This window comes from Pseudomonas sp. IT-P218 (genome assembly GCF_949767605.1).
Lineage (GTDB): Bacteria > Pseudomonadota > Gammaproteobacteria > Pseudomonadales > Pseudomonadaceae > Aquipseudomonas > Aquipseudomonas putida_AE.
On record NZ_CATKQQ010000055.1, the window covers coordinates 168987 to 281230 of the forward strand.

Annotated in this window: 108 protein-coding genes, 1 tRNA gene and 3 pseudogenes (1 of these 112 only partly in view); 66 read left to right on the forward strand and 46 right to left on the reverse strand. The window is 60.1% G+C overall.

Going from position 1 to position 112244, the window contains the following annotated elements; all coding sequences use genetic code 11:
- Positions 1-204 precede the first annotated feature (204 nt).
- Positions 205-918 carry a phosphonate utilization transcriptional regulator PhnR gene (gene phnR / locus ACM6I6_RS23475; RefSeq protein WP_274073036.1) on the forward strand — a complete coding sequence of 238 codons (714 nt, stop codon included), beginning with the start codon at positions 205-207 and terminating at the stop codon, positions 916-918.
- A 26-nt stretch (positions 919-944) separates the two neighbouring features.
- Here phnR and ACM6I6_RS23480 read toward each other — a convergent pair whose 3' ends face one another.
- Positions 945-1712, reverse strand: coding sequence for a DODA-type extradiol aromatic ring-opening family dioxygenase (locus ACM6I6_RS23480; protein ID WP_414920782.1), 768 nt, complete (start codon positions 1710-1712; stop codon positions 945-947).
- Between the two features lie 103 nt (positions 1713-1815).
- On the opposite strand from ACM6I6_RS23480, the gene ACM6I6_RS23485 reads away from it, so the two are divergent.
- Complete coding sequence (locus ACM6I6_RS23485) at positions 1816-2472, forward strand: thiopurine S-methyltransferase (protein ID WP_323607030.1); 657 nt, start codon at positions 1816-1818, stop codon at positions 2470-2472.
- Positions 2473-2630: 158 nt separating this feature from the next.
- On the opposite strand, the gene htpX is transcribed toward ACM6I6_RS23485, so the two are convergent.
- Together htpX and ACM6I6_RS23495 are read right to left on the reverse strand one after the other, a co-directional pair.
- Positions 2631-3521 carry a protease HtpX gene (htpX, locus tag ACM6I6_RS23490; protein WP_008059113.1) on the reverse strand — a complete coding sequence of 297 codons (891 nt, stop codon included), beginning with the start codon at positions 3519-3521 and terminating at the stop codon, positions 2631-2633.
- Positions 3522-3837: 316 nt separating this feature from the next.
- A complete protein-coding gene (locus ACM6I6_RS23495; RefSeq protein WP_034151309.1) occupies positions 3838-5049 on the reverse strand; it encodes a pyridoxal phosphate-dependent aminotransferase in 1212 nt (403 codons plus the stop codon).
- Positions 5050-5275: 226 nt separating this feature from the next.
- Here ACM6I6_RS23495 and msrB point away from each other — a divergent pair, with 226 nt between their 5' ends.
- The 3 genes from msrB to ACM6I6_RS23510 all read left to right on the forward strand — a co-directional run bounded on the left by msrB (position 5276) and on the right by ACM6I6_RS23510 (position 6795).
- The gene (msrB, locus tag ACM6I6_RS23500) at positions 5276-5671 is read left to right on the forward strand and encodes a peptide-methionine (R)-S-oxide reductase MsrB (protein WP_414920783.1); all 396 of its coding nucleotides are present in this window, start codon (positions 5276-5278) and stop codon (positions 5669-5671) included.
- 180 nt (positions 5672-5851) lie between these two features.
- Positions 5852-6337 (forward strand): glutathione peroxidase, encoded by a 486-nt coding sequence (locus ACM6I6_RS23505; RefSeq protein WP_323607034.1) that lies wholly within the window; start codon positions 5852-5854, stop codon positions 6335-6337.
- Positions 6334-6795 carry a MarR family winged helix-turn-helix transcriptional regulator gene (locus ACM6I6_RS23510; RefSeq protein ID WP_274073041.1) on the forward strand — a complete coding sequence of 154 codons (462 nt, stop codon included), beginning with the start codon at positions 6334-6336 and terminating at the stop codon, positions 6793-6795. Before ACM6I6_RS23505 ends, ACM6I6_RS23510 begins: the two co-directional genes overlap by 4 nt.
- Here the strand turns inward: ACM6I6_RS23510 and ACM6I6_RS23515 are convergent.
- Positions 6779-9142 carry a response regulator gene (locus ACM6I6_RS23515; protein WP_323607037.1) on the reverse strand — a complete coding sequence of 788 codons (2364 nt, stop codon included), beginning with the start codon at positions 9140-9142 and terminating at the stop codon, positions 6779-6781. The two genes, ACM6I6_RS23510 and ACM6I6_RS23515, sit on opposite strands and share 17 nt — an antisense overlap.
- 117 nt (positions 9143-9259) lie before the next feature.
- Here ACM6I6_RS23515 and ACM6I6_RS23520 point away from each other — a divergent pair, with 117 nt between their 5' ends.
- Together ACM6I6_RS23520 and ACM6I6_RS23525 are read left to right on the forward strand one after the other, a co-directional pair.
- Positions 9260-10150 (forward strand): ATP-binding protein, encoded by an 891-nt coding sequence (locus ACM6I6_RS23520; protein WP_274073043.1) that lies wholly within the window; start codon positions 9260-9262, stop codon positions 10148-10150.
- Positions 10147-10629, forward strand: a complete 483-nt coding sequence (locus tag ACM6I6_RS23525) for a GAF domain-containing protein (protein WP_274073044.1) — start codon at positions 10147-10149, stop codon at positions 10627-10629. The genes ACM6I6_RS23520 and ACM6I6_RS23525 overlap by 4 nt, the downstream gene beginning before the upstream one ends.
- On the opposite strand, the gene ACM6I6_RS23530 is transcribed toward ACM6I6_RS23525, so the two are convergent.
- The 9 genes from ACM6I6_RS23530 to ACM6I6_RS23570 form a co-directional block, all read right to left on the reverse strand.
- Complete coding sequence (locus ACM6I6_RS23530; RefSeq protein WP_414920784.1) at positions 10630-13575, reverse strand: HD domain-containing phosphohydrolase; 2946 nt, start codon at positions 13573-13575, stop codon at positions 10630-10632.
- A 48-nt stretch (positions 13576-13623) separates the two neighbouring features.
- Positions 13624-17283 (reverse strand): transporter substrate-binding domain-containing protein, encoded by a 3660-nt coding sequence (locus ACM6I6_RS23535; RefSeq protein WP_414920785.1) that lies wholly within the window; start codon positions 17281-17283, stop codon positions 13624-13626.
- A gap of 8 nt (positions 17284-17291) precedes the next feature.
- On the reverse strand, positions 17292-17918 hold the full coding sequence (locus ACM6I6_RS23540; protein WP_274073047.1) for a response regulator transcription factor: 627 nt from the start codon (positions 17916-17918) through the stop codon (positions 17292-17294).
- 206 nt (positions 17919-18124) lie between these two features.
- Complete coding sequence (locus ACM6I6_RS23545) at positions 18125-18547, reverse strand: response regulator (protein WP_406591573.1); 423 nt, start codon at positions 18545-18547, stop codon at positions 18125-18127.
- Between the two features lie 178 nt (positions 18548-18725).
- Positions 18726-20054, reverse strand: coding sequence for a deoxyguanosinetriphosphate triphosphohydrolase (locus ACM6I6_RS23550; protein WP_323607045.1), 1329 nt, complete (start codon positions 20052-20054; stop codon positions 18726-18728).
- 68 nt (positions 20055-20122) lie between these two features.
- Positions 20123-21286 (reverse strand): EAL domain-containing protein, encoded by a 1164-nt coding sequence (locus ACM6I6_RS23555; protein WP_323607047.1) that lies wholly within the window; start codon positions 21284-21286, stop codon positions 20123-20125.
- Positions 21287-21415: 129 nt separating this feature from the next.
- On the reverse strand, positions 21416-21760 hold the full coding sequence (locus tag ACM6I6_RS23560; RefSeq protein WP_323607049.1) for a hypothetical protein: 345 nt from the start codon (positions 21758-21760) through the stop codon (positions 21416-21418).
- Positions 21757-22146: a phage holin family protein gene (locus tag ACM6I6_RS23565; RefSeq protein WP_274073096.1), complete on the reverse strand. Its 390-nt coding sequence runs from the start codon at positions 22144-22146 to the stop codon at positions 21757-21759. Before ACM6I6_RS23565 ends, ACM6I6_RS23560 begins: the two co-directional genes overlap by 4 nt.
- Before the next feature lie 2 nt (positions 22147-22148).
- Positions 22149-22463, reverse strand: a complete 315-nt coding sequence (locus ACM6I6_RS23570; RefSeq protein ID WP_008055105.1) for a DUF883 family protein — start codon at positions 22461-22463, stop codon at positions 22149-22151.
- A 327-nt stretch (positions 22464-22790) separates the two neighbouring features.
- On the opposite strand from ACM6I6_RS23570, the gene ACM6I6_RS23575 reads away from it, so the two are divergent.
- The 5 genes from ACM6I6_RS23575 to ACM6I6_RS23595 all read left to right on the forward strand — a co-directional run bounded on the left by ACM6I6_RS23575 (position 22791) and on the right by ACM6I6_RS23595 (position 26128).
- Complete coding sequence (locus tag ACM6I6_RS23575; RefSeq protein WP_323607053.1) at positions 22791-23999, forward strand: ammonium transporter; 1209 nt, start codon at positions 22791-22793, stop codon at positions 23997-23999.
- A 72-nt stretch (positions 24000-24071) separates the two neighbouring features.
- The gene (locus ACM6I6_RS23580; protein WP_102700819.1) at positions 24072-24308 is read left to right on the forward strand and encodes a glutaredoxin family protein; all 237 of its coding nucleotides are present in this window, start codon (positions 24072-24074) and stop codon (positions 24306-24308) included.
- A 170-nt stretch (positions 24309-24478) separates the two neighbouring features.
- Positions 24479-24787, forward strand: a complete 309-nt coding sequence (locus ACM6I6_RS23585; protein WP_274073098.1) for a transcriptional regulator — start codon at positions 24479-24481, stop codon at positions 24785-24787.
- A 71-nt stretch (positions 24788-24858) separates the two neighbouring features.
- The gene (locus tag ACM6I6_RS23590; RefSeq protein ID WP_274073099.1) at positions 24859-25749 is read left to right on the forward strand and encodes a pseudouridine synthase; all 891 of its coding nucleotides are present in this window, start codon (positions 24859-24861) and stop codon (positions 25747-25749) included.
- Positions 25750-25849: 100 nt separating this feature from the next.
- Positions 25850-26128, forward strand: a complete 279-nt coding sequence (locus ACM6I6_RS23595) for a hypothetical protein (protein WP_323607054.1) — start codon at positions 25850-25852, stop codon at positions 26126-26128.
- A 77-nt stretch (positions 26129-26205) separates the two neighbouring features.
- Here ACM6I6_RS23595 and ACM6I6_RS23600 read toward each other — a convergent pair whose 3' ends face one another.
- Both ACM6I6_RS23600 and mobA read right to left on the reverse strand, forming a co-directional pair.
- Positions 26206-26427, reverse strand: coding sequence for a YgdI/YgdR family lipoprotein (locus ACM6I6_RS23600; RefSeq protein ID WP_274073101.1), 222 nt, complete (start codon positions 26425-26427; stop codon positions 26206-26208).
- Between the two features lie 77 nt (positions 26428-26504).
- Positions 26505-27107, reverse strand: coding sequence for a molybdenum cofactor guanylyltransferase MobA (gene mobA, locus ACM6I6_RS23605; RefSeq protein ID WP_274073102.1), 603 nt, complete (start codon positions 27105-27107; stop codon positions 26505-26507).
- A gap of 81 nt (positions 27108-27188) precedes the next feature.
- Between mobA and moaB the strand changes: the two genes are divergently transcribed.
- Both moaB and glp read left to right on the forward strand, forming a co-directional pair.
- The gene (gene moaB / locus ACM6I6_RS23610) at positions 27189-27728 is read left to right on the forward strand and encodes a molybdenum cofactor biosynthesis protein B (protein WP_008055114.1); all 540 of its coding nucleotides are present in this window, start codon (positions 27189-27191) and stop codon (positions 27726-27728) included.
- Between the two features lie 22 nt (positions 27729-27750).
- Positions 27751-28938 (forward strand): gephyrin-like molybdotransferase Glp, encoded by a 1188-nt coding sequence (glp, locus tag ACM6I6_RS23615; RefSeq protein WP_406591576.1) that lies wholly within the window; start codon positions 27751-27753, stop codon positions 28936-28938.
- A 60-nt stretch (positions 28939-28998) separates the two neighbouring features.
- On the opposite strand, the gene ACM6I6_RS23620 is transcribed toward glp, so the two are convergent.
- Complete coding sequence (locus tag ACM6I6_RS23620) at positions 28999-29310, reverse strand: hypothetical protein (protein WP_406591571.1); 312 nt, start codon at positions 29308-29310, stop codon at positions 28999-29001.
- Between the two features lie 214 nt (positions 29311-29524).
- Between ACM6I6_RS23620 and yegS the strand changes: the two genes are divergently transcribed.
- The gene (gene yegS, locus ACM6I6_RS23625) at positions 29525-30442 is read left to right on the forward strand and encodes a lipid kinase YegS (protein WP_406591570.1); all 918 of its coding nucleotides are present in this window, start codon (positions 29525-29527) and stop codon (positions 30440-30442) included.
- Here the strand turns inward: yegS and ACM6I6_RS23630 are convergent.
- The 3 genes from ACM6I6_RS23630 to ACM6I6_RS23640 all read right to left on the reverse strand — a co-directional run bounded on the left by ACM6I6_RS23630 (position 30426) and on the right by ACM6I6_RS23640 (position 32912).
- Complete coding sequence (locus tag ACM6I6_RS23630) at positions 30426-31085, reverse strand: response regulator (protein WP_406591569.1); 660 nt, start codon at positions 31083-31085, stop codon at positions 30426-30428. The two genes, yegS and ACM6I6_RS23630, sit on opposite strands and share 17 nt — an antisense overlap.
- Entirely contained in the window at positions 31082-31975 is an 894-nt protein-coding gene (locus tag ACM6I6_RS23635; protein WP_274073284.1) for a sensor histidine kinase, read from the reverse strand. Before ACM6I6_RS23635 ends, ACM6I6_RS23630 begins: the two co-directional genes overlap by 4 nt.
- A 466-nt stretch (positions 31976-32441) precedes the next feature.
- The gene (locus ACM6I6_RS23640) at positions 32442-32912 is read right to left on the reverse strand and encodes a hypothetical protein (protein WP_274073107.1); all 471 of its coding nucleotides are present in this window, start codon (positions 32910-32912) and stop codon (positions 32442-32444) included.
- A gap of 417 nt (positions 32913-33329) precedes the next feature.
- On the opposite strand from ACM6I6_RS23640, the gene ACM6I6_RS23645 reads away from it, so the two are divergent.
- Together ACM6I6_RS23645 and ACM6I6_RS23650 are read left to right on the forward strand one after the other, a co-directional pair.
- The gene (locus ACM6I6_RS23645) at positions 33330-34265 is read left to right on the forward strand and encodes a chemotaxis protein CheV (RefSeq protein WP_274073108.1); all 936 of its coding nucleotides are present in this window, start codon (positions 33330-33332) and stop codon (positions 34263-34265) included.
- A 182-nt stretch (positions 34266-34447) separates the two neighbouring features.
- Positions 34448-35254, forward strand: coding sequence for an MOSC domain-containing protein (locus ACM6I6_RS23650; protein WP_274073109.1), 807 nt, complete (start codon positions 34448-34450; stop codon positions 35252-35254).
- Positions 35255-35323: 69 nt separating this feature from the next.
- Here ACM6I6_RS23650 and ACM6I6_RS23655 read toward each other — a convergent pair whose 3' ends face one another.
- From ACM6I6_RS23655 to ACM6I6_RS23695, 9 genes and pseudogenes are all read right to left on the reverse strand, one after another.
- Entirely contained in the window at positions 35324-35608 is a 285-nt protein-coding gene (locus ACM6I6_RS23655) for a pyrimidine/purine nucleoside phosphorylase (RefSeq protein ID WP_045058110.1), read from the reverse strand.
- A 69-nt stretch (positions 35609-35677) separates the two neighbouring features.
- A complete protein-coding gene (locus ACM6I6_RS23660) occupies positions 35678-36220 on the reverse strand; it encodes an exonuclease domain-containing protein (RefSeq protein WP_274073110.1) in 543 nt (180 codons plus the stop codon).
- Between the two features lie 71 nt (positions 36221-36291).
- Positions 36292-36651: pseudogene (locus ACM6I6_RS23665) on the reverse strand (acetyl-CoA carboxylase biotin carboxyl carrier protein subunit); the annotation flags it as partial.
- A 134-nt stretch (positions 36652-36785) separates the two neighbouring features.
- Positions 36786-38253, reverse strand: a pseudogene (locus ACM6I6_RS23670) (acetyl/propionyl/methylcrotonyl-CoA carboxylase subunit alpha); the annotation flags it as partial.
- A gap of 116 nt (positions 38254-38369) precedes the next feature.
- Positions 38370-39167 carry an enoyl-CoA hydratase/isomerase family protein gene (locus ACM6I6_RS23675; protein WP_323607060.1) on the reverse strand — a complete coding sequence of 266 codons (798 nt, stop codon included), beginning with the start codon at positions 39165-39167 and terminating at the stop codon, positions 38370-38372.
- Positions 39164-40321, reverse strand: a complete 1158-nt coding sequence (gene atuD / locus ACM6I6_RS23680; protein WP_323607061.1) for a citronellyl-CoA dehydrogenase — start codon at positions 40319-40321, stop codon at positions 39164-39166. Before atuD ends, ACM6I6_RS23675 begins: the two co-directional genes overlap by 4 nt.
- A gap of 17 nt (positions 40322-40338) precedes the next feature.
- Positions 40339-41955, reverse strand: a complete 1617-nt coding sequence (gene atuC, locus ACM6I6_RS23685; protein WP_414920786.1) for a geranyl-CoA carboxylase subunit beta — start codon at positions 41953-41955, stop codon at positions 40339-40341.
- 3 nt (positions 41956-41958) lie between these two features.
- Complete coding sequence (locus tag ACM6I6_RS23690; RefSeq protein WP_274073115.1) at positions 41959-42828, reverse strand: SDR family oxidoreductase; 870 nt, start codon at positions 42826-42828, stop codon at positions 41959-41961.
- A 12-nt stretch (positions 42829-42840) separates the two neighbouring features.
- Complete coding sequence (locus ACM6I6_RS23695; protein WP_414920787.1) at positions 42841-44643, reverse strand: acyclic terpene utilization AtuA family protein; 1803 nt, start codon at positions 44641-44643, stop codon at positions 42841-42843.
- Positions 44644-44821: 178 nt separating this feature from the next.
- On the opposite strand from ACM6I6_RS23695, the gene ACM6I6_RS23700 reads away from it, so the two are divergent.
- The 3 genes from ACM6I6_RS23700 to ACM6I6_RS23710 all read left to right on the forward strand — a co-directional run bounded on the left by ACM6I6_RS23700 (position 44822) and on the right by ACM6I6_RS23710 (position 47426).
- Positions 44822-45445: a TetR/AcrR family transcriptional regulator gene (locus ACM6I6_RS23700; RefSeq protein WP_274073117.1), complete on the forward strand. Its 624-nt coding sequence runs from the start codon at positions 44822-44824 to the stop codon at positions 45443-45445.
- Positions 45446-45538: 93 nt separating this feature from the next.
- Entirely contained in the window at positions 45539-46333 is a 795-nt protein-coding gene (locus ACM6I6_RS23705; RefSeq protein ID WP_323607064.1) for an ABC transporter substrate-binding protein, read from the forward strand.
- Positions 46334-46421: 88 nt separating this feature from the next.
- Positions 46422-47426, forward strand: coding sequence for a GNAT family N-acetyltransferase (locus tag ACM6I6_RS23710; RefSeq protein ID WP_323607065.1), 1005 nt, complete (start codon positions 46422-46424; stop codon positions 47424-47426).
- Between the two features lie 60 nt (positions 47427-47486).
- On the opposite strand, the gene ACM6I6_RS23715 is transcribed toward ACM6I6_RS23710, so the two are convergent.
- Positions 47487-47654 (reverse strand): DUF2897 family protein, encoded by a 168-nt coding sequence (locus tag ACM6I6_RS23715; protein ID WP_274073120.1) that lies wholly within the window; start codon positions 47652-47654, stop codon positions 47487-47489.
- Positions 47655-48023: 369 nt separating this feature from the next.
- Between ACM6I6_RS23715 and kdpF the strand changes: the two genes are divergently transcribed.
- The 7 genes and pseudogenes from kdpF to ACM6I6_RS23750 all read left to right on the forward strand — a co-directional run bounded on the left by kdpF (position 48024) and on the right by ACM6I6_RS23750 (position 56093).
- Positions 48024-48113 carry a K(+)-transporting ATPase subunit F gene (gene kdpF, locus ACM6I6_RS23720; protein ID WP_007899818.1) on the forward strand — a complete coding sequence of 30 codons (90 nt, stop codon included), beginning with the start codon at positions 48024-48026 and terminating at the stop codon, positions 48111-48113.
- An 8-nt stretch (positions 48114-48121) separates the two neighbouring features.
- Positions 48122-49816 carry a potassium-transporting ATPase subunit KdpA gene (kdpA, locus tag ACM6I6_RS23725; protein ID WP_323607066.1) on the forward strand — a complete coding sequence of 565 codons (1695 nt, stop codon included), beginning with the start codon at positions 48122-48124 and terminating at the stop codon, positions 49814-49816.
- 10 nt (positions 49817-49826) lie between these two features.
- Positions 49827-51884 (forward strand): potassium-transporting ATPase subunit KdpB, encoded by a 2058-nt coding sequence (gene kdpB, locus ACM6I6_RS23730; protein WP_274073122.1) that lies wholly within the window; start codon positions 49827-49829, stop codon positions 51882-51884.
- Positions 51885-51920: 36 nt separating this feature from the next.
- Positions 51921-52010, forward strand: a pseudogene (locus tag ACM6I6_RS23735) (outer membrane lipoprotein carrier protein LolA); the annotation flags it as partial.
- Positions 52011-52027: 17 nt separating this feature from the next.
- Positions 52028-52573, forward strand: a complete 546-nt coding sequence (gene kdpC / locus ACM6I6_RS23740) for a potassium-transporting ATPase subunit KdpC (protein ID WP_323607067.1) — start codon at positions 52028-52030, stop codon at positions 52571-52573.
- Between the two features lie 121 nt (positions 52574-52694).
- Complete coding sequence (locus ACM6I6_RS23745; RefSeq protein ID WP_323607068.1) at positions 52695-55346, forward strand: sensor histidine kinase KdpD; 2652 nt, start codon at positions 52695-52697, stop codon at positions 55344-55346.
- A 48-nt stretch (positions 55347-55394) separates the two neighbouring features.
- Complete coding sequence (locus ACM6I6_RS23750) at positions 55395-56093, forward strand: response regulator (protein WP_323607069.1); 699 nt, start codon at positions 55395-55397, stop codon at positions 56091-56093.
- A 115-nt stretch (positions 56094-56208) separates the two neighbouring features.
- Here the strand turns inward: ACM6I6_RS23750 and ACM6I6_RS23755 are convergent, their stop codons facing one another.
- The gene (locus ACM6I6_RS23755; RefSeq protein ID WP_274073125.1) at positions 56209-57249 is read right to left on the reverse strand and encodes a patatin-like phospholipase family protein; all 1041 of its coding nucleotides are present in this window, start codon (positions 57247-57249) and stop codon (positions 56209-56211) included.
- 218 nt (positions 57250-57467) lie between these two features.
- Here ACM6I6_RS23755 and ACM6I6_RS23760 point away from each other — a divergent pair, with 218 nt between their 5' ends.
- The 3 genes from ACM6I6_RS23760 to ACM6I6_RS23770 all read left to right on the forward strand — a co-directional run bounded on the left by ACM6I6_RS23760 (position 57468) and on the right by ACM6I6_RS23770 (position 59617).
- The gene (locus ACM6I6_RS23760; protein ID WP_008061821.1) at positions 57468-57746 is read left to right on the forward strand and encodes a hypothetical protein; all 279 of its coding nucleotides are present in this window, start codon (positions 57468-57470) and stop codon (positions 57744-57746) included.
- A 90-nt stretch (positions 57747-57836) separates the two neighbouring features.
- A complete protein-coding gene (locus ACM6I6_RS23765) occupies positions 57837-58595 on the forward strand; it encodes a CHAD domain-containing protein (protein WP_274073126.1) in 759 nt (252 codons plus the stop codon).
- Between the two features lie 224 nt (positions 58596-58819).
- Positions 58820-59617 (forward strand): acyl-CoA thioesterase, encoded by a 798-nt coding sequence (locus ACM6I6_RS23770; RefSeq protein ID WP_414920788.1) that lies wholly within the window; start codon positions 58820-58822, stop codon positions 59615-59617.
- Between the two features lie 13 nt (positions 59618-59630).
- Here ACM6I6_RS23770 and ACM6I6_RS23775 read toward each other — a convergent pair whose 3' ends face one another.
- Positions 59631-59996: an Mpo1-like protein gene (locus ACM6I6_RS23775; protein ID WP_323607071.1), complete on the reverse strand. Its 366-nt coding sequence runs from the start codon at positions 59994-59996 to the stop codon at positions 59631-59633.
- Between the two features lie 120 nt (positions 59997-60116).
- On the reverse strand, positions 60117-61598 hold the full coding sequence (locus ACM6I6_RS23780; protein WP_414920789.1) for a methyl-accepting chemotaxis protein: 1482 nt from the start codon (positions 61596-61598) through the stop codon (positions 60117-60119).
- Positions 61599-61775: 177 nt separating this feature from the next.
- On the opposite strand from ACM6I6_RS23780, the gene ACM6I6_RS23785 reads away from it, so the two are divergent.
- The 7 genes from ACM6I6_RS23785 (at position 61776) to ACM6I6_RS23815 (ending at position 66947) form a co-directional block, all read left to right on the forward strand.
- The gene (locus ACM6I6_RS23785) at positions 61776-62306 is read left to right on the forward strand and encodes a hypothetical protein (RefSeq protein WP_274073130.1); all 531 of its coding nucleotides are present in this window, start codon (positions 61776-61778) and stop codon (positions 62304-62306) included.
- An 82-nt stretch (positions 62307-62388) separates the two neighbouring features.
- On the forward strand, positions 62389-62580 hold the full coding sequence (locus ACM6I6_RS23790; RefSeq protein WP_008061810.1) for a PLDc N-terminal domain-containing protein: 192 nt from the start codon (positions 62389-62391) through the stop codon (positions 62578-62580).
- An 87-nt stretch (positions 62581-62667) separates the two neighbouring features.
- Positions 62668-62901 (forward strand): hypothetical protein, encoded by a 234-nt coding sequence (locus ACM6I6_RS23795; RefSeq protein WP_274073131.1) that lies wholly within the window; start codon positions 62668-62670, stop codon positions 62899-62901.
- A 220-nt stretch (positions 62902-63121) separates the two neighbouring features.
- Positions 63122-63466: a ribonuclease E inhibitor RraB gene (locus tag ACM6I6_RS23800; protein ID WP_007971898.1), complete on the forward strand. Its 345-nt coding sequence runs from the start codon at positions 63122-63124 to the stop codon at positions 63464-63466.
- 302 nt (positions 63467-63768) lie between these two features.
- Positions 63769-65178, forward strand: a complete 1410-nt coding sequence (locus ACM6I6_RS23805; RefSeq protein ID WP_408598085.1) for a circularly permuted type 2 ATP-grasp protein — start codon at positions 63769-63771, stop codon at positions 65176-65178.
- A gap of 12 nt (positions 65179-65190) precedes the next feature.
- Positions 65191-66141 carry an alpha-E domain-containing protein gene (locus tag ACM6I6_RS23810; RefSeq protein ID WP_274073133.1) on the forward strand — a complete coding sequence of 317 codons (951 nt, stop codon included), beginning with the start codon at positions 65191-65193 and terminating at the stop codon, positions 66139-66141.
- Positions 66138-66947, forward strand: coding sequence for a transglutaminase family protein (locus ACM6I6_RS23815; RefSeq protein ID WP_323607075.1), 810 nt, complete (start codon positions 66138-66140; stop codon positions 66945-66947). The genes ACM6I6_RS23810 and ACM6I6_RS23815 overlap by 4 nt, the downstream gene beginning before the upstream one ends.
- 112 nt (positions 66948-67059) lie before the next feature.
- On the opposite strand, the gene ACM6I6_RS23820 is transcribed toward ACM6I6_RS23815, so the two are convergent.
- Positions 67060-67881 carry a c-type cytochrome gene (locus tag ACM6I6_RS23820; protein WP_406591560.1) on the reverse strand — a complete coding sequence of 274 codons (822 nt, stop codon included), beginning with the start codon at positions 67879-67881 and terminating at the stop codon, positions 67060-67062.
- A gap of 596 nt (positions 67882-68477) precedes the next feature.
- Between ACM6I6_RS23820 and ACM6I6_RS23825 the strand changes: the two genes are divergently transcribed.
- From ACM6I6_RS23825 to ACM6I6_RS23835, 3 genes are all read left to right on the forward strand, one after another.
- The gene (locus ACM6I6_RS23825; RefSeq protein ID WP_323607077.1) at positions 68478-69683 is read left to right on the forward strand and encodes an acetyl-CoA C-acetyltransferase; all 1206 of its coding nucleotides are present in this window, start codon (positions 68478-68480) and stop codon (positions 69681-69683) included.
- 24 nt (positions 69684-69707) lie between these two features.
- Positions 69708-71852 (forward strand): 3-hydroxyacyl-CoA dehydrogenase NAD-binding domain-containing protein, encoded by a 2145-nt coding sequence (locus ACM6I6_RS23830; RefSeq protein WP_323607078.1) that lies wholly within the window; start codon positions 69708-69710, stop codon positions 71850-71852.
- Between the two features lie 93 nt (positions 71853-71945).
- Positions 71946-72668: an amidotransferase gene (locus ACM6I6_RS23835; RefSeq protein ID WP_274073138.1), complete on the forward strand. Its 723-nt coding sequence runs from the start codon at positions 71946-71948 to the stop codon at positions 72666-72668.
- 95 nt (positions 72669-72763) lie between these two features.
- On the opposite strand, the gene ACM6I6_RS23840 is transcribed toward ACM6I6_RS23835, so the two are convergent.
- From ACM6I6_RS23840 to ACM6I6_RS23850, 3 genes are all read right to left on the reverse strand, one after another.
- Positions 72764-73735, reverse strand: a complete 972-nt coding sequence (locus tag ACM6I6_RS23840) for a magnesium and cobalt transport protein CorA (protein ID WP_274073139.1) — start codon at positions 73733-73735, stop codon at positions 72764-72766.
- A gap of 140 nt (positions 73736-73875) precedes the next feature.
- Positions 73876-74598 (reverse strand): lysophospholipid acyltransferase family protein, encoded by a 723-nt coding sequence (locus tag ACM6I6_RS23845; RefSeq protein ID WP_274073140.1) that lies wholly within the window; start codon positions 74596-74598, stop codon positions 73876-73878.
- A 204-nt stretch (positions 74599-74802) separates the two neighbouring features.
- Complete coding sequence (locus ACM6I6_RS23850) at positions 74803-75492, reverse strand: crotonase/enoyl-CoA hydratase family protein (protein WP_274073141.1); 690 nt, start codon at positions 75490-75492, stop codon at positions 74803-74805.
- Positions 75493-75556: 64 nt separating this feature from the next.
- Here ACM6I6_RS23850 and ACM6I6_RS23855 point away from each other — a divergent pair, with 64 nt between their 5' ends.
- The 11 genes from ACM6I6_RS23855 (at position 75557) to ACM6I6_RS23905 (ending at position 85789) form a co-directional block, all read left to right on the forward strand.
- A complete protein-coding gene (locus ACM6I6_RS23855; protein ID WP_414920790.1) occupies positions 75557-75793 on the forward strand; it encodes a hypothetical protein in 237 nt (78 codons plus the stop codon).
- An 8-nt stretch (positions 75794-75801) separates the two neighbouring features.
- A tRNA-Ser gene (locus ACM6I6_RS23860) sits at positions 75802-75891 on the forward strand.
- 890 nt (positions 75892-76781) lie between these two features.
- On the forward strand, positions 76782-77321 hold the full coding sequence (locus ACM6I6_RS23865) for a hypothetical protein (RefSeq protein WP_414920791.1): 540 nt from the start codon (positions 76782-76784) through the stop codon (positions 77319-77321).
- A gap of 606 nt (positions 77322-77927) precedes the next feature.
- Positions 77928-78485 carry a hypothetical protein gene (locus tag ACM6I6_RS23870; RefSeq protein ID WP_414920792.1) on the forward strand — a complete coding sequence of 186 codons (558 nt, stop codon included), beginning with the start codon at positions 77928-77930 and terminating at the stop codon, positions 78483-78485.
- A 355-nt stretch (positions 78486-78840) separates the two neighbouring features.
- Positions 78841-81066 (forward strand): hypothetical protein, encoded by a 2226-nt coding sequence (locus tag ACM6I6_RS23875; RefSeq protein WP_414920793.1) that lies wholly within the window; start codon positions 78841-78843, stop codon positions 81064-81066.
- 44 nt (positions 81067-81110) lie between these two features.
- Complete coding sequence (locus ACM6I6_RS23880) at positions 81111-81341, forward strand: hypothetical protein (RefSeq protein WP_414920794.1); 231 nt, start codon at positions 81111-81113, stop codon at positions 81339-81341.
- Between the two features lie 27 nt (positions 81342-81368).
- Complete coding sequence (locus ACM6I6_RS23885; RefSeq protein ID WP_414920795.1) at positions 81369-81773, forward strand: hypothetical protein; 405 nt, start codon at positions 81369-81371, stop codon at positions 81771-81773.
- 459 nt (positions 81774-82232) lie between these two features.
- Positions 82233-83474 (forward strand): hypothetical protein, encoded by a 1242-nt coding sequence (locus ACM6I6_RS23890; protein WP_414920796.1) that lies wholly within the window; start codon positions 82233-82235, stop codon positions 83472-83474.
- Positions 83475-83710: 236 nt separating this feature from the next.
- On the forward strand, positions 83711-84523 hold the full coding sequence (locus ACM6I6_RS23895) for a hypothetical protein (RefSeq protein WP_414920797.1): 813 nt from the start codon (positions 83711-83713) through the stop codon (positions 84521-84523).
- A 297-nt stretch (positions 84524-84820) separates the two neighbouring features.
- Positions 84821-85039, forward strand: coding sequence for a hypothetical protein (locus ACM6I6_RS23900; RefSeq protein ID WP_414920798.1), 219 nt, complete (start codon positions 84821-84823; stop codon positions 85037-85039).
- A 180-nt stretch (positions 85040-85219) separates the two neighbouring features.
- On the forward strand, positions 85220-85789 hold the full coding sequence (locus tag ACM6I6_RS23905; protein ID WP_414920799.1) for a recombinase family protein: 570 nt from the start codon (positions 85220-85222) through the stop codon (positions 85787-85789).
- A gap of 386 nt (positions 85790-86175) precedes the next feature.
- Here ACM6I6_RS23905 and ACM6I6_RS23910 read toward each other — a convergent pair whose 3' ends face one another.
- Positions 86176-86544: a Rap1a/Tai family immunity protein gene (locus ACM6I6_RS23910; protein WP_414920800.1), complete on the reverse strand. Its 369-nt coding sequence runs from the start codon at positions 86542-86544 to the stop codon at positions 86176-86178.
- 663 nt (positions 86545-87207) lie between these two features.
- Positions 87208-88698, reverse strand: a complete 1491-nt coding sequence (locus ACM6I6_RS23915; RefSeq protein ID WP_414920801.1) for a tyrosine-type recombinase/integrase — start codon at positions 88696-88698, stop codon at positions 87208-87210.
- A gap of 453 nt (positions 88699-89151) precedes the next feature.
- Between ACM6I6_RS23915 and ACM6I6_RS23920 the strand changes: the two genes are divergently transcribed.
- The 7 genes from ACM6I6_RS23920 to ACM6I6_RS23950 all read left to right on the forward strand — a co-directional run bounded on the left by ACM6I6_RS23920 (position 89152) and on the right by ACM6I6_RS23950 (position 92967).
- Positions 89152-89334 (forward strand): hypothetical protein, encoded by a 183-nt coding sequence (locus ACM6I6_RS23920; protein WP_274073285.1) that lies wholly within the window; start codon positions 89152-89154, stop codon positions 89332-89334.
- Between the two features lie 64 nt (positions 89335-89398).
- Positions 89399-89719 (forward strand): YbjQ family protein, encoded by a 321-nt coding sequence (locus tag ACM6I6_RS23925; protein WP_274073156.1) that lies wholly within the window; start codon positions 89399-89401, stop codon positions 89717-89719.
- A gap of 143 nt (positions 89720-89862) precedes the next feature.
- Complete coding sequence (locus tag ACM6I6_RS23930) at positions 89863-90051, forward strand: hypothetical protein (protein ID WP_274073157.1); 189 nt, start codon at positions 89863-89865, stop codon at positions 90049-90051.
- Positions 90052-90363: 312 nt separating this feature from the next.
- On the forward strand, positions 90364-90732 hold the full coding sequence (locus ACM6I6_RS23935; RefSeq protein ID WP_047531564.1) for a hypothetical protein: 369 nt from the start codon (positions 90364-90366) through the stop codon (positions 90730-90732).
- A gap of 113 nt (positions 90733-90845) precedes the next feature.
- Positions 90846-91313, forward strand: a complete 468-nt coding sequence (locus ACM6I6_RS23940) for a glycine zipper domain-containing protein (protein WP_274073158.1) — start codon at positions 90846-90848, stop codon at positions 91311-91313.
- A 107-nt stretch (positions 91314-91420) separates the two neighbouring features.
- Positions 91421-91639: a hypothetical protein gene (locus ACM6I6_RS23945; RefSeq protein WP_274073159.1), complete on the forward strand. Its 219-nt coding sequence runs from the start codon at positions 91421-91423 to the stop codon at positions 91637-91639.
- Positions 91640-92271: 632 nt separating this feature from the next.
- Entirely contained in the window at positions 92272-92967 is a 696-nt protein-coding gene (locus tag ACM6I6_RS23950; protein ID WP_274073161.1) for an HAD-IA family hydrolase, read from the forward strand.
- Between the two features lie 120 nt (positions 92968-93087).
- Here ACM6I6_RS23950 and ACM6I6_RS23955 read toward each other — a convergent pair whose 3' ends face one another.
- Entirely contained in the window at positions 93088-93834 is a 747-nt protein-coding gene (locus ACM6I6_RS23955) for a 3-oxoacyl-ACP reductase family protein (protein ID WP_323628418.1), read from the reverse strand.
- 126 nt (positions 93835-93960) lie between these two features.
- On the opposite strand from ACM6I6_RS23955, the gene ACM6I6_RS23960 reads away from it, so the two are divergent.
- Complete coding sequence (locus ACM6I6_RS23960; protein ID WP_414920802.1) at positions 93961-94884, forward strand: LysR family transcriptional regulator; 924 nt, start codon at positions 93961-93963, stop codon at positions 94882-94884.
- 62 nt (positions 94885-94946) lie between these two features.
- Here ACM6I6_RS23960 and ACM6I6_RS23965 read toward each other — a convergent pair whose 3' ends face one another.
- From ACM6I6_RS23965 to ACM6I6_RS23975, 3 genes are all read right to left on the reverse strand, one after another.
- Positions 94947-95675: an aspartate/glutamate racemase family protein gene (locus tag ACM6I6_RS23965; RefSeq protein WP_150701005.1), complete on the reverse strand. Its 729-nt coding sequence runs from the start codon at positions 95673-95675 to the stop codon at positions 94947-94949.
- A 56-nt stretch (positions 95676-95731) separates the two neighbouring features.
- A complete protein-coding gene (locus ACM6I6_RS23970) occupies positions 95732-97273 on the reverse strand; it encodes an NCS1 family nucleobase:cation symporter-1 (RefSeq protein WP_414920803.1) in 1542 nt (513 codons plus the stop codon).
- 578 nt (positions 97274-97851) lie between these two features.
- Positions 97852-98592 carry a phosphoadenylyl-sulfate reductase gene (locus ACM6I6_RS23975; protein WP_274073165.1) on the reverse strand — a complete coding sequence of 247 codons (741 nt, stop codon included), beginning with the start codon at positions 98590-98592 and terminating at the stop codon, positions 97852-97854.
- Between the two features lie 163 nt (positions 98593-98755).
- Between ACM6I6_RS23975 and thrH the strand changes: the two genes are divergently transcribed.
- On the forward strand, positions 98756-99373 hold the full coding sequence (thrH, locus tag ACM6I6_RS23980) for a bifunctional phosphoserine phosphatase/homoserine phosphotransferase ThrH (RefSeq protein ID WP_274073166.1): 618 nt from the start codon (positions 98756-98758) through the stop codon (positions 99371-99373).
- 84 nt (positions 99374-99457) lie between these two features.
- Here the strand turns inward: thrH and pabB are convergent, their stop codons facing one another.
- From pabB to ACM6I6_RS24000, 4 genes are all read right to left on the reverse strand, one after another.
- Positions 99458-100795, reverse strand: coding sequence for an aminodeoxychorismate synthase component I (gene pabB, locus ACM6I6_RS23985; protein WP_414920804.1), 1338 nt, complete (start codon positions 100793-100795; stop codon positions 99458-99460).
- A gap of 190 nt (positions 100796-100985) precedes the next feature.
- On the reverse strand, positions 100986-101972 hold the full coding sequence (locus ACM6I6_RS23990) for an alpha-L-glutamate ligase-like protein (RefSeq protein ID WP_274073168.1): 987 nt from the start codon (positions 101970-101972) through the stop codon (positions 100986-100988).
- Complete coding sequence (locus tag ACM6I6_RS23995; RefSeq protein WP_274073169.1) at positions 101972-103507, reverse strand: inactive transglutaminase family protein; 1536 nt, start codon at positions 103505-103507, stop codon at positions 101972-101974. Before ACM6I6_RS23995 ends, ACM6I6_RS23990 begins: the two co-directional genes overlap by 1 nt.
- A gap of 5 nt (positions 103508-103512) precedes the next feature.
- Positions 103513-104049 (reverse strand): ATP-dependent zinc protease, encoded by a 537-nt coding sequence (locus tag ACM6I6_RS24000; protein WP_414920805.1) that lies wholly within the window; start codon positions 104047-104049, stop codon positions 103513-103515.
- A gap of 303 nt (positions 104050-104352) precedes the next feature.
- Between ACM6I6_RS24000 and ACM6I6_RS24005 the strand changes: the two genes are divergently transcribed.
- From ACM6I6_RS24005 to prpD, 6 genes are all read left to right on the forward strand, one after another.
- Entirely contained in the window at positions 104353-105069 is a 717-nt protein-coding gene (locus ACM6I6_RS24005) for a GntR family transcriptional regulator (RefSeq protein WP_172668661.1), read from the forward strand.
- A complete protein-coding gene (gene prpB / locus ACM6I6_RS24010) occupies positions 105066-105956 on the forward strand; it encodes a methylisocitrate lyase (RefSeq protein WP_274073170.1) in 891 nt (296 codons plus the stop codon). The genes ACM6I6_RS24005 and prpB overlap by 4 nt, the downstream gene beginning before the upstream one ends.
- 162 nt (positions 105957-106118) lie before the next feature.
- Complete coding sequence (gene prpC / locus ACM6I6_RS24015) at positions 106119-107246, forward strand: 2-methylcitrate synthase (protein ID WP_274073171.1); 1128 nt, start codon at positions 106119-106121, stop codon at positions 107244-107246.
- Between the two features lie 204 nt (positions 107247-107450).
- On the forward strand, positions 107451-110045 hold the full coding sequence (acnD, locus tag ACM6I6_RS24020) for a Fe/S-dependent 2-methylisocitrate dehydratase AcnD (protein WP_274073172.1): 2595 nt from the start codon (positions 107451-107453) through the stop codon (positions 110043-110045).
- 66 nt (positions 110046-110111) lie between these two features.
- Entirely contained in the window at positions 110112-111302 is a 1191-nt protein-coding gene (prpF, locus tag ACM6I6_RS24025) for a 2-methylaconitate cis-trans isomerase PrpF (RefSeq protein ID WP_274073173.1), read from the forward strand.
- Positions 111303-111417: 115 nt separating this feature from the next.
- Positions 111418-112244, forward strand: partial view of a 2-methylcitrate dehydratase gene (gene prpD, locus ACM6I6_RS24030; RefSeq protein ID WP_414920806.1) — the 5' portion only. It continues 658 nt past the right edge of the window; only the first 827 of its 1485 coding nucleotides appear in the window; its start codon is at positions 111418-111420; its stop codon lies off the right edge, out of view.

The window sequence follows — 112244 nt, forward strand, 5'->3', positions numbered from 1 at the left end:
TGCCAAGTAAGCGTAGACCATGGGCGAAGCCCCATAACACAAGGGACTTGGCCGATGTCTTGCACGTTGTCGGGATGACCGTCGGGCGGCTGTGTCATCTCTCGGTCATCTGCATTGCCTACGCTTGCAGGATCTTGAAAGAACCGTTTTTTCCAGCGGTTGCGCCCCGAAAGAGTGCTGGTCTAGTCCAGATAGGTAACGTTGATGCGCGATGAGGCAACAAAAGCGGTGACAGCCATAGGCCAGGTGCTTCAGGAGCAGCTCGATAAGGGGCTGTTGGCGCCCGGGAGCAAGTTGCCAGCGGAGCGTAAGCTCAGTGAGTTGTTTGGGACGACCCGGATTACCGTGCGCGAGGCATTGCTGCAGCTCGAAGCACAGGGCCAGATCTATCGCGAGGAGCGTCGTGGCTGGTTCGTGTCGCCGCCGCGCCTGGCCTACAACCTCATGCAGCGCAGTCACTTCCACGCCATGGTCAGCGCCCAGGGGCGGGTGCCGTCCACCGAGGTCATTTCGGCGCGATTGTTGCCGGCATCGGCGGCGATCTGTGCCTGGTTACAGCTGCCGGCGTTGTCGAGCGTGATTCAGGTCTGTCGTTCGCGGCGTATTGATGGGCGACTGGTGCTGTACGTGGAGCACTATCTGAATCCGCAGTATTTTCCGGGCATTCTGGATTTCGACCTGAATCAGTCGATCACCGAGCTGTATGCGCGGCACTACGACCTGCACTACGGGCGGGTGCGCTTCGAGATCGTGCCGACGGCATTGTCGGCAGACGCGGCGGCCGCTTTAAGGGTGTCGGTGGGCAGTCCCGGATTGCGCATCGCCCGGGTCAATTACGATCAGCACGGGCGGCTGATCGATTGTGACCTGGAGTTCTGGCGCCATGATGCGATTCATGTCGGGGTCGATGTGGCCTGAACCGGGCCACCGCGGGCTTCGCAGCCTTATCCGAAACGGTAGATGTCCATGCCCAGCGCGCCCAGGGTGAACCCTTGGTGGGCGATGCTGAACTGCCCCCCGGCACTGCGGGCAAAGTACAACGGCAGCAAGTGTTCATCGCTGGGATGGTTGCGCACGGCGTTCGGTGCCTGCCGGCGATAGTCGTGCAGGGCGGCCTCATCCTTTGCCGCGAGCTTGTCGATCATCCAGTCGCGAAATTCCCGGGCCCAGGGTTCGACACTCTCCGGGCCGACATGCCAGTCCAGCTCTCGCAGGTTGTGGGTGATGCTGCCGGAACCGATCAACAGCACACCCTGTTCGCGCAAGCCGGCCAACGCCTGGCCCACACGGGCCTGCAAGGCCGGGCCGCCTCGAGTAGGCAGTGAAACCTGGACAATCGGGATGTCGGCCTGGGGATACATCAACGACAGCGGCACCCAGACGCCATGGTCGAACGGTCGTGTGCTGTCGATGCGGGCGGGAAGGGCACTGGCGCGCAACAGTTCGACCACCTGTTCGGCCAGCCCGGGGTTACCAGGAGCCGGATATTGCACCTCGAACAAAGCCTTTGGAAAACCGCCGAAGTCATGCCAGGTGTCCGGCTGCGGGTTGCCGCCCACCAGCAGTTCATCGCTTTCCCAGTGTGCGGAGACAATCACGATGGCATCCGGCCTGGGCATCTCTGCGGCCAGGCGAGCCAGGGCCGGTCCGCTGGCGCCCGGTTCCAGGGCCAGCATCGGCGAACCATGGGATATGTACAGGCTGGGGAACATGGATGAGCTCCTGGGAGTTAAGATGGCGTCATCTTCTGTCAGATCATTGATCTAAATCTAATATAAGTTTTAGGGTGTTTTGATCGAATTTTCGGGGTTATTTATGCAGCCGGAGTTTTGGCACAAGAAGTGGGCGTCGAATCAGATCGGCTTTCACTTGCCGCAAGTTAATCCTTATCTGCAACGGTTTTGGCCGCAGTTGGGTGTGGAGGACGGCGCTCGCGTGCTGGTGCCGTTGTGCGGCAAGAGCCTGGATTTGTTGTGGCTCGCCCGCGAAGGCCATGAGGTGTTGGGCATCGAGTTGTCGGAGAAGGCCATCGAGGACTTCTTCAATGAGCACCATTTCGACCCTGATGTCAGTGAGCAGGGCCCGTTCAAGGTCTATCGGGCTGGCTCGATCGAGCTGTGGTGCGGTGACTTTTTCGACCTGACGGCTGGTGATGTGGCCGATTGCGCCGCTGTTTACGACCGCGCCGCGCTGATTGCGCTGCCGCCGCCCATGCGTGAGCAATACGCCGCGCACCTGACGCGGATTGTGCCGAAGGATGCGCTTGGGTTGTTGATCACGCTGGATTACGACCAGGCGCAGATGCCCGGTCCGCCGTTTGCCGTGCTCGATGAAGAGGTGCAGCGGTTGTTCGGTGCTGCGTGGACACTAAAAATCCTCGAAGACCAGGATGTACTGAGCGAGAGCGGGAAGTTTCTGGAGGCAGGCGTTACGCGGCTTGAGGAGCGCGTTTATCGGGTTTCCACTCAGTAAAAGGTGTTGCTTTACCGGGCTCCATCGCCAGCAGGCTGGCTCCCACATCTACTGTGGGAGCCAGCCTGCTGGCGATGGGGCCATGAAAAACACCATAACCATCCAGTAGAAAAAAAGGCCCGCATCACTGCGGGCCTTCTTGTTTACTTCAGAACCTCTCAGCCCCGACGACGGGCCAGTGCGTCGATGCGCTCTTCCAGCGGCGGGTGGCTCATGAACATGCGGGCGAAGCCCTGTTTGATGCCACCGTTGATGCCAAAGGCGTTCAGGGTGTCAGGCATGTGCACCGGCAGGCCCTGTTCCGCACGCAGGCGTTGCAACGCGCCAATCATCGCGGCGGTGCCGGCCAGGTTGGCACCGGCTTCGTCGGCACGGAATTCGCGCTTGCGCGAGAACCACATGACGATGGCGCTGGCCAGGATACCCAGGACCAGTTCGGCGAAGATGGTCGCCACGTAGTAGGCAATGCCCTGGCCTTCTTCGTTCTTGAAGATCACCTTGTCGACAAAGTTGCCGATGATCCGTGCGAAGAACATCACGAAGGTGTTCACCACGCCCTGGATCAACGCCAGGGTGACCATGTCGCCATTGGCCACGTGGCCGATTTCGTGGGCCAGGACGGCTTTCACTTCATCCGGCGAGAAACGTTCCAGCAGGCCCTGGCTGACGGCGACCAGTGCGTCGTTCTTGTTCCAGCCGGTGGCAAAGGCGTTCGCCTCATAGGCCGGGAAGATCCCGACTTCGGGCATCTTGATCCCGGCTTCGCGGGACAGTTGCTCGACCGTTTGCAGCAGCCATTGCTCGTGACGCGTGCGCGGCTGGCTGATGATTTGGGTGCTGGTGCTCATCTTCGCCATCCACTTGGAGATGAACAGCGAGAACAGGGAACCGGCGAAACCGAAGACCGCACAGAAAATCAGCAGCTGATTGAGGTTGAGATCAACCCCATTGGCCGCCATGAACCCGTTGAAGCCGAAAAGGCTCAGGGTGATGCTGGCAATCAGCACGACCGCCAGGTTAGTGGCCAAGAACAGCAGGATGCGCATCATGGTTGTAGAAATCTCCTCATGCTAAAGATGTAGCGTACTGCGGGGTATATAAGGTGCTGCACCGGGGTATTCAACCAAGTGACTATTTCAAACTGTGTCCTACAGCAAAAGCGTAGCTGGTTGCAGGGCATTTCCGACGTGGGACGGCGAAGTTGTTTGTCAGGCCACCGGCGGCTGGGTGCCCGTGGTTACTCGACGTGACCAGGCAATGTGGCATTGCACAGGCATCGAGGCAGCAGTCATGGGTAGGACGTAATCATGTGTTGCAGAATGAATCACCGTGCGATGTTTCCGCCATCGCACGGTGACAGGCCGCTTACTGGCGGTAGGACTTGAGGAAATTGCCGATGCGTCCGATGGCCATGTCCAGGTCATCGACGCGCGGCAGGGTCACGACGCGGAAGTGGTCGGGCCATGGCCAGTTGAAGGCTGTGCCTTGCACCACCAGCAGCTTCTCGGAGAGCAGCAGGTCGAGGACGAACTTTTCGTCGTTGTGGATCGGGCAGACCTTCGGGTCGATCCGCGGGAAGGCATATAGCGCGCCCATTGGCTTGACGCAGCTCACCCCGGGAATGTCGTTGAGCAGTTCCCAGGTGCGGTTACGCTGTTCCAGCAGGCGCCCTTGCGGCAGCACCAGATCGTTGATGCTCTGATAGCCACCCAGCGCGGTCTGGATCGCGTGCTGGCTCGGCACGTTGGCGCACAGGCGCATGTTGGCCAGCATGTCGATGCCTTCGATGTAGCTCTGGGCGTGTTGTTTCGGTCCGGAAATGGCGATCCAGCCGGAACGGAAACCGGCCACTCGATAGGACTTGGACAGGCCGTTGAAGGTCAGGCACAGCAGGTCCGGCGCCAGCGAAGCGGTGCAGATGTGCACGGCATCGTCGTAGAGGATCTTGTCGTAGATCTCGTCGGAAAACACCACCAGGTTGTGCTGGCGGGCCAGTTCCAGCATGCCCAGCAGTACTTCTTTCGAATACACCGCACCGGTCGGGTTGTTCGGGTTGATGATCACCAGGGCCTTGGTGTTCGGGGTGATCTTGGCCTTGATGTCGGCCAGGTCCGGCCACCAGTTGGCCTGCTCGTCGCACAGATAATGCACCGGGTTACCGCCCGACAGGCTCACCGCGGCGGTCCACAACGGGTAGTCGGGAGCCGGTACCAGCACTTCGTCGCCGTTGTTGAGCAAGGCCTGCATCGACATCACGATCAGCTCGGAAACGCCGTTGCCCAGGTAGATGTCCTCGATGCCGACACCTTCAACCTGCTTTTGCTGGTAGTACTGCATGACGGCTTTGCGCGCGCTGAACAGGCCCTTGGAGTCGCTGTAGCCCTGGGCGGTCGGCAGGTTGCGGATCACGTCCTGGAGGATTTCGTCCGGCGCTTCGAAACCAAAGGGCGCCGGGTTGCCGATGTTCAGCTTGAGGATGCGATGGCCTTCCTCTTCCAGGCGTTTGGCGTGCTTGAGCACTGGGCCGCGAATGTCATAGCAGACGTTGGCGAGCTTGTTCGATTTGCTGACCTGCATGGCGATGTGTTCCCGAAAATGAACGATCCAGGCGGCGTGTGGACAACCGTGCTGGGAAACCTGCGTTATCACACAGGCCTGGCGCCTTGAGAGGCAGCACCCATAAATCCGTTTGAATGCGCGTGGTCTGGCTGCCAGACTGGCGTTTGACGAGGCGCAATCATACGTGCCGCCCGATCCGTGGAAAAGGTACAGATCGGGCTTTTTCAGCTGCTGAGGTGTGATGATGGAAAAGTTGGAAAAATCCCTGGAAGAATGGAAGGCCATGCTCGATCCAGAGCAGTACAACGTTTGCCGGCTCAAGGGCACCGAGCGCCCGTTTTCCGGCAAGTACAACGGCACCAAGACCGATGGTGTCTATCATTGCATCTGCTGCAACGAGCCGTTGTTCGACTCCGCCACCAAGTTCGATTCCGGTTGCGGCTGGCCGAGTTTCTACGCGCCGATCGGTGACAGTGCGATGGTCGAGATCCGTGATGTCAGTCACGGCATGATCCGTACCGAAGTGGTCTGCGCCAAATGTGACGCGCATTTGGGCCACGTATTCCCCGATGGCCCGCCGCCGACCGGGTTGCGTTATTGCATCAACACCGTGTGCCTGGACCTGGTACCCCGCGAATAAGATCACCTCGATTCTCTGTAGGAGCCGGCTTGCTGGCGATAGCGGTGGATTTGACACACCGCGGCGTGCCGATCGCCAGCAAGCCGGCTCCTCCAGGTTTGGCGCTCGATTAATTACATTGCACGCAATTCAATTGCTCGCTATGTTTGTCAAATCACCCCCATCTAGAGCGCCCCAATCATGAGCGACAATCTCCTCAGCATCCCTTGCACCACCATCAAGGGCGAACAGAAAACCCTGGCGGATTACGCCGGCAAGGCCGTGCTGGTGGTCAACACCGCCAGCAAATGCGGTTTCACCCCGCAATACAAAGGCCTTGAAGAGCTGTGGCAGACCTACAAGGACCAGGGCCTGGTGGTACTGGGCTTTCCCTGCAATCAGTTCGGCAAGCAGGAGCCGGGTAACGAAGGGGCGATCAGCGAGTTCTGCGAGCTCAACTACGGAGTCAGTTTCCCGCTGTTCAAGAAAATCGAAGTCAATGGCGACGGTGCCCATCCATTGTTCGTGCAGCTGAAAAAGCGTGCGCCGGGTGTGCTCGGTTCCCAGGGCATCAAGTGGAACTTCACCAAGTTCCTGATCGGCAAGGACGGCCAGTTGGTCAAGCGCTTCGCGCCGGCGACCAAGCCGCAGGACTTGAGCAGCGAGATCGAAGCCCTGCTCAAATGAACACCTTGTCCGTTGATTCGCTGAGCCTCGACAGCCAGCTCTGCTTCAAACTGTATGCCGCGTCCCGGGCGGTGATTCGCGCCTACAAGCCGATGCTCGATCAGTTGGGCCTGACTTACCCGCAGTACCTGGCGATGCTGGTGTTGTGGGAATGGCAGGCAACAGCCCCGGAGCAGCCCACGGTCAAGGCCCTGGGCGAACGCCTGGCGCTGGATTCCGGCACGCTGACGCCGTTGCTCAAGCGTCTTGAGCAATTGCAGCTGGTTCAGCGCCAGCGCTCGGCGCGGGATGAGCGGGAGGTGCACCTGAGCCTGTCGCCCCAGGGCACGGCGCTGCGTGATCAGGTCGGCCCGCTCAAGGCCCGCCTGTTGTGCGACAGCGGCGTGGACCTGGATCGCCTGAATGAGCTGCGCGACGGCCTGGATCACTTGTTGGGGCAGATCAAGGCGCTGTCGTAGCCGGTATCCACACATCCAGCAGGGCGGCCAGCTCTTCTCGACGAAAAGGTTTGGCCAGGTAGTCGCTCATGCCCGCCGCACGGCAGCGTTCGCGCTCTTCGGACATGGCGTTGGCGGTCAGGGCGACGATGGGTAACTGCGGCCAGCGACCGCTGCGACGGATTTGCCGACTGGCCTCATAGCCATCCATGACCGGCATGTTGCAGTCCATCAGCACCAGATCGAAATCGCGGCTCTCCAATTGATCCAGCGCTTCGGCGCCGTGCGCGGCGACGATCACGTCGCAACCGAGTTTGCCCAGCATGCCCTTGGCCACCAGCTGGTTGACCGGGTTGTCCTCGACCAGCAGCACCCGCGCCCGGCGCTGCGCGAGGGTGGCATCGACCCGGGTATCGCTGGGGGTGTCGGTTTGCACCAGGAGGATTCGCTGCAAGGTCTGGTGTAGCGCATTGCGTGCCAAAGGACGGGCCTGCTGCTGCAAGGGGGCGAGGGCGCTGGCCTCTTCGCTGGGCAGGAAGCTGCCGTAAGCGGTCACCAGCAGGATCGGCGCGCGGATGGTGGGGCGCAGGTTGAACAGGCACTCGGGGCAATCGGTGATCAGCACATCGGGGTCCAGACCGAGCAATGAGTCATCGATCGTGCGCTGTTGATAATCGAGCCCCCAACCAGGCAATACACTTTTCAGCAGTTCCGCCAGGCCGCTGCCGGCGGCGGTAATTGCCACGATTTTGCCCTGCAGGGGGGGCGGGGCCAGTGCCCGGGTATGACTGGGCAGCGGCAGTTGCGCGCAGAACTGGCTGCCGAAACCGGCTTCAGAACTGATGGTGAGGCGACCTTGCATGGCTTCGCACAGGTTATAGGTCAGGGCCAGGCCCAAGCCGGTACCGCCGAATTGTCGGGTGATGCCGGCACCCGCCTGGGTAAAGGGCTGGAAGATCTTGACCTGAGCCTCCCGCGGGATGCCGATGCCCGTGTCGCAGACTTCGATGCTGACGCCATCCTTATAGGTCGACAGCCGCACATCGACCCGGCCGAAACGGGTGAACTTGAGCGCATTGGACAGCAGGTTGCTGACGATCTGCCGCACCCTTGTCGGATCGCCGAGCACCAGCGCAGGAAAGTCCGGGTCGATCAGGCAGGTCAGTTCGACACTCGGCGCGGCGTTCTGTGACAGCAGGTTGGCGGTGTCTTCGACCAGCGAGCCCAGGTCGAACGGGATGTGTTCGAGTTCGAGTTGGCCGGCGTCGAATTTCGACAGGTCGAGGATATCGTTGAGCAACTCCACCAGGACTTTGCCCGAGTCATGGGCGATGGCCAGCTGTTGCTGTTGCTCGGCATTCAGCGGGCCGTCCAGCGACAGCGCGATCATGCCCAGCAGGCCATTGAGGGGCGTGCGGATTTCGTGGCTCATGTTGGCCAGGAACACCGAGCGCGCTTCGGCCATGTCCAGGGCGGTGCTGCGAGCGACTTCCAGCTCCTGATTGGATTGACTGAGCCGGGCATTGATGGCCTTGAGCTCGGTCGTGCGCGCCGACACGATGTTTTCCAGCTGGGCAAGATAGTCGGTCAGGCGATTTTCGGCGTTGCGTCGCTGCTGGATTTCGGTGGCGATGTTTTCGAATTGCTGGTTGGCAACTTTCACCAGCACGCCGATTTCGTCGTTGGCGTGTCCCGCCGGGCATTCCAGCGACGTCGGCTCGGCGTTGCGTGGATCGCGGCCGCTGAGTTCGCGGATGACCCGCACCAAGGGCTTGGTCAGCATCACGTAGAACAGCGCCAGGAGGATGCCACTCAGCAGCAGGCTGCGGGCGAAACCGTTGATCAGGGTGACCTCGGCCCGGCGCAGGAAGCGGTAGCCGAATGAGTAAGTGTCGACGTCCAGTTGCAGGGTGCCCAGGGATTCGCCGGGCAAATGATCCAGGTACAGGCGGTCTTCGAACTGCCGATTGGCCCCGAATAGCAGGTCACTCAATACCCGATAGCCGCTTTGCAGGCCGGGACGCTTGACGTTGGCCAGGATATTGCCGTTGTTGTCGGTCAGCTTCGCGCCGATGATCGCGGGCGAGCGCAGCAGGCCCAGGGTCAGTTCCTGGGCGAGTTCGGCGTCGATGTTGTAGGCGATGCGCGAGGCGGGGTTGTGGCTGATTTCGAGCAGAGACAGTATTTCACGGTTGATGGAGGCGTCTTCGCTGGCATAATCGATGCCTATTTGCAGCACGCTGAGCAGCATACCCAGGACGAAACCGACCAGCACGGTGAGCCGCGCCTGTTTGTAAGACAGGCGGTTGGTGAACTTGATATCCATGGGGTGCTGAATCACTTCCGTTTTCCTTCGCTGCTCAAGCATAGTCGATCATGCAGGGTGTTCCCATGAGCCCTGCCATAGGGCGGTTGACCGTTCATCGAACGCTGTATGTCGTATCTGTATCGCCATCATCACTGTGAACGTGCCCGAGGAGAAGACGTGGATTCCCGATTGAATGCTTTTCTTGAACGTGCCGATGCCGTTCTGGCCCGTATCGAACCGCTGCTGCCCACCCCTCGGCAAGCCATCGACTGGACCCATTGCCTGGCTGCGCGCTGGCAGCGCGAGGGACGCAGCGGTTTTCTGCTGCCGCTGCAGGTCAGCCTGGACATGCGCCTGAGCGACCTGATCGGCGTCGATCGCCAGGTTGAGCAACTGGGGCGTAATACCCGCCAGTTCCTCGATGGCATGCCGGCCAACCATGCGCTGCTCTGGGGTTCGCGCGGCACCGGTAAATCGTCGCTGGTGCGCGCCTTGCTGGCCGAGCACGCCCAGGCCGGTCTGCGCCTGATTGAAATCGAGCGCGATCACCTGGCGGACTTGCCGCGGGTGGTCGAGCAGATCGCCAAGCTGCCGCAGCGTTTCGTGCTGTTCTGCGATGACCTGTCGTTCGAGTCGGGCGAAGGCGATTATCGCGTGCTCAAAAGCGTACTCGACGGTTCGCTCGAACAGGCACCGGACAACGTGTTGCTCTACGCCACGTCCAACCGTCGCCACCTGGTGCCGGAAAAGGAAAGCGATAACGAAAACTGGAAACGCGTCGATGGCGAATTGCACCCCAGCGAGGCGGTGGAAGACAAGATCGCCCTGTCGGACCGTTTCGGCCTGTGGCTGTCGTTCTATCCGTTCACCCAGGAGCACTTCCTGAACGTGGTCGAGCACTGGATCGGCCAGTTGGCCGACAAGGCCGGCCTGCCGTGGCAGCGCACTGAAGAGCTGGACATCCTCGCGGTGCGCTGGGCCACCGGGCGGGGCAATCGCAACGGACGTTGCGCGTATCAATTTGCCCGCTATTGGGTGGGGCTCAAACTGTTGGAGCACAAGGCATGATCGATTTACAAAACAGCGGCCAGGGCCTCGAGGGCTACGGCATGCTGCACGCGCAGCTGGAATCCTTGCTGGCGGACGAGCGCGATTTCATTGCCAACGCCGCGCAGTTTTCGGCGTTCCTGTTCAATCAGCTCGAGGGTTTGAACTGGGCCGGGTTCTACCTCAATCGTAACGAAGAGCTGGTGCTGGGCCCGTTTCAAGGGCAGATCGCCTGCGTGCGGATTCCGTTCGGTCGGGGTGTGTGCGGCACGGCGGCGGCGACCTTGCAGACCCAGCGGGTCGAAGACGTGCACGCGTTTGCCGGGCATATCGCCTGCGACAGTGCGTCGAACAGCGAACTGGTGGTGCCCCTGGTCAAGGACGGTCGCCTGATCGGCGTACTCGACCTCGACAGCCCGCAACTGGCGCGTTTCACCGCGCAGGATCAGGCCGGTATCGAGCAACTGGCGGCTATTTTCCTGCGCCTGACCGACTGCTGATCAGCCTTTCAAGCCTGCCTTGGCCAGCAGGCTTGCGGTATCCACGGCATCGATCTGCCCTGGATCGAGGAAGCGCCGGGCGTACTGCAGATAGATCTGTGCGTTGATGAACAGCTCGAACAACTGCGGGTCGATGTGCGCATCCCGGCACATGTTGGCCATGATGCCCAGCGCTTCGCTCAGGGTCTTGGCTTTCTTGTAGGGGCGGTCGGCGGCGGTCAGCGCCTCGAAGATATCGGCAATCGCCATCATCCGCGCCGGCAGGCTCATCTGCTCACGCTTCAAGCGTTTCGGATAACCCGTGCCGTCCATTTTTTCGTGGTGGCCGCCGGCGATCTCCGCGACATTGCCCAGGTGTTCGGGGAAGGGCAGTTGGCTGAGCATCAGGATCGTCTGCACCATGTGGTGGTTGATGATGTAGCGCTCCTCAGAGGTCAAGGTGCCTCGGGTTATGCTCAGATTGTAGAGCTCGCCGCGGTTGTACTTGTAGCGCGGGACATCGAGCTTGAAACCCCAGGGATTGTCCTCGGCAATCAATTCGGTTTCGGCGCGCTCGAACAGATGCTCGGGCCGGTCCGCCAGCAACGCCTCGCGGACCGGCAGCGTGGGTGCCGGCGTACGCGCCTGGCGCTGGTTTTCTTCCCAGGAAACACCCAGCCGGTCATCCAGGGTTCGCGTCCAGGTGCGCTGCGCGATGCTGCGCAGGCGCTGCAGGTCGGCTTCGGCCATGGCCTCGCCGCCCAGGTTGCAGCGGGCGATGAAGGCGAAATCGTCATTGAGCGCCGTCAGGCTGGCCTCTCGCTGTTGCGCCAGCTGTTGCTCGTCGCCACCTTGGGCGATGGCTTGCCAATAGTCGATCCAGGCATCGCGCTTGAGAACTTCGAAGCGAGTGCGTATTTCGTGGATACGGTCGTTCAGGGTTTCCAGTTTCGTGGCTTTGTCGACCACGTATTCCGGGGTCGTCACCTTGCCGCAGTCGTGCAGCCAGGCGGCGATGTGCAGCGCCTCCCAATCATCGTCCGTGGGCTGATAGCCGCGAAAGGCCGGGTCCTGGCTGGCGGCCGCGGCCTGGGCGAGCATCAGTGTCAGGGCCGGGACTCGCTGGCAATGGCCACCGGTGTAGGGGCTCTTGGCATCGATCGCGCCGGCCAGCAGTTTGATGAAGGCGTCCAGCAGCTGTTTTTGCCGGTCTTGCAAGCGCTGGCTTTCGATACTCACGGCGGCCGCACCGGACACCGCCTGCAGGAACGCGATGCGGTCGGGACGCAGTTTGTCCAGGTCGCTCTGGTTGCCGCTGTCGGCCAGCAGAAACACCAGCAGGCCCACGGTTTCGTTGTGACGATTGTGCAAGCGGATGCCGATCAGGTGAACTCGGGGACAGGCCATGGCCAGCAGGACTTTCTGCAGGTCTCCCGCCTGTTCGAAGCCCAGGTGGGAGACGACGTTGTCGGCCGTCGATAGCTGCTGCAGCCAGGCGGGGCTGTGCGCATCATGAAGCCCGTGTGCGCTGAGGTCGAAAGACGACAGAGTTTGTGCCGTGTCGTTGATCACAAGGCCCTGGGGTTCCATAAGATCGCCATCCCCTTCGCGCAGGTAGATCAGGCCGGCCTGGGCCTGGCCAATCCTGACCGTTTCAAACAGCACCCGCTGCAGCAATGGGGCAAACCGGGTCTCGGCGCTCAGGCTGTCGGTGATCTGGAAGAAGCTCGCCAGGGTGTCCTTCATGCGCGCCATGGACAGGCTCAGTTGATCGACTTCGAGCACCGGAGAGCGGCGGGCGGCGGGAAAATTGAAATCGAAGCTGCGAATGGCATCCGCCTCCTGCACCAGGGCGCGCAGGGGCTTGACCAGGATCCTGGACGTCAGCCATCCCAATGGCACGCACAACAACAGGGTCGCCAGGGTAATCAGCGCGCCTTGCCAGCGCATGCGATAGGCGTCGGCGAGCAATTCATCTTCCGGTACCAGCGTCGCCAGTTGCAGCCCCTGGGGGCCGCCTTCCTGCATGCTGCTGCGGGCAACGATCCAGCTACGGCCCATGGCCGTCAGGCGATTGCCGGCCCCGGGGCTGTCGAGCAGTGTTTTCAGCGCGGGACTCAGGTCGGCGGCCTTGGCCAGGCGGGCGGTTTGATCGTCGACGATCAGGCGACGACTGTCGGGATAAGCGATGGCATTGCCCTGGGCATCGAACAGGACGATCTCGGTCGCCGGCGTCACCACATGTTTGGCCAAGGTGGCCGAGAGCTCGGCCAGGGTCAGGTCGGCAGCGATCACCGCATGCTCGCCGCTACGCCGTGCCAGGGTGGTGCCGACATGGTGGGTCGAGAAAAAGACGTAGGGTTCGGTGGTGATCTGGTCGACATCCTGGCTGGCACTGGTGAACCAGGCCCTGCTACGCGGATCATAGGTTTCGTCGAGATTGTCCTGACGACCGAGGAGCGTCAGGTCCTGATCGAAAAACAAGGATTGCGAATGCACCTGGCCGCTGCTGTTTCGCTCGATGCTCCATACCTGGTAGGCCGCGGTATCCGGGGCCTTGAGCAGCGCTTTCAGGTCTGGCGTGCGCAGCGGGCGAACCATGAAAAAGTCACCGTTGTCGTATCCCAGGTACAACGAAGCCAGGTCGGGGTTGTCCTTGAGCGACTGGCTGAAAGGCTGGAGCAGCGCCAGGCGCTGTTGCAGGTCGAGGGCCTGGGCTGCGGGGTTGTGCCGCAACAGGCTCAACAGATGCCGAATCGGCTCATAGGTGGCGTGCAGGTCCAGGCGCACATCCTGCTCGATTCGACTGAACAGCTTTTCGCTGCTCGAAAGAATGATCTGAGTGGTTTGCCGGTAGTGGAAAATGCCCAGCACGACCCCGGTCAGCAACAGCAGCAAAGTGAACATCACGCTGATATGAACGTGCAGGGGAAATCGCCGTTGATCCGGGCGCAGTGGGCTGGGCATGCAGGTCACTCCGTGATGGTTAACACACTGCTCCGGGTCCAAGCATAGTTAAGGCTCGGGTATTGTGCCTTTGTCGTTTTGTCCGATTTGTTGCAGCAATGCCTGTTCCAGTTCGAGCAGGGCGCGCTCCACGGCGTCGCAGTATTTGGCAACGTTCTCAGGGGAGAAGCGCTCATGGCAGGTGGCTTCGAGCGCCTCGCAGCTGTCGATCAACCGGGTGGCCTGAACGATTCGGGCGGCGCCCTTGATTTTATGGGCTATGTCGAGAAAGGCCTGCGGGTCCGGGGTGTCGGACAGTGCCAGCAGTTCCTGTCGATCCAGGCGGTTGCTGTTCAACAGTTCGGTCAGCAGGCGCAGGTCCAGCGCCGGGTCGCCCCCCGTCAACAAATGCAAGCCTTGCAGGCTGAAGGCCGGGGCCACGACCCTGGGCTTGATTTCCTTTATTCCCTTGATGCCCGTGACCCATTGACTCAAGGCGGCCAGGGACAGGGGCTTGAACAGGCAGTCGTCCATCCCGGCCTGTTTGCAGCGTTGAACTTCTTCCGGCTGAGCGTTGGCGGTAAAGCCCAGGAGGGTGCAGCGCGGCTGTTGAGTGTGTTGTTCGTGTCGACGAATGGCCTGGGCCAGTTCATACCCATTCATGACTGGCATGTTGCAATCGGCGACCACCAGGTCGAAGGCGGCGGATTTCCATGCGTCCAATCCAGCCTGGCCATCTGCCGCGACGCTGAATCGATGACCCAGGAACTCAAGCTGCTGGCACATCAGCAAGCGGTTGGCCGCGTGGTCGTCGACCACCAGCACATTCAAGGGGATTGTGGCGCAGTAGATGGGAGGCTCGGCGGTTTGCACCCTGGAGTCGCGAGGCAGTGTGGATAACGGCAACGAAATCCTTACCCGGGTACCGACGCCCGGCTGGCTGCTCAACTGCAGGCTGCCGTCCATCATTTCGCACAGGCTGCGACTGATCACCAGTCCAAGCCCGGCACCGCCCCGTGCCGACTGCCCGGTATTGGCGGCTTGAGCGAAAGGTTCGAACAGGCGTTGCTGATCCTCATGACTGATCCCCGGGCCGCTGTCTTCGACCAGCAACAGCATGTGCGCCCGGTCAGCCTCGCTGCTCAGGTCCAGGGTCACAATAATCCTGACCTGGCCGTGCTCGGTAAACTTGATGGCATTGCTGACCAGGTTCGACAACACCTGCTTGAAGCGCAGGGGATCGAGCAACACGTCGATAGCCGGATTGGCCGGGTTGAATTGCAGTTGCAACTCGAGCCCCTTTTGCCGGGCCAGCCCATCGAAGATACGCGCCACCGACGCCACGATTTCCTCCGGGTTGACCCGTTCCGGGTTCAGGCTCAGGTGCCCGGACTCGATGCGCGCAATATCGAGAATGTCCCCGATCAGTTCCAGCAGGTCCTTTGCCGAGTGGTACGCCACATCAATGGCGGGACGATCCGGGTGGTGTTGTTCGATGCGCTTGAGCGTCAGTTCGAGCATGCCGATGACGGCATTCATCGGGGTGCGGATTTCATGGCTCATGGTGGCCAGGAACGTGCTCTTGGCCCGGTTGGCTTCGTCGGCGCGCTCTTTGGCGCATCGCAGGTCATCGAACAATTGGCGCCGTTCGCTGATGTCGATCCAGCCGCCAATGATGCCTTGCACCTCACCGCTCGAGTCGCGGTAGGGAAGAATCCAGTGATAGATGGTCAACCGGCGACCGCCAATGTGCAGCGCACGGTCAAGGATCATCGGCGTGCCTTCGGCCACCACTCGCTGGTAATCGGCCTGGTACTCGCGCGCTTCGAAGGCGTTGCTCATGGTGCCCTGGATCACGCTTTTGCCGATCACGTCTTCGCGTTTTGCGTTAAAGGCGCGCAAGTAGCTGTCGTTGCAACTTTGCAGCAGTCCTTGACGATCACGCACATAGATCGGGTGAGGCGTGCCGTTGACCAGTGAACGCATGAACTCGAATTGATCGTTCAGCGCTCGTTCGGCCGCCTTGCGCTGGTTGATCTGGCGCCGCATGTAGGCGTTCCAGGTCACGGAGATCAGCAACAGCAAGCCGGCGCCGATCACGATCTGATAGAACACCCGCTGATATTGGCGCCAGGTGTTTTGCGAGGAGGCCGAATAGCCGCGCCAGCGACTGTTGATGACGCCCAGCTCCTGCGGCGCGATGCTCAACAGTGCCTTGTTGAGGATGTCATTGAGTTCCTTGGCCTCGCGCCCCGTTGCCAGGGAGAACGCCGCCTGCTGGGTGCCTATGGTGGTGCTGATTTGCAGCTCGGTTTCGAACAGTTGCGAGGCGATGAAGTAGTTGGCGATCACCAGTGAATTCACCGCTCCTTCAACCCGGCCTTCGGCGAGCATTTCCACGGCGCTGAAGGCGTCCGGGGTCTGGATCAACCTGATCTGCGGGAACTCGCTGCGCAGATAGTCCATAAGCGGGTTGCCGCGGGCAATGGCCAGGCTTTTGTTCTTGAGCTGTGCAAGGTTTGTCGGACTGTCGTGCGCCTTGCGTGTCAGCAGGACATAGGAGTTCTGCAGGTACGGGCGGGTAAAGTTCAGCAAGGTATCCCGTTGTGCACTAGGGAGCATCGCGGCGATCAGATCGGCTTGATCGGTGTTGATTCGCTTGATCATGTCGCTGTCGCTACGGCTGCGCTGAACGTCGAAGCGCAGGCCGGTGCGCAATCTGATCAGCTCAAGCAAATCCGCGGCAATCCCGCGAAAGTTACCGGCACTGTCAAAAAACGTCAGCGGCGCATAGGCCTCATTGACGACTACCCGGACCACTGGATGTTGCGCCAGCCAGCGCTCCTCACTGTAACTGAGCTGCAGTTTTTGATCGGTGAGCAGGATATCGCTCCCGGCGCTCCAGCGTTTGGCGATGTTTTCCCGTTCGCTGGCGGGGATGGCCATGAGCGTCGTATTGATGATGGCGAGCAGTTGAGGATTGTTCCTGTGCACGGCAAAGCTGAAACCATGGGCTTCGTGCTTGCCGAAACTGGCCATGCGAATATTGTTCAGATAACCCTTGTTGATCATGTAATGGGTTGAAATGGTGTCGCCGAGAAAAACATCGGCCTGGCCGAAAGCCACTGCATTGATCGCGTTCTGGTAGGACGGGTAGGCGTCGATGATTGCCTTCGGGTATAGGGCCTTGACCTCCTCCAGGGGCAGGTAGTGATACACCATGCTGAGCCGCAAACCGGCCAGGCCATCATTGAGCGGCCGGGTTTCGCCTTCACGTGTCACCAGCACCGGTTGATCGACCGCATAGGGTGTGGAAAGCGCGATGTCGTCATTGTTCGCTTCGAATCCGTTGGCGGTGCCCAGCAGGTCGACCTCGCCTTTTTCGAGCGCTTCGATCGCCGCTCCCCGGGAGGCGAAGCGTTGAACCTTGACGGGCAGGCCGAGGGCCTCGCCGAGTATGCCCGCGTAGTCGGCGGTAAACCCTTCATATTCACGGCCGCTGCTGGTCAGGTCGAAAGGGGGGTAGTCGGGTGCCGAGGTGCCGAGGATCAGCTCACGTTTACCCTCGACCCATTGTCGTTGTGATTGATCCAGCTGGACTTCCAGGTGCAGGGGCGCTGAACGACTGAGCAAGGCATATTGTTCATGCTCCTGCGCGGCGTACAGCTCGGTGCACAGGCACAAGCCCGTGGACATGATCAGCAGATAGTCCTTCAAGCGGCTGGGCATTCTGTGCCTCACACTAACGCGTTACGTTTTGCCATCTCGATGAGTTCAACCAGGGATTTGGCCTTGAGTTTCTGCATGAGTCGTTTTTTATAAGTGCTGACGGTCTTGTTACTCAGGAACATGCCTTTGGCAATTTCCTTGTTACTGCGACCCTGGGCAAAAAGTTGCAATACCATGAGTTCCCGGTCATTGACTGACTTGAACAGTTCAAGTTCGGCGCACCGCGCTTCGTCACCACGGGCAGGGTTCAAGGCTTCACTGGGAAAGTAGTTATAACCGGACAGTACCGCTTTGATGGCGCTCACCAGCTCACTTAGATCTTCCTGTTTGCATACATAACCCGAGGCACCGGATTGCATGCAGCGGATACCGAATAATGTTGGGCATTGTGCAGTCAATACCAGGATTCTCAGGGGTGTACTCATTGCGTTGAAACGGGCAAGCACTTCCAGTCCATCCAGTTTGGGAATGCTGATATCGAGAATGACCAGGTCGGGCATGCATTCACGCACCATCTGCATGGCATCGACACCATTATCGGTTTCACCGACGACCTTGTAGCCCTCGTGTTCCAGCAACATGCGAACGGCAAGGCGGATGACAGGATGATCGTCGACAATAAAAACGGAGTTCATAATCAAATCCCTGCGAGCTCGGATAAAGCGCGCACCTTAGCTCAGATAGTTAGGGGGACGTATGAACTGACGGGTCTGTCGTAGCAATATAGGAATGTTCCTACATGCGAAAAGGAAATGGATTACGTGTCAACCGGTATTTTTTGGTAAGTTGCCACAAAAGATGTTGCTGTTTAGTTATTGGGAGCAGGGTGGTGATATGTGGGTTACACACTTTTTAAAGGCGCTTGGTTGCAGGGTGACGGTATCAGTTTCAATAAGTATCTCAGCTCGCACTGTTTTAATGGTTTTATCAAGCAGCCAAGTAATGGCAGTCCATTGACGAGGGCCAGATTTTCAAGTTCGCCCAGTTCATTGGATGTCAGGCTGCTTAACAGTATGGCCTGCTTGATCAGCCCCTGGTGGCTGGCGATTGATATCAGGTCGATGCCGCAAACGTCGGGCAGGCATTGGTCGCATAACAGGATGTCGAAGGGCTGCTCGGCGCTGAGCATGTGGTGCAAGGCGCTCCTGGCACAATCGCTGGTGGTCAAGTGAGTGAAGCCGTAACTCTCGAGCAGACATTGGGTGGCCCTGAGCTGAAACGGATGGTCCTCCACCAGCATGATGCGCAGATTGTCGTTGATCATGGTGTTCACGCTTCTTCTGTCGGAACGATAGGCGTGATTGTTTCCCGACAGCCGCCGCGCATTCGATCAGTGCACTCGACAGGCGTTGTAGGGGGATTCGGTGTTGCTTGAATGTTTTTGGATTTTCAGGACTGATCGGCCATTACCGAGGGGGTAATGGCTGATCTATCGCTTGTCGTCAGTGGCTGGAACGACCGGTCATTTCCAGGGCCATGTGGCTGGCGTAGCTGTCGGTCATGCCGGCGATGAAATCGATCATGCGCAAAAACGAGTTGTGCAGAGGGCCGTTCGGATCGGGTGCATTGTTGCCCAGCAGGTCGAGCACCCGCCGGCTCTTGAAGGACGGCGTTCGACCGTTGTGCTGCTCCAGTGCGGCACCGCAAAAAGCATTGAGCAGAATTTCCAGGGTGGTATAGGCACCGATCTCATGCAGGGTCTTGCGCTTGTCCTGGAAGATCTTCTGCCGCGCCATGTCCTTGGCATTGAGCACACAGCGTTTGGCCGGGCCGTGCATGTGCTCCACCAGGTCACCCGCCAGGGTGCCGGCCAACAGCGCATCCTGCTGCTCGACAAAGGCGCGGGCCGCGGCATTGGTCAGGTGTTCGATGGCCTTGCCGCGCAGGATCGCCAGTTTGCGCCGCCGCGAATCCTGCGGGCCGAGCAGGCGATAGGTTTGCGGCAGATCGTCGCCCACCAGGTCCAGTAACAGCGACTCGACTTCGGCATACTCCAGCAAGTCCATTTCCAGGCCGTCTTCGAGGTCGATCAAGGCGTAGCAGATGTCATCGGCGGCCTCCATCAGGTACACCAGCGGATGGCGCGCCCAGCGCTGCTCCTCCAGTTGCGGCAGGCCAAGTTTTTGCGCGATCTGCTCCAGCAGCGGCAGCTCGCTCTGGTAGCAACCGAACTTGTGTTTCTTGTACCCCAGCGAGTCGGCGTGCCTGGCCGTCCATGGATACTTCAGGTAAGTGCCCAGGGTGGCATAGGTCAGCCGGGTTCCGCCGTCGAACTGGTGGTACTCAAGCTGGGTCAATACCCGAAAGCCCTGGGCGTTGCCTTCGAAGTTGAGGAAGTCATTGCGTTGCGCTTCGCTCATCGCATCCAGCCAGCCGCGTCCCGCGGCCTGCTGGAACCAGTGCCGGATCGCGTCTTCGCCGGAATGGCCGAAGGGTGGATTGCCAATGTCATGGGCCAGGCAGGCCGATTGCACCACCATCCCCAGGTCACTGGGATCACACCAGTCGGGCAGGGCGCCGCGGATGGTTTCGCCGACGCGCATGCCCAGTGAGCGGCCGACGCAACTGACTTCCAGCGAATGGGTCAGGCGCGTGTGGATATGGTCGTTGCTGTGCACGGGATGAACCTGGGTCTTGCGCCCCAGACGGCGGAACGCCCCCGAGAAAATGATGCGGTCATGGTCTTTGTGAAAAGGACTGCGGCCCAGTTCTTCCGGGCTGTGCAGGGGCTTTCCGAGGCGTTCGCGGGTAAGCAGGGTAGGCCAATCCAAGGCTGGTTCGCTCCGTCAGGGGACTGATCGGGTAGCTTCCCGGTTCGCAACGCTGCCTGCAAGCGTCACTACAGCCCGACCGCGTCGATATCGATGAGCAGCAGGCGTTCGCCGTTGTCGAAAAATTGTCCGGCGGTGAGGCAGTACTGATTGCTGGTGGCGTCGCGGTAGGTGTTGGAGAGGGTCAGCTGCGGCTCCTCACAACCCTGCGCCAGCAGGTGATAGAAATACGGGCGCCAGGACCAGTTATGGCCCAGGTAGCGGTTGTCGGCGACCCAGCCGTTGTTGCGCCATTCCAGGTTGGGCGTCAACTGCGTGCCGTGACGGTCGCACTGATAGAAACGCAGCAGCCAGGGAAAGGCATCCAGTTGTGGCAGGGCACTCAGGGGCGCGCAAGTCTGTGCCCAGTGCTGCAGGATCGCCATCAGTTCGCCCAGTTGTTGGCGCATGATCATCAGGCGACCGCGTTCGGCCAACTTCTGCTGCACATAGCGCTGGCGCAGGTGGGCAAAGCGCTCGACGAAGGCATCGGCGGCAAAGAAATCCGCTTGTGCCCGGGCAAACAGAAACCCCTGGACATAACGTGAGCCGCACTCCAGGGCAAAATTCAGTTGCGCTTCGGTTTCCACGCCTTCGGCAATGATCCAGCACCCGGTTTTTTCCGCCATTTGTGCCAGCGCCTTGACCACGTCACTGCTGGGGCCGCCCAACGCGGCTGCCTGGAACAGGCGCATGTCGAGCTTGAGGATGTCTGGCTGCAGCGCCAGTACCCGATCGAGCTGGGAGTAGCCGGCGCCGAAATCATCGATGGCAATCCGTGCGCCGGCTTGCCGGTAACGCGCCACTACCTGTGCCAGGCGCTGGATGTCGCCACCCAGTTCGGTAATTTCGAAAACGATGCGCTGCGGATCTATTCCGTGCTTTTGCAGCTGACCAAGACTTGGCAAGGGTTGGTCCGGGCGCAGGCGGCTGATCCAGCGGGGGGAAATGTTCAGGCTGAGAAACCAGTCGCCAGGCGCTTCGTGCAGGCGACTCAGGGCGTTATCGCGCAGCTGACGGTCGAGGCGACGCAGGGCGACGGCGTTGGTGCGGGGATCGGCGAACAGCGGCCCCACCGAGGCGAGTTGGCCGTCGGCCTGACGCAGTCGGCCCAGGGCTTCCACGCCGGCGATACGGCCGGTGGCGGTATCGATGAACGGCTGAAAGCAGGCGAGCGGTTGCCCGTCGATCACAAGGCCTCCTTGGATGGATCTTGTTGTTGGATAAAGCCTGGTCACCGGGTAGGCGCGCAGGATCGAACCCCTCGATAGAGAGGTTCGATCCTGCGGTTACTGCAAGAATGTAGCCAGATACTGACAGGGTCAGTGTTTACGCGAAGAGCCTTGCATGACCAGCTTGACCAGAGGCCCCAGCGTGGTGCCCAGGCGGATCAGCCGGGTCAGGCTGCCCACGCCTGCGCCGCTCCGCGTGCCCTTACCGGTCAGGAAGCCCAACAAGGTAACGGCCGCCACGCCCCACAGCGGTGCATGCTTGATGCCGAACCCATCGTGCAGGTTCTGGCCCATGCCACGCAGCCGATGCAGGGGTTGCAGCAGTTGCCCGGATTCGTGACGGATTTCCTGGCGATGCATTTCCATGCGCAGGCGGATCAGTGCCTTGCGCATTTCCGTGCGTGAGCTGTTTCGAGGCAGTTCAGGCAGGTTCATGGCAGCAGGCGCTCCCGATCATTGGCCAATTCTTCCAACGTGCCATGGAAGGGCGAGGATTCATCGAAGATTGCCGCTCTCAGGCGTATCCCGCAGAACACGCAGGCAAGGGTGTAGAACACGCACAGTGAGATGATGGCGGGCAGGCGATAGGTGTCCCAGAACACGATCAACACCAGTGTCGACAGCCCAACCAACAACAATAACGCGAACACCAGCGCCAGGCCGGCAAACAGCAACAGGCTTACGGTGCGGGCCTTTTGCTCCTGCAATTCGATACCGAACAGTTCGACGTGACTGTGCAGCAACCCAAGAACGGCGGCGCCGAGGCGTCGCGGTGAGGAACTGGCGCCCGTCCCGGACGAGCCGATTTCATCGATCGCCATGATCAGCGCCGGGTTGCCAGCAAGCCAATGAGGAAACCCACGCCGGCGGCAATACCCACCGATTGCCATGGGTTGGCCTGGACATAGTCCTCGGTGGCGGTCACGGCAGCCTTGCCGCGTTCGCGCAGGGAGTCTTCGGTCAGTTTCAGGGTTTCCCTTGCACGCAGCAGACTGTCGTGGATCTGGTCGCGCAATTCATCGGCCTGGTCACCGGCCAGGGAGGCGGTGTGTTCCAGCAACCGTTCGGTATCGCTGACCAGTGTCTGAAAATCGCTCATCAGGATTTCTTGAGCAGTCTTTGCCTTGATGCTGGCCATTGGTGATCTCCGTAAGTGGCGTCTGAATCGTTCGAGTATGAGCCTTGTGCGAAGGTTCAGTACAAATGACTGGTACAACTTTTGCTGTGTCGTGGTGCGTCGGCTCGCGCCGTTGCGCTGTTGCTGGGCAAGATTCCAGTAAAACCTTAACTCAAACAATCAAAACCCGCGCAAATGTCCCGGTCGTGATTGGCCTTGATGAACCCCGTGCTTCAAAACGGTTCATCGGGAGAGACCTGTTCGATTCGACAAGTCTCAACTTGGTGCATGGATTGCCCGCGCGAACTGCTTTGGTGCTTTTTTTCAGCCTTAAGGTCTGCCAAATCCATGGAAAATCTGCAAAGCGCTGTGGACACCCTGGTTCATAGCTCCAATACATTGTTCATCCTGATCGGTGCGGTCATGGTGTTGGCCATGCACGCCGGCTTCGCGTTCCTGGAAGTCGGGACTGTCCGGCAAAAAAACCAGGTCAATGCCCTGTCGAAAATCCTAAGCGACTTCGCCGTTTCCACACTGGCTTACTTCTTTATAGGCTATTGGATTTCCTACGGCGTCACCTTTATGCAACCGGCGGCCGTGATCAACGCCGATCACGGCTATGGCCTGGTGAAGTTTTTCTTCCTGCTGACCTTTGCCGCGGCGATCCCGGCGATCATTTCCGGGGGCATCGCCGAGCGTGCCCGGTTCGTTCCGCAATTGTGCGCGACAGCGTTGATTGTGGCGTTCATCTATCCCTTCTTCGAGGGCATGATCTGGAACGGCAACCTGGGTCTGCAGGCCTGGCTGCTGGAGCGCTTTGGCGCCAGCTTCCATGATTTCGCCGGTTCCGTTGTCGTTCACGCCATGGGCGGTTGGCTGGCGCTGGCGGCGGTGCTGTTGCTTGGGCCACGCAATGGGCGTTATCGCGAAGGGCGGCTGGTGGCGTTCGCGCCGTCGAGCATTCCGTTCCTGGCGTTGGGCTCGTGGATTCTCATTGTCGGCTGGTTCGGCTTCAACGTGATGAGTGCGCAAACCCTGCAAGGGGTCAGCGGGCTGGTTGCGGTGAACTCGTTGATGGCCATGGTCGGCGGCACGATGGCGGCGCTGATCGTCGGGCGCAATGACCCGGGCTTTCTGCACAACGGGCCGCTGGCCGGTCTGGTGGCAATCTGTGCTGGCTCCGACCTGATGCATCCGGTGGGTGCGCTGGTCACCGGTGCCATTGCCGGGGCGCTGTTTGTCTGGTGCTTTACGGCCGCACAAGGCAAATGGCATATCGATGACGTGCTGGGGGTGTGGCCGCTGCATGGTCTGTGTGGCGTCTGGGGCGGGGTAGCCTGCGGCATCTTCGGCCAGGCGGCCTTGGGCGGGTTGGGCGGTGTGAGCATCGTCAGCCAGTTGATCGGCACGGCACTGGGTGTGGTGGTAGCGCTGGCCGGTGGTTTTGCGGTGTATGGCGTGATCAAGGCATTCCATGGTTTGCGCCTGAGCCAGGAAGAAGAGTATTACGGCGCGGACTTGTCGGTGCACAAGATCGGCGCCGTCAGCCAGGATTAGCCGTGGTTCATTGGCTCGACGGCATTTCGGGGCGGGCCTAGAATAAGCACTCAATTTCTTGGTAGAGCGCTCATGCTTCCTGAATGTCAGCTGTTCGGCACTCTCGGGTGTCATCTCTGTGAAGTGGCCGAAGCCATGTTGATGGAGTTTGTCGAGCGTGGCCTGCTGGTGGAACTGGTGGACATCGCTGACGACGAATCCTGGTTCGCCGCCTACAGCCTGCGCATCCCGGTGTTGCGTCGGGTCGATACCGGCGCGGAACTGGGTTGGCCCTTCAGTGCCGACGAAGTGGTTGCCTTCCTGGGTTAAACGGTTTTGTGGGTGGACAGGTTCCGCCCGTCGAACTTTAGAGCCGATCCCCTTGGCTTAATCGACGCTATTCGGATACTGTATGCGCATACAGTTATCCGGATTGCTGTCCTGCTGCCGTTGATTTTTGGCGTTGAGCGGGGCAACTCCGGGCGTGAGGGGGATGAGTCGTGGTCAATGTCGAACAATTGAAAAGCAGCGTTAATCGCATGTCGGTGGATGTGGTACGCGAAGCCGTCGCCGAATTGCGCCTGGACGGCCTGGTGACTGAAGGAAAAACGCCCTTCAACAAGCTGCATTTCAATACCTGCTTTGCCGAAATCGAAGCCTTGTTCCAGCGCGCGGGCTTTCACCGCCAGCTGGATGTCGTGGGTTATCAGGGTTTGTTGTATGCACTGTATGACCCGGGTCGCTGGGAGGCGGTCGACGTGCTGCGCTGGCTCAAGGAGTACACCGAGGCGGCGCAGATACCGGCGTGAGGATTCTGCGCTAGGTTCGTTTGCGCTGCTGTTGGATAATGCCGCTCTGCATTCAAGGTAAGAGCTTTTGTATGTCCACTTCAGCATTTTCTGCTGCACACAGCCAGGCCAGCACGCTGTACCTGCCGCCTGGCCCGTGGCAGACCGTTTTCGATTGCCTGTGCGAGCACTTCAGCGCCATCAGTCGTGAACAATGGCTGGACAGAATCGCTCGCGGTCGCGTCCTCGATGGGCAGGGCGCGCCCATTGCCCTTGACCTGCCTTACAGGGAAGGCTTGCGGATTCACTATTTTCGCGAAGTGCCTGACGAAAAACCGATCCCGGTGGTCGAGTCGATCCTGTACGCGGACGAGCATCTGGTGGTGGCGGACAAGCCACATTTTCTACCCGTAACCCCGGCGGGTGAGTACGTCGAACAGACCTTGTTGCGTCGCCTTATCCGTCGCCTGGACAACCCGCACCTGGTGCCCTTGCATCGCATCGACCGGCATACCGCGGGTCTGGTGCTGTTTTCCGCCAACCCGCAGAGCCGTTCGGCGTATCAGTCGCTGTTTCCTTCGCGGCAGATCGAAAAGCGCTACGAGGCTATCGCCCGGGCATTACCTGACCTGACGTTTCCACTGGTGCACAAGAGCCGACTCATCGATGGCGAGCCGTTCTTTCGCATGCAGGAAGGGCCGGGCGCCAGCAACACCGAGACGGCTGTGGAAGTCCGGGAAAAGAACGGCGACCTCTGGCGCTATGGGCTTTATCCGGTGACGGGCAAGAAACATCAGTTGCGGGTGCACATGACCGCCCTGGGCGCCAGCATCTGCAACGACCCGTTTTATCCCCGGGTGCTCAAGGACGTGGAAGATGACTATGCCAACCCGCTGAAACTGCTGGCCCAGGGGCTGAAATTTGTAGACCCGGTGACGGGTGAGGGCCGGGAGTTCGAGAGCGCAATCACGTTGCAGTGGTGAGCAGGGCATTCAAAAAAATCGAATTTATGCCCAGGTCTGCAGTCTTTTGATCAGGCGCCACGCCTGTGGCGTTCGATACCTCCCATGCAAGGAGATATTCATGAAACGCACGGTTTTCGCCGGAATGTTGATTTGCACCGCCCTGTTGGCCTCTCCCGTATTCGCCGCAGACAGCGACCTGTGCACCATCAAGCTCCAGGAGCTCAAGGACAAGGTCACCAGCCTGCCGGCCACGTCCGAAAACACCACCATGGAAATCAAGCGGATGCAGGCCAGCGCTGAATCGGCCCGGGCCGCCAACGACGACAAGAAATGCATCACCGAGGCCACGCAGGCACTGGCACGCGTGGATAAACTGAACAATGAGCCGAACCCTTAGCGAGGGTTTTCCAGAGGCGAATAAAAATGCCCCGACCAGTCGGGGCATTTTCATGTATCCGGTAGTCGCCGCGAAGATTACAACTCTTTGACGGTACGAACCTGATCCTTGTTGATGCGGGTCTGCTTGCCATCCAGCTGTTCGAATTCGTAGAAGCCCGAATCCTGGTCGTAGTTTGGCGTGTCGACGGCCTGGATTTCGCGACCGTCATTCAAGGTGATCACAGTAGGCGATGCGCAACCGGCGAGGGTAGCGAGGCCCAGTGCAAGCATGAAAGTGGCCAGGGTCCGTTGAGTCATGGAAGTGTCTCCGAAAAAATGAATTCTTTTGGTTGCTGGGCTTGAGACGTAAACAGCGCGCGCAAGTTCCTTGGTACTCAGTCTGACACAGTGTCTGACGTACTTAACAGTTCGGGCGTGTTGAGGTTTGCCAGGCGCGGATCGTTGTCGGGGCACTGCAACGCAGTAGCACCCAGCTGGCGCATCAGTCGACCCGGGCTACGTTCACCCTCCTTCCAGGCCGTTTCGAAATCAGCGCGCAGTGCCACTGGAATAATGCACAGCAACGGCTCCCAGTGGCCGTCATGGCGCAGCATCAAGGGTTTGTCCGGATGCTGGCTGGCGGCTTCGCGCATGCTGCTGAGCAGTGCCTGGTCAATGCGCGGGACATCACATGGCAAGACTAGCAGATGATTGTGACGGGCCGCTTTGAGACCGGCACGAATGCCCGCCAATGGCCCCGGAAAATCGCCTTCGTCGTCATGGACCAATTGATCGGCGTAGGGCGCGTACTTTTCCAGGTTCCGGTTGCACGAGATGATCAGGTCATCGCTCAGCGCACGTGTCTTGCGATGCAGATGTGCAATCAGCGGCTCGCCGTGCCATTCCAGCAACCCCTTGTCCTGGCCGCCCATGCGCTGGCCGCGGCCGCCTGCCAGGAGCAAAATGGAGCAGGGTGGCAACGCTGGGTTCGAAGTCATGGCAGGCCTCCATGGGGGCGGCGAAAAATGAGGTCGCTGTGATATAACACCGGGCTGTTTCTCCTACAACTGGACGAGCCTATGAAAGCCAAGGCTGATGTACCTTTCGCGCCGCTCAACATCGCGGTGCTGACGGTCAGCGATACCCGTACCCTGGAAACCGATACCTCAGGCCAGCTGTTCGTTGACCGCCTGACGGCTGCCGGACACAACCTGGCCTGCCGGGTCTTGCTCAAAGATGACCTCTACAAGATTCGCGCGCAAGTTGCCAACTGGATCGCCGACGAGGTCGTACAGGTGGTGCTGATCACCGGCGGCACCGGTTTCACCGGTCGTGACAGCACGCCGGAAGCAGTGAGCTGCCTGCTCGACAAACAAGTCGATGGTTTTGGTGAATTGTTCCGCCAGATATCGGTGGCGGACATCGGCACATCGACCGTCCAGTCCCGCGCCTTGGCCGGCCTGGCCAACGGCACGCTGGTGTGCTGCCTGCCGGGGTCGACCAATGCGGTGCGCACCGGTTGGGATGGCATTCTTGGCGAGCAGCTGGATTCGCGCCATCGCCCGTGCAATTTCGTGACTCACCTGAAACAGGCGGCACCCTGTGAATCCCGCGGGTAAGCCGGGCAAGACCGGGACCCTGATGCCGGTCGAGGTAGCCCTGGCGCGTCTGCTGGAAATGGCCGACGCCTCACGGATTGTAGAGCGCGAGCGTTTGCCGTTGGCGCAGGTCGAGGGCCGGGTGCTGGCCGAGGATCTGCTGTCGTCCCTCGATCTGCCGCCGTGGCCCAATAGCGCGATGGATGGTTATGCCTTGCGCGTGGCTGACTGGAACGCAGAGCCGCTGGTGGTCAGTCAGAAAGTCTTTGCCGGCCAGGCGCCTGTTGCCTTGACGCCGGGCACCTGCGCGCGAATCTTTACCGGCGCACCTGTGCCGCCGGGTGCCGATTGCGTCGAGATGCAGGAGAACGCCGAAGTCCAGGCGGATGGACGTGTCCGTTTCACCGAGTCCCTGGTCATCGGGCAGAACATTCGTCCACAAGGACAGGAAACCACCGTTGGTGAACTGATCCTGCCGGCGGGCACGCGGCTGGGGCCGATCGAGCAAGGTCTGGCCGCCTCGCTGGGGTGTGCCGAGCTTGCGGTGATCCGCAAGGTTCGCGTAGCGGTGCTGTCCACCGGGGATGAACTGATCGAGCCGGGTCAGCCGCTGGGGCCGGGGCAGATCTACAACAGCAACCGTGTGTTGCTCTGCAGCTGGTTGCAGCGCCTGGGTTGCGAGGTGATCGACGCCGGGATCCTGCCGGATGACCTGGACACCACGCGCGCGCGCCTGGGCGAACTGGGGAATGTCGACCTGATTCTCTCGACCGGCGGCGTATCGGTGGGGGAGGCCGACTTCCTGGGCATGGCCCTGCGAGAAGAGGGCGAGCTGGCGCTGTGGAAACTGGCCATCAAGCCCGGAAAACCCCTGACCTTCGGACATTTTCGTAGCGTGCCGGTGATCGGCCTGCCGGGCAATCCAGCCTCGACCCTGGTGACCTTTGCCTTGCTGGCAAGGCCTTACCTGCTGCGCCGCATGGGTGTGCAGGAGGTGGAGCCGCTGAAGGTGCAAGTGCCTGCAGGGTTCGACTGGACTAAGGCCGGCAATCGACGCGAGTACCTGCGCGGTCGCCTGGAGAACGGCCAGGCCATCATCTACCGCAATCAGAGTTCCGGTGTGCTGCGCAGCGCCGCGTGGGCCGATGGACTGGTCGAGGTCATGGAGGAGCGGACGCTGGTGGCAGGTGACAGCGTCTACTTCATTCCGCTGAGCGAAGTATTGAGCTGATCTGGGCCACGCGGTGACGCAAGCCCGGTCGATTGAGCCGGGTTTTGCGTCCATGGTAGATCAATGAGCCAGCAGCAGGGAGACGACCTGGTCGAAACGGCTGTTGGCGATCCAGCCCAGCAGCCCCAGGACAACGACTGTTCCGCCCACCGAATAGGCAAGCCTGAGCCTGATTGACCTGACGTCACTGCGAATCTTTTCCAGGTCGCCTCGCAGGGTTTCGAGGTGTGTCTCAAGCTCGTTGACGCGAGGTTGCATAGGAACTTCTCCACTGGATTTTGCACTGCTGACGAGTTCAGCTGGATGATCGGCCCGTTTCATTGCGAGCGGCACCACCGGCATCACCGGTGACCTGATGTCATGTCGTTGCATTGCACATCCTTGCGTCTGTCCTGCTGATGACTGAAAACCGCTGACACAAAAGTGTACCAATCGCCATTTCTGGTCAATTGAGCCGATTCCTCACGTTTTGTAAGAAAATTCTCCTTATTGGACTCAAGCGTAAATAATTCATTTTTTTGCGACTTTTCAGGAGGGTGGTGAGGTCACATGTCCCATACGCCTTCAAAGATGGGGAGTGACGACAATGAGCGAACGCAAGGCACTGTTGATTCTGCATGGCAAGCAGGCGCTCAACGAAGCGGTTCGGGCCGCCGTCGAGGAAAAGCGTGAACAAGGCTGGGACCTGGCCGTGCGCCTGACCTGGGAAGCCGGGGATGCGCAACGGCTGGTGGGCGAAGCGCTGGAGGCGGGTTATCGGCGTATCATTGCCGGTGGCGGCGACGGCACCTTGCGCGATATTGCCGAAGCCATGGCCGGCCAGTCGCCGGAGGCCAGCCTGGTGCTGATGCCGCTGGGCACCGCCAACGATTTTGCCCGTGCTGCCGGTGTGCCGCTGGAGCCGGATCAGGCACTGGCGCTGCTGGACGTTGCCCCCAGCGCCATCGACCTGGGGGAAGTCGGTGGCCAGGTGTTCCTGAATATGGCCACCGGTGGTTTTGGCAGTCAGGTCACGGCCAATACCTCCGAAGAACTGAAGAAAGTCCTTGGTGGTGCGGCGTATCTGTTCACCGGCTTGACGCGTTTCAGTGAGCTGCATGCGGCGTATGGTGAATTGCAGGGGCCTGATTTTCACTGGAGTGGCGAGTTGCTGGCGCTGGGGATCGGTAACGGTCGACAGGCGGGTGGTGGGCATGTGCTCTGCCCAGAGGCTTTGGCGGACGACGGGCTACTCGACATCAGCATTCTGCCGGCACCGCAGGAGCTGGTCGGCACCTTGAAGAACCTGCTGGCCGATGGTTTCGGACTCGATAGCATGTTCGTCCGCGCCCGCCTGCCATGGGTTGAGATCAAGGCCTCTGAGGGCCTCTACATCAACCTTGACGGCGAACCGCTCGAGGGTGACAGCCTGCGGTTCTCGGCTCGGCCGGCGGCGCTGCAGGTGCATTTGCCCGAGCAGTCACCCTTGTTGAGCAGGGCTGGAGCTGTCAGTCGTCCAGACTGATGATCTGCTCGCGCACGGCGAACAAGACAAGGCCGGCCACGTCAAATATCTGCAAGCGCTTCATGACTTGCGAGCGATGGGTTTCCACGGTCTTGACGCTCAGGCCCAGGCCGTTGGCGATTTCCCGGGTGGATTTGCCACGCACGATCAACCGCAGGATTTCCAGCTGACGGGCTGTCAGGTTGTGCGAGTCTGCCGGGGCCGCCTGGCTGTTCTGGGTCCGGTTCAACGCCTGGGTGATCACGGTATGGGCGATGGCCGGGCTCAGGTAGCGCTCATTGTTACGCAAGGCTTCCAGCGCGTGTTCCAGTTCGGTGGCCGTGGTGTCCTTGAGTAAATAGCCATGGGCCCCGGATTCCAGGGCTTGCATGATGAGTGCCGGGTCGGTGTGCATCGACAGGATCAGCACCTTGCTGTGCGGACGGACCCGCTTGAGCTGTTGCAAGGCTTCGAGGCCACCGGTCTGCTTCATGGAAATATCCAGCAGCACGATATCCGGCGACAGTCGCTGGGCCATTTCGAGCAGCTGCGAGCCATCGTTGGCCTCGCCGACAACCGCATAGCCAGGAAGGTCCAGCACCAGGGCGCGCACGCCAGCCCTGATCAGCGAGTGGTCATCCACCAGAAGCAAGTTACAAGTCAATGCATAACCTTATTCGTATTGGCCCGTTCGAACTCACGGGGTGCCCATGGGAAGAGGGCTTCGATTTGGGTGCCTTTGCCTGGCTGGCTGGTCACGGTCAGCGTGCCGCCCAGTTGTTTGATCCGTTCCGACATCCCGGCCATGCCGCGTTGTCCTTCACGCCCCGGATCGGTGGCCGGCGCGAAACCGCGGCCATCGTCACTGATCAGCAATGCCAGGCCCTGGGGCAAACGCTGCAGGCAGACCAGCAGGTTTTGCGCATCGGCATGGCGCAGCATGTTGGTGACGGCCTCCTGGGTGATGCGAAAGGCCGCCACTGCCATTTCTTCCGGGATGCCGGTCAGTCGTTGCTGGCACTCCAGGCTCCAGTGCACCGGGGTGTTGCTCAGCGTCTTGAGCAAATGCGCCCGCAGGCTGGCTTCCAGCCCAAGGCTGGCCAGTTGTCGGGGGTTGAGGATGGCCGATACATCGCGAACCTTGGCGAGGGTTTCATCCAGCGTGTCGCACAGCACCGAGCATTGCCCCTGCAGGTCTTCGGGCATCCTGCGCTTGAGCCAGTCACTCTGAAGTTTTGCCGCGGTCAGCAACTGGCCGATGTCGTCGTGCAATTCCCGACTGAGGCGATGGCGTTCGTTTTCCTGGACTTGCAGCATCCGTTCGGCCAGCTCCTGAGGTTGGAACTTGATCGACTTGCGTGACAGGCGGTATTGCATCCAGACGCAGCCCAGCGCAGCAAGATCGAGCGCCAGCAGACCCAGCGGCAACTGCGTGGACAGGCCGTAGACCAGCAGGCTGCCGAGTGTCGAGCCGGCGCATAGAAGCAGCGTGAACCGGCGTGCGTTATCTGGGGAGGGTGGCCATTTGGCGATTGAATTGAGGCTGGCGTACATAGCGGATGGAGCCAATGGATGTTCGCTGCGGGCCGATCGGTCATGTTCGCTGACAGATCGATGATTTTTTTATGTCAGCTTTCGACTTCAACGGTTTTTTGTATAAGAAAACCACGGTCTTGTATAAGAAATCAGACCTGAATTTTTTAGCTGAGTTGTCTGCAATCGCGTTGCCGTTAATTGACGTCAACTAATGGGCGGCATAATAGCACTTCGAATACCGTTGGTCGCGCTTGTGATTAGATGTCCAGGAGGACAGGAGATAGCGCCCAGGAAGGTGGGAACACCGTTTAGGCCACGATTATTTGGATCCAATAAAAATCGGCGCAGACACACGAATACTTGTACAAGCAATAGTTACTTGTTTCGAGGTGTCGTTAGCAGATATGAAGTATTCAATTGCGACATGAGTCCGCACAAGTTGTGACGCAGTCATCTATTCGCAGCTTGACGTACTTGCGCAAAGTTAAGCCTGGCGCTGCGAATAAGAAACGAGTGTGTACGGCCTGGAATCAACCGGGGGGCGAAACTGACTCTGGCCGACCTGGAACGCGAAGGCTTCGATCAGGGAGGCCTGTTCAGTTTCATCGAGGCTGAGCTGCCCGGTTTTCTGGTCGATCAGTTCAAGTTGCCAGGCGATCAGCGTCAGGCAGTCCTTGAGCGCATCCAGGGCTTCGTCGTGCAGTGCCATGTGGTTGTGGGCGTGATTGAGCAGGCCATGAATGTGCAATGAAAACTCTGACACGGCCGCGAGGGCGAGGGCATCCGCCTTGCACGCCAGTTTGAGCAGGGTGCTGAGCATGCAGTCAATGGCGTCCGGGTCATTGCTGATCAATTGCAGATGACTCAGGCACTCCTCGGTCCTGGCCAGGAGTGTTTCAGCCTCGACGAGAAACTCGGGAATGCGCTTTGCCCACTCTTTACGATTGTTCGGCATGCTTGTCTCCACAACGTCATGTCAAATGAGGAGGGTGTCTTGAGTTCGCGCTCTGGACGGCTCAAGTGCGGGCTGAACGCTTGAAAGGTTGATTGGCCACTGGTTTGCGATCGCAGACAAATGCCCGACTCCATTCATGCAATGAGAATGGCGTCACATTAATGGCTATTGGATATTGCGAATATCAGGTTGCACCTGATTGTTGCTAGGGGAATCCCTTACAGGGCGGAACCAATCGCGCAAATGATGGTCGCGGCGAAAAGCATGGCAATAGAAGAAATTACAGGATCAGTAAAGCATGATGTTAATGTGACATCAATTCCTCGCGTGGCATTTGCCAAGGGGTCAAGGTCCGGCGAAAACAGCCGATAACCCTCTATCCAGTGAATTCATCCGCAAAAGCCCCAGGAGTCATAGATGGCCGGTATTCTCGATACGGTAGACCAGCGTACGCAACTTGTGGGTGAGAATCGCCTGGAAATTCTCATGTTCCGGCTTGCCGGGCGGCAATTGTTCGCGATCAACGTGTTCAAGGTGCAGGAAGTCCTGCAACTGCCGAAGCTGACCCTGATGCCCCAGCGGCATCCGTTCGTGTGCGGCGTGGTCAATCTGCGCGGCCAGACCCTGCCGGTCATCGACCTGTCCCAGGCCATCGGCATGCGTGCGCTGGTGCCAGGCCCTGGCAGCACGATCATCGTCACGGAGTACAACCGCTCGGTGCAGGCCTTCCTGGTCGGAGGGGTGGACCGCATCGTCAACATGAACTGGGAAGCGATCCTGCCACCGCCCAGCAGTGCCGGCCGGCAGCATTACCTGACCGCGATCAGCAAGGTCGATGATCAGTTGGTGGAGATCATCGACGTCGAGAAAGTCCTCGCCGAAATCGTGCCTTACAACGCCAAGGTCTCCCGGGAAAAACTCGAGGATCCGGTGCTCGAACGCGCCCGTGGCCGCGAAGTGTTGCTGGTGGATGACTCGAATGTGGCCCTGACGCAACTGCGCGATACCCTGGGGCAACTGGGGGTGAAGATGCACATTGCCAGCGATGGCTTGAAGGCCCTGAACATGCTCAAGGCCTGGGCGGACACCGGCGTCAACATGACCGACAAGCTGCTGATGGTCTTCACCGACGCGGAAATGCCGGAAATGGACGGTTACCGCCTGACCACCGAAATCCGCAACGATCCGCGACTGCGCGGCCTTTATGTGGTGCTGCACACGTCCCTGTCCGGCAGCTTCAACGACTCGATGGTCAAGAAGGTCGGCTGTGACAACTTCCTCTCCAAATTCCAGCCGGACAAGTTGGTTGATGTGGTGCGTCAGCGTTTGATGCGCGATGCAGTGCCGGCCTGATCCGAGGACGAATGCCCAACACTAAACATTGTGGGAGCTGGCTTGCCAGCGAAGAGGCCCGAAAGGTCAATGCAATATTCAAGGACGCCTTCGCTGGCAAGCCAGCTCCTACAGGGGCGGGACCTTTGATTCGCTGATCAAGCTCGTATAGGGTGGCGTTTTTGTCCGTCAGGGAGCTGGCCATGTTGCGTCTGAGCGCGCTGTATCGTTATCCGTTGAAATCCGGCAAAGGCGAGATCCTGCAACAGGTCGGCCTCGACAAGCTGGGGCTGGACGGCGATCGACGCTGGATGCTGGTGGATGAAGCCAGCGGACGCTTCCTGACCCAGCGCGCGGTCGCGCAGATGAGCCAGCTGTCGGCGTTGTGGAATGCCGAGGGTGGCTTGACCCTCAGCGCCCCCGGCCATTCGCCGATCGATGTCGCCTTGCCCACCAGCGATGCTCAATTGCGCGGTGTGACCATCTGGCGTGACAGCTTGCGCGTGCCCGATGCCGGCGACGCGGCCGGCGCCTGGGTCAGTGGGTTCATCGGCAAGCCGACGCGCCTGGTGCAGGTGCCACTGGATCGCGCACGGACCACCGCCTCGGGCTATGGCAAGGACGACGATCAGGTCGCCTTCGCCGATGGCTTCCCGCTGTTGCTGATTGGCCAGGCATCGCTGGATGACCTGTCGCAACGCGTCGGCCGCTCGCTGGAGATGCTGCGTTTCCGGCCCAACCTGGTGATCGAGGGCAGCGAGGCGTATGCCGAGGATGGCTGGAAGCGCCTGCGCATCGGCGATGTCGAGTTCCGGGTGGTCAAGCCCTGTTCACGCTGCATCATGACAACCGTCGACCCGCAAACCGGCGAGCGTGACGCTGGCCGCGAACCCTTTGCCACCTTGCAGAAGTACCGTAGCGAAGCCGATGGTGCGATGTTTGGGCAGAATCTGGTCAACGACGGTAATGGCCGGCTCGAAGTCGGCATGCCGGTCACCATCCTCGAATAAACGCCCTTCAACGAAAAATGCCCGTGTCGATGGACACGGGCATTGTCTTTTCGCAGTGAACCCGGGGTTTTAGCCGCGGTATTCGCACAGGTAGGCAGTGTCGACCGCCACTTTGAGCTGGAACTTGCTGTTGGCGGGCACGTTGAACTGGCTGCCGGCGGCGAAGGTTTCCCAATCGGTGCTGTCCGGGAGCTTGACGGTCAGGGCGCCGGAGACCACGTGCATGATTTCACGCTGGCTGGTGCCGAATTCGTATTCGCCCGGGGCCATGACGCCGATGGTCGCTGGGCCTTCGGCAGTGCCAAAGGCGATCGACTTGACGGTGCCGTCGAAGTACTCGTTGACTTTAAACATGGGCGATTCCTCGAAAAGGGCTTAAAAGGGCCGGCCAGTATGCACAAGGCCCAAGGACTCGTCACCTCTCTAGAGCGGCAGGACAAGCGGCAACAGGCGTGCGGTGTTGCGCGCGTCTTCCAGCGCCCGATGTTGCTGCCCCGTGAACTGCAGTCCCGCCAGTTGCAGGGCGCCGTTGAGCCCCAGCGGTCGTTCCAGGCGTCGGGCCTTGGCAAAGCGCTGCTTGAGATTCATGTGCGGCACGTTGCTCAACGCGCTGTCGAAGGGCAGGCGCTGCCATTCCTGGAGCAACTGTTTGCGATCGTAGTCACCCCAGCTGACCCAACCTTCAAGCCGCGAGTGATGTTGGCCCAGCCAGCGCTCGAACGATGGCCAGACCTCGGCCAGGGGCTGTGCGGCATCGATGTTGGCCTGGGTGATGTGCGTCAGCTCCCGGCAAAACGGCGTCAACAGAGGGCGGCGCAACGGGCGCACGAAACGCTGGAAGCAATCCAGCTCGCGGCCTTTGCGATCCACCAGGGTGGCACCGATTTCGATGATTTCCATTTCCGTTATGGGCCAACCACCCTCATCGGTGGTGGCTTCCAGATCAATGACCAACCAGTGAGGCATCGCAGGGTTCCCGGTATCCGCGTGCTGATAGGGCTTGAGCGTAGCCAAACCCGGCGGTTACGCCTAGCGACTTATTCGACCTCAAGCAGAATCTGCCGGTTTTTCACCTGGTCGCCCACCTGCACCTGCAAGCGCTTGAGCACGCCGTCGATGCCCGCCTTGAGTGGGTGTTCCATTTTCATGGCTTCCAGCACCACCAGCAATTGGCCTTTGCTGACCTGGCTGCCTTCACTGACCAGCACGTCGATGACCGCACCGTCCATGGGCGCCTTGAGGGTGCCGGAGCTGATGCTGGCCTGGCTGCAGACCGGCGCTTGGGTGCGATCCAGCAGTTGCAGGCTGCCGGGGCGAGTGAATAGCCAGAGTTGCTCGCCTTCGAGAAGGTAGGCATGACGCTGGCGGATGCCGTCGATGTCCAGGGTGACCCAGCGACCGTCGCACTGGATAACGGTCAGGTTGAGCACCTGTGCGGCGATTTGAATCCGGTAGGGCTGCCCCGGTACCGCGTTGAGTTGCACGGGCCAGTCCTGATCCCCCAGGCCGATGTGGTAGTGCAGCGGCACACTGGCGTTGTTACGCCAACCGGCCAGCGCGGCGGGATGAATCCGTGCCGAAGCGTGATGGAACAACGCCGCCGCAATCGCCAGCGCTTCGGTGCTGGGTACAGGGGGCTGCAGGTAGGGGTTGTCGGCGAAATGCGCCGCAATGAATCCGGTGCTGAATTCGCCACGGATGAACCGCGGATGTTCCAGCAGGCCGGCCAGCAAACGCTGGTTGCTCGGCAGGCCCAGCAGGACGCTGTCCTGCACCGCCCGCAGCAACTTGCGCCGGGCTTCTTCACGGGTCGCGCCGTGGGCAATGATCTTGCCCAGCATCGAATCGTAGAACGGGCTGACCTGCTGTCCTTCCATCAGCCCATGGTCGATGCGCACGCCGCTCTGCAGCGCCGGTTCCCAGCGGGCGATGCGCCCGGTTTGCGGGACAAAGTCCTGGGCCGGGTCTTCGGCGTACAAGCGCACTTCCATGGCGTGACCGCTGAGTTGCACCTGCTCCTGGCGCAACGGTAGCGGCAGCCCCGCGGCGACCTGCAGTTGCCAGGCCACCAGATCCAGCCCGGTGATCAGTTCGGTGACCGGATGCTCTACCTGCAGCCGGGTGTTCATTTCCAGGAAATAGAACTGCCCGCATGCATCCAGGAGGAATTCCACGGTGCCGGCGCCGACATAGTTGACCGCGCGACCGGCCTTGAGCGCCGCTTCGCCCATGGCCTGGCGCAGTTCGGCGGTCATGACCGGGCAGGGCGCTTCCTCGATGACTTTCTGGTGACGGCGCTGGATGGAACAGTCGCGCTCGCCGAGGTAGATCAGGTTGCCCTGATGGTCGCCGAACAGCTGAACCTCGACGTGACGCGGGTCGATCAACGCCTGTTCGAGGATCAGTTCATCGCTGCCGAATCCATGCAGCGCTTCGGAGCGTGCGGTGCGGATCTGCGCCAACAAATCGCCGGCATCGTGCACCAGGCGCATGCCGCGACCGCCACCGCCAGCGCTGGCCTTGATCATCAGCGGGTAGCCGATGCGATCGGCTTCGCGGCTGAGCGTCGCATCGTCCTGCTCGGCGCCCTGATAGCCGGCGATGCAGGGAACCCCTGCGTCGAGCATGGCCAGTTTCGACAGCCGTTTGCTGCCCATCAGCTCGATGGCTTCGGGGCTTGGGCCGATGAAGGTGATGCCGGCGTTTTGGCAGGCACGGGCGAAACCGGCATTTTCCGAGAGGAAACCGTAGCCCGGGTGGATGGCGTCGGCCCCGGTACGTCGGGCCGCCTCGATGATCGCTTCGATGTTCAGGTAGGACTGTTGCACCGGGGCCGGGCCGATGTTTACCGCTTCGTCGGCCATGTGCACGTGCAGGGCGTCGGCGTCGGTATCGCTGAAGACGGCGACGGTGCGGTAGCCCAGGGCCTGGGCGGTGCGCTGGATGCGGCAGGCTATTTCACCGCGGTTGGCGATCAGGATTTTGTTGAATCCGGGCATGTTTTATTCCCTGGGTTTTTGCGGTGAATGTGACGGCCCCTTCGCTGGCAAGCCAGCTCCTACAGGTTTTGTGTGCGACGCAGACCCTTGTAGGAGCTGGCTTGCCAGCGAAGCTTTTAAGAGGCCCACCCCGGCTTACGCTTTTGCACAAAAGCCAGGGTCCCCTCGACCCCTTCAGCCCCGGTCACCGCCTCGCTGAACCACTCAGCCGCCTGATCCAGCAGCTCATCCGATGGCTGCCCCGCACTCGCCAGCAACAATTTCTTGGTCGCCGCATTCGCCTCCGGCGCACAACACAACACATGCGCCAACACCTCATCGAGCCGTTCGGCCAACGCCTGCGCATCGTGCTCGACAAAATGCACCAGCCCCATCCGCCGCGCCTGGGTGCCGTCGAAACGTGCCGCCGTCAGTGCCAGGCGGCGTGCCTGGGTCAGGCCGATGCGCTGGACCACGAACGGCGCGATCTGCGCTGGCAACAGGCCGAGGCTGGTTTCCGGCAGGCCGAATTGCGCCTGGTGATCGGCCAGGGCAATGTCGCTGACGCAGGCCAGACCGAAGCCGCCACCGAGCACCGCGCCTTGCAAGACCGTGATCACCACTTGCGGCGCGTGCTGCACTTCCTGCAGCAACGCACCGAACAGCCGATTCAGATCGCGGTGCGCGCTCGGGCCCTGGGCGCGCGCGTTGGCCATGTCCTTGAGGTCGGCGCCGGCGCAGAAATGCCCGCCGGCACCGCCGATCACCAGGGCCCGAATCCCCCGGTCCTCGTGCACCGCCGCCAGCACCGCACGCAGTTCGCTGACCATCTGCAGGCTCATGGCGTTGCGGCTGTCCGGTCGATTGAGAGTGATGTGCAGCACGCCGTTGTGCAATTCGAGCAGCAGGGTCTGGCAAGCGGGCAGGGTGCTCATGGCTTTTTCCCCGGCAGGATGCCCATGAGCTTGCAGATGATCCCCAGCATGATTTCGTCCGCGCCGCCGCCGATCGACACCAGGCGTACATCGCGATACGCGCGGGCCACCGGGTTGTCCCACATGAAGCCCATGCCGCCCCAGTATTGCAGGCAACTGTCGCTGACCTCGCGGCCCAGGCGACCGGCCTTGAGCTTGGCCATCGACGCCAGGCGCGTGACGTCCTGGCCCTTGATGTATTGCTCGGTGGCTTGATACACCAGCGCCCGCAGGCACTCGATCTCGGTTTGCAGTTCGGCCAGGCGAAAGTGAATGACCTGGTTGTCGATCAGCGCACTGCCGAAGGTCTTGCGCTCCTTGCAGTACTCGATGGTGCTGTCGACGCAATACTCCAGGCCCTTGATCATGTTGGCCGCACCGAACAGGCGCTCCTCCTGGAACTGCAGCATTTGCATCATGAACCCGGCGCCTTCATGGCCGATGCGGTTGCGCTGTGGCACCCGCACGTTGTCGAAAAACACCTGGGCGGTTTCCGAGCTGCGCATGCCCAGTTTGTCCAGGTGCGAGCTGAGGCTGATGCCGGGGCTGTTCATCGGCACCATGATCAGCGATTTGTTGACGTGGGGTTTGTCGTCCGAGGTGTTGGCCAGCAGGCAGATGAAGTCGGCGCTCGGCGAGTTGGTGATCCACATCTTGCTGCCATTGATCACGTAATCGTCGCCGTCCTTGCGCGCGCTGGTTTTCAAGCCGGCCACGTCGGAGCCGGCGCCGACTTCGGAGACGCCGATACAGCCAACCTGCTCGCCGCTGATGGCCGGCCGCAGGAATTCATCGCGCAACTCATCGGAACCGAAGCGCGCCAGGGCCGGGGTACACATGTCGGTCTGCACGCCGATCGACATGGGAATGCCGCCGCAATGAATGGTGCCGAACTCTTCGGCGGCGACGATCGAGTAGCTGTAGTCCAGGCCCATGCCACCGAACTTTTCCGGTTTGGAAATGCCCAGCAGGCCCAGGTCGCCAGCCTTGCGAAAAATCTCGTGGATTGGAAAGCGCCCGGCCTTTTCCCATTCCTCGACGTGGGGATTGATCTCGTGATCGACGAATTGGCGAACGGTACGACGCAGTGCTTCGTGTTCCTGGGTGAAGATCATTCTTGTTGTTCTCCTGATTAGAACCGGGCTACGCCAAAACTGTTGGCATGCAGCGGCCGCACCTCGGCCTCAAAACAGATATCCAGCAAGTAACCGAGCAGGGTCCGGGTATCCCGTGGGTCGATCAGGCCGTCGTCCCACAGATTGGCGCTGCCATACAGCGCCGTGGACTGGCTGTCGAGTTTCTGCGCAGTGACCTGTTCGAGCATGTCGAGCATCTTCGGGTCGGGCACCAGGCCGTCCTTGGCCTGCTTGGCCTCGGTGACGATGCGCAAGACTTTGCCGGCCTGGGCGCCGCCCATCACGGCGGTGCGGCTGTTGGGCCAGGCGAAGATGAAACGCGGGTCCAGGCCACGCCCGCACATCGCGTAGTTGCCGGCGCCATAGGAACCGCCCACCACGACGGTCAGTTTTGGCACCCGGGCATTGGCCACCGCCTGGATCATCTTGGCGCCGTGCTTGATCACCCCTTGCTGCTCCGATTCGGTGCCGACCATGAATCCGGTGGTGTTGTGGAAAAACAGCAGCGGCGTCTGGCTCTGGTCGCACAGCTGAATGAACTGCGCCGCCTTGCTCGCGCCCTTGGGCGTGATCGGCCCGTTGTTGCCGATGAACCCGCAGGCGTACCCCTGGATTTTCAGTTGGCCGCAGACGGTCTGCTGATCGAACTCGGCCTTGAATTCGAGGAAATTCGAGCCGTCGGCGACGCGGGCGACGATCTCGCGCACGTCGTAGGGCTTTTTCGGATCATCGGGGATCAGGCCGAGCAATTCGTCGATGGGGTAGAGCGGCTCCTGCCATTGCCTGGCGGGCGACATCGGCAGGCGCGCATTCCACGGCAGCAGGCTGACGATCTCGCGCACCAGGCGCACGCCGTCGGCATCGTTCTCGGCCAGGTATTCGGCGGTGCCGGCCGTTTGCGCGTGCATCTCGGCGCCCCCCAGTTCCTCGTCAGTGGCGACTTCTCCAGTGGCCGCTTTCAACAGCGGCGGGCCGGCCAGGAACAGCTTGGCCTTGCCGCGTACCACCACCACGTAGTCCGACAGCCCTGGTTGATAGGCGCCGCCGGCCGTCGCCGAGCCGTGGACCACGGTAATCTGCGGCAGGCCCATGGCCGACATGCGCGCCTGGTTGGCAAAGCTGCGCGCGCCTTCGACGAAAATCTCCGCCGCGTAATTGAGGTTGGCGCCACCGCTCTCGGCGAGGGTAATCACCGGCAGTTTGTTTTCCATGGCGATCTGTTGCAGGCGCAGGGACTTTTTCAGGCCCGAGGGGGAAATGGTGCCGCCCTTGATCGCACTGTTGTTCGCCACCACCAGTACCCGTACACCCGACACGTAACCGATCCCGGCGATCAAGCCGCCACCGGCCGCGCTGCCATCTTTGTCGTCGTGCAGCTTGTAGCCGGCCAGGCCGGCCAGTTCGAGAAACGGCGCACCAGGGTCGAGCAACAGGTTGAGGCGTTCGCGAGGCAGCAACTGCGCGCGTTTTTCGAACTTGGGTCTGGCCTCGGCCGCCTTGTCCAGCAGGGTCTGTTCAAGGCTGCGCAGCTGCTCGACGGCAACCAGCATTGCCGCGCGGTGGCGGGCGAACGGTTCGCTGCGGGGGTCGAGTTGCGACTGAATCACCGGCATGGCTTATTCCTTGTCCTTGAGCACATCAGGCAGGTACGCGCGGTGGAAGCCGTTGTACGACTCGCTGTGGGTCGCCTTGTGGATCGGCCAGGCCCGCCCGCCGAGGCTGGCCGCGCCGTCGATGCGCAGGGTGCTGCCGCTGATGAACGCCGCGCCCGGGCTGAGCAGGAACACGATCGCCGCGCTGACTTCCGATTCGGTGCCGATGCGCTTGAGCGGCACGTGTTCACGCAAGGTCGGAATCACCGCCTTGAACGCACCTTCGTAGGTGTCCATGCCGCTGGACGCGATCCAGCCCGGCGCCACGGCGTTGACCCGGACCCCGGCGTGGCCCCATTCGAAGGCCGCGGTCTTGGTCAGGTTGTCCATGCCCGAGCGCGCCGCGCCCGAGTGGCCCATGCCCGGCATGCCACCCCACATATCGGCGAGCATGTTGACGATGGCGCCGCCATGTTTGCTCATGGACTGGTTGAACACTTCCCGGGCCATCAGGAAGCCGCCCAGCAGATTGGTGCGCATCACCGTTTCGAAACCCTTCAGGTTGATCGAGGCCAGTGGTGACGGGTACTGGCCGCCGGCGTTGTTGACCAGGCCGTGAATCGGGCCGTGCTTGCGGATCAGTTCGCTGACCAGATGCGTGACCGCTTCTTCCTCGCGGATATCGCAAGTGCTCCAGTCAGCCCTGCCGCCATCTTCGGCAATTTCGGCGGCGACGGTTTTCAGCTTGTCGGCCTTGCGCCCGACCAGCAGCACATGGGCGCCGAGGGCCGCCAGTTCGTGAGCGGTGCAGCGGCCGATGCCACTGCCGCCACCGGTGACGATGATGGTCTGGCCGGCAAACACATCGGCTTTGAAAATCGAATCGTAGGCCATGGCGGCAATCCTCTAGTTGACCTGGTCGGCGATGCGCTGGGGCACCGGAATCTGGATTTCCAGCAACTGCTGGGCGAACGCCTTGCCCTGCGGATCGATCCGCAGGCTGGCCACGCCACCGCCACCCAGGGCGTTTTCCAGGAGGAAATTCAGGCTGTGGGTGGCGGGCAAGTACCAACGCTCGACGCGCCCGTGGATCGGGTCGAGGACGTGGCTCATCCAGTCGACGATCACCTCCGGGGTCAGGGCTTCGGCGATCCACGGCAGGTACTGCGGATCGCGGGCCATGACGCCGATGTTGCTGTGGTTGCCCTTGTCACCGGAGCGGGCGACCGCGAGCTTGACCAGGGCGACGCTGGCGTCGGCCGGGCCCGAAGGCCTGGGTGGTTCGAACGGTACCGGCAATTCGGCGCTGTCGAGCACATCGAGGGCGGGCAGGGCGCAGGGGTGGCGCTGGCCCATGAGATCAATGTCCAGCGTGCAGGCGTTTTTGTCGATCAGGAACGAAAACAAGCGGATCAGCGGATACACCGTCGGCCGGCCGCCGACGATCCCGGTCAGCCCCGGCGCCATGCCGGTGGCGGCCTGGGCGATTTCCCGGGAGAACAGGATCAACGCCTGTTTGTGCGGATGGCGCACCGCGAGCTTGATCACCACTTCGCGGCTGTCCTGGCGCTGGCCGTGGGGGCCGTACGTGGCTTCGCTGCCAAGCAGTTCAATGTTCACCTCGCTGTAGGGCGCCCAGCCGCGCTGGCTGAACATCTGCGAGGTCTTGTTGATGATCGCTTCACTGACACGCCGGGCCTTGTCCACCGCATCGATGCCGGCGATCAGGCAACTGGCGGTGCAGCGAAAACCGTCCGGGTAGGTGGCGCTGACCTTGTACTGGGCGGTGGGCGGCAAGCCTTTTGCGCCATGCACCCGGACCGCGTTCCGGCCTTGCTGCACGAGCCGGACCTGGGTGAAATCGCAGACCACGTCGGGCAGTAGGTACGCCCGTGGGTCGCCGATTTCATAGAGCATCTGTTCGCCCACGGTCAGGGGCGTGACCAATCCGCCACTGCCTTCGGGCTTGCTGACGATGAACTGGCTGTCGGCGCTGACTTCGACGATGGGAAAGCCGATGTGCTCGTAGTCGGGCACATCGCGCCAATCGGTGAAATTGCCGCCGGTGCATTGCGCGCCGCATTCGATGATGTGCCCGGCCAGCGCCGCCTGGGCCAGTTTGTCGTAGTCGTGCCACGACCAGCCGAACTCATGCACCAGCGCGGCACTGACCACGGCGCTGTCGACTACGCGCCCGGTGATCACGATGTCTGCGCCCAGGCGCAGGGCTTCGACGATGCCGGGCGCGCCAAGGTAGGCGTTGGTCGAGACACACATTGGCGGCAGGGGGGCGCCGCTGAACATTTCATGAATGCCCTGGCTGCCTAGCTGCTTGAATTGCGGTTGCAGGTCATCGCCCAGCAGGACGGCGATCTTCAGGGTGACGCCGGCCTTGTCGCAGGCCGCTTGCAGGGCAGCGGCACAGGCTTGGGGATTGACGCCGCCGGCATTGCTGATCACGCGGATCTTTTGTTCGGCGAGTTGGGAGAGCAGCGGCCCGAGGACTTCGACGAAGTCAGTGGCGTATCCGGCCTGGGGATCTTTCATCCGCGCGCCCGCCATGATCGACAGGGTGATTTCGGCCAGGTAGTCGAAGACCAGGTAGTCCAGGTGCCCGCCTTCCACCAGTTGCTCGGCGGCGGTCGAGGTGTCGCCCCAGAAGGCGCTGGCGCAGCCGATGCGAATCGTTCTTGGCGCAATCAACTCCATAACCACCTCCGGCAACAATGCTTCGAGACTACCAAGCAAGCGCTTGGTTTGTAAACGGCTGAACTATCTTCTGCCCGAGCGCTTGCTTGGTCGTCGCCAGTTGCTTAAATTGCCAGCGCAACCCCAATGTTTTCGCGGGGAGCGTGGCATTGGACTGATCGACTGTAGGAGAGAACGGGTGGATGAGCAAAAAGCCTTGAGCGTCATGCGCGAGTTGGTCGACAGCGGGCAATTGACCGACCCCGACAGCGCCCGTGGCAAGTTGCTGCAAGTGGCGGCCCACCTGTTTCGCCACAAAGGCTATGAACGCACGACCGTGCGCGACCTGGCCGGTGCCGTGGGCATCCAGTCGGGGAGCATTTTTCATCACTTCAAGAGCAAGGACGAGATCCTGCGGGCGGTGATGGAGGAGACCATTCGCTACAACACCGCGTTGATGCGGGCGGCCATCGCCGAGACGGGCGACGTGCGCGAACGGGTGCTGGCGCTGATCCGCTGCGAATTGCAGTCGATCATGGGCGGCAGTGGCGAAGCCATGGCCGTGCTGGTCTACGAATGGCGATCGCTGTCCGAGGAGGGCCAGGCCCAGGTCCTGGCGCTGCGCGATATCTATGAAGACATCTGGCTGCAGGTGCTGGGTCAAGCCAAGAGCGCCGGTTTTATCCGCGGCGATGTGTTTATCACCCGGCGCTTCCTGACCGGGGCGCTGTCCTGGACCACCACCTGGTTTCGTGCCGGTGGCAGCATGAGCCTGGATCAACTGGCGGAGGAGGCCTTGATCCTGGTGCTGGAGGGCAAGTAAGGCGGGTGTGCGGGTCGGCAGGAAACTGGCTAACTGGGCGAAACCGCCTAGCTTGAATGCATTGATGCAGTACTTCGGGAGTGGGTTGTTTTGATGTCTTCGCCAATTCGGACGGCTTCGCGGTTTTTACTGGCGGTGGTCGCGGCGTTATCGGTTCTACCGACCCAGGCTGCACAACTGGTGCGCATCGGTGCCGCACACTTTCCACCCTACACGGTGCGCCCTGAATCCGGGGCCGACACCGGCCTGTTGCCGCAACTGGTCGAGGCCCTCAACACCCTGCAAAGCGACTACCGGTTCGTGCTGGTACCCACCTCCATTCCCCGTCGTTTTGGCGATTTCAAGCAAGGCCGGGTGGACATGGCGATCTTCGAAAACCCCAATTGGGGCTGGAAGGACATTCCCCACACCAGCGTCGACATGGGCCTGGAAGATGCCGAAATCTTCGTCGCCCAACGCCTGCCGGAGCGCCAGCAAAGTTACTTCAGCGACCTCAGCGGCAAGCGCCTGGCGTTGTTCAGCGGGTACCACTACGAGTTCGCCAACTTCAATGCCGACCCCAAGTATCTCGCCACTCACTACAACGCCACGTCGACCTACTCCCATGACAGCAACCTGCTGATGGTGCTGCGTGGGCGCGCCGATGTCGCCCTGGTCACACGGTCCTACCTGAGCGACTACTTTCTGCGCAACCAGCAAGTCGCCAGCGAGTTGCTGGTATCCGAGCGCGTCGACCAGATCTATCACCACTACGCCATTCTGCGCCCGGCCGCGCCGATCAGCGGGGAGGCCTTCGGCAAGTTGCTGCAAGGGTTGCGGGACAATGGCCAGATGCTGAAGATTTTCGACCCCTACAAAATTGCGGTCTTGCCGGCGCCGGCTAACTGAGCGGGGCACCGTAAGTCGTGTATCGCTTAAATTTTCCGGCTTGGCTCACGTCAAACGTTGACCTGTCGACGAATCGTGAGCCCGACCCATGTCCAATCCGAATGTCCTGCCTTTACCAAACGGCAGCCGTCTCGTAGCCGATGAAACCGAAACCGGGCTGAGCCTGAGCCTTGAAGGCCAGTCGCTGATCCAGCTACACCTGACCCGCGCGCCCGAGTTGCTGCTGCAATTGCACGAGGGCGCTCCACGCCCCGACAGCCGGGCCATCTGGGCCGCGTGTTACTGGTTGTTCGCCCGTGACCCTGCTTGCCAGCGACTGGTCTGGCAACTCGATGAAGCGCCACCTGAAGCGTTGCTCAGCGCATTGCTGGTGTCTACCGAAACGGTCGGCCAGTTCCGTTGCGAACGCACGCTGTTCTGGCAGTTGCCGCAGCCGTGGCTGGGTCAGTCGCTGACGGGCTGTTACCCACAGCGGATGGTATTCAGCGGCGGCAAGCGTCACCCGTTGCGCCCACCGAAGCCACGGGGCGAGGTGTATCGGCGTTTCGATGCCAGGCTGGGGGCCTGGATTTCCCTGCGTACGGTGGACATCGACGAGGATCTTGCGCGTTTCAATCGCTGGCAGAACAGCCCTCGAGTGGCGAATTTCTGGCAGGAGCAGGGCAGTCTCGAACAGCATCGAGAGTACCTGGGCAAACTCCAGGACGATCCCCATACCCTGACCTTGATCGGTTGTTTCGACGATCAGCCCTTTGCCTACTTCGAAGCGTATTGGGCCAAGGAAGACCGCATCGCGCCGTTCTACGAGGCAGGTGATCACGACCGTGGCATTCATATGCTGGTGGGGGAAGAAAATCATCGTGGGCCGCACAAGGTAGCGAGCTGGCTGTCGGCGTTGGTGCACTACCTGTTTCTCGACGATCCACGTACCCAACGGGTCGTCGCCGAGCCCCGTGCCGACAACGCGAAGATGATCGGGCACATGCAAGGACAGGGATTTTACTGCGAGAAGGAATTCGACTTTCCACACAAGCGCGCAGCGTTAATGGCGCTGGGGCGCGAGCGGTTCTTCGATCGCTGCTCGTTGACCTGAACCGGAAGTAACGGCAGTAAATCGTCCGAATGCCGCGAAGGACTTCGGACGATTTTGCAGCTAGCGGTCCTGCGCTTCCTTGGCGTCCATTTCCGCATTGCGTTCGGCGACGCGTTTGCGCTGTTCATCGGTCAGCTCAACCTTGTGGGCGGTGTCACGCAGCATCATCAGACCGCCAACGATAGAGCCAATGGCAACTATCAGAATCAACCAGGCATACCAGGGCATGGGACCTCCTTGAAAGCCGGTCGGCGGGCGAGGGTTTCGCTTGCCGAACGTGCATACCACTTTGAGCGATTGGATTTCGCTGTGGTTCCATTCTATGCCTGTTTCACACCTGCGATGTTGCCTGTCATGCCGCCATCGCGAGCAAGCTCGCTCCCACAGGGTTTTCGCAGTGTCTGGGTGAACGCATTCCCCCTGTGGGAGCGGGCTTGCTCGCGAAGGGGCCAGCCAGAACAACGCAGTAACCAAGCCATAAACCCAGTCTTTACGCTTTCTTTATACCCCGCGCGCACCCTCGCTCTCGTTCCTTTACAGCCTCCCTGCCGACAATACCTCCACACGCGGCAATACGCCGTAACACGGAGAACTTCCATGAGCGTTCTGGACGGAGTGTCACTGCTGCTGGCAGTGGGACTGTTCATTTATCTGTTGGTTGCGCTGTTGCGCGCAGACCGGAACTAGGAGCGGCTATGCACAGTTATGACTATTGGCTGATCCTGGCGTTTTTCGCGCTGGTTTTGGTCCCGGCACCGTTCCTGGGGCGGTTCTACTACAAGGTCATGGAAGGCCAGCGCACCTGGCTGACGCCCATCCTTGGTCCGGTGGAACGCGGTTGTTATCGTCTGGCCGGCGTCGATCCCCAGGTCGAACAGAGCTGGCAGAAGTACACCCTGGCCTTGCTCGCCTTCAACCTCGCGGGTTTCCTGTTGCTGTTCGCAATCCTGCTGTTCCAGGACCACTTGCCGCTGAACCCGCAAAACCTGCCCGGCCAGGAGTGGACGCTGGCGTTCAACACCGCCGTCAGCTTCATGACCAACACCAACTGGCAGGGCTACAGCGGCGAAGCATCCCTGAGCTACCTGAGCCAGATGGTTGGCCTCACCGTGCAGAACTTCGTCAGCGCCGCCACCGGCCTGGCGGTACTGGTAGCCCTCTGCCGCGGCATCGGTCGCAAATCCACGGCGTCGCTGGGCAACTTCTGGGTCGACATGACTCGCGCCACCCTCTACGGCCTGCTGCCACTGTGCCTGCTGCTGGCGCTGTTCCTGGTCTGGCAGGGCGTGCCGCAAACCTTCGCGCAGTACGTCAATGCGCTGACGATGCAGGGTGTCGATCAGGTCATCCCGCTGGGGCCGGCCGCCAGCCAGATTGCGATCAAGCAACTGGGCACCAACGGTGGTGGCTTCTTCGGCGTCAACTCGGCGCATCCGTTCGAGAACCCGACGGCCTGGAGCAACCTGTTCGAAGTGGCGTCGATCATCCTGATTCCGGTCGCGCTGGTGTTCACCTTCGGCCATTACGTCAAGGACCTGCGCCAGAGCCGCGCGATCATTGCCTGCATGCTCGCCCTGTTCCTGATCGGCGGCGCGACCTCGATGTGGGCCGAGTACCAGCCCAACCCGAGCCTGGCCAACGTCGCCGTCGAACAGACCGCACCGCTGGAGGGCAAGGAGGCACGTTTCGGTACCACCGCCACGGTGCTGTGGTCGGTGACCACCACGGCGGCCTCGAACGGTTCGGTCAATGGCATGCATGACAGCCTCAACCCGCTCAGCGGCATGGTCGCGCTGGTCAACATGATGGTCGGCGAAGTGATCTTCGGCGGCGTCGGTGCCGGCCTCTACGGCATGTTGCTCAACGTGCTGATCGCAGTGTTCCTCGCCGGCCTGATGATCGGCCGGACCCCGGAATACCTCGGCAAAAAACTGCAGGCCCGCGAGGTGCAACTGTTGGTGGTGACCCTGCTGGTCATGCCGCTCGGCGTGCTGGTCCTCAGTGCGATTGCCGCCAGCCTGCCAGGGCCCGTGGCCTCGGTGAGCAACCCCGGCGCCCATGGGTTTAGCCAATTGCTCTACGCCTACACCTCGGCCAGTGCCAACAACGGTTCGGCGTTCGCTGGCTTCGGCGCCAATACGGCGTACCACAACCTGATGCTGGGCCTGGGCATGTTGATCGGTCGCTTCGGCTACATCCTGCCGGTGCTGGCCCTGGCCGGCAGCCTGGCGATGAAGAAGACCGCACCGATCGGCCAGAACAGCTTCCCGACCCACGGTCCGCTGTTCGTGACCTTGCTGACCGTGACCATCTTGCTGGTGGGTGGTTTGACCTTCCTGCCGACGCTGGCGCTGGGTCCGATTGCTGAACATCTGAGCATGGGCTTCTAAGGAATCCATCATGAATATGCCTGTAAGCAAAACCGCCGTCGTCAAGGCGCCGGAACAACCAAAAACCGCTATCTCGGCCCTCTGGCGCCCGGCGCTGGTGCAAGCGTTCGTCAAGCTCGACCCACGGCAATTGCAGCGTGCGCCGGTGATGCTGGTGGTCGAACTGACGGCGATCCTGACCACCGTGCTGTGCTTCATTCCCGACACGGCGGTGCCGACCTTCGTCGCCGCGCAGATTGCCCTGTGGCTGTGGTTCACCGTGCTGTTCGCCAACTTCGCCGAGGCCCTGGCCGAAGGTCGCGGCAAGGCCCGCGCCGACAGCCTCAAGGCCGGTAGCGAAGGCTTGAGCGCCCGACGCAGGACCAGCAACGGCAGCTTTCAAGTAGTGCCAGCCGCCAACCTGCGCAAAGGCGATGTGGTGCGCGTCGAAGCGGGGGAGATGATCCCCGGCGACGGCGAGGTGATCGAAGGCATCGCGGCGGTCAACGAAGCGGCGATCACCGGTGAATCGGCGCCGGTGATTCGTGAGTCCGGTGGCGACCGCTCGGCCGTGACCGGCAACACCCGCCTGGTGTCTGACTGGCTGCTGGTGAAGATCACCGCCAATCCCGGCGAGTCGACCCTGGATCGCATGATCGCCCTGGTCGAAGGCGCCAAGCGCCAGAAAACCCCGAACGAAGTGGCGCTGGACATCCTGTTGATCGGCCTGACCCTGATCTTCCTGCTGGTGGTGGTTACCCTGCAGCCGTTCGCCCACTTCGCCAATGGCAGCCTGCCGCTGGTGTTCCTGGTGGCCTTGCTGGTCACGCTGATCCCGACCACCATCGGCGGCCTGTTGTCCGCCATCGGTATCGCCGGCATGGACCGCCTGGTGCGCCTGAACGTGATCGCCAAGTCCGGTCGCGCCGTGGAGGCAGCGGGGGACGTGCACGTCCTGCTGCTGGACAAGACCGGCACCATCACCTTCGGCAACCGTCGTTGCTCGGCGGTGTATGCCGCGCCGGGTGTAAGTAGCAAGGAACTGGCCGAGGGTGCGTTGTTCGCGTCCCTGGCCGACGACACCGCTGAAGGCAAGTCCATCGTCGAGTACTTGCGCGGCCTTCATCCGCAGGCCGAGCCGTCCGCCGAACTGCTGACAGCCGTGCCGTTCAGCGCCGAAACCCGCCTGTCCGGTGTCGACTATCAGGGTCGCGTGTATCGCAAGGGTGCGGTGGATTCGTTGCTGGCGTTCGTGGGCCTCAAGCGCGCTGAACTGGCGCCGGCGCTGTCCCGTGAAATCGACAAGATCGCCCAGAGCGGCGGCACCCCGTTGCTGGTCTGTGCCGACGGCAAACTGCTCGGCGCGATCCACCTCAAGGACGTGGTCAAGCCGGGCATCCGCGAGCGTTTCGCCGAGCTGCGCAAACTGGGGATCCGCACGGTCATGGTCACCGGCGACAACCCGCTGACCGCCGCGGCGATTGCCGCTGAAGCGGGCGTGGACGACGTGTTGGCCGAAGCCACGCCGGAGAAAAAACTGGCGCGCATCCGCCACGAGCAAAACGACGGGCGCCTGGTGGCCATGTGTGGCGACGGTGCCAACGACGCCCCGGCCCTGGCCCAGGCGGACGTGGGCATGGCGATGAACGACGGCACCCAGGCGGCGCGCGAAGCGGCGAACATGGTCGACCTCGACAGCGACCCGACCAAGCTGCTGGACGTGGTGCAGATCGGCAAGGAACTGCTGGTGACCCGCGGCGCGCTGACGACCTTTTCCATCGCCAACGACGTGGCCAAGTACTTCGCCATCCTGCCGGCCCTGTTCGCCGCGATCTACCCGCAACTGGGCGTGTTGAACGTCATGCAGCTGCACAGCCCGCAGAGCGCGATTCTCTCGGCGATCGTGTTCAACGCCCTGATCATCGTGGTGCTGATTCCGTTGGCGCTGCGTGGTGTGCGGGTGCAGGCGGCGAGTGCGGCGGCGTTGTTGCGACGCAATCTGCTGATCTATGGGCTTGGCGGGATTGTCGTGCCGTTTGTGGGAATCAAGGCGATCGACATGTTGTTGACGGCGTTGCATCTGGTTTGAAACAACATCCCCTCTGTAGGAGCTAGCTTGCTAGCGATGGGCGTTAACGATGACGCGTTCCGTCTGGATGAACGCGGCGCCCTCCGGTTCTTCGCGAGCAAGCTCGCTCCTACAGGTTTTTGTGTGAATTCGAGGATTTTGAAATGTCCACAATGATACGCCCGGCCCTGAGCCTGCTGGTCCTGATGACCCTGATCACCGGCGTCGCCTATCCCCTGGTGGTCACCGGCGTGGCCCAGGTCGCCTTCCCGGACCAGGCCAATGGCAGCCTGGTGCGCGATGCCGACGGCAAGGTTCGCGGCTCAACGCTGATCGCCCAGGATTTCGTCGGCGACGCCTGGTTCCACCCACGGCCATCGGCCGGTGCCTTTGCCACCGTGTCGAGCAGCGCCAGCAACCTGTCGCCGAGCAACCCGGCCCTGGCCACCCGGGTGATCGACGATGCCAACAAACTCCAGGTCCCAGGGCAGGGGCCGGTACCGCTGGCAATGCTCACCACCTCCGGCAGCGGCCTCGATCCGCACTTGCCACCGGCCGCGATTGCCTATCAACTGGCGCGTGTCGCGGCAGCGCGCAATCTGCCGGTGGCGACCCTGCAGAATCTGTTGGATGCGCACATCGAGCAGCCATTGGTGGGCCCACCCGTGGTGAATGTGCTTGAGTTGAATCAGGCGCTGGAAAAGCTCTAAATCAAAAGATCGCAGCCTTCGGCAGCTCCTACAGGTGTCCGCCGATCCCCTATAGGAGCTGCCGCAGGCTGCGATCTTTTGAGGCCACACCCAAATCCGAAATCGAACAAGGCAAAGACAAATGAGCGACTCCGGCCGCGCCGACGCGCTGTTAGCAGACCTGCCCCGCGATGGCCGTGGCCGGCTCAAGGTGTTCCTCGGCGCCGCGCCCGGTGTAGGCAAGACCTACGCCATGCTGCAAGCCGCCCACAGCCAACTGCGCCAGGGCGTGAAAGTCATTGCTGGCGTGGTCGAAACCCATGGCCGCGCCGAGACCGAAGCGTTGCTCGGCGGCTTGCCGCAACTGCCGTTGGTGCGCTCGTCATACCGTGGCGTGGAGCTCGAGGAAATGGACCTCGACGGTCTGCTCGCGGCCAAGCCAAGGCTGGTGCTGGTGGACGAACTGGCCCACACCAACGCCCCCGGCAGCCGACACGAAAAGCGCTGGCAGGACATTCAGGAACTGCTCGCCGCGGGCATCGACGTGTACACCACGGTCAACGTCCAGCACCTGGAAAGCCTCAATGATCAGGTGCGCGGCATCACCGGCGTGCAGGTGCGCGAAACCCTGCCGGACTGGGTGTTGCAGGAAGCCTACGAACTGCTGCTGATCGACCTGCCGCCACGGGAATTACTCGAGCGCCTGCGCGACGGCAAGGTCTACGTGCCGGAGCAGGCGCGGGCGGCGATCGATGCGTTTTTCTCCCAGACCAACCTCACCGCCCTGCGCGAACTGGCGATGCAAACGGCCGCCGCCCAGGTCGACAACGACCTGACCCAGGGTTATCGCCAGATGGGGCAGGCGGCACCCACGGTGCGTGGTCGCTTGCTGGTCGGCGTCGATGGCGATGCCCAGGCCGAGCGCCTGGTGCGTCACGCCAGCCGGGTCGCCCAGCGACGGCATCTGCCGTGGAGCCTGGTGCATGTGGACAACGGCAGCCTGCGTGACGAGCAGTCGCGCCTGCACCTGCAAAGTGCCCAGCAACTGGCTGAACGCCTGGGCGGTGAAGTGGTGCTGCTGCGGGCCGGCGAGGTGGCGAAAACCCTGATCCAGCACGCCACTGAGCGCCGCGCCAGCCTGGTGCTGGTAGCCCAGTCGCGGCCGCGCCTGCGCCGTCGCCTGTTTGGTGGCGGCCTGGCGGCGCGCTTGCTGCGCAATGCCCGCGGGCTGGAAATCAACGTGCTCGACACCGAGCATGAACAGCATCAGCCACGCCAGCGCTCAATGCAGTCGCTGGTCTGGTTCGACTACGCCCTGGCCGTGGTGGCGACGGTGTTGGCCAGTGCCCTGGCCTGGGCGGTGGCGAGCGTGCTGCCGTTGCCGAACATCTCGCTGGTGTTCCTCGCCGCCGTGTTGCTGGTGGCGGTGCGCAGCAGTCTGGGCCCGGCACTGGCCTGTGCGGCGTTGTCGTTCCTGACCTACGATTTTTTGTTCATTCCGCCGAATTTTTCCTTCAGCATCCAGCGCGAAGAAGACGTCCTGACCTTGCTGTTCTTCCTGCTGATGGCGGCCCTCACCGGCAACCTCGCGGCGCGCCAGCGCCGGCAACTGCAGGCCCTGCGTGACACCCAGGAAGAGACCAGCGAACTGCTCGACCTGTCGCGCAAACTCACCGCCGCCACCGACCGCCAGGCCGTGGTCAGCGCGGCGACCCAGCACCTCAACGGCTGGAGCGATGTGCAACTGTGCCTGCTCAACCGCGATGGCCAGAGCGGCTGGAAAGTCGAGACCGGTGGCCCGCTGGAATTCACCGAAGCCGAACGCGCCGCCGCCGATTGGGCCTGGCAGCACGATCAACCGGCGGGCGCGGGCACCGGGACTTTACCGTTCGGCCGTTGGTGGTGGTGGCCCTTGTCGGTGGAGGACGGTCCGCTGGCGCTGCTCGGTGTGTGTGCGAAAGAGGGCCAGACCTTGAGCGGCCAGCGTCGGCGTCTGTTGACCGCATTGAGCCAGCCGCTGGCCCAGGCACTGGCCCGCGCGCAATTGGTCGATGACCTGGAAGCCGCGCGGTTGCACGGCGAAACCGAACAACTGCGCAGTGCGTTGCTGGCGTCGGTGTCCCACGATCTGCGCACGCCACTGACCTCCATGCGCGGCAGCATCGACAGCCTGCTGGCCCTCGGCGAGGCCATTCCACTGGAGGATCGCCGCGAGCTGCTGGAAGGCACCCGCGATGAAGCCGAACGCCTCGATCGCTACATACAGAACCTGCTGGACATGACCCGCCTCGGTCACGGCGCGTTGAAGCTGGCGCGTGACTGGGTGTCACCGGCGGACATCGTCGGCAGTGCGCTCAATCGCCTGCGCGCGGTGCTGGCGCCGTTGCAGGTCAGCACTGAAGTGCCGGGGGAGCTGCCGCTGCTGTTCGTGCATGCGGCGCTGATCGAACAGGCGCTGGTCAACGTGCTGGAAAACGCCGCGCGGTTTTCCCCCGCCCATGGGCGCCTGCAATTGCGTGCCGGGGCGGACGACACCGAGCTGTTTTTCTCGGTGAGCGACGAAGGCCCGGGGATTCCGCAGGACGAACGGGCGAAGATTTTCGACATGTTCTACACCGCCGCCCGTGGCGACCGGGGCGGGCAGGGCACCGGGCTGGGGCTGGCGATCTGTCAGGGCATGGTCGGTGCCCATGGCGGGCGGATCAGCGTCGCCGACGGCATCGAAGGGCGCGGCACCTGCATCACCCTGCACTTGCCGCTGCAGGCGCAGCCCGGATATGAGGGTGAAGCCTGATCGTGCGTGCGCTACTCTCTTGCCACTTCTTTGTGTTGACGTGAATTCATGAGCCAGACCGCGACCATTTTGGTCATCGACGACGAACCGCAGATCCGCAAATTCCTGCGCATCAGCCTCGCTTCCCAAGGCTACAAGGTACTGGAGGCCGGCACCGGCACCGAAGGCCTGGCGCAGGCGGCCTTGAACAAGCCGGACTTGCTGGTGCTCGACCTCGGCTTGCCGGACATGGACGGCCAACAGGTGTTGCGCGAGTTTCGCGAGTGGTCGACGGTGCCGGTGCTGGTGCTCTCGGTGCGGGCCGCTGAAGGGCAGAAAGTCGAGGCGCTGGATGGCGGCGCCAATGACTACGTGACCAAGCCGTTCGGCATCCAGGAATTCCTGGCGCGGATTCGCGCGCTGTTGCGCCAGGCCCCGGTGGGCGAAACCCAGCCAGCGGCGCTGTCCTTCGGCCCGCTGATGGTGGACCTGGCCTATCGCCGGGTCTTGCTCGATGGCAGCGAAGTCGCGTTGACTCGCAAGGAGTACGCGGTGCTGGCGCAACTGGCACGGCATCCCGGACGGGTTATCACCCAGCAGCAATTGCTCAAGGACATCTGGGGGCCGACCCATACCGAAGACACGCATTACCTGCGGATCGTGGTTGGGCACCTGCGCCAGAAACTGGCGGATGACCCGACGCAGCCCAGGTTCATCGTGACCGAGGCGGGGGTGGGGTATCGGTTGTTGAGTGAGGGTAGTCTCTGATTTTGTGTTGCCTGTGGGGGCCCCTTCGCTGGCAAGCCAGCTCCTACAGGGATCTCAGCGTCCTCTGTAGGAGCTGGCTTGCCAGCGAAGAGGTCCGCACATTCACCGAAGAACCTCAGGAATCCCGCTCATTCTCATACCGGTCCAAAGTATCGCGCGCAATCTCCCGCCCCAGCGCGATCAACTCCGGCGCCTTGTAGAACTCGAAAAACCGGCACACCCGCTTCGGCACGTTGATCAGGATGTCCGGCGGATACCCGGCAATCTTGTATTGCGCCAACGAGGTCTGCATCACCTCGAAACTCTGGTTGATCAAGTCCAGCAGCGACGCCGGCCCCACGTTGTCGATGATGAACGACCCTGTGGCCGATTTCGGCGCGCCGTCCTGCTCGGGCGCGGCCGCCGGTTGTTGCGAGTCAGGCTTGGCCGACTCGACCCAAGGGTTGATCTCCGCCGCTTCGGCCAACAGCGCTTCCTTCTCCAGCAGCAGCAATTGCTCGGCCTGCTTGCGCCGGAACGGCATCTTCGAACCCAGGGAATTGATCAGGCTGTCGAAGCGGGTCTTGAACGCGGCCGGGCGCTGGATTACCGGCAACTGGTAGTGACGCTGGTTGGTGGAGTTGAGGTTGACCGCGATGATCAGGTCGCAATGGCTCGACACCACCGGCACGATCGGCAACGGGTTGAGGATGCCGCCATCGACCAGCATGCGATTGCCCTGCATCACCGGCGTAAACAGGCTGGGAATGGCCGCCGAGGCACGCATGGCCTGGTGCAGGCAGCCTTCCTGGAACCAGATTTCCTGCTGGTTGGTCAGGTCGGTGGCCACCGCCGTATAGGGGATGCGCAGGTCTTCGATATTGATTTCACCCACGATCTTGCGGATCTGCCCGAAGACCTTTTCCCCGCGGATCGCCCCCAGACGAAAACTGACGTCCACCAGGCGCAGCACGTCGAGATAATCCAGGCTCTCGATCCAGTCGCGATAATCATCGAGTTTGCCGGCGGCGTAGATCCCGCCGACCACCGCACCCATGGAACAACCGGCGATACAGGCGATATCGTAGCCACGCCGTTCGATTTCCTGGATAACGCCGATATGGGCATAGCCCCGGGCTCCACCCGAGCCCAACACCAGTGCGACACGCTTTTTCATTGATCGCCCTCGTTTGAATGGTTCAACAATGCACCCTTCAAGGGGCCCGCTTCAATCGTCAGGTCGTTCGGTCGCGCGAATGGGTCGTTTTTTCGACACTCCATGGCGGCTGATGGGTATTCTCCCGCCGCAGGGTTTGCGTTGGCGATGGACGGCACTTTTTGCCCGCCAGACCGTCCTACCTGCATGACTGTTTTCCTATCTTTGAGGTGTAAGAAATGAAAGCCTGGATCTGTGTGCCACTGATTGCCCTGGCACTGGCCGGTTGTGCCGGCAAAACCGCCTATCGCGACAGCTGCGGCAGCCAGCTCGATGCCGCGTGGCGAGAGCTGGACCTGGCCAAGGCCGAAGGCTTCGCCGGTACCGTCAGCTACTCCAAGGCGTTGTCGCTGCTGACCGCGGCCAAGACCCAGCAGCAATTCGAAGGCTTCGAGGGCTGCTCGAAAAAGGCCGAAAAGGCGCGTTTCTATATTCGTGAATCGCGCGCGGGGCGATAGAAGCAGCTACAAGTTATAAGCTGCAAGCTGCAAGTGAGTTCGCTTGCAGCTTATAACTTGCAGCTTGCAGCTGTTTAGGGAGTAAACCCCATGATCAACCGGCTGGTCGCCCGCGTCCTGGGCCTGGAAATTCGTCTGCTGGCCTGTCAGGCACGCTTGAGTGCCCATACCGACCCTGAGGCCTTGCACGACTTGCGCACCACGATGCGCCGGTTGCGCAGCCTATTGCGGCCCTTGCGTGGCTTGCCCGGCGTCGAGCAGCTGGAAGTGGCGGCGTCCGCAGTTGGTGACTTGACCACGCCATTGCGCGATCGTGAAGTGATGGCGGCCTACTTGCTGGAGCACGATCAACCGCAAGCCGCGCAGCGACGCATGGCGCAAATGGCCAAGGCTTATCCCGCGGTAGCGACCAGTAATGAGCTGGCGCAGCTGCTGATGATCCTCGATGCCTTCCCGCGATTCCTGCGCGCCGCCCAGCGCCAGGGGTTGCTCAAGGGGCTCGTCAAGCGCATTGAAAAACGCCTGGACAAGCAGTGGAAGAAACTCGACAGCGCCCTGCACGATCCCGCCCATGACCGTCATCGTTTGCGCCTGCTGATCAAGCGTGTGCGTTACGGCATCGACGCCTATCCCGAACTGGATCGCCTGCCCAAGGCCGCCATGCCCCGCTTGAAAGCAGCCCAGGGGGCCCTGGGGGACTGGCATGACTGTGTGCAATGGCTGGCCATGGCCGAGCAGGAGGCGGATCTGCAGCCTTGTGTCGCCGTTTGGCAAACCACCATGGCCAAGGCCGAACAGCGCGCCGACCGCGTCCTGGACAAGCTCAGCGCCGACTGTTTCAAATCCTGAAACCCCCACGGCCCCTTTGTAGGAGCGAGCTTGCTCGCGATGAACGTTAACGATAACGCGTTCATCCTGAATGTACGCGGTGTCCTTGAGTCCATCGCGAGCAAGCTCGCTCCTACAGGGGCACAGACGGCTCATCTGTCAGTCAAATTGACCGGAATAGGCACTGTACAGCCTCCGTGAGCTGGTTAAGATCCCCTCATCTTTTTCCTTTTCTTGAGGTCTTCATGCGCTTTTGCGATCTGCTCGACGCTGTCCGCCGTCAGCCACGCGAACTGTCTATCCCGGCCGGATGGGCACAAGGGCGCGCCAGCTTCGGCGGCCTGGTGGCCGCTCTGCAATACGAAGCCATGCGCGCCCAGGTGCCGGCGGACCGGCCGGTGCGCTCGCTGGCGATCACCTTTGTCGGCCCGGTCGAACCCGACGTGCCGGTCAGTTTTGAAGTCGATGTACTGCGCGAGGGCAAGGCCGTCAGCCAGGTGCTGGGCCGGGCGATGCAGAAGGGCCAGGTGGTGACCCTGGTCCAGGGCAGCTTCGGCGCCTCGCGTCCATCGCAAGTGAAGGTACAGGCAGAGCCGGCGCCAGAGATGAAGCATTGGGAGGACTGCCAGGAACTGCCTTTCATCGAGGGCGTGGTCCCGCAATTCATGCAGCATCTGGCAATGCGCTGGAGTGTTGGCGGGCTGCCGTTTTCCGGCAGTACATCCCGTCAGATGGGCGGCTGGGTGCGCTTGCGCGGCGATGTGAAGGAGGAGCCGGTCACCGAGGCGCATATCCTGGCGCTGGTCGATGCCTGGCCACCGGCCCTGATGCCGTTCCTCAAGCAACCGGCGATGGGCAGCACGCTGACCTGGACCATCGAATTCGTCCAGCCGTTACTGGCGCTCAGCACTCTGGACTGGTGCAAATACCTGGTTGAAACCGAACACGCCGCCGACGGCTACGGCCATGCCGCCGCGAAACTGTGGGACGAGGAGGGGCGTTTGATTGCCATGAGCCGGCAGACGGTGACAGTGTTCGCCTGATCAATTCGCCTGATCAGTGCCGACGGTGGCGCTCCCGCCAGGCGCGCCACCAGCCGCCGCTGAGGAAAAATCGCGGGAAGGTCAGGAACTGCTCGACCAGCAGGCGCGATACCGCGTCTTTGCGATCGCTGAACGGCTCGGAGGCTTGCAGCTCCAGGGTATGGCCGTGACGCTGCAAACCCAGTGCGGCGATCACGCCGATGATGCCGATGGCGAAGTTCGCCAGGTTCAGGCCGAACACCCCGGTGACGATCAGCAGGAACGCGACGATGAACAACGGCACGGCGATCAGGTGCAGCACCAGGTTGGTCGGGTGCTGGTGATTGTTCGGGTAGGCACGCCATTGCCAGGCGGGAAGGTTGGGGTGACGTTTACCCATGATGCTGATCCTCGATCCATGTTGAACTGATGAATCAAGGATAGGCCCGGTCATTGCAGGCGGCGAATCAAGCTTGGCTATCGAAGCGATAGCGATCATGGGCATTCTCGATGTTGGCCGTTACAGCTTGAGCTGCCCGATCGCCTTGCTCAACTGACCGGCCAACGCCGCCAGCTCATCACTGGTGGTTGCCGAACTGACAGTCTGGCGCACCGTGTTCTCGGTCACATCGCGAATGCTCACCACCGCGCGGTTCATCTCTTCGGCCACCTGGCTCTGTTGCTCGGCCGCCACGGCGATCTGGGTGTTGCTTTCGCGCATCTGCGCCACCGCCCCGGTGATCTGCGCCAACGCGGCCCCAGCCTCCTGCGCCTGCTGTACGCATTCGTCGGCCTTGAATGAACTCTCCTGCATGAAGTCCACCGCATCGCGAGTGCCTGATTGCAACGCGGACACCATCACGGTGATTTCATCGGTGGAGGTTTGCACACGCTTGGCCAGGTTGCGCACTTCATCGGCGACCACCGCAAAGCCACGGCCCATTTCACCGGCCCGGGCCGCTTCGATCGCCGCGTTCAGCGCCAGCAGATTGGTCTGCTCGGCAATGCTGTGAATCACATTGACCACCCCGTTGATCTTCTGACTGTCCTCGGCCAGGCGCTGGATCATCTCGGCGGTCTGCTGCACCCCGGTCGACAGCCCGGCAATCGATCGCTGCACGCGCATCACCACTTCCTGGCCGCTGCCGGCCAGGGTGTCGGCCGATTGCGACAGGTCGCGGGTGGCACCGGCGTGCTGGGCGATGTGATAGACGGTAGCGGTCATTTCATTGATGGCCGTCGCCGCCTGATCGGTTTCGCTCTGCTGGCCCAGCATGCCGTGACGCACTTCATTCATGCTCGAGGCCAGGCGTGCGGCACCGTCGTCCAGTTGCCGGACCGTGCTGGCGACGGTGCCGACCACGCGTTGGTAACCGGCCTGCATGGCGTTGAAAGCGTTGGCCATCTGCCCGACTTCGTCGCTGCAGGTCAGCGGGACGCGGGCCGACAGGTCGCCGGTTTTTTCGACGTGCAGCATCACGTCCTTCAAGGTATTGAGCTGGCTGAGCAAAAAACGGATCAACAACTGTGAGGCGCCAAGCATCGCCAGCATCAGGATGAACACCGCCACCGCATAGTTGGCGAAACGCTCGCCAAACACCTGGGCCAGGCTTGGGCCATGGGCAATCAGCGCGACCCGCTGACCATCAACGCGGGTGAAGACTTCGGCGCCGATCGGCAGGTTGTCACCGACATACGGCAGCGCATTGAGCTCGACCCAGCCGTTGGCATCGGCCAGTGCCTGCAGCGGCTGGCCGTTGAGCATCGGTGCCTGGCCCTGATCGAAAGTCAGCAGATGCTCGGCCCTGGGCAGCGGCTGCCCGGCAGGCCAGTCTGCGAGCAGTCGCGCCTGAGCCTGGGCCGATGCCTGGGCGGCATGCCTGCGGGCCTGTTGCTCGAGGTGCACGGCATAAAACACCAGCAGCAGCGTGGTGACGAAGGCGACCGCATTGACCGCCCAGAATTTGTACTTCAACGAGATGTTGCTAAGCCAGGCACCCATGGAGGTCTTCTCTGATAGCGGAAACAGTTTTGGCAAGGTGCCATTATTGTGCCGCTACTCGTAGGCTGATCGCTTGATGTGGGTCAAGATCACGAGCAATGTTTGCTCGCCGCCATCGCCGGGCGTAATGCGCTATCCTTCGCGCCCAGAAATTTACTTGCTACAGGATCCGCCTCCATGAAAGCCGCACTCATCGAACTCATCAGCAACATCAGCTCCGGGTGCATGGGCGATGACGAAATCGAGAAAGTCGCCGACGAAGCGGCCCAGGCCTACGCTGATCCAGCGGCTTTCCTGAGCGCCAACCCGGACATCAACTACGACGATACTTTCCCGATCCCGCTGGGTGAGTGGGTGGTCGTTGGCAGCCTGCCCGAGACCGTGCTGTTCCAGGCCGACACCTACATGGACCTGTTTGCCCAGATCGTTGCCTCGTTCGGCCCGGGGGTGGAGTTCAATCTCAAACCCAAGCAGCTGGCCAAGACCGAAGCCCTGACCGCGCTCAATCGCATCCAGGTGCAGATGAGCAGCCTGAACAAGGAAAACGGCGGTTACACGCTGATGAACTTCAGCCAGTTGCTGGATGATGAACTGCAAGTGGTCCTGGTCTACGGCAATGCCGTGCCACGGGTACTGGAGCTGTGCGCCGAAGTCGGCATCGCCGCCGCCCCCTCGCTGGAAGCCTTGAAAGTGGCGATCCACGTCTGAATCGGTAAAGCTGTCAAAAAAAAGGAACCCTGGTCAGGGCCGGCTATCCTATGAGGGCATACCACTCTTCGGGAGCGTCATCATGGGTTCCACGTTCAATAGCCTGGTTGGCCTGATCATTCTTGCCTTGGACATCTGGGCAATCATCAACGTGCTCAAAAGCGGCGCCGAGACCGGGATGAAGATCTTCTGGGTGCTGTTGATCCTGTTGCTGCCGGTTCTGGGCCTGATCATCTGGGCCATCGCAGGGCCGCGAGGAAATGTACGCGTCTGACGAAAGAACACTCGCCGGAACATTTGCCCGGCGTCCAAGGTCGAGATAGATGTAGGCCCATTCATGGGTTTTATCGAGGAGGCACCGATGCAAAAGTGGAAAGTCACTTTCGTGGATGATCATGGTGAAGTAATCGACGAAGTCTTCGAGTGCGAGGAGTGCCCGAATCACGAGCAGGCCGCCAGACTCATCAAGGAACGGCTCCTTCCTGTGGCCGCCGAACTGGATCTGAATGATCTGGAGGGGCGAACCAGCGATGCAGGCGTAAAAAACCTGAAAACCCAGAACAGTATCGAAATCCGCAGCATTACCCCCATCTGAACCACTTCTTGTCCTTGACTGCTGTAAAACCAGGCCTTGGCAGCGCCTCTATCTTGGGGCTACTCTGCAATCGAGATCAGCGAATGGATCGCTAAGGTCTGGTCTTGTCAGCTCCATGCTTGTTTCCCATCGACATCTGGTTGTCGATTCGTGCGTACCCTCTGGGTCGCGCACCCAGGGAGTACGGAAAGTCTATCCATCAGTTTGAGGAGGACGTTTCATGAGCACAGCCTATCAAGAAGACATCAGCAGCAGTGTGCTGCGCCGCATGAAAGAAGGCGGTTTCGACTTTTCCCGGTTCCATCCCATCGAGTTCTACGCCATTTTCCCGGACGAGGAGCGGGCACGCAGGGCGGCAGGACATTTCCACCGTGGTGAATCCCTGGATGCGCAAGTCAGTGTGCGCGACGATGGCGCCTGGGCGCTGGAGTTGTGCAAGGTCATGTATGCGACCTACGACGACATCGGCGATTTTGAACAGGGTTTCGAGGCAGTGGTAGAGCCTCTGGGCGGTATCATCGAAGGCTGGGGTGTGAAACAGGAGGTACGAGGGCGACTCGCATAATCTTATGAACAGTGACACTCGGCAATGACGGCTGACCTTCGGGTTGGCCGTTTTCGTTTGTGCCGATGGGAAATTCCACACGGCTTTGCAGGAGCCCGGCAAGCCGGCTCCTACAGACTATGCTAGTGATGGGCGACAACAACGCCTTGCAATGAAGCGGGGGCAGTCAGGTTGGGGCATTTGCCGCACAGGATTGGTGCGGTGCTCGCGTAGTGAATATCCAACCGATTGAAATCTAAGCGTTTCTGCCGATGGCACGGGCCTTGCGAAGGCCTGGATGTCCGGGTGACAAGGAGTACGGCATGATCCGCACCTATTTTGATGAAATGTACGATGCCGGTGGCCAGGTCCGCCCGCATTATCGGGAGTTTGCCCGTTGGCTGGCCGAAACGCCTGACGAGCTTCTGGCACAACGGCGACGCGAGGCCGATCTGTTGTTTCATCGCGCCGGGATTACCTTCACGCTCTACGGTGATGAGCAGGGGACAGAGCGCCTGATTCCCTTCGACACCATCCCGCGCAGCATCCCCGCCAGTGAATGGCGGGTGGTCGAGCGCGGCTGCATCCAGCGGGTCAAGGCGCTGAACATGTTCCTCGCCGACCTCTACCACGAGCAACGCATCATCAAGGCCGGGATCATTCCCGCCGAGCAGGTGCTGGCCAACGAGCAATACCAGTTGGCCATGCAGGGGCTCGACCTGCACCGGGATATCTATTCGCACATTTCCGGCGTCGACCTGGTGCGCGACGGTGACGGCACCTACTACGTGCTCGAAGACAACCTGCGGACACCCAGCGGCGTCAGCTACATGCTCGAAGACCGCAAGATGATGATGCGCCTGTTCCCCGAGCTGTTTGCGGCCCAGCGCATCGCCCCGATCGACCATTACCCGAACCTGTTGCTCGACACCCTGAAAAGCTCCAGCCCGATCGATAACCCGAGTGTCGTGGTGCTGACACCGGGGCGCTTCAACAGCGCATTCTTCGAGCATGCGTTCCTGGCGCGGGAAATGGGCGTCGAGCTGGTGGAGGGCGCGGATCTGTTCGTGCGCGACGACAAGGTGTTCATGCGCACCACCGACGGACCCAAGGCCGTCGACGTGATCTACCGCCGTCTCGACGATGCGTTCCTCGACCCGCTGGCGTTCAATCCCGATTCGATGCTGGGCGTGCCGGGGCTGTTGTCGTCCTATCGTTCCGGCAATGTCGTGTTGGCGAACGCCATCGGTACCGGGGTGGCGGACGACAAATCGGTGTATCCGTTCGTCACCGACATGATCCGTTTCTATCTGGACGAAGAGCCGATCCTGAAGAACGTGCCCACGTGGCAGTGTCGTAATCCATCTGAACTTTCCCACGTTCTGGCCAATCTTCCAGAGCTGGTGGTCAAGGAGACCCAGGGCTCCGGCGGCTACGGAATGCTGGTGGGGCCGGCGGCCACCGCAGCGGAAATCGAAGCCTTCCGCGCGCGCATCATCGCCAAGCCCCATGCCTACATCGCGCAGCCGACGCTGTCTTTGTCGACCTGTCCGACCTTTGTCGAAAGCGGCATCGCACCACGCCACATCGACTTGCGTCCGTTTGTATTGTCTGGCCGCGAAACCCGGGTCGTACCCGGCGGTTTGACCCGTGTCGCCCTGCGCGAAGGCTCCCTGGTGGTGAACTCCTCCCAGGGCGGCGGAACCAAGGACACCTGGGTGGTCGAGGAATGAAGGAAGCCTGACATGTTAAGTAGAACTGCCTCGGATTTGTATTGGATGTCGCGTTACCTGGAGCGGGCGGAAAACCTCGCACGGATGCTCGACATCAGTTATTCGCTGTCGCTGATGCCGCAGGATGGCCGGGGCGACGGCCTGCACGAACTGGCCATGCCGCTGCTGATCACCGGCACCCTGGATGATTACCTCGAACGCCACGGCGCGCTGCATGCCGAACGGCTGTTGCATTTCTTTGCCCTGGACGCGGAGAACCCGGCGAGCATCTACAGTTGCCTCGGCGCGGCGCGGGCCAGTGCCCATGCAGTGCGTGGGCGCATCACCGCCGACATGTGGGAAAACATCAACGCCACCTGGCTGGAGATTCGCGGCATTGCCCAACAGGGCCTGAGCCGCTACGGCATGAGCCGTTTCTGCGAGTGGATCAAGGAGCGTTCCCACCTGTTCCGTGGTGCGTCCTACGGCACCATCATGCGCAATGACGCGTTCCGCTTCATTCGCCTGGGGACGTTCATCGAACGCGCCGACAACACATTGCGCCTGCTCGATGCCCGCTACGAAATGGCCGGCGATCAGGCCGAAGCGGTCAGCGATGGCACGGCTCACGCCTATTACCAGTGGAGTGCGTTACTGCGCGCGTTGTCCTCCTTCGAGGCGTACACCGAGATCTACCGTGACGCGCCCGGTGCGCGGCATGTGGCCGAGTTGCTGCTGCTGCGCGCCGATGTGCCGCGCTCGTTGCGCGCCTGCACCGAAGAAATCGACCAGATCCTCGCCCAGCTTCCGGGGGCCAACGGCCGCCCGGCACAGCGCCTGGCGGCGGAGATCGATGCGCGATTGCGCTACACCGGCATCAGCGAAATTCTCGACGAAGGCCTGCATGCCTGGCTCACCGAGTTCATCCCGCTGGTGCGCCAGCTGGGCAATGCCATTCACAGTTCCTACCTGGAGGCTGCATGAGACTTTCCATAAGCCACGAGACCACCTATCACTACGAGGATCAGGTGCGGGCGAGCATCCAGTACCTGCGGCTGACCCCCCACGACAGCGAGCGCCAGCACGTGCTCAGCTGGCAGCTGGATCTGCCGCGGCCAGTGCGCGCGCAGCTTGATCCGTTCGGCAACATCCTGCATGTGCTGACCATGGACGAGCCCCACGAGGCGATCATCATCGGCGCCCGTGGCCAGGTCGACATCGACGAGCTGCGCGAGGCCGAGCACGAGAGCCAGTCGGCCTTGCCGTTCCTGCGTTTCACCCGGCTGACCGAGGCCGATCAGGCACTGCGCGCCTTCGCCGACAAGGCGTGCAAGCAGCGCCGCGATCGCACGGCGCTGATCGACTTGATGCACGGCCTGAACCAGCACATGACCTACACACCGGGCGCCACCGAAGTGGACACCAGCGCCGCGCAGGCTTTCGCCGGGCGTTCGGGCGTGTGCCAGGACCACACCCACGCATTCCTCGCCTGCGCGCGCAGCCTGGGCATCCCGTCGCGTTATGTGTCGGGGTACCTGTACAGCGAAAACAGCGAACACCTGGCCAGCCATGCCTGGGCCGAAGCCTGGCTGGATGACGCCTGGTACAGCTTCGATGTGACCAATGAACTGGCGCGACCGGAGCGGCACCTGAAACTGGCGGTGGGCCTGGATTACCTGGACGCCTGCCCGGTGCGCGGCATGCGCCGCGGGGGTGGGTGTGAGCAGATGCATGCGAAGGTATTCGTATCGCCGACGCCGATGCCGGTAATTTCCGTGCAACAGCAGTAATTCGCTGGTTCGCTCACTGTAGGAGCTGCCGCAGGCTGCGATCTTTTGACGTTGATTTTTCAAGATCAAAAGATCGCAGCCTGCGGCAGCTCCTACAAGGGGGGGGGCATGTTCAGGGATTAACCTTGCGCCCGACCATATGCTGCAAATACCCCACCAGCATCCCCAGATCTTCATCCGGCAACACCTCGGCCGAGAACCCCGGCATCTTCGCCTGGGGCCACTGGCGCAAACTCTGCGGGTCGCGGATATAGCGCTTGAGGAAATCCGCGCCGAAATACTCGGTGGGGTTGAAGGGAATATTCAGGTCCGGGCCGAACTGCGCATCCCCGGCGCCATTCAAGCGATGGCACGCCAGGCAGTTTTTCTGGAACAGCGCAAAACCCTGGTTGACCGGATCATCGGCCTTCAGCGCAGGATCCGGCAGCAGGGCAGGGAAGCGCTCGGCCACGGGGGCCATGCGCTTGATGCTGGCGACCTCGAACGGCCATTGTTCCGGGCTGATGTTGCCTGCCCGCGGATCGGTCCAGACCAGGTAAAACGGCCCGGCGCTGTGCTTGCCTTCCGCCAGCGGTGGCCATGGCTTGGCGGGGTCTTCGATCGCCAGCCAGGCACGCGCGCCCTGGGTGTTGAGCAGCGGGGCGGCCGCCAGCTCGGCGGCAAAGCCGTCCAGCGCCACGGCTTGCAGGTGGTCGTCAGGCTTGATGTCGGTCAATAGCGCGGCCAGCGGCACGGCGCGGTAGGCCATGTCACGCTTGTAGGACACGTCATTGCTGATGTTGATGGTCTGCACCTGAGGGTGCTTGAGCAGCTCCTCGGTTTGCCACGTGCGACTGTTCGCGCCCAGCTCCAGGTTCAGCTGTGCGGCATGAAGAGGCGTGCTGAGCAGCAGGGCCCCGAACACAATGAGCGTTTTCAAATGATCGCCATCCATGTCGTGGAAGTGCCGCAAAGGTTGGCACAGCCACGCTGGCCCGGGAAGGAAGCCAGTTACGTTTTTACTTGGCGATAAAACATCTGGCGCCGTTTTCCAAAGAACGACTATCCGATCACCTTGGTCAGGTTCGGCAAAATCAACAACAGAGTGGTGGCGAAAAGAATGAGCCCGGCTTGACGAACTTTCGATTGTTTGAACATGGCTGACCGCCTTTTTTTTGTTATTTCCTGATGCCTGCCTGCACATCTCCTGACGGCAAACGCTGCACTTCCTGTAGGACGAGCGCCTCGGCAAAACCCGACGACAACTTCGTACACCTTCACCTTAGAGCCCGCGTCACGCTTGGTTTAGATCCATTTAGTATGGTGTTCTCACAAGATGCTATTAAAAAGGCATGAGGCCTATTGCCAGCTTCTTGGGCGGCCTTTTGCTAGACACCTGCGTGTCCTGAACCGGTTCACCGGCTGCGGGATGACCGTCCGTCTGAGCGTGAGCGTCAATGCCAGTGAGCGCTGCGGTCATTGAATCCATGACGCCATGGGCCAACAGTGAGGGCTGTATTTTTCTCACCTGCATTGCGGTTCGAGGACGTCATGACCCAAGCTTTCATTTTCGACGCGTTACGTACGCCCCGTGGCAAAGGCAAGGCCAACGGTGCCTTGCATGGCGTCAAGCCGGTGAGCCTGGTGGCCGGGTTGCTCACGGCGCTGCAACAGCGAACCGACCTGGATACCAGCCAGGTCGATGACGTGGTGCTCGGTTGCGTGACGCCCATTGGCGATCAAGGCTCCGACATCGCCAAGACCGCGGTCCAGGTGGCGGATTGGGACGTCAGCGTGGCCGGTGTGCAGATCAATCGTTTCTGCGCCTCGGGGCTGGAGGCGGTGAACCTGGGGGCGATGAAAGTCCGTTCCGGTTTCGAAGACCTGGTGGTGGTCGGCGGCGTCGAGTCGATGTCGCGAGTCCCCATGGGCAGCGACGGCGGGGCGTGGGCGCTGGACCCGGCAACCAACCTTCACGGCCATTTCATTCCCCAGGGTGTGAGCGCCGATCTGATCGCCACGCTTGAAGGCTTCAGCCGTCAGGACGTCGATGCCTATGCGCTGCACTCGCAACAGAAAGCCGCGCGGGCGCGGGCCGATGGCTCGTTCAAACAGTCATTGGTGCCGGTGCAGGACCAGAACGGCATCATCCTGCTCGATCATGATGAATTCATCCGCGCCGAATCGACCCTGGAAGGCCTGGGCAAGCTCAAGCCTAGTTTCGAAATGATCGGACAAATGGGTTTCGACGCCACCGCGCTGCGGGTCTACAGCCAGGTGGAGCGGATCAATCATGTCCACACCCCCGGCAACAGTTCCGGAATCGTCGATGGCGCGGCGTTGATGTTGATCGGCTCCGAAGCCAAGGGCCTGGCGTTGAGCCTGCAGCCACGGGCGCGGATCGTCGCCACGGCGGTCACCAGCACCGACCCGACACTGATGCTCACCGGCCCCGCGCCGGCCACCCGCAAGGCGTTGGCCAAGGCCGGGCTGCGGGTCGAAGACATTGACCTGTTCGAGGTCAACGAAGCGTTTGCCTCGGTGGTGTTGAAGTTCATCAAGGACATGGCCATCGAACCGGACAAGGTCAATGTCAACGGCGGTTCCATTGCCATGGGCCACCCGTTGGGCGCAACAGGCTGCGCCATTCTCGGCACGCTGCTCGATGAGCTGCAAGCCCGGCACCTGCGTTATGGCCTGGCGACCCTGTGTGTCGGCGGCGGCATGGGCATTGCCACCATCATCGAACGCCTCTGAACCCGGACTTCAAGGAACCTGTCTATGAACCAAGCCATTCGTTACGAAAAGGGCCAGGACCGGATCGTCCTCCTGACCGTCGACATGCCGGGCCAGAGCGCCAATACCATGAATGCGGTCTACCGCGAGGCCATGGCCGAGTGTGTCGCCCGCCTGGTGGCCGACAAGGACGACATCGCGGGGGTGATCATCACCTCGGCCAAGAAAACCTTTTTTGCCGGCGGCGACCTCAATGAGCTGATCAAGGTCGGCAAACCCCAGGCCAAGGCTTTTTTTGACAGGGTGCTCACGCTCAAGGGCCAACTGCGCACCCTGGAAACCCTCGGTAAACCCGTGGTCGCCGCGATCAATGGCGCGGCGTTGGGCGGTGGCTGGGAAATCTGCCTGGCCTGCCATCACCGCATCGCGCTGGACGATCCCTCGGTGCAACTCGGCCTGCCGGAAGTGACCCTCGGCCTGCTGCCGGGTGGCGGCGGGGTGGTGCGCATGGTGCGTATGCTGGGCATTGAAAAGGCCCTGCCGTACCTGCTCGAAGGTAAGAAGATTCGCCCGCAGCAGGCCTTGCAGGCGGGCTTGATCGATGAACTGGCGGTGGATCGCGAGGCACTGCTGAGCAAGGCGCGCAGTTGGATCATTGCCAACCCGGCGGCGGTTCAGCCCTGGGACGTGAAGGGCCATCAGATTCCCGGTGGCACACCGGCGAACCCGAAAGTCGCGCAAATGCTGGCGATTGCGCCGTCGATCCTGCGCAGCAAAACCCAGGGCACACTGCCCGCGCCGGAGAAAATCCTCTGCGCCGCGGTGGAGGGCGCCCAGGTGGATTTCGACACGGCGCACTTGATCGAAACCCGTTACTTCACCGAGCTGACCACCGGCCAGGTGTCGAAAAACCTGATCGGCACCTTCTGGTTCCAGCTCAACGAAATCAATGCCGGCGGTTCGCGGCCTCAAGGTTTCGCGCCTTATGTGACGAAAAAAGTCGGGGTGCTCGGCGCCGGGATGATGGGGGCGGGCATCGCTTTTGTCAGCGCGTCGGCCGGTATCGATGTGGTGCTCAAGGACATCAACCTGGCGGCGGCCGAGAAGGGCAAGGCGCACTCGGCGGCGTTGCTGGACAAGAAGGTGGCACGCCGGCAGATCAGCGCCGAGCAGCGTGAAGCCGTGCTGGCGCGCATCCATACCAGCGACAACGATGCCGAACTGGCGGGTTGCGACCTGATCATCGAAGCGGTGTTCGAGGACCGTGAGTTGAAGGCCAAGGTCACATTGGCCGCGCAACAAGTGGTGGGTGCGGATGCGGTGATTGCCTCCAACACTTCGACCCTGCCGATCAGTGGCCTGGCCACGGCGGTGCCGGACCCAGGCAAGTTCATCGGCCTGCATTTCTTCAGCCCCGTGGAAAAAATGCCCTTGGTGGAAATCATCAAGGGCGCCAGCACCAGCGACGAAACCCTGGCTCGGGGATTCGATTACGTCCTGCAGATCCGGAAAACCCCGATCGTGGTCAACGACAGTCGCGGTTTCTTCACCTCTCGGGTGTTCGGCACCTTCACCAATGAAGGCATTGCCATGCTGGGTGAAGGGGTTTGCGCGGCGATGATCGAGACCGAGGCGCGCAAGGCCGGCATGCCGGTCGGGCCATTGGCGATCTCCGACGAAGTTTCCCTCAGCCTCATGAGCCATATCCGCCAGCAAACCGCCAAAGACTTGCAGGCAGAAGGCAAGGCGCTGATCGAACACCCGGCCTACGCCGTGATCGACTTGCTGCTCAACGAGTACAAGCGTCCGGGCAAGGCCGCCGGGGGTGGTTTTTATGAATACCCGGCGGGTGGCCAAAAACATCTATGGCCGGAACTGAAAACCCGCTTCGAAAAGGCCGACGGGCAGATTTCGCCAAAGGATGTGCGCGATCGCCTGCTGTTCGTGCAAGCCATCGAGACCGTGCGCTGTGTGGAAGAAGGCGTACTGACCTCGACGGCGGACGCCAATGTGGGCTCGATCTTCGGCATCGGCTTCGCCGCCTGGACCGGCGGTGCACTGCAGTTCATCAATCAGTACGGGGTCCAGGACTTCGTCGCCCGCGCCCAGTATCTGGCCGGGCAATACGGCGAGCGCTTTGCACCGCCCGCGCTGCTACTGGAGAAAGCCGCCAAAGGGGAGGCGTTTTAGGGATAGGTGACACACTGCGGGGCTTGCCTTGTCACGGTGTTCAAGGCAGGCTCTGGGGTGTGCATTATTCCCATCATGTGTCAGGTATTTTTTATGTCGTTACGCATCTGCATTCTGGAAACCGACATCCTGCGTCCGGAATTGGTTGACCAATATCAGGGCTACGGGCAGATGTTCAAACACCTGTTTTCGCAGCAACCCATCGCCGCCGATTTCACCGTCTATAACGTGATGCAGGGCGAGTATCCCGGCGATGACCTGACGTTCGACGCCTACCTTGTGACCGGCAGCAAGGCCGATTCCTTTGGCACCGACCCGTGGATCGAAACCCTCAGGGCCTACTTGCTCAAGCGCTACGAGCGCGGCGACAAGCTGCTGGGCGTGTGCTTCGGCCACCAGTTGCTGGCGCTGCTGCTGGGCGGCAAAAGCGAACGTGCGACCCAGGGCTGGGGCGTTGGCACCCATAATTACAAACTGGCCGCCAAGGCGCCCTGGATGAGTCCGGTGCGCGAAGAGCTGACCCTGTTGATCAGTCACCAGGACCAGGTTACCTCGCTACCGGAAAACGCCACGGTCATCGCCTCCAGCGATTTCTGCCCGTTCGCCGCCTACCACATCAACGATCAGGTGCTGTGCTTCCAGGGGCATCCGGAATTCATCCACGACTATTCCCGGGCCCTGCTGGAAATTCGCCAGCAGGCGCTGGGCGAGCAGATTTATTCCAAAGGCATGGCCAGCCTGGAGCATGAGCACCACGGCACGACCGTCGCCGAGTGGATGATGCGTTTTGTGGCGCACAAGCCGGAAACCGTGTAGGAGCCTGGCTTGCCGGCGAACGCGGTGTGTCAGGCCGGTCGCCTTCGCTGGCAAGCCAGTTCCTACAGCGATTCTCACGAACGCCTCGGTCTCGCCTACAACCACCCCGACTTCTTGAAGCTCGCCCACAACCCCACACACCCCACCGCAATAAATCCCAGAACCCCGAAATATCCGTAATGCCAGGTCAACTCCGGCATGTTCTGGAAGTTCATCCCGTAGATCCCCGCCACCGCCGTCGGGAACGCCAGGATGGCCGCCCAGGCCGCGAACTTGCGTTGCACTACGCTCTGGCGTGAGGCCTCGAGCAAGACCCCGACCTCGATGGTCTGGCTGGCAATGTCCGCCAGGGTCGTCAGGTCTTCCATCTGCCGCGTCACATGAATCTGCACATCGCGAAAGTACGGGCGCATGTTCTTGTCGATGAATGGGAAGCTCAGCTTTTGCAGTTCTTCACCGATCTCCACCATCGGCGCCGCGAACCGGCGCAAGCGCAATACATCGCGGCGCAGGCTGTGGAGTTTTTGAATGTCGCGCTCGTTCAGTGAGCTGCACATGACGTTGCGTTCCAGCTCGTCGATCTGCGCATGGATGGCTTCGCCCATCGGCTGGTAGTTTTCAATGACGAAGTCGAGGATGGCATAGAGTACGAAATCTTCCCCGTGCTCCAGCAACAACGGACGCGCCTCACAACGCTGCCTTACATAGGCGTAGGACGCCGAATGACCGTTACGCGCGGTAATGATGTAGCCGTTGCCGGCAAAGATATGCGTCTCGATGAATTTGAGTTTGCCATCTTCCATGATGGGCGAATACGTGACGATGAACAGCGCATCGCCAAAGGTTTCCAGCTTCGGGCGGCTGTGTTTTTCCAGGGCGTCTTCAATGGCCAGTTCATGCAGGTTGAACTGGCGTTGCAGGTTGTACAGTTCCTCTTCATTCGGCTCTTCGAGGCCGATCCAGACGAAGTGCCCCGGCTTCGCAGCCCAGGCGGCGCCTTCGTCGAGGGTGATATTGGTGACTTTCTTACCAGCGCTGTAAACGGCAGCAGCAACAACTCTACCCATGATGTTGATTCACTTCTTCTTGGCAGCGTTCAGCTTAGCCTTGTCTGCTACCGGGAGTCAGTGAAATCTTGTAGGAGCCCGGCTTGCCGGCGAAGGCGCCCGTCCAGTCGTTGGGTTTATCGACTGGACGTGCTGCATTTTCAAGCAGCCTGCAGCTGCCGATCCATCGAATCGATGCACTCGCGCATCTGCTCGCGGCACTGGGCGATCAACATGGGCATGTCATCCAGGCTCAATCCCGCAGTAGGAATGGCCGGCAAGGAACGGATCAGAATTTTCCCACTGCGCCAGCGGTTCAATCGCATGTGTTTGACGTAACTGCTGACACACACCGGGACGATTGGCACCCCCGCCGCGATGGCCATCTGGAAAGCGCCTTTTTTGAACGGCAACAGCTCTTCGCCCAGATTGCGTGTGCCCTCCGGGAAAACCCAGATCGAAGTGTCTTCGTTTTGCAGGGTATGGGTGGTGGTCAACATCGACTGACGCGCCTTGTGCGCATTGCCACGGTCGATCAGCACATTGCCGGCCAGCCAGAACAACTGACCGAACAATGGCACCCATTTCAGGCTCTTTTTACCGATGCACACCGTACGGCGGGGTACTACATTGCCAAACACGAACAAATCGTAGTTGGACTGATGGTTGGCAATGATCACGCAGCTGTCGGGTTTATCCATCAATGGCCCGACGTCGGCTTTTACCCGCAGGCGCAAGATGCACATCGCCGGCCACGCATAGAGGCGCGCGCACAGGCGGCTGTTGTCCGGATTGAACGGGCGACACAGGCCTAGCACCACGCCCAGCACGCCCGCCACGATAAAGTGCAGGGCCATCAATGACATACGTAAAGCAAAGAGCATTTGCAGGCCCCACCGGGACAAAAGGTGGCGCAGTGTACGGATGTGCACTGTTTTCGGCAATTGCCACTATTGAGGCGGGAGATAGACGATGTTTGAGTACATGTTTCCGACTGACGGGTCAGACTTGTCCTAGAGCGCTCCCAGCGTTTTCAACGCAAAAGCCCGACACAACGGTCGGGCTCCTGGGTTACTGCAACATCGGGCTCAGCCCATATGTTCCTGATCCAGAATGATCGCGTTGTCCAGCGCTTCCAGCAGCGCCTTGCGCACTTTCAACTTGGTGTTCTTGTGGGCAATCATGTTGATTTTCTTCAACTGGCGAGCCGCCGCCAGCGCCGCGCCTTGCAGTTCTTCGGCCGCGACCACGACGTCCAGGTAACCGGCAGCCACGGCGCTTTGCGGGTTGAACATCTCACCGTTGACCACGGAACGCTGGAAGGCCGATTTGCCCAGGCGATCGCGGGCAATCTCGATACCGGCGTGGTGCATGGTCATGCCGATCTGCACTTCGTTCAGGCCAATGCTGAAGGGGCCATCGACACCCAGGCGGTAATCCGCCGACAGCAGCAGAAACGCACCCTTGGCGACCGCATGCCCAGGGCAGGCGACGACGACGGGGAAGGGGTGCGACAACAGGCGACGGGCCAGCGTCGAGCCGGATGTCACCAGCGACACCGCTTCCTTGGGGCCGGAGGTCATCACCTTCAGATCGTACCCGCCCGACAGAATCCCGGGCTGACCGGTAATGATCACCACCGCGCGATCAGTCACCGCCTGATCCAGCGCAGCGTTGAACGCCGCAATCACGTCCGGAGAGATGGCATTGACCTTGCCGTTGCTCAAGGTCAGGGTCGCGATACCGTCTTCGAGGTGGTAGGTAATCAACTCACTCATGACGCTAATCCTTTCAATAAAGTAGGGCAGAAGTTACTCACCACCATCGGCAAGGTAAAGCGCCATGACTGACTCGCCAGTCACCCTTTACCCGCTCGGCCAGCGTCACCCGGCACGCCTGCTGCGTATCGCCTGCTATATAGAGGTGGGGTGCCAGGCCGGAGATTGGCCGGTTTGCCATTACCCTGGGCAACCAAAAACACCCAAGCGCCTTAAGCGCATGAAAATTCTCAAAAAAATGTTTGCCAACAGAAAAGCTTTCGACTACATTAGCGCGCCTCGACAGACAGAACATGTTTGAAGAGATACGGTGAAGTGTCCGAGTGGCTTAAGGAGCACGCCTGGAAAGTGTGTATACAGGAAACTGTATCGAGAGTTCGAATCTCTCCTTCACCGCCACATTCTGAAAAGCCCCGCAAATCAATGGTTTGCGGGGCTTTTTCATTTCCGATTGTACTACTCGGTTGTACCACTCATCACATCCCGCCTTCCGGCGCTCCGTTATCCACAGGGCGTTGCCGTTTCTCCCTCGCATACCCCAAGCATCTCCTAGACCCCTACCGTTGATCCGATCACGCCCCCAGCCATGTCACGCTCTGTGCTTTGCCTGCACCTACCGTTCGTCAGGTAATGTGCGGCAGTTGGTTAACCAGAATCGCCTACAATCCAAGCAGGGCATGGGTTTCATCATTGTAGCTATCGAAAATTGTCTTCTAATAGCGAAAAAGATGTTGCATTAATGTGCAAATAGTGCTTGACAGGTAGCCAGTATGTGGTACAATTAGTGCAGGAGGGGTGGTTGGAGAGATCCGACCCCGCTCCGTTCGGTGACTGGCGTTTCCACACAGACCGAACAGCCGCCCTAATCCATTTGGTGGAGGGCTCCAGTGTCCAACCGGTGATATGGCTACAAACTTGGTAGAGGCGGGTGGTGCCGTACCTCGACGCTACGCCGCAAGTGTTAAGGATTAATCTACCAGCGGCACAAATTCGCAACACCATCGAACCAAAGACAACGATGTACTTGAGCGGATACAGAGCCCCAAACTCTGTATCCGTTTTCTTTGTTTGTAATTCCGTTCCACCCCACATACCCAATCACCCATATTCCATAGGAGAACATATGGCCGTAGTTATTCGGCTGTGTAAGCACTGCTGCACGCCATTCCCAAGTAAGACCCAGCGAGCGTTGTACTGTTCGCAGACATGCAACAAAGAGTTCCACCGCTCCAAGAAGCGCCAGCTAATCAACCTCGACAAGATCAACCCACAGCCACAGGAGGAAAAACATGAACAGGATTCTAACGCATAAAGAACGAATGGCACGCTATCAGGCCCAGCCACAGGTTACATTGAACTACCGCAAGGAAGAGTCTCGCCCATATTCGGTTATCAACCTTCAGGACATGTACTACGATCTTCTGGCGGTGTTCAACAAGCACATGGATGGAGTGGCGGGGCAAGAGCGTTCGGAGTTCGCTAGCATCGTCCGTGCACTTGTAACTTGCTACCTTGATGAATCCAATGATGGAAAGAGTCCGCGTGTGTTAGATAACGCTGTACACAGTTCCGTTGTTGCCAAACTCATTCGCGAAGAGCTGTGCCGCTTGGTTGGGCTCTATGTGCCAGAGGGTGGAGAGGGCAGCGTAGAAGAACACAGCCTTATCCTGAAAGAACGACAACAACTGGCAGATGCTGCATATGCTGAATGCCGTGTTAAACATCCGGGTATGACAATCGATATGACGGACCTGGCCTCTGCTGAAGCCTTGTTGAAGTCTCTCGGCTTTATTAAACAACAAGAGGAACAAACAGATGACATCAGTTGAAGAGCAGCGTGTAGCTGCCACTGCTGAGCAAATCCGAGCGTATATCTACCGCAACTGCCACAAGATGAGTGCTAGCGAAATAGCCGATGCTCTGGGCGTACACATCAGAGTGATCGACCTGTACTACCCACGTAAATCGCGTTAACGCATACACATTCAATACACACCCAAAAGGAGGGCAACCCACAACATGAGAGAGAATACCAATGTCAAACTACATCGTGATCCACCAAGCATCATCCCTAATCGTTAACGTCACCACCTCAACAGAACCTCCGACTGACAATCACAACTTCCGTTTCATCAAAGTATCGGACGCGGTACTAACCAAATTCTTCAAGCTAGCAGGCAGGAAGAACCGCAACGGCGCTCTTGTGTCTGTTGGTGAACTAGCGAATGTGTCACCAGCCTTCTTGGAATCATTGGGTTAAACACCCGTAAAAACACCTACCCCTACCTAGGGTACAGGGTCGCTGTTTTACCTCGCTGTAAGCCCCGTATTTCGGGCATCTAAAACACCAATATCGCCATATCACAGCCTATTCCTGGCCTTGGCATCCTATCGCCCATCATTCGGGCAAACAACATCTATGGAGTAAACAAAACATGACACAACAAGTATTGAAAACCGTTACCGCACAACACATCCAAGCCGCTAAGGATGAAGCCAAACATTTATACATGCAACGTGTGGAGGGCCATGGTGTGGACTTCCAAGGTCAAGCAGATGAATCAGGTAATTTGCCACGTCGTTGGATGCGTGGTGCCATCGTTGAGTTCGTCGCCTCTCATGGTGTAGATGAGCTTTTGGACTTAGTGTTGGCAAAGATGGGTGAAGGTTGGACACGCTCTAGCACCCCGACCTATTGCGTTAGCTCAACATTCTTCAATGTCTGGCTGATGAAGCCTGTTGATCAGCAAGAGGAAGACTTGAAAGCGTTGTACGCAGAAGCTGAAGCCAAGTTGCGTGCAAGAGTCGCACACGAGAACGAAGAAATTGTAGAGCGAGAAGTGCAACTCCAGTTGGCTAATGCAGCACGCAAGAAGGCCGAGCAAGAAGCCAAGGAAGCAGAAGAGACAGCAGCAACCATTCGCAAAGAAGTGGAAGCTGCTCTTGGCGTAACTCGTGCGGCTGTCCGTGCAAGTCTGAAAGGAAGTAAATAATGAAGGGGTCGTTAGACAATCATTTATCAAAGTTGTACGTGTATCCGAGTCGTAACGCTTTTGTGTTATCCGGCGAAACTGATATGCGAGCTTGCTGTAAGAGCATGAGAGAGCGCCTGAGGCGTTTGCTGCCAACAGTTGAATATCACGCTGTTTGGCTTCGCATAGATAATGGCGTTTTATTGTTTGTCGCTGGTCCTAGTATCCTTGAGCGTATTCTGTCGAGTATGTTTCAAGAGTCGGAGCATCTATACAGTGGGACTGGCCGCCAAGTCATTCGTGACTTCGTGCATCTAGCGTTAGAGACTCAATATGTGCCAGTTGTTGGGCTGCGTCGTTATGGGGCATCTCGCTCATGATTGCAGATAACATCGCCAAGCTCACGGGCCTATTAAACTTCCAAGTTGATTTGTCAGGGTTGCAACGATTCAACGCCAGCTTGACCCAAGTTGAACAGCGTATGAAACGTATGTCGGCTCAGGCTGATGCACTTGCCAAGAAGCTTGGAGTTGCCCCGAAGGAACAGGCACAGAAACAAAATGCCTCAATACGCCATTCCTTGAACCGAGAGCTACAGTTGGAAACGGCTGTAGCTAAGGCCAAGCGATACACGTTTGCAGCGGAACTAGCCCAACAGAAGTTGCAGTTTGCCGGGGCCAAGCAGAATGCATTCTTCGCTACACAGGCTATCAAAGATAAACAGGCTGCTGCTGTAGCTGATGCAAAGGCCCACAAGGCCAACTTAGAACGGTTAAAGGCTCAAGGCCAAGAGATTAAGAATTCATCTTCTCTGGCAGCCGCTAAGGCCCGTCAGGCAGGGTTAGAGCAAAGGCTAGCCCAGCAGCAGGTTAAGACTTCGATCATGCAACAGAAGCACGTACAGAGCCTCACAGCCACACAGCGTGTTGAACTCGCATTGAATGAAGCCCGTGAAAGAGGGATGAGGGCTGCCCACAAGTTCCAAGCATCCCAACAACAGGCCAAATTGCGTGAGCAACGACAGACAGAGGCACACCAGCAACGGACCGAACGGTTTAACTGGGCAGCATCCCGCCAGAGCCACTGGGAAGCCAACCGAAACGCCCCAGCCAAGAGTGCTGACTTCGGCCTTGGTTCGTTCTCAATCGCCCTGGGAGTCGCTGGAGCTGCGTTGTACACGCTAATAAGTGCCATGGCTTACGCCAACGAACGAATCAAGCAGCGCCAGACAGACGCCAGCACAGCGGAACAGTTTAATACAGCTCTGGAAACCAGTGGTGGAAAGAACCCGCTTAACCAGAAGTACAGCCGTGACAAGTTTGTTGAGATTAGCAACAAGTACGGTATGGAATTGTCTGTGGAGTCGGCCAAGGTGTATGCGAGCTTCGTTCAAGGTCAGATTGCCATTGGCAAGACATTGGAACAGGCCACCAAGATCTATGAAGATCAGAGTGCTGTGTTCCGTGCTGCTGCGTTGGACAAGGAGCAACAGAAGCGTGCTGCGTATCAACTTACCCAAATTCGCGCGAAAGGGCGTCCCGAAGGGTCAGACGTAAACGACCTGTTTGATGCCATTGGTGGACCTGTCGCCAGTTCCATTAGGCAAGCTGCTGCAACACGGTTGAAGTTCAAGGGCAAAACTGAGGAACAGGCCGGTTGGTTCAAGGCCCAAGTGACCAAGGGGAACATCCTCGCTAAAGACTTTGATCAGGGTATGGCGAACTACCTGAACGCCAACCAAGATGTTCTAGCCAAACAGATGAAGAGCATCGATGCTGATCAAACCCGTGCTGATAACGTCAAGTACATGAACCAGAACGAGATTAACAGCAGTGATGAGTTAAAGGGTGTCATTCACGAACGGATTCAAGCGGAGCGTGAACTTGCAGAAGCCATGAAGCCGGTTAATGCCGCATTGCTGGATATGGATATTGGGTTAACCAAGTTCAAGACGGCTCTAGTACGATTCATCACTGGCAAAGATGCTGACGGAACAGAGAAGACACCAGAGCAGCGAGCTGCTTCCCTCGCTACTGCTGGCGGTGCTGATGGAATCATTACGCTTCCCAATCAGAACGCAACTCCACAAACGGAACAGATGCGTCTAGACGCCCACGCTGCTGATCCTATTAGCAAGCTGTGGAACTGGATGTTTGATGGTAAAGACCCCAAGGCAATTGCCGAAGAAAATCGAACTCGCTGGGCTGATGTGAAGGTTCCAGAGAAAGACCTGTTAGGGTTGAATCAAGTTGCAATGAAGTTGGAGAACGTATTCAAGGAGCTTGATGCTGGTGATATGGCTGATGGGCAACTTCGTAGATTCCGCCCTGATGCGTTGCAAACATTTGATGCTGCATCAGCAATGAAACGTGCACAGGCAACTTCCGAGGTGAGTTATCCAGTAAGTTTGAAGGATGCACCTGGCCCTACGAAAGAAGTTGTCACGAACAACATTACAGTACCAGCGGTGACAGTGAATGTTACAGCCAAGACTGATGCGTCTGCCGAAGACATTGCCAAGTTCTCTCAGGATGCGTTTAAACAGGGACTCTCTCAGGCACTACAAACAACCAACACCCAACTTGGTGCCGAGACAGAATAACAGCCTGTGCAAACAGGCTTTCCACAATTAACCAAGGAGTCGTAATGAGTCCGATAATCAAGGCGGTGGTATTCGCCTGCACGCTTTTAGGCTTCGTAGTGTTCGCCGTAGATACGGCAGAGACATATGCCAGAGTATCAGCAGCAAAGTTGGTCTTAGAGCACCGCAACCAAGTACAGCACCAGTTTGCTGATGAGCGAGAACAAATCAAGTCATTCGTGATGACAACAGTTGAACGTGAAGTCAGCAAAGCCATGCACAACCAAACCAAATAACACCACATCAAACACAAGGAATTACACATGACATATGAAACAGTAACAGATGTAACGGTCGATGACCTGTACCGAGCACTCGCCAGATTCGGCACGCTGCAAGCTGCCGAGATGGGCTATTTCCACGCCCTAACTGGCACCGACAGTAACCCGATTCTATTCCGAATCACTGTGCCAGTCGTAGGCGACGTAGAAGCCCCAAATGGACCAACTTATGCCAGAGGCACTATCAGCTATGCCGACAAAGGTTTAACCACTCCACCGAAGCTCCTGGGAGTAGTGGAAGGGGTTTCACCTGATCACACTTCAAGTTTCAATCTGACCAACATCACTGCGACAAGCTGTGATTACACAGTCCGCCAGAACTCAACATCAGCCAGCGTTAACCCGCTTCCGCTAAACGGATCATTCACCATTATCGCGTTGAGTTAAACCGTGGCTACACACAAACAAGGACACGCCTACTGCAACTATCTTTGATAGTGGTGCCGCTACCGTGTAAGCCACGTTCCATAAGGGTTAAAGCCTAATTTGGTGTCCTATTTAAATGCGACAGCATTTCAAACAACACAGGAGAAACAAGTGAACACAATCTACAGCAATGCCGCTGAAGCTATGGCGGTTGCATACGCCATGGCGAGAGCGAGCGGTAAACGAGTCTGGCGGCATGCCGTCGAGACTAAGTACGGGGTAACACGTTGGATACTGTCATTCGACAGCAATCCTGAGAGTGCACTACAGGGGCTTACAGCATGAAGAATTACACGTGCATGTGCTGTTCACATGTCTTCGCCAGCAAGAAGTTCAAACCGTTTTGTTCGCCAGTATGCCGACATGCCAGCGACTCATCATTAAAGAAATCACATTCAGTCAACCCAGAGGGGACACAACATGACCACCGCAACACAAACAACAAAGACTAAGAACACGCGTCAATCACGCTACTGCAAGAACCCAGAGTGCAAGAAGCAATTCAAAGTAGCTCCAGCATCTAAGAAGCTTTACTGTAAGGCTGGATGTTCCACCAAGGTCCAAAACAAGAAGCGCCCTCGTGTTAATCGGATCGACAAAGCCAGACGCACGCCGTTCTTCTTCTATCTCGCCAGAGAGTGTAAGCGTGCCCAGACTCTGCAAGTGTTAACAGGGCATACCGTTGAGTCGTTAGTGTCGTTATACGAGGTTTGGAAGTATTCATTCAAGGCTAACAGCTACGGTGAGCGCCGTGACTTCGAAATTTCCCACATCGCCTGTGTTGAAAGTCCAACCACCCTTGGTCTGTTGTGTGCGGAGAACCTGTGTGTCGCTCCTAAAAGTTTGAATAAGGCTCACGGTACACAGTATTTCGGTCACGGTAAGAAGATCAGCCGAACAAGCATTCTGCCAAAACATCACATCTATGCTGATGAGCCAGAAGGTGAAGTGCTTGACCGGGTGATTGCATACCTAGGCGAAGAGGTGGTTGATGATCTTGTTCGTATTGCCAAGCTTCAACCCTCCCAGAGAAGCAAGCACTTGGATTGGCTGAGTGACAACCTAGACCCAGCTAACCCAGAACATCGGAAGCACATCGCCGCATTGCCGGACATGACAACGGTAGCTCTGTCGAACTTGAAGAATCAGTTGCAAGACAAGCTCGGAAATACGTTTGCCATCAAGCGGTATACGTTCAAACCATTCGATGTTTTGTATCACGAACTGGAGCGTCACGTGAAATACCGTCCAGAGCTACAGGAAGTGTTTGATGAAATCAAACGGCTCAACGAACTGAAGACCTATAAGAATTCCTGGGCCATTGAAGCATCTGAAGAGCGAGCGCTGTTCGACCTGTTACACGGCAAGTCAGTTGGAGATGTGCAAGACGCTCTTGATTCCCTGTTAGACCGAAACACCCCTGTCATCGACTACGACACTATCAACGCTTATGGCGGTGACTTCGTACCAGAGGTCTTGGAGCGTATCCCAGCGTATGCACCGATCACTTTCCCAGTGCGGAAGGTGGTTGTGCAGGTTGCCCCGGCAAGAGTGTTGGCGACCTTGAGCATCATGCTCGACAGTGAAGCCCCAGATAATGATTATCGTCGTCCGATGGTTGCCCCAGTGTGGGAAGCAACACCAGATCTGCCACCGTTCTGATACATCCGTTTGAGCCCTGCCAGCAATGGTGGGGCTTTCTGTTGCCCAGAGAAACGTAACACGCCTACTGCAACTATCTCTGATAGTAGTGCTTCGACGAGGCAGCATCGCTACAGGCCTTATAAACCGGGGCCTCCAGCCATATTGACCCCCCTAAAAGTGTCCTAAAACCAAGGGCGATCAACCCGGTGAAAGCAGCTACAATGCCGCCAAATCATCAGGAAGGACGCTGCCCCATGGCGAAGAAGGACGGGAAAAAAAGTAAGCAAGGTCAGCAGAAAATTCCACGGGACCACTACGTGTACGGACAAGTGATAGAGAACGTCTCGTCGCTCACGTTGGAATATGATCCAAAGACCCAGCAGCTGAATATTCCTGAGATTGACCCAAGCAGCATTCGTCGCCAGATCACGCACAAGCGAGAGGGTAAAGATGACAAGGTCCTTTATTCTGCCCCGGCCAACGACTTCTCGATGTCTCTGAGCGATTTCGCTGAGCTGGAGACGCGCTTCGATTACCTGATGGCCGTTGACACCAATACGCTTGTCGAGATTCATCAGGGGTACAGGGTGAGCGTTTGCAGCATTTACGTGGTGAAGGAGCATCTACGCTCGCTAGGGTCAGACATCCATTACGACCACCATGCTAGCTACATCATCTTGAACACAGACCATGAAGCCAAGAATGAACCTGTTGGATGGCACTTAGCGATCACTAGGAGTCTTGATCCGCTCTTCGTTGAAAGCTGGAAAATCGGGATGATCGTAGACAGCGAGCTGGGCAAGCACGTTGACATTAACTCTGGCAAGGAACCGTACTATGGGGAGTTCTACCTGCCGCCTTGCTTGAAGTTCTTGTATGCTTCCAGTGATAAATCAGCGACGTACGCGAACAGCATGATTCGCCTCTGTGATACCGCTGCCACGATGGTACTGGAGGAATTCAAGCGTATCGGCATTGCTGATGTGCTCAAGCACAGGCCAATCGAGATCGGGACGGCACTCTGCTTTCCAGTCATCGCCACTCCGCCAGAGAAAACCTCTCGATAACCCTCCTTTTACCCTCCGAAACCCTAGCGTTTATCACGCGGTTGACCTGGAGCAGATGAGAGCCCATGGGTACAGCCCGCATTCCACGGGCCTTCCCGCTTTGGATGGTTAAGCTTTTCGCTTCCAGTGCGTGAGATTGGAGTTTTTGCACCAGAATTTCACATTACGCTCATCATCTTCAAATTCGTGCAGGGCAGGTGCCCAAAAAACGGGTCAAAAAGGTGTGTTATCATTTTGTCAAGCGAAATCGTAATTATCCGACTTTCGGTGATCGACTCCCTCGCTTTGAGACGACATATGAACCTGTACAAAGACGCTTTGAACGCCCTCGTTGTTGCACCACTGGATGCAGTCGATGAAACCTCCACACCCAGCTACGCCACCATCAAGGAGCTGAGAGACGCGGGACATGTCACCGCCCTCTACAGTGGTGCTGACGATGGCGATAGCTTCATGAACATCGCAATCACACTCCGTGGCCGCCGCTTCCAGTCTGAGCTGAACGCTAACGCCTAACCCGGTAGGAATCGCAGCCCGAGCCTGATCAACAACGGCTGCTCCACTGGTATCAACAATCGACCGTCAAACGATACGTTCCAGACAGACGGTATTTGGTATCGTTTAAATAGGCTTCTTGGATTATCGATACGCTGGTACACTGATACCACGTTAAACGATGCCAAGGAGATTCCCGCCATGTCCCGCACATTCCTCTACTGCCGTGTCAGCACCGCCCTGCAATTCACTGAGAACCAAGTGCAAGAAGTGAAGGCCGCTGGCTTCGATGTGCAGGCAAGCCGTGTAGTTGAAGAAACCGTGTCAGGGAGTGTTGCCGCAAAGGAACGCCCCGGCTTCCAGAAGCTCTTGGAACGCATGGAGAGTGGTGACGTGCTAATCGTGACCAAGCTCGACCGTCTCGGTCGTAACGCCATGGATGTACGCCAAACCGTTGAGCATCTGGCCGCTACCGGCATCCGTGTTCACTGCTTGGCTCTGGGTGGCGTAGACCTGACATCGCCAGCAGGCAAGATGACCATGCAAGTGCTGGGGGCTGTGGCTGAGTTCGAACGTGACCTTCTGATTGAGCGTACACAGACTGGTTTGGCTCGTGCCAAGTCAGAAGGTAAGAAACTGGGCAGACCTGAAGCCCTCGACACAACGAAGGATGTACTCCGTTGCAAGGCTGAAGACATGACGCAGGCACAGGCAGCTAAGGCGCTGTCACTGGGTATTGCCACCATCAAGCGTCACTGGAACAAGGGTTGATAAGCCCGCGCTCTGCCGTTCTACAGGGTCATTCTAGTGACCCTTCGTCACACCTTTGACCCAGAGAAAGCACCGTTACAGGCTGGTGTGTAGTGGGTGCTGTAGAGCCTCACAGACTGCTCCAGAAGGGCGGAAGATTTATTTTAGAATTAAGAACGATTCTCATGTAGGCAGCAGTAGCCTTGCTCATCACTTCGGCGGTTTCTGAGCAAATCTCATACAATCGCCACGCTCGCCCGGCGTGGGCAGTGCCCGTCTTCGCTGGATGCAGTACGACACGCCGGGTGAGTCCCATCATTATTTTCTGGCTGGCGTACAGATCGACCCCCACCCCATGCATGTCTGTCCGAAACGGCGGGCCAAGATCCTGTGGAAAACGGCCTTGGTCACTTGCAGGGGTAGGCGTCTTTGAGTGCCATGTTAATCAGTGTCGAGGCCTCCAACTGGAGCAGCTTTGGGTTCTCTTTTAGGAACTGGACGACGATCCTTATTCCCTGTCCGTACTGGATGCCTCCGTCGGGCATGCATGGCCGATACCGCACTAAAATTTCATCTGAGTGGACGGAGAGCATGTCCATGACACCGGTCACTTGTCCCATGCAGTAGCCAACATTGAAGCCCGGATTCCCCTTATCTGCTCCGTCCATCATGCGCACGGCTGCTTGGCACTGCCCGAGTAGTTGATTTCCGTCTGCCATCGCCTGACCACTTGCCAGCGCCCCCACTAGTGCCACAGCACCGATCCATGCCTTCATGATGTCTTCCTTCTAGGTGAATGGGGCATGTTACCGGGTGCAATGGCGGGCTGCCATCAGGTCACACGTTCGTCCTGGAGCAAAATGCTGCGCCGGGGACTCGTGCAACGTCCAGCAAACACGGGGTGCAAATGGGCACCCTTCGCGCAGAATTAACGACCTAATATGTATACCGTAGGGGATCGCTCGCAGAGTGATGCACGTACAGCGTGAGCTGTAAGCGGTATGCACGGTTAGCGTGAGCTAACGACTGGATTCCCTTGTGAACGGAGTTCAACGTAGTAGTAGTCACGTTGAGTAGGTCAAGACATTCATTAATCATCATCACAACAACCTAGGGGTGATCCTGCCTTGAGCTTCGCTCACCGGTAGTCCTATTGAATGCTCACGCATTCGGGTGTGCACACTCCAGACAAGAGCAAAGGCAGAAGCGAAGCGGATTGTGGGTGATTGTTAATGGATGTTCGTCTGATCGAAGATCGAAGGTGCTACGTCCTACGCTGGGTACTGTTGAAAGCGTGCGCTTTCGGTTGATCCCTTCTACGTGTATCCCTGTCTACAGCTCCGCTGTGTGTTCACCCTTCGCAGAGTGCGAGGGTGCCCCACCGGTATACATATTAGTGCCGTAATTCAGCGCAGCGATGCACCTTCATTCCCCCGTAATCATTGGGGTTCGTCTGAGGTGCTGGCGCGGGGTTGGTCTAGTGATGGGAGTTTGGAGATCGCTGCCAGCTTCTGAGCTGTACTCGCGCCCTTTGAATACACGTCATGCGTCACTGAGCCGGTTTCGTGTCCAACCAATTCCTTCGTCAAGGCATCTGGCACATCAGCCCTGATCAGTTCGGTTACCACGGTGTGACGAATTCCATGAAAGACGTGGCGGTCGCTGAATCCTGCTTTCTTACGCAGCCTTCCGAACGCCTTGGAAGCTGCATGGGAGCGCTTGCCATACTTGTCACCTGAGTCTGTGGGGATCAGGTACGTGTCTGTGGTGTCTTCGCATAGGCGCTCAACGATGGGCAACAAGCTCGGATGGATCGGCAAGACACGCTTGCTCGCCTTGCTCTTGCTCTTCGGGAAATCGAAGCACCGGATGCCATCGACAGTGATCACGCTGTTTTTGCTGAGCTGGCAGAGTTCTTCGATCCTGGCCCCGGTGTACCAGCCAAGTGCGATGAGGTCTGCCAGCGGCTTGTCTTTGTTATCCAGAGCGGCTTGATGCAGTTTGAGGGTATCGTCCCTCGTGTAGATTTCTCGATCTTGCCCGGCTAGCTCAGACCCACCGCCCTGTGGCAGCTCATGTCCCACGAATGGATTTACCTTGTCCTTGTACTCATCGCGCAATGCCGCATCGTACTTCGTTGCCCACTTCCAGAACGCAGTGCCCGCCATGAGGTACTGACCTAACGTCGCTGGCGCGCGATCCAACGACTTCAGCCATGCGTCTACCGTGTCGAAGTTGAGGGGCAGTCCCTCTTTCTTCAAGAAGGCTGACAGCCGTTCCATCTTGCCCACTTGCTGATCGATGTGTTTCGTGTTGGTGCTGCGAGCCTCCCTGAACTCACGGAAGGCTTTCACTCGTGCAGGGGTGATGGGCGATCTGGCCTTGTAGCTTGCTGGATCAGCAATCAATGCGTCAGCTTCAGCTTCTTGCTCTGGTGATACCTGATACCCGCTTGTGAGCTTGGCCTTCGCCAGCAGTTTTGAAAACACCCCTAGGTCTTCAATGAATCTGAAGTCACCTCTGGGTTGTTGTTCCCTCACTCGATGGATGTCGACGAGTATCGATGTAATTTCAGGACCGAGTTTCGCGAACGCCTCCAGTTCTCGGTCTGTAACTTCAGCCGTGTCGTCCACCACGCCCCGCATCGCATCCATTTGAGACTGGGTGACGAGCTGATCGATGTCGTGCAATCTCGTGAGGAAGTTGTCTTGCCAGTCGGCTGGCATTGGTGTGCCTTCACGAGCTGCCTTGATCTGAGCCTTCCACGCCGCGAGGATGGGCAGGCGTGCATCCATGGCTACCTTCCGTAGCCCGGTCTTCAGTGACTTGATCAACACCTTGGCGCCAAGCTTATCCTGCACATCAGCCGGGACTTGCAGCCGGACATACCAAGTGGATTCGCCTGCCTTCTGGATGAGGTTGTCTGCCATGTGAGCGCCGTGGAGGGGGAGTGGTACAGCGGATTGTACTACTCGATAGTACTACTATGCACGCTGAAAGCCCCGGAATAAGGCGGTTGTTGGTCGAAAAGGTCGATTAATTCGAATCTCTCCTTCACCGCCAAATTCGATGTAAACAGAACCCCTGGTTTCGAGAGAAGCCGGGGGTTTTGTGTTTTTTGGCGTGTCATTTACATATACACCGCGCAACTGCGACAGATAACCGAGCAAAGGTAATTCCTAAATTCCCGTAGGAAATGAGCTGGGCGTGTAGGACGTCATGCTGGAGAGTCGGGTGGATAACTGCTTTCATAGGGACTTGCTACTTGAAACAAGTCGTCTTGGAAAAGGGTATTGGTTTTATGTTTTCCGGGTGAAAATAAATGACAGCACCCAACGCGCCCACTCCAGGATGGAAAGGTACCCGCCATGCAGGAATTCACCATGAAGCAGGCCGAACTTGAAAAGGTTCATGTGGAAATCGTCAAGCTGATGGCTGAGCAGCGCAAGCTGAACGCCGAAGCGGGCAAGATGACCCGTGAAACCTTTTGGTACCCGGTGGCGGTGGCCACCGGACTGATTGGCACGGTAGCCACCGTCACTGCGGTACTGGTGAAGTTGCTCTGACGCTATTCGATCGGTCTGTCCGGGGGGGCACGGCCAGATCCGACCTGCACAACAAGGACATCCCATGATCACGACGACCACCCACACAATCGAAGGCCGCCACATCACCGCCTACCTGGACATCGTCAGCGCCGAGTCGGTGCAGGGCGTCAACCTTGTCCGCGACCTTTTTGCCGGTATGCGGGATATTTTCGGCGGGCGTTCCCAGACCCTGGAGCGGGCGTTGCAAGAGGCACGTAGCCAGGCCACCGACGAGATCAGGGAGCGAGCGCGGGCACTGCAGGCGGATGCGGTGGTGGGGCTCGATTATCAGATCAGCATGCCATCAGGAAAGGGCGGCATGGTGGTGGTTTTTGTATCCGGAACGGCAGTCAGACTGAAGTGAAAGTTCCTGCCCATTCGTCGGGCATTCGCTGATCCGAACTACAAGTCCGTTAATGACCGGCTAGTCTCAAAATCCTTGGTGATCGATATTTTTCGTGCAAAGGGCTTGCCGGTGTCGATCCCGCTTTTGAGAGGGGTGAAGCGATGACTGAACCGTATATCGAAGACGACGGCGCAGAATATCCGATCAACAACTACGTTCAGTGCGGCCAGACGGAGTACGTGGCCAGCTTCGGCGAAGACCAGGTCAAGGTCCTCAAGATCAAGACCAAGGCTTGTCGAGTGTTGAAGGGGAAATTCCTACCCAAGCTAAGGGAATCGGCCAGGCAGTAGTAAATGTACCCGCGAGCAAACCCCGTCATCGAACGGGGTTTTTTGTGCCCGGAATGTGAACGAATATTTAATCTGGATTATTTTCACAAACTTTTCACAAGGCCCTACGTAGGCTCAACTCATCCGTTAGAAGCAACACCCTGCCCGTTCCCCAGCGGGCTTTTTTTTGCCTGCGATAAAACCTTTCCCAAAATTGCTGTCCAACCGTCGCCTATAACGAGGTTGAGCGCGCGCATGTCTGGACTTTGTCTCCTCTAAAGCATTCAATCTCGCCCCTTTGAGTTTCATCCCTATTTTTTTGAGGTTTCTGTCATGCGTTTCACACTGCCTGCTCTGGTTCTGGGTCTTCTGGTTGCTCAAGGTGCAATGGCCGGCGACGGCACTGCCGCCGTTGGTGGTGGCCTGGGTGGCGCACTGGGTAACGTCGTTGGCCAGAGCATGGGCGGCAGCACCGGTGCCGCGATTGGTGCCGGTGTCGCTGGCGCAGCCGGCAGTGCGGTTGCCGCCAAGAAAGGCCACCGTACCAGCGCTGCCATCGGTGGTGGCGTTGGCGCTGCCGGTGGTTCGGTGATCGGCAACAGCCTGGGTGGCAAGACCGGTTCAACCATCGGCGCAGGCCTGGGTGGCGCCCTGGGCGGCGGCGTCGGCAGCAACCTGGCCAAAGGTCACAAGCGTCACTGATCCCGAAGGATCTCACGCAAAAGCCCGGCTTGATGCCGGGCTTTTGCGTTTTGAACGTTTCTGCCGTTTGCGCCTCGAATGCTCCATACCCCCGATAAAATACGAGGCGTGCCATGACCCCGAAAACCAAAGGCAATGAAGTGCGATACCCAGGTACTCGACGCTTGACGTTGCCGGCGCTTGTTTTTGGATTGTTTCTGTCACCGTTCGCGCTGGCGGCAGGCGACGGTACTGCCGCCGTTGGCGGTGGACTTGGTGGTGCATTGGGCAATGTGGTTGGCGGACAAATGGGCGGCAGCACAGGCGCCGCCATTGGTGCCGGTGTCGGCGGCGCCGCCGGCAGTGCGGTCGGCGCACCCAAGGGCAGCCGCACCGAGGCCGCGATTGGCGGTGGATTAGGTTCGGCAGGCGGTTCGGTGATCGGCAACAGCCTGGGTGGCTCCACCGGCTCGACCATTGGTGCTGGCCTGGGTGGCGCAGCCGGTGGTGCGGTGGGCAACAATCTGGGAAGCGACGATGGCGGGTCCCATTCCGGTGGCGGCCATAAACATAAAAACAAACATAAGAACAAGCATCACTGACGGGCATCGCTCAGCGACGTAACCGATGGTCTCCCTGATCGAACCTGACGATCACCCATCCCTCCAACGGTCAGGGCCTGGCTTTCAGGCCCGTTGAGAGGTGTCACATGAACGCTGATCCAAAAGTCTCCGACATCGACGAAACCCCCGAATACCCCCTGCCTTCGCCCACCGATTCGCTGAGTCGGGACCAGCGTCCGCCCGATGACGAGCCCGGCGTCGAGCAGGTTCCCAACGATGATCTCAAGCGCACGGATTCTGATGTCGAAGCAGACCCGAGCGATCCGGACATCGCCGGGGAGGATGCCTCCGGCGAGCCAAGCTGATCGACGTCGGGTGCGAGACCGCCTGTCGAATGAGCGGCAACCATGCCAACACATCGTTGCCAGACATAAGGTATGCAACTCGTAAAGGAGACGCACCATGATCAGGTCAAGATGGATGGCCCTGACAGTGGCCGGTCTGTTGTCGCTCGGGTCCGGCATGGCATTTTCCCAGTCCTCTGGCAATGATGCACCCATCGACAAAGGCGGGATGCCACCGTCCACTGAAATGAATGCAGGCTCTGGCCCGGAAAATGCGCTGCCGCCTGGCTCCATCAACAATGGCAATGCAGGCGATGCCAATGGGAGCAGCACCCGCCCGGAGACGAAAAGCGGCTCGACCAGCGGTGGCAATTCGATGGGGAGCGGTTCTGGGAGTGGGTCTGGAGGATCAGGTAATTCTACCGACGGGACCACAGCGCCCGCGGATGGCGGGACTGGCAAAAAAGCGGGCGGTTAGCCTGCCAAAAGAATCTACAGCAGTGAACTGACGAGCCCGGCGATTTGCCGGGCTTTTTGCGTACTCCTCCGTTGCTCTTGGTAGCGGCTGCTCGTTATGCTGCTGAAACCTTTAATCTGTCGCGGAGCCGGCCGTACTGAGCCGCCTGGGATGTCATGAAAACGGATCAGATGCGATGAATTCACTGTGCAAAGAATTCGGCCCGATCAAGGCCGTGATTTTCGATATGGACGGCCTGCTGCTGGACACCGAGGGGATCTACACCGAAGTCACGGCGACGATTGCCGCGCGCTATGGACGCACGTTCGACTGGAGCGTCAAGCAGAACATCATCGGCCGTGGTGCCGGTGATCTGGCGCGCTATGTGGTGCAGGCGCTTGACTTGCCGATCAGCGCCGAAGAGTTCCTGGTGATTCGCGAGCCGCTGATGCGCGAGCGTTTTCCTGCTGCGCAGGCGATGCCGGGTGCGGAACAACTGGTCCGGCACTTGAAGGCGCATAACATTCCCATTGCGGTGGGTACCAGTTCCTCGAGCCAGTCGTTCGGCCAGAAAACCACCTTGCACCGCGACTGGTTCGCCTTGTTCGACTTCATCGTCACTGCCGATGATCCAGACGTCGGCGCGGCCAAACCGGCGCCGGATATCTTCCTGACGGCAGCGCGACGCCTGGGTGTGGAGCCACAGGATTGCCTGGTGTTCGAGGATTCGCCGTTCGGTGTCACGGCAGCCAAAGCGGCGGGGATGACGGCGATTGCGATTCCGGATGCGGCGATGGCTGACGAAAAATACGCCCATGCCGACGGTATTCTTCGTACGTTGAAGGCATTTATACCGGATGCCTGTGGCCTGCCTGCACTTGAGTGGACCTGATGACATTAACTGTGGGAGCGGGCTTGCTCGCGAAAGCGGTGTGTCAGCCCACGTCAATTTCGACTGACACTCCCTCTTCGCGAGCAAGCCCGCTCCCACAGTTTGATTGCATTCAATTCATCAGGCGCCAAAACCACCGTCGATGGTCAGGCTCGCGCCGGTGATGTAGCCGGCTTCGGGGCCGACCAGGTAGGCGACGAAACTGGCGATCTCTTCGGCTTTGCCGTAACGCCCCACTGCCATCAATGGAATCAGGCTGTCAGCGAAGTCGCCGTGGGCAGGGTTCATGTCGGTATCGACCGGGCCCGGCTGCACGTTGTTGATGGTGATGCCTTTGGGGCCGAGGTCGCGGGCCAGGCCCTTGGTCAAGCCGACCAGCGCCGATTTGCTCATGGCGTACGGGCCGCCACCGGCGAAGGGCATGCGGTCGGCGTTGGTGCTGCCGATGTTGATGATTCGACCGCCTTCGGTCATGTATTTGGCGGCAGCCTGGGTGGCGATGAACACGCTGCGTACGTTGATCGCCAGGGTCTGGTCGAAGTCTTCGAGTTTGAAATCTTCCAGCGGTGCAACGGCCAGCACGCCCGCGTTGTTGACCAGGATATCCAGCTGACCAAAGGCCTCTACGGTAGCCGTTACGGCGCTGCGGATGGCCTCGGCGTCGGCGCTGTCAGCCTTGATCGCCAGGGCTTTGCCGCCGGCGTTGGTGATGCTGTCTTGCAGTTCCTGGGCCTTGGCCGTGGAGCTGACATAGGTAAAGGCGACAGTCGCGCCTTCAGCGGCCAGGCGTTTGACAATGGCAGCGCCGATACCGCGGGAACCGCCCTGGATCAAAGCCACTTTGCCACTGAGGTTCTGAGTAGTCATATCGATCTCCAAAGTCCCGAGGCGAGATGTCCCGGTTGATGGAGCCTAGTATCGATTCAGGATTGCACGCTGAGTAGGGGGTAATTGCGATAGTCTGTGTAAACCAGAAGTTTATAATGGTTGGCCATGGAAACCTTCAGCAGTATCGAATGCTTTGTACGCAGCGCTGAGGTCGGCAGCTTTGCCGAAGCCGCGCGACGCTTGAGCCTGACCCCGGCGGCCGTGGGCAAGAGCGTGGCCAAGCTTGAAGCCCGGCTGGGCGTGCGGCTGTTTCAGCGCAGCACCCGCAGCCTCACGCTCACCGAGGCCGGTCAGCTGTTTCTCGATGAAGTCAGTGGCAGCCTGCTCACCATCCAGAATGCCGTAGCCAATCTGGCCAGCGCCGAAGGCCGTCCTGCGGGCACCCTGAAGGTCAGCATGGGCACCGTGTTCGGACGTTTGTACATCGTGCCGCTACTCGGTGAGTTTTTGCGGCGCTTTCCGGCGATCAATCCGGACTGGCATTTCGATAACCGGCAGGTCGACCTGATCGCCCAGGGTTTCGACGCCGCGATTGGTGGCGGCTTCGAACTGCCCCAAGGGGTGGTGGCGCGCAAGCTGACGCCAGCCCATCGCGTGTTGGTGGCCTCTGCCGATTACCTGGCGGCGCACGAGGCGATCCTTGAGCCTGACGATCTCAAGCCGCACGACGGCATCCTTATTCGCTCGCCGCAGACCGGTCGCGTGCGTTCCTGGCAGTTGACCAGTCGCACCCAGCAACACAGTCCCTTGACCCTCAAGGCGCGGATGACCATGAGCGATTCTGAGGCGGCCTGTGCCACGGCGGTCCAGGGTTTGGGTATTGCACTGGTGAGCATGCCCTTTGCGTTGGGCTATCTGGAGGCGGGGACGTTGCAGCGGGTGTTGCCGGACTGGTATGTCGACGATGGCAATATTTCTATCTATTACGCCGAGCACAAGCTGCTGCCCGGCAAGACCCGGGCGTTTGTGGATTTCATCATTGAGCAGTTTGCGGAGCGGGGGGTGGGGCAGCGTTTTAGTGCGGTATGAACCAGGTTGGAAACCGAGGCGCCCCCTTCGCGAAGGGGGCGACTCGGTTCAATGTTGGGAATTCAGCGCCCAAACCGCCCAGGCCAGCCGACGATATTCTTCGGCCGCGGTGTCGCATAAGTGCGCACCTTGGACGTCGACAACCCCAGCCGCACCAGCGATTCGGCGATGGTCACCGCCGCGGTCACGCCATCGATCACCGGCACGCCGGTGCGCAGGCGAATCTGCTCATCCAGCCCGGCCATGCCGCCGCAGCCCAGGCAAATCACTTCGGCCTTGTCCTGGGTCACCGCCAGTTCAGCCTGATGCACGATGGCTTCCAGCGCGCGTTGCGGCTCGTGCTCCAGTTCCAGCACCGCCAGGCCACTGGCCCGCACCGAGGCGCAGCGGTCCCAGAGCCCGGACAGTTTCAGGCGGTCTTCGATCAGCGGCACGGTGCGGTCGAGGGTGGTGACCACCGAGTAGGCGTGACCGAGAAACATCGCGGTGCTCGCGGCCGCATCAGTGATGTCGACCACCGGTACGTTGAGCAATTCCTGCAGGCCTTCGCGGCCGTGTTCGCCGTAGCCGGCTTGAATCACCGCATCGAAAGGCTGGTCGTAGGCCATGACCCGGTCCATCACCGCAATGGCGGCCAGGTAGCTTTCGAAGTTGCCTTCGATCGAGTCGGCACCGAAGTAGGGCGTCAGGCCAACGATCTCCGTGCCGGGCGCGGCCACGGCCTGGGCCGAGCGGGCGATCGCCTGGGTGATGGATTCGGTGGTGTTGACGTTGACCACGAGAATGCGCATGGGAAGTCCTTATAACGGGTGGTTCAGCGGCCCGATACTGCCGGGCCGCGAGGGAGTTAATGGCTGACGTTGTCCACGGCGATGGCTTCACCGCTGACGTCGGCGTAGTGGGGTTGGCGTTTGGCGATGATCAGGTAGAGCATCCCGGCAATCCCGGCACCGATCAGCCAGGAGAACGGCGACACCAGGTGGAAACCCGGTACCAGCGCCAGGACGATGGCGATCAGCGCGGCGGGAATGAAGGCCACCACCGCGCGCAGGTTGACCCCGCGGCTGTAGTAATAGGCGCCGTTGGGGTCTTCGCTATACAACTGCGGCACGTTGACCTGGCCTTTTCGCACCAGCCAGTAGTCGACCATGATTACGCCGTACAGCGGGCCGAGCAGGGCGCCGAGGCCGGAGAGGAAGTAGACGATCACCAGTGGGCTGTTGTAGAGGTTCCACGGCAGGATCAGCACGGCAATGGTCGCGCTGATCAGCCCGGCACGGCGGAACGTCAGGTACTTGGGCGCCAGGTTGCTGAGAACAAAGGCCGGGGCGACGAAGTTGGCCATGATATTGACCGCCACGGTGACGATCAGGAACGCCAGGCAACCCAGGACCAGGAAGAAGGTGTTGGGGATCGAGGCGATGATCTCGGTCGGGCTTTCAATGATCCGGCCATTGATCTGGAATTGCGCGCCACAGAGCAGGACTGTGATGGCGGCGAAGACCAGGATGTTCACCGGCAGGCCCCAGAAGTTGCCGACCTTGATGGTCTTGCGGCACGGCGAAGAGCGGGCGAAGTCGCAGAAATTGAGGATCAGCGTGCCGTAGATCGCCAGCCACAACGCACCGCCGGCAAAGATATTGCGCCACATCTCGCCACCGCTCAGCGGCCCGCGGATCGACCAGGCGATGGTCGCATTGGCCTGGAAGTACATCCAGGCGGCGAGGGCCGCGACGGTGAGCAGGATCACCGGCCCGGCAAACCCTTCGTAGCGCCGCACCATCTCCATGCCATAGGCGAGGATCGCCAGCTGCACGAGCCAGATCGAGACGAAACACACCCAACCCAGTGTCGACAGACCGAGGATCGAGTCGTGGTCGTACTCGGCGAAACCGGGATGGATGGCGGTCAGCAACACCCGAAAGACCACCGAGGCCAGGTAGGTCTGGATGCCGAACCAGGCGATGGCGATCACGGCGCGGATCAAAGCGGGAATCTGTGCCCCGTGGATGCCGAAACTGATGCGGCTGATGACCGGAAACGGCACCCCGGTTTTCTGGCCCATGTAGCCCGACAGGTTCATGAAGCAATACACCAGCGCCGCGCCGATGCCCAGGGACAGGAGAATCTGCCAGCCGCCCAGGCCCAGGGCATACAGGCCGATGGCAAACGAGTAGTTGGCGATGTTGTGCACATCGTTGGTCCACAACGCGAAGATGCTGTAGCGACCCCAGCGCCGGCCTTCCGCCTTCGTTGGCGCCAGATCCTTGTTGTGCAGGCGGGGGCTGAGCACGACAGAGGATTCAAGCGATTGCCCAAAAGCTGTCTGGGTGACGTGGGAGGAGGGTAGATCCAGCGCGACATTGTTATTGGAGAGACTTGTACGCATTCCGGCAGGCTCCTGATGCTCGACGCCGCGATGACTGTGCTTGAGCCTTTGCTCGGCAATCTTCGTCGCGGGTGGCGAATATCATTGGTTACGGGGCATCTGCAGCCTGTACGGGATAGGGCGCTTCAGGCTTGCGGATCTAAGTGTTTTTATGTTTTGGCTTTATTGTATACAAAACATGTATGCACTTAAGCGAGATGCGTGCCAGTCGGGAGATATATGAAATGCGCTGCTCATTTCGTTTTGTTATGGTTTTTCGCCAAGTTATTGAAAAAATGGAAATATAAATTGACCGTTTGAACAGGTATTTATTTTTCAGCGGGATTGTTGGGTTTGGTCGACTGGGGAAGTCAGGAAAGGAGGATGTAACTTTTTGGGGCGTGGAAATTAAAAGTGCACACATAAATGGCACCTATGGTGACATTCCTGTGTACACATTTTTCGGCTCGGTCACGAATCCTGTAGGTGCAAGCTTGTTCGCGATGGTCGTCAACGATATCGCGGGGTGTCTGATACCCCGCGGCGTTCCAGGGTTCATCGCGAGCAAGCTCGCTCCTACAGGGGGATTTGCAGAGAGATCAGGCCTTGGACTTGCTGATGATATTGCCTGCATGCAATCCGCATTCTTTCTGGGTCGCTTCTTCCCACCACCAGCGGCCTTCACGCTCGTGCTGGTTCGGCAGTACCGGGCGGGTGCACGGTTCGCAGCCGATGCTGATGAAGCCGCGTTCGTGCAGGCTGTTGTACGGCAGTTCGAGCATGCGGATGTAGCCCCAGATTTCCTCGCTGGTCATCTGTGCCAGCGGGTTGAACTTGTACAGGGTGCGTTCCGGGGTGGAGAACGCGGTATCGACTTCCATCACCGCCACGGCGCTGCGCGTGCCGGGGCTCTGGTCGCGGCGCTGGCCGGTGGCCCAGGCCTTCACGCCAGACAGCTTGCGACGCAGCGGCTCGATCTTGCGGATGCCGCAGCACTCGCCATGGCCGTCCTTGTAGAAGCTGAACAGGCCTTTTTCCTTCACAAACGGTTCCAGCCTGGTGTAGTCCGGTGACACCAGTTCGATGTCGATCTTGTAGTGCTCGCGCACCTGATCGATGAAGCGGTAGGTCTCGGGATGCAAGCGGCCGGTGTCGAGGCTGAACACCTTGACGTTCTTGTTCAGCTTCCAGGCCATGTCCACCAGCACCACGTCTTCGGCGCCGCTGAAAGATATCCACAGCTCATCGCCAAACTCGGCAAAGGCGAGTTTGAGGATGTCCTGGGCGGATTTATTGGCATAGGTCGTGGCGAGTTCCACGACGTCGAACGTTGGGCTCATCAGGGCGGCTTCCTACAGGTCGGTGGCGCTTGGCGCTCTATATGGGGCCGATGGTAACAAAAAGCGGCACTGGCCGGGGCGTCCTCTGCGTTGCGTGGTGGGGGAGTTGTCGCTAGAGTTCGGGCTCGCTCGACTCAATAAACAATACCAATGGGAGTGTCTTGTGGAAATTGCCTGTCTGGATCTTGAAGGTGTGCTGGTCCCGGAAATCTGGATCGCCTTCGCGGAAAAAACCGGGATCGAATCCCTCAGGGCCACCACCCGGGACATTCCCGACTATGACGTGCTGATGAAGCAGCGTTTGCGGATTCTGGACGAACACGGCCTGAAGCTCGCCGACATCCAGGAAGTGATCGCGACGCTCAAGCCGCTGGACGGTGCCGTCGAGTTCGTCGATTGGCTGCGCGAGCGCTTCCAGGTGGTGATTCTGTCGGATACCTTCTACGAGTTCTCCCAGCCGCTGATGCGTCAGCTGGGCTTCCCGACCTTGCTCTGCCACCGTCTGATCACTGACGATAGCGGGCGCGTTACTGGCTACCAGTTGCGTCAGAAAGATCCCAAGCGTCAGTCGGTCTTGGCCTTCAAGAGCCTTTACTACCGGGTGATTGCGGCGGGTGATTCCTACAACGACACCACGATGCTGGGCGAAGCGGATGCCGGGATTCTGTTCCATGCGCCGGACAATGTGATCGCCGAATTCCCGCAGTTCCCGGCGGTGCACACGTTTGAAGAGTTGAAGCAGGAGTTCATCAAGGCTTCGAATCGGGCCTTGAGTCTGTAGTCGTCTGCTCGGATGCCTTCGCTGGCAAGCCAGCTCCTACAGGATCGTCGCAATCCTTGTAGGAGCCGGCTTGCTGGCGATGTTTTAAAGGCTTTGCAGGGTATCGAGCAGCACCTTCACCTTGGTGATCGATTCCTGATACTCGGCCTGCCACTCGGAGTCCGCGACGATTCCGCCACCGCCCCAGCAACACACCTGCCCATCCTTGACCAGCAGGCTGCGGATGGCGATTGAGCTGTCCATCTCGCCGCGCACGTCCAGATACAGCAATGACCCGCAGTACAGTCCGCGTCGAGTGGGTTCCAGCTCGTCGATGATCTGCATCGAGCGAATTTTCGGCGCGCCGGTAATCGAGCCGCCGGGGAAGCTGCCGGCGATCAGGTCCAGCGCATCCCGATCAGCCGCCAGTTCGCCGGTCACGCTGCTCACCAGGTGATGCACATTCGGGTAGCTTTCCAGGCTGAACAACTCAGGCACGCGAACCGAGCCGGTGCGGCAGGTGCGGCCGAGGTCGTTGCGTAGCAGGTCGACAATCATCAGGTTTTCCGCGCGATCCTTGGGGCTGGCCAGCAGTTCGGCGGCGTTCGCCGCGTCTTCGCCTGGCGTGAGGCCCCGTGGGCGCGTGCCTTTGATCGGGCGGGTTTCAACCAGGCGCTCTGTGACTTTGACGAAGCGTTCCGGTGACAGGCTCAGCACCGCGCCGCCGTCGGGCAGGCTCTGGAAACCGGAAAACGGCGTGGGGCACGCCAAGCGCAACGCGCAGTACGCCGTCCATGGATCACCCTGGCAGGGCGCGCGGAAGCGTTGGGCGAAGTTGACCTGGTAGCAGTCACCGGCCTGGATGTATTGCTGGATGCGTTCGATCGCCTGGCAATACTGCCCGGCGCTCAGGTCGGCCTGCATTGGCGCCTGCAACCTGAACGGCTCGCCCACGGCAACGGCTGGCTGGCTGAACAGCTGGATCAGGCGCTGACGTTCGCTGTCGGCCAGCGTCGGGTGGAACACCAGTTGGCTGGTGGCCTGCTGGTGATCGCTAATCAGCGCCCAGTCGTACAGGCCGAACCGCGCATCCGGCAAATGCAGGTCATCCAGGGCCCGGCTCGGCAGGTTTTCCAGGTGGCGGCCGAAATCGTAGCTCAGGTAGCCGATCAGGCCACCGGCGAACGGCAGGTCATTGGGTAGTGTCGCTTCGCCCAGGCGCGTCAGATTGTCCCGCAGGCGTTGCAGGAAATCGCCGCCACGCTCGTCAGGCGCGACCGTCAGCTGTTCCAGCGGCCAGGCGCTGAGCAGGTCAAAGCGCCCGCGCTCGGCACTCGGGCGGCCGCTGTCGAGCAGCACGGCACCGGGGGCATGACGAATGGCCGCAAAGTAGTCGGCGGGATTGGCGCGATAGGGCAGCGGGTGTACGGAACAGGTCAGCATGGGCGGGGGAGATCAGCCATCGAGGCGGGGTGGCGATTGTAGTCCTCTCGGGGAATTGCTCCTAGAGGGATGTCGGGGACTTGTAGGAGCGAGCTTGCTCGCGATGAACCTGAGAGCAACGCGTACATCCAGGAAGCACGCGTTATCGTTGACGTCCATCGCGAGCAAGCTCACTCCTACAAGGAGGAACTCAGCCCTCGACCGGCGGAATATGCCCAAACATCTCCTGCACGAACGCCACCCGCTCTTCGACGGTTTCGGTCACACCCCGGGCCTTCAACTCTTCCAGCCGCGCCTCGACCGCGTGGGTACGCAACGTCAGGCCGCAATCGTTGGCGATCTGGATGTTCAACCCTGGCCGGGCGTTGAGCTCAAGAATCAGCGGGCCCTTCTCCTGGTCCAGCACCATGTCGACACCGATGTAACCCAGCCCGCACAGCTCATAGCAGCCTGCGGCGAGTTTCATGAAGCCGTCCCAGTAGGGCAGTTGCACGCCGTCCACCGCGTTGGTGGTGTCCGGGTGCTTGGCGATGATGTTGTTCAGCCAGGTGCCGCGCAGGGTCAGGCCGGTGGCCAGGTCGACACCGACGCCGATGGCGCCCTGGTGCAGGTTGGCCTTGCCGCCCGACTGGCGGGTGGGCAAGCGCAGCATGGCCATCACCGGGTACCCCATCAGCACGATGATGCGGATGTCCGGCACGCCTTCATAGCTGATGCTCTTGAAGATCTGGTCCGGAATCACCCGGTATTCGATCAGTGCCCGGTCGCGATGCCCGCCAAGGGAGTACAGCCCGGTCAGAATGCTCGAGACATGGTGCTCGATCTCTTCGTGGCTGATGATCTTGCCGGACACCGTGCGATAACGGCCCTCGAAGCGGTCGGCGATGACGATGATGCCGTCGCCGCCCGCGCCCTGGGCCGGCTTGATCACGAAATCGTTGCGCCCGTCGATGATCTCGTCGAGCTTGTCGATTTCCTTCTCGGTGGAGATCACCCCGTACAGCTGCGGCACGTGGATGCCGGCGGCAATCGCCCGTTCCTTGGTGATGATCTTGTCATCGACGATCGGGTACAGGCTGCGCTTGTTGTACTTGAGCACGTAGTCCGCGTTACGCCGGTTGATGCCCATGATGCCCCGGGCTTCCAGGGCTTTCCAGGTCTTCCAGAAGCCGAACATCAGGCGTCAGCCTTCTTCAGGAAGGCCTTGAAGCGCACCAGCTCGGTCAGGCGGTAGCCGCGATAGCGACCCATGGCCAGCATGAAGCCCACCAGGATCAGCAGGATCGCCGGGAAGGTGAATACGAAGTACACCAGTTCCGGCACGCTCATGATCAGGTGCGCCAGGGAGGCCGCGAACAGGGTGCCGATCGCCACTTTCATGGCATGGCTGGCGCCGCGTTCTTCCCAGGTGATCGACAGGCGTTCGATGGTCATGGTCAGGATCACCATCGGGAACAACGCCACCGACAGTCCGCGCTCCAGGCCGAGCTTGTGGCTGAACAGGCTGATGGCCGCGATCAACACCACCACGAACGTCAGTACCACCGACAGCCTCGGCAGCATTTGCAGCTTCAGGTGTTCAAGGTAGGAGCGCAGCGACAGCCCCAGCGCCGTGATGATGGTAAACAGAACGATGCCGAAGCCGAGCTGGGTTTCGCGGAAGGCCAGGGCGATCAGCACCGGGGTAAAGGTGCCGAGGGTCTGCAGGCCGATCAGGTTGCGCAGGATCAGGATCACCAGCACGCCGATCGGGATCATCACCATGATCATGAAGGTCTGCTGGGTTTGCAGCGGCAGGCCGTACAGCGAGTATTCGAGGAAGTTGGCGTCGGTATTTTCGTCGGTCAGCTTGGCCAGGCGAATGGCGTTCATTTCGCTGTTGTTCATGCTGAAGGTCACAGTGGCCTTCTTGCCGCCGTCGACGGTGATCAGGTTTTCGTCGCCGGTCCACCACAGCAGGCGGTCGGTCGGCAGGCCCTGTTCGCCGGTTTCCGGGTTGAAGTACAGCCAGTCGGTGCCGTTGAAGCTGCGCAGCCAGAGTTCCGGGGTTTGCGGCTGGTCGGCCACCAGGCGAATGGTATGGACCTTTTCCACCGGCACGTGGGCGATGGACAGCAGCAGTTCGACGATCTTCGCCTTGTGCGCCGGCGTCGGGTCGCCGGCCAGGAGCATCTTGGCATTGTCGTCGTTGCTGTTGTTGACCCGCTTGATCGCTTCGCTGATGAAGGTCTCGACGTCGGCCGAGTGCTGGCGAATCGGCGCCAGCAGCGCTTCGGCGGCGAGTTTCTCAGGGCCTTCCAGGGCAATGCTGTCGCGGAAGGTCGGCCCCTTGATCTTGGCTTTTTCCGCGGTGTAGCGCTTGGTCAGCACCAGGCGGTAATAAAGGGTCTGGTTGCCTTTGGCCCGGCGCGCCGACCAGGTGACCTTGCGGTTGCCGTCGACCCGGTTCACGGCCACGCCGTAGTTATTGGAGATGAAGCTTTCGTTGAGGCTCACGTAATCGCGGCTCAGCGGCGGCACGAACATCTGGATCTTGACCGGGTCCTTGGCACTGGCGACGAACTCGACCTTGGCGTCGATGTTCCACAAGTCGTCGGTGGCGTCTTCCGTCACGGGAATGCCGAGCACGAAGATCTGGTAGGCCGTGACTGAAATGCCCAACACCACCAGGATGGCGATCAGCATTTTCAGATGAAGGGTAAGAGAGCGCATTTGAATTACTCGGCGGTATGAGCGTCGGTGGCGCAGGCGGGTTTGCCGGCAGCGTATTTAAGACTGGGGTCGACCAGCGCATCGAAGCGTTTGAGCGCTTCGGAGCCGATCAGGAGCGGGTATTGGAACGCGCTTCGGTCGGTCAGGTTCACTTCTATGCTGCGTAAAGCTGAACCCATGCAGATATCCAGCTCGATCACCGGACGGGCGGTGTACTTCTTGCCCTCTTCCGGATCGTAGTCACCAGCCCGGCGCTTGATCTTGCTGACACGGGCCAGCGGTCGTTCGATCGGGTGCGAATGGGCGGCGTCGATGGCCAGGTAGAAACGTACCCAGGACTCGCCATTGCGTTTGAAACGCTTGATGTCGCGGGCACTCAGGGACGCGGTTTTCGCGCCGGTATCGAGTTTGGCAGCCACTTCCAGGTCGATACCGCCCAGGGATGCGTATTCGTTGAGGCCATAGACGGTCTTTTCCCCCGCCAAGGCAAAACCGGGCAGGCAAAGACAATAAAGGAGTGTGGAGAAGGGCTTGAGTCTCATAAATCCTGGTGCGCAGCGGTGCGTATTTCGGTTCAAGGCCCTGGCATCACTGCGCAAGCTCCCTCGTAGGCCTATCAGCTACTTATGACAAGCCGTGCAGATGTGACAGACAAATGCGGGCGGCATTCTAGCACGATGGGTTTATGGCGCCACCGGTGGGGGGCGGCTATAAACAGAGGGCCCTGCTTGGTTATGGTGCAGTCGGTTATTAGACGATTGTCGACAATATCGAATTATCCTTTGACTGGCGCGCCTGTTTTGGTTAGTTTTTGCGGCACTGGCTTTCAAGGTGTCGACAATATGTTGGATCAACTGGATCCCCCGCTCATCGTTCAGGACGACTCGGAAACGCTTTCCGAGAACGTCTTCCGGCGTATTCAGGCGGCCATCGTCAAGGGCGATATTGCCCCCGGCAGCAAGATCTCCGAGCCGGAGCTGGCCCGGACCTACGGCATCAGCCGCGGCCCGCTGCGCGAGGCCATCCACCGTCTGGAAGGCCAGCGCCTGCTGGTGCGCGTGCCGCACGTCGGGGCGCGGGTGGTGTCGCTCGATCATGCCGAGTTGATCGAGCTCTACGAAATCCGCGAATCCCTTGAAGGCATGGCCTGTCGTCTGGCCGCCGAGCGCATGAGCGTCGAAGAAATCGACGAACTGCGTCGCGTCCTCGAAACCCACGAGCGCGACGAGGCCTTCCAGGCCGGTCGCGGCTATTACCAGCAGGAAGGCGATTTCGACTTCCACTACCGGATTATCCAGGGCAGCGGTAACCGCACCCTGACGCAAATGCTCTGCGGCGAGCTGTATCAACTGGTGCGCATGTACCGCATGAAGTTTTCCAGCACGCCCAATCGCCCACACCAGGCGTTCGCCGAGCACCACCGAATTCTCGATGCCATCGCCGACCGTGACGGTGAACTGGCCGAGTTGTTGATGCGCCGTCACATCGGCGCCTCCAAACGCAACATCGCCCGTCATTACCAGGACGGCGCCAACCCGACAGCCAAACGAGGTGAGTCATGAGTTTGAACAAGAGCACTCCAGGCCAGCGTTTCCGCGATGCGGTCGCCAGCGAGCATCCACTGCAAGTGGTCGGCGCGATCAACGCCAACCACGCGCTGCTGGCCAAGCGCGCCGGTTTCAAGGCGATCTACCTGTCCGGTGGCGGGGTGGCTGCTGGCTCCCTCGGCCTGCCGGACCTGGGCATCACCGGCCTGGATGACGTGCTGACCGACGTGCGCCGTATCACCGACGTTTGCGACCTGCCGCTGCTGGTGGACGTGGACACCGGTTTCGGTTCCTCGGCCTTCAACGTGGCCCGTACCGTGAAGTCGATGATCAAGTTCGGCGCGGCGGCGATTCACATCGAAGACCAGGTTGGCGCCAAGCGTTGCGGTCACCGTCCTAATAAAGAGATCGTGACCCAGCAGGAAATGGTCGATCGCATCAAGGCGGCGGTCGATGCCCGTACCGATGACAGCTTCGTGATCATGGCCCGTACCGACGCCCTGGCGGTGGAAGGCCTGGAATCTGCTCTGGATCGCGCCGCTGCGTGCATCGAAGCTGGCGCCGACATGATTTTCCCGGAAGCCATCACCGAACTGGACATGTACAAGTTGTTCGCCAACCGTGTGAAAGCGCCGATCCTGGCCAACATCACTGAATTCGGCGCGACGCCGCTGTACACCACCGAGCAGCTTGCTGGAGCGGATGTATCGCTGGTGCTGTACCCGCTGTCGGCCTTCCGCGCCATGAACAAGGCCGCGGAAAACGTCTACACCGCGCTACGCCGCGATGGCACGCAGGCGAATGTCATCGACACCATGCAGACCCGCATGGAGCTTTACGATCGCATCGACTACCACACCTTCGAGCAGAAGCTCGATGCGTTGTTTGCTGCGAAGAAATGAAGATCAAAAGATCGCAGCCTTCGGCAGCTCCTACACCGACCGCTTTGCCCTGTAGGAGCTGTCGAGTGAAACGAGGCTGCGATCTTTTCGGCAACACCCAAAAGACCTGATGAATCACAATTTGCCGATTCCCTGACAAATTCAAAAATATTGGAGGCAGAAATGGCCGAAGCAAAAGTACTCAGTGGCGCCGGGCTCCGTGGCCAGGTTGCCGGGCAAACCGCACTGTCCACCGTGGGCCAGTCGGGTGCCGGTCTGACCTATCGTGGTTATGACGTTCGTGAACTGGCGGCTGACGCACAGTTCGAAGAAGTCGCCTACCTGCTGCTGTACGGCGAACTGCCGAGCAAGGCGCAACTGAACGCCTACATCACCAAGCTGAGCAAGCTGCGTGACCTGCCGCAAGCGCTGAAAGAAGTGCTGGAACGCATCCCCGCCGACGCCCACCCGATGGACGTGATGCGCACCGGCTGCTCGTTCCTGGGCAACCTGGAGCCGGAGAACGACTTCTCCGAGCAGCACGACAAGACTGACCGCCTGCTGGCTGCTTTCCCGGCGATCATGACCTACTGGTACCGATTCAGCCACGAAGGCAAGCGCATCGAATGCGTGAGCGACGAGCAGTCCATCGGTGGCCACTTCCTGCACCTGCTGCACGGCAAGAAGCCGAGCGAGCTGCACGTCAAGGTGATGAACGTTTCGCTGATCCTCTACGCGGAGCACGAATTCAACGCCTCGACCTTCACTGCCCGTGTTTGCGCGTCGACCCTGTCTGACTTGTACTCGTGCATCACCGCGGCCATCGGCTCGCTGCGTGGCCCGTTGCACGGCGGCGCCAACGAAGCAGCGATGGAAATGATCGAACGCTTCTCGTCGCCGGAAGACGCGATCAAGGGCACCCTCGGCATGCTCGAGCGCAAGGACAAGATCATGGGCTTCGGTCACGCGATCTATAAGGACAACGATCCGCGTAACGAAGTGATCAAGGCCTGGTCGAAAAAACTCGCCGACGAGGTGGGGGACACGGTGTTGTTCCCGGTTTCCGAAGCCATCGACAAGACCATGTGGGAGCAGAAGAAACTGTTCCCGAACGCCGACTTCTACCATGCCTCGGCGTACCACTTCATGGGCATCCCGACCAAGTTGTTCACACCGATCTTCGTCTGTTCGCGCCTGACCGGCTGGGCGGCCCACGTGTACGAACAACGTGCCAACAACCGCATCATCCGCCCGAGCGCCGAGTACACCGGCGTCGAACAGCGCAAGTTCGTGCCAATCGAACAACGCTGAATGGTGGGAATGCCTGCCCAGGTCACTGAATGAACCGGTGACCCTGTAGGAGCTGGCTTGCCAGCGAAGGCGGTTTGTCATTCAACATTGTTGTTGCTGACCCACCGCATTCGCCGGCAAGCCGGCTCCTACAGAGGTCTGTGTTCAATTCGGGAGCTGTGCCAGGCCCCACCCTTTGTAACTACCGTGACCCGAGTCCTGACGATGAACACTGAATTCCGTAAAACGCTGCCCGGCAGCCACCTGGATTACTTCGACGTCCGCGCGGCGGTCGAGGCCATCCAGCCCGGCGCCTATGACACCCTGCCGTACACCTCCCGCGTGCTGGCGGAAAACCTGGTGCGTCGCTGCGACCCGGCCACGCTGACCGAATCCCTCAAGCAATTCATCGAACGCAAGCGCGACCTCGACTTCCCGTGGTTCCCGGCCCGTGTGGTGTGCCACGACATTCTCGGCCAGACCGCACTGGTCGACCTCGCCGGCCTGCGTGACGCCATCGCCCTGCAAGGCGGCGATCCAGCGCAAGTGAACCCGGTGGTACCGACGCAACTGATCGTCGACCACTCCCTGGCCGTCGAGCGCGGTGGTTTCGATCCGGAGGCGTTCGAGAAGAACCGCGCCATCGAAGACCGTCGCAACGAAGACCGTTTCCACTTCATCAACTGGACCAAGAAGGCGTTCAAGAACGTCGACGTGATCCCGCCAGGCAACGGCATCATGCACCAGATCAACCTGGAGAAAATGTCTCCGGTGATCCAGGTGCGTGACGGCGTAGCCTTCCCTGACACCTGCGTCGGCACCGACAGCCACACCCCGCACGTCGATGCGCTGGGCGTGATCGCCATCGGCGTTGGCGGCCTGGAAGCCGAAAGCGTGATGCTCGGCCGCGCCTCCTGGATGCGCCTGCCGGAAAGCGTTGGCGTTGAACTGACTGGCAAGCTGCAACCGGGCATCACCGCCACCGACATGGTGCTGGCGCTGACCGAGTTCCTGCGCAAGCAGAAAGTCGTGGGTGCATGGCTGGAGTTCTTCGGTGAAGGCGCCGCGGCGCTGACCCTGGGCGACCGCGCAACCATCTCCAACATGGCTCCGGAATACGGCGCCACCGCGGCGATGTTCTACATCGACCAGCAGACCATCGACTACCTCAAGCTCACCGGTCGTGAAGACGAGCAGGTGCAGTTGGTCGAGAACTACGCCAAGACCACTGGCCTGTGGGCTGACAGCCTCAAAGGCGCGCAATACGAGCGCGGCCTGACCTTTGACCTGTCTTCGGTAGTGCGCAACATGGCCGGCCCGAGCAACCCGCACGCCCGTGTCGCGGTATCGGACCTGGCTGCCAAAGGCATCTCCGGTCAGTGGGACGATGTGCCGGGGCAAATGCCGGACGGCGCGGTGATCATCGCCGCCATCACCAGCTGCACCAACACCAGCAACCCGCGCAACGTGATCGCCGCCGGCCTGCTGGCACGCAACGCCAACAAGCTCGGCCTGACCCGCAAGCCTTGGGTCAAGTCGTCCCTGGCACCGGGCTCGAAAACCGTCGCCCTGTACCTCGACGAAGCCGGCCTGACCGATGAGCTGGAACAGCTCGGTTTCGGCGTCGTGGCCTTCGCCTGCACCACCTGCAACGGCATGTCCGGTGCGCTGGACCCAGTGATCCAGCAAGAGATCATCGACCGTGACCTGTACGCCACGGCTGTGTTGTCCGGCAACCGTAACTTCGACGGCCGGATCCACCCGTACGCCAAGCAGGCTTTCCTCGCTTCGCCGCCGCTGGTCGTCGCTTACGCGATCGCCGGTACCATCCGTTTCGATATCGAGAAGGATGTGCTGGGCGTCGTCGACGGCAAGGAAATCCGCCTGAAAGACATCTGGCCGAGCGACGAAGAAATCGACGCCGTAGTGAAAGCCTCGGTGAAGCCGGAGCAGTTCCGCCAGGTCTACATCCCGATGTTCGCCATTCACGAAGACACCGGCCCGAAAGTCGCGCCGCTGTACGACTGGCGCGAGATGAGCACCTACATCCGCCGTCCGCCGTACTGGGAAGGCGCACTGGCCGGCGCGCGTCCGCTCAAGGGCATGCGCCCGCTGGCGGTACTGCCGGACAACATCACCACCGACCACCTGTCGCCATCCAACGCGATCATGCTCGACAGCGCCGCCGGCGAATACCTGGCAAAAATGGGCCTGCCGGAGGAGGACTTCAACTCCTACGCGACTCACCGCGGTGACCACCTGACCGCGCAGCGCGCAACCTTCGCCAACCCGAAACTGTTCAACGAAATGGTTCTGGAAAACGGCAAGGTCAAGCAGGGCTCCCTCGCTCGCGTCGAGCCGGAAGGCAAAGTGATGCGCATGTGGGAAGCCATCGAGACCTACATGGATCGCAAGCAGCCGCTGATCATCATCGCCGGCGCCGACTACGGTCAGGGTTCGTCCCGCGACTGGGCAGCGAAGGGCGTACGTCTGGCCGGTGTCGAAGCGATTGCCGCCGAAGGTTTCGAGCGTATCCACCGCACCAACCTGGTGGGCATGGGCGTGTTGCCGCTGGAGTTCAAGCCGGGCACCAACCGTCACACCCTGGCCATCGACGGCAGCGAAACCTACGACGTGATCGGCGACCGCACCCCGCGTGCCGAGCTGACGCTGGTGATCCATCGCAAGAACGGCGAGCGCGTCGATGTGCCGGTGACCTGCCGCCTCGACACCGCTGAAGAAGTGTCGATCTACGAGGCTGGCGGCGTGTTGCAACGCTTCGCCCAGGACTTCCTCGAAGAATCGGCGGTAGCCGTCTAACACACGCAGCACAGACACGGGACCTTGAGTCCCGTGTCTGCTTTCAGATCAGGAGTAACGAGCACCATGGCTCACGCAGCTCAGATTAAAATTCCAGCCACCTACATGCGTGGCGGCACCAGCAAAGGCGTGTTCTTCAGCCTGAAGGACTTGCCCGAGGCCGCACAGGTTCCAGGCCCGGCCCGCGATGCCTTGTTGCTGCGCGTGATCGGCAGCCCCGATCCGTACGACAAGCAGATCGACGGCATGGGCGGCGCGACGTCCAGCACCAGCAAGACCGTGATCCTGTCGAAAAGCATCAAGGCCGATCACGACGTCGATTACCTGTTCGGTCAGGTGTCGATCGACAAGCCGTTCGTCGACTGGAGCGGCAACTGCGGCAACCTGACCGCGGCGGTCGGTTCGTTCGCCATCAGCAACGGCCTGGTGGACGCCAGCCGCATCCCGCACAACGGCATTGCCGTGGTGCGCGTGTGGCAGGCCAACATCGGCAAGACCATCATCGCCCACGTGCCGATCACCAACGGCGAAGTGCAGGAAACCGGCGATTTCGAACTCGACGGCGTGACCTTTCCGGCGGCGGAAGTGCAGGTCGAATTCCTCGACCCGGCAGCGGAAGAAGAGGGCGGTGGCGGTTCGATGTTCCCTACCGGCAACCTGGTCGATGACCTGGAAGTGCCGGGCGTCGGGACCTTCAAGGCAACCATGATCAACGCCGGTATCCCGACCATCTTCGTCAATGCCGAAGACATCGGCTACAAGGGCACCGAATTGCAAGGCGCGATCAACGGCGATCCGAAAGCGTTGCTGATGTTCGAAACCATCCGTGCCTACGGGGCACTGCGCATGGGCCTGATATCCAACGTCGACGAAGCAGCCAAGCGCCAGCACACGCCGAAAGTGGCATTCGTGGCCAAGCCGGCGGAGTACGTGTCGTCCAGCGGCAAGACGGTTGCGGCGGGGGATGTCGACCTGCTGGTACGCGCACTGTCCATGGGCAAGCTGCACCACGCGATGATGGGCACGGCGGCAGTGGCGATCGGCACGGCAGCAGCGATTTCCGGCACCCTGGTCAACCTCGCGGCGGGCGGCGTCGAACGCAACGCGGTGCGCTTCGGTCATCCGTCGGGCACCTTGCGCGTCGGCGCCGAAGCCAGCCAGGTCAACGGCGAATGGACCGTGAACAAGGCCATCATGAGCCGCAGTGCACGGGTGTTGATGGAAGGTTACGTCCGCGTGCCGGGCGATTCGTTCTAACGACGCACCCCCTGTAGGAGCTGGCTTGCCAGCGAAGAGGCCGTCAAATTCAACATCATTGTTATCTGTGACACCGCTTTCGCTGGCAAGCCAGCTCCTACAAGGTGAATCGAACATGAGCGCCAACGTTGACCTCAACAACCGCCCCGACTACGACCAGGTCCTGCAGGACATTGCCGATTACGTACTGAACTACAAGATCGACTCCCTGGAAGCCCTCGACACCGCCCGCAACTGCCTGATGGACACCCTCGGCTGCGGCCTGCTGGCCTTGCGTTTTCCCGAGTGCACCAAGCACCTGGGGCCTATGGTCGAAGGCACCGTCGTGCCGTTCGGCGCCCGCGTGCCCGGCACCAGTTACCGACTCGACCCGGTCAAGGCCGCGTGGGACATCGGCTGCATCGTGCGTTGGCTCGACTACAACGACACCTGGCTCGCCGCTGAATGGGGTCATCCGTCGGATAACCTCGGTGGCATCCTCGCCGTGGGTGACCATCTGTCGCAAAAGCGCCTGGCCAATGGCGAAGCGCCGCTGACCGTGCGCACGGTGCTTGAAGCGATGATCATGGCCCATGAGATCCAGGGCGTGATCGCGTTGGAAAACTCGTTCAACCGTGTCGGCCTCGATCACGTCATTCTGGTGAAAGTCGCTTCCACCGCCGTCACCGCCAAGCTCATGGGCGCCAACCGCGAGCAGTTGCTCTCGGCGTTGTCCCATGCGTTCGCTGACGGCCAGGCATTGCGAACTTATCGCCATGCACCGAATGCCGGCTCGCGAAAATCCTGGGCGGCGGGGGATGCCTCCAGCCGAGGTGTGCGCCTGGCGGACATCGCCATGCGTGGCGAGATGGGCATTCCAGGCGTGTTGAGTGCCAAACAATGGGGTTTTTACGACGTGCTGTTCAGTCACACCAACAACGACCTGGCACTCAAGCCGCAAGA

Excerpts from the sequence above, each read along its gene's own strand:
- ACM6I6_RS23815 (WP_323607075.1), top strand. The coding sequence starts at position 66,138 with ATGAGACTTTCCATAAGCCACGAGACCACCTATCACTACGAGGATCAG.
- ACM6I6_RS23835 (WP_274073138.1), top strand. The coding sequence starts at position 71,946 with ATGTCGTTACGCATCTGCATTCTGGAAACCGACATCCTGCGTCCGGAA.
- ACM6I6_RS23880 (WP_414920794.1), top strand. The coding sequence starts at position 81,111 with ATGAGTCCGATAATCAAGGCGGTGGTATTCGCCTGCACGCTTTTAGGC.
- ACM6I6_RS23855 (WP_414920790.1), top strand. The coding sequence starts at position 75,557 with ATGACTGACTCGCCAGTCACCCTTTACCCGCTCGGCCAGCGTCACCCG.
- ACM6I6_RS23580 (WP_102700819.1), top strand. The coding sequence starts at position 24,072 with ATGCTTCCTGAATGTCAGCTGTTCGGCACTCTCGGGTGTCATCTCTGT.
- ACM6I6_RS23890 (WP_414920796.1), top strand. The coding sequence starts at position 82,233 with ATGACCACCGCAACACAAACAACAAAGACTAAGAACACGCGTCAATCA.
- ACM6I6_RS23695 (WP_414920787.1), bottom strand. The coding sequence starts at position 44,643 with ATGGAGTTGATTGCGCCAAGAACGATTCGCATCGGCTGCGCCAGCGCC.
- msrB (WP_414920783.1), top strand. The coding sequence starts at position 5,276 with ATGGAAAAGTTGGAAAAATCCCTGGAAGAATGGAAGGCCATGCTCGAT.
- ACM6I6_RS23480 (WP_414920782.1), bottom strand. The coding sequence starts at position 1,712 with ATGTTCCCCAGCCTGTACATATCCCATGGTTCGCCGATGCTGGCCCTG.
- ACM6I6_RS23780 (WP_414920789.1), bottom strand. The coding sequence starts at position 61,598 with ATGGGTGCCTGGCTTAGCAACATCTCGTTGAAGTACAAATTCTGGGCG.
- kdpB (WP_274073122.1), top strand. The coding sequence starts at position 49,827 with ATGAATATGCCTGTAAGCAAAACCGCCGTCGTCAAGGCGCCGGAACAA.
- ACM6I6_RS23995 (WP_274073169.1), bottom strand. The coding sequence starts at position 103,507 with ATGCGCTCTCTTACCCTTCATCTGAAAATGCTGATCGCCATCCTGGTG.
- kdpC (WP_323607067.1), top strand. The coding sequence starts at position 52,028 with ATGTCCACAATGATACGCCCGGCCCTGAGCCTGCTGGTCCTGATGACC.
- kdpF (WP_007899818.1), top strand. The coding sequence starts at position 48,024 with ATGAGCGTTCTGGACGGAGTGTCACTGCTGCTGGCAGTGGGACTGTTC.
- ACM6I6_RS23570 (WP_008055105.1), bottom strand. The coding sequence starts at position 22,463 with ATGGCCAGCATCAAGGCAAAGACTGCTCAAGAAATCCTGATGAGCGAT.
- ACM6I6_RS23795 (WP_274073131.1), top strand. The coding sequence starts at position 62,668 with ATGCAAAAGTGGAAAGTCACTTTCGTGGATGATCATGGTGAAGTAATC.
- ACM6I6_RS23645 (WP_274073108.1), top strand. The coding sequence starts at position 33,330 with ATGGCCGGTATTCTCGATACGGTAGACCAGCGTACGCAACTTGTGGGT.
- yegS (WP_406591570.1), top strand. The coding sequence starts at position 29,525 with ATGAGCGAACGCAAGGCACTGTTGATTCTGCATGGCAAGCAGGCGCTC.
- ACM6I6_RS23485 (WP_323607030.1), top strand. The coding sequence starts at position 1,816 with ATGCAGCCGGAGTTTTGGCACAAGAAGTGGGCGTCGAATCAGATCGGC.
- ACM6I6_RS23515 (WP_323607037.1), bottom strand. The coding sequence starts at position 9,142 with ATGCTTGAGCAGCGAAGGAAAACGGAAGTGATTCAGCACCCCATGGAT.
- ACM6I6_RS23635 (WP_274073284.1), bottom strand. The coding sequence starts at position 31,975 with ATGTACGCCAGCCTCAATTCAATCGCCAAATGGCCACCCTCCCCAGAT.
- ACM6I6_RS23790 (WP_008061810.1), top strand. The coding sequence starts at position 62,389 with ATGGGTTCCACGTTCAATAGCCTGGTTGGCCTGATCATTCTTGCCTTG.
- ACM6I6_RS23600 (WP_274073101.1), bottom strand. The coding sequence starts at position 26,427 with ATGACTCAACGGACCCTGGCCACTTTCATGCTTGCACTGGGCCTCGCT.
- ACM6I6_RS23660 (WP_274073110.1), bottom strand. The coding sequence starts at position 36,220 with ATGCCTCACTGGTTGGTCATTGATCTGGAAGCCACCACCGATGAGGGT.
- htpX (WP_008059113.1), bottom strand. The coding sequence starts at position 3,521 with ATGATGCGCATCCTGCTGTTCTTGGCCACTAACCTGGCGGTCGTGCTG.
- atuD (WP_323607061.1), bottom strand. The coding sequence starts at position 40,321 with ATGATCTTCACCCAGGAACACGAAGCACTGCGTCGTACCGTTCGCCAA.
- ACM6I6_RS23925 (WP_274073156.1), top strand. The coding sequence starts at position 89,399 with ATGATCACGACGACCACCCACACAATCGAAGGCCGCCACATCACCGCC.
- phnR (WP_274073036.1), top strand. The coding sequence starts at position 205 with ATGCGCGATGAGGCAACAAAAGCGGTGACAGCCATAGGCCAGGTGCTT.
- ACM6I6_RS23820 (WP_406591560.1), bottom strand. The coding sequence starts at position 67,881 with ATGGATGGCGATCATTTGAAAACGCTCATTGTGTTCGGGGCCCTGCTG.
- ACM6I6_RS23915 (WP_414920801.1), bottom strand. The coding sequence starts at position 88,698 with ATGGCAGACAACCTCATCCAGAAGGCAGGCGAATCCACTTGGTATGTC.
- ACM6I6_RS23510 (WP_274073041.1), top strand. The coding sequence starts at position 6,334 with ATGAACACCTTGTCCGTTGATTCGCTGAGCCTCGACAGCCAGCTCTGC.
- ACM6I6_RS23530 (WP_414920784.1), bottom strand. The coding sequence starts at position 13,575 with ATGCCCAGCCCACTGCGCCCGGATCAACGGCGATTTCCCCTGCACGTT.
- ACM6I6_RS23545 (WP_406591573.1), bottom strand. The coding sequence starts at position 18,547 with ATGATCAACGACAATCTGCGCATCATGCTGGTGGAGGACCATCCGTTT.
- ACM6I6_RS23945 (WP_274073159.1), top strand. The coding sequence starts at position 91,421 with ATGAACGCTGATCCAAAAGTCTCCGACATCGACGAAACCCCCGAATAC.
- ACM6I6_RS23900 (WP_414920798.1), top strand. The coding sequence starts at position 84,821 with ATGAACCTGTACAAAGACGCTTTGAACGCCCTCGTTGTTGCACCACTG.
- kdpA (WP_323607066.1), top strand. The coding sequence starts at position 48,122 with ATGCACAGTTATGACTATTGGCTGATCCTGGCGTTTTTCGCGCTGGTT.
- ACM6I6_RS23595 (WP_323607054.1), top strand. The coding sequence starts at position 25,850 with ATGAAACGCACGGTTTTCGCCGGAATGTTGATTTGCACCGCCCTGTTG.
- ACM6I6_RS23910 (WP_414920800.1), bottom strand. The coding sequence starts at position 86,544 with ATGAAGGCATGGATCGGTGCTGTGGCACTAGTGGGGGCGCTGGCAAGT.
- ACM6I6_RS23975 (WP_274073165.1), bottom strand. The coding sequence starts at position 98,592 with ATGAGCCCAACGTTCGACGTCGTGGAACTCGCCACGACCTATGCCAAT.
- ACM6I6_RS23655 (WP_045058110.1), bottom strand. The coding sequence starts at position 35,608 with ATGTTTAAAGTCAACGAGTACTTCGACGGCACCGTCAAGTCGATCGCC.
- ACM6I6_RS23875 (WP_414920793.1), top strand. The coding sequence starts at position 78,841 with ATGATTGCAGATAACATCGCCAAGCTCACGGGCCTATTAAACTTCCAA.
- ACM6I6_RS23885 (WP_414920795.1), top strand. The coding sequence starts at position 81,369 with ATGACATATGAAACAGTAACAGATGTAACGGTCGATGACCTGTACCGA.
- ACM6I6_RS23590 (WP_274073099.1), top strand. The coding sequence starts at position 24,859 with ATGTCCACTTCAGCATTTTCTGCTGCACACAGCCAGGCCAGCACGCTG.
- ACM6I6_RS23960 (WP_414920802.1), top strand. The coding sequence starts at position 93,961 with ATGGAAACCTTCAGCAGTATCGAATGCTTTGTACGCAGCGCTGAGGTC.
- pabB (WP_414920804.1), bottom strand. The coding sequence starts at position 100,795 with ATGCTGACCTGTTCCGTACACCCGCTGCCCTATCGCGCCAATCCCGCC.
- ACM6I6_RS23540 (WP_274073047.1), bottom strand. The coding sequence starts at position 17,918 with ATGAACTCCGTTTTTATTGTCGACGATCATCCTGTCATCCGCCTTGCC.
- ACM6I6_RS23575 (WP_323607053.1), top strand. The coding sequence starts at position 22,791 with ATGGAAAATCTGCAAAGCGCTGTGGACACCCTGGTTCATAGCTCCAAT.
- ACM6I6_RS23775 (WP_323607071.1), bottom strand. The coding sequence starts at position 59,996 with ATGGGTAAACGTCACCCCAACCTTCCCGCCTGGCAATGGCGTGCCTAC.
- ACM6I6_RS23785 (WP_274073130.1), top strand. The coding sequence starts at position 61,776 with ATGAAAGCCGCACTCATCGAACTCATCAGCAACATCAGCTCCGGGTGC.
- prpF (WP_274073173.1), top strand. The coding sequence starts at position 110,112 with ATGGCTCACGCAGCTCAGATTAAAATTCCAGCCACCTACATGCGTGGC.
- atuC (WP_414920786.1), bottom strand. The coding sequence starts at position 41,955 with ATGCCGGTGATTCAGTCGCAACTCGACCCCCGCAGCGAACCGTTCGCC.
- ACM6I6_RS23955 (WP_323628418.1), bottom strand. The coding sequence starts at position 93,834 with ATGACTACTCAGAACCTCAGTGGCAAAGTGGCTTTGATCCAGGGCGGT.
- ACM6I6_RS23760 (WP_008061821.1), top strand. The coding sequence starts at position 57,468 with ATGAAAGCCTGGATCTGTGTGCCACTGATTGCCCTGGCACTGGCCGGT.
- ACM6I6_RS23935 (WP_047531564.1), top strand. The coding sequence starts at position 90,364 with ATGCGTTTCACACTGCCTGCTCTGGTTCTGGGTCTTCTGGTTGCTCAA.
- ACM6I6_RS23745 (WP_323607068.1), top strand. The coding sequence starts at position 52,695 with ATGAGCGACTCCGGCCGCGCCGACGCGCTGTTAGCAGACCTGCCCCGC.
- glp (WP_406591576.1), top strand. The coding sequence starts at position 27,751 with ATGCCGGTCGAGGTAGCCCTGGCGCGTCTGCTGGAAATGGCCGACGCC.
- ACM6I6_RS23640 (WP_274073107.1), bottom strand. The coding sequence starts at position 32,912 with ATGCCGAACAATCGTAAAGAGTGGGCAAAGCGCATTCCCGAGTTTCTC.
- ACM6I6_RS23845 (WP_274073140.1), bottom strand. The coding sequence starts at position 74,598 with ATGCTCTTTGCTTTACGTATGTCATTGATGGCCCTGCACTTTATCGTG.
- ACM6I6_RS23865 (WP_414920791.1), top strand. The coding sequence starts at position 76,782 with ATGAACAGGATTCTAACGCATAAAGAACGAATGGCACGCTATCAGGCC.
- prpB (WP_274073170.1), top strand. The coding sequence starts at position 105,066 with ATGAGTTTGAACAAGAGCACTCCAGGCCAGCGTTTCCGCGATGCGGTC.
- ACM6I6_RS23765 (WP_274073126.1), top strand. The coding sequence starts at position 57,837 with ATGATCAACCGGCTGGTCGCCCGCGTCCTGGGCCTGGAAATTCGTCTG.
- ACM6I6_RS23800 (WP_007971898.1), top strand. The coding sequence starts at position 63,122 with ATGAGCACAGCCTATCAAGAAGACATCAGCAGCAGTGTGCTGCGCCGC.
- ACM6I6_RS23830 (WP_323607078.1), top strand. The coding sequence starts at position 69,708 with ATGAACCAAGCCATTCGTTACGAAAAGGGCCAGGACCGGATCGTCCTC.
- ACM6I6_RS23525 (WP_274073044.1), top strand. The coding sequence starts at position 10,147 with ATGATCGATTTACAAAACAGCGGCCAGGGCCTCGAGGGCTACGGCATG.
- ACM6I6_RS23770 (WP_414920788.1), top strand. The coding sequence starts at position 58,820 with ATGCGCTTTTGCGATCTGCTCGACGCTGTCCGCCGTCAGCCACGCGAA.
- ACM6I6_RS23675 (WP_323607060.1), bottom strand. The coding sequence starts at position 39,167 with ATGAGCACCCTGCCCGCTTGCCAGACCCTGCTGCTCGAATTGCACAAC.
- ACM6I6_RS23560 (WP_323607049.1), bottom strand. The coding sequence starts at position 21,760 with ATGAACCTGCCTGAACTGCCTCGAAACAGCTCACGCACGGAAATGCGC.
- ACM6I6_RS23810 (WP_274073133.1), top strand. The coding sequence starts at position 65,191 with ATGTTAAGTAGAACTGCCTCGGATTTGTATTGGATGTCGCGTTACCTG.
- acnD (WP_274073172.1), top strand. The coding sequence starts at position 107,451 with ATGAACACTGAATTCCGTAAAACGCTGCCCGGCAGCCACCTGGATTAC.
- ACM6I6_RS23965 (WP_150701005.1), bottom strand. The coding sequence starts at position 95,675 with ATGCGCATTCTCGTGGTCAACGTCAACACCACCGAATCCATCACCCAG.
- ACM6I6_RS23755 (WP_274073125.1), bottom strand. The coding sequence starts at position 57,249 with ATGAAAAAGCGTGTCGCACTGGTGTTGGGCTCGGGTGGAGCCCGGGGC.
- ACM6I6_RS23705 (WP_323607064.1), top strand. The coding sequence starts at position 45,539 with ATGTCTTCGCCAATTCGGACGGCTTCGCGGTTTTTACTGGCGGTGGTC.
- ACM6I6_RS23620 (WP_406591571.1), bottom strand. The coding sequence starts at position 29,310 with ATGCAACGACATGACATCAGGTCACCGGTGATGCCGGTGGTGCCGCTC.
- ACM6I6_RS23905 (WP_414920799.1), top strand. The coding sequence starts at position 85,220 with ATGTCCCGCACATTCCTCTACTGCCGTGTCAGCACCGCCCTGCAATTC.
- ACM6I6_RS23930 (WP_274073157.1), top strand. The coding sequence starts at position 89,863 with ATGACTGAACCGTATATCGAAGACGACGGCGCAGAATATCCGATCAAC.
- prpC (WP_274073171.1), top strand. The coding sequence starts at position 106,119 with ATGGCCGAAGCAAAAGTACTCAGTGGCGCCGGGCTCCGTGGCCAGGTT.
- ACM6I6_RS23840 (WP_274073139.1), bottom strand. The coding sequence starts at position 73,735 with ATGGGTAGAGTTGTTGCTGCTGCCGTTTACAGCGCTGGTAAGAAAGTC.
- ACM6I6_RS23950 (WP_274073161.1), top strand. The coding sequence starts at position 92,272 with ATGAATTCACTGTGCAAAGAATTCGGCCCGATCAAGGCCGTGATTTTC.
- ACM6I6_RS23650 (WP_274073109.1), top strand. The coding sequence starts at position 34,448 with ATGTTGCGTCTGAGCGCGCTGTATCGTTATCCGTTGAAATCCGGCAAA.
- ACM6I6_RS23565 (WP_274073096.1), bottom strand. The coding sequence starts at position 22,146 with ATGGCGATCGATGAAATCGGCTCGTCCGGGACGGGCGCCAGTTCCTCA.
- ACM6I6_RS23970 (WP_414920803.1), bottom strand. The coding sequence starts at position 97,273 with ATGCGTACAAGTCTCTCCAATAACAATGTCGCGCTGGATCTACCCTCC.
- ACM6I6_RS23495 (WP_034151309.1), bottom strand. The coding sequence starts at position 5,049 with ATGCAGGTCAGCAAATCGAACAAGCTCGCCAACGTCTGCTATGACATT.
- ACM6I6_RS23710 (WP_323607065.1), top strand. The coding sequence starts at position 46,422 with ATGTCCAATCCGAATGTCCTGCCTTTACCAAACGGCAGCCGTCTCGTA.
- ACM6I6_RS23535 (WP_414920785.1), bottom strand. The coding sequence starts at position 17,283 with ATGCCCAGCCGCTTGAAGGACTATCTGCTGATCATGTCCACGGGCTTG.
- ACM6I6_RS23940 (WP_274073158.1), top strand. The coding sequence starts at position 90,846 with ATGACCCCGAAAACCAAAGGCAATGAAGTGCGATACCCAGGTACTCGA.
- mobA (WP_274073102.1), bottom strand. The coding sequence starts at position 27,107 with ATGACTTCGAACCCAGCGTTGCCACCCTGCTCCATTTTGCTCCTGGCA.
- moaB (WP_008055114.1), top strand. The coding sequence starts at position 27,189 with ATGAAAGCCAAGGCTGATGTACCTTTCGCGCCGCTCAACATCGCGGTG.
- ACM6I6_RS23505 (WP_323607034.1), top strand. The coding sequence starts at position 5,852 with ATGAGCGACAATCTCCTCAGCATCCCTTGCACCACCATCAAGGGCGAA.
- ACM6I6_RS23895 (WP_414920797.1), top strand. The coding sequence starts at position 83,711 with ATGGCGAAGAAGGACGGGAAAAAAAGTAAGCAAGGTCAGCAGAAAATT.
- ACM6I6_RS23825 (WP_323607077.1), top strand. The coding sequence starts at position 68,478 with ATGACCCAAGCTTTCATTTTCGACGCGTTACGTACGCCCCGTGGCAAA.
- ACM6I6_RS23990 (WP_274073168.1), bottom strand. The coding sequence starts at position 101,972 with ATGTTCGGCTTCTGGAAGACCTGGAAAGCCCTGGAAGCCCGGGGCATC.
- ACM6I6_RS23805 (WP_408598085.1), top strand. The coding sequence starts at position 63,769 with ATGATCCGCACCTATTTTGATGAAATGTACGATGCCGGTGGCCAGGTC.
- ACM6I6_RS24000 (WP_414920805.1), bottom strand. The coding sequence starts at position 104,049 with ATGAGACTCAAGCCCTTCTCCACACTCCTTTATTGTCTTTGCCTGCCC.
- ACM6I6_RS23715 (WP_274073120.1), bottom strand. The coding sequence starts at position 47,654 with ATGCCCTGGTATGCCTGGTTGATTCTGATAGTTGCCATTGGCTCTATC.
- ACM6I6_RS23690 (WP_274073115.1), bottom strand. The coding sequence starts at position 42,828 with ATGGCCTACGATTCGATTTTCAAAGCCGATGTGTTTGCCGGCCAGACC.
- ACM6I6_RS23750 (WP_323607069.1), top strand. The coding sequence starts at position 55,395 with ATGAGCCAGACCGCGACCATTTTGGTCATCGACGACGAACCGCAGATC.
- ACM6I6_RS23850 (WP_274073141.1), bottom strand. The coding sequence starts at position 75,492 with ATGAGTGAGTTGATTACCTACCACCTCGAAGACGGTATCGCGACCCTG.
- ACM6I6_RS23920 (WP_274073285.1), top strand. The coding sequence starts at position 89,152 with ATGAAGCAGGCCGAACTTGAAAAGGTTCATGTGGAAATCGTCAAGCTG.
- ACM6I6_RS23870 (WP_414920792.1), top strand. The coding sequence starts at position 77,928 with ATGACACAACAAGTATTGAAAACCGTTACCGCACAACACATCCAAGCC.